Below are 115,343 nucleotides of genomic sequence, written 5' to 3' on the forward strand. Positions count from 1 at the left end.
AGGGCTGGAATGGACGTTTTCTGGGAACTGGTAACGGGGGGAGCGGGGGCAGGATCATTACAGATAAGTTAGCGTATGGTGTACAGCGGGGTTTTGCTACGGCCAATACAGACCTGGGTACCTCGAATGGCGTAGATGAGGCTATTCACCAGCCGGCGCGCTGGGCCGATTTTGGCTATCGCGCCACGCACCTGATGACGGAAATTGGTAAACAGATTGTAACGGCCTATTACAGAAGACCACCCCACCATGCCTATTTCTGGGGTTGTAGTACCGGTGGGCAACAGGCCCTGATGGAAGCCCAGCGCTACCCGTTAGATTACAACGGCATTATAGCAGGTGCACCGGCAAATAACAGAACGCATTTACACATGCAGTTGCTGTACAATTACCTGGTCACAAAAGGTTTATTTCCTGCTGCCGATTTCACGCATTTAAACACCTTACAGGAGGCCGCCTTACAAAAGGTTCACAAAGGTCCTGTGAATCCCCGTACAGGAGAACAGATCTATTGCGGTGTACCAGCAGGAACAGAAAAGTCGGATGGTGGCATCGGCGTATTGAGTAGCGAGGTATTCCTGTATCCTTTCCGCTGGGTATTTGGTGCGGACTACGACTACAGCCGTTTTGATTTCGATAAGGATGCAGCTGTAGTAGATTCGCTGCTGGCCCCGGTGCTGAATGCCACTACCCCGGATCTAACCCGGTTTAAAAACGCAGGCGGCAAACTGATCATGTATACAGGAAAAGATGACAGTTTAGTGCCTGCATGTGATGCCATGAAATATTATGAACAGGTAAAGGGAAGAGAAGAATTTTTTAAATATTTCCTGATCCCCGGTATGTGTCATTGCTCGTCAGGTATAGAAGTGGAGCGGATTGTGCAATGGGTCGAAGATGGTATTGTGCCCGATCGGATGTAACAGGAAGGGGTAATTGAAAGCATCGCCTTGCGACTGTGTGCATAATTGCATATTATTGCCTTTTATTCGGGTCTCAACTTTCTTAATATGCAATTAAGCCGGGCACGCCGTGCCACGCAATTAATATTTCTTGTCTGTGGATTAGGTATTGCCAGCTGGGCGCCCATGGTTCCTTATGCCAAAGACCGTCTTGGATTCCATGAAGGGCACTTAGGACTTTTGCTGTTATTTCTTGGTTTCGGGGGGCTGCTTATCATGCCGGTTACCGGTATCCTTATCAATAAGTTTGGCAGCCGGATTGTCATTACCATTTCCTCGCTTTTCATGGCGCTTTTTCTCCCACTTCTCCTTGTTGTACACGATGTATACCTGATGGCTGTATTACTCTTTTTATTCGGGGCTGCAGCAGGCTCTGTCGACGTTGCCATGAATGCGCAGGGGGTACAGGTCCAGCAACTTTATGGCAGAAAGATCATGTCGTCTCTCCACGGCTTATTCAGCGTTGGAGGGCTTGCCGGTTCACTGGGGCTGGGCTTCCTCGTAAAAGGCGGACTTGAGCCGCTACATGCTGCCATCTGTATTTCGATCTTATTAATCCTTATTTCACTTTTTCAACATCAATATCTTTTAGAAAAAGAAACACCTGTTTCAACGGGAAAGGTAGTTCAGGCAGACAGATACGCCTGGTTGCGTGGCAGTATCATCTTCCTGGGCATCATGTGTTTTTCAGCATTTCTCTCTGAGGGTGCGATGCTCGACTGGAGTGCTGTGTACCTCCGTGATCATAAGGGAATGCCTGCCGCATTCAGCGGTGCCGGTTATGCTGCCTTTTCTGTTGCCATGGCGGTAATGCGGCTTTTGGGAGACGGGCTCGTGGAGAAATTCAGCAGCCGGATCATTGTGGTGGGAGGGAGCGTAGTCGCAGCTGCCGGCTTATTATTAGCCATACTAAGTTCTACACTTTATCTTGTATTGCCGGGCTTCATATTATTGGGTATTGGCGCGGCCAATATCGTACCTGTTTTCTTTACTGATGGTGGTCACCTGCGGGAGGTACCGGCAACCGTGGCGATTCCGGCCATCAGTACAATAGGGTATGCCGGTCAACTGGCCGGTCCCGCCATCTTAGGGTTCATAGCACACCACGTATCACTGTCAGCAGCCTTTGGCTGTTGCGCATTGCTGTTTTTATTTATTTCCATCGCGTATGGTACGACGATGCACAAATTACATTAGAAAATGAAAAGATTTTTTTACCTGTCCCTATGCTTATTTGCTGCATGTAAAGGAACAGAGCCACTTAGAGAAGACTATACAAAATTCGTACATCCAAACATCGGCACTGCTCATAGCCGTTATTTTTTCTACACGCCAGCCGCAGTTCCTTTTGGTATGGCTAAACTGGCGCCTTCCACGAATGGTAGTTACGGAAACAAAGATGGGTGGGAAGCGGTTGGATATGATGAACGTCATACCTCCATAGAAGGCTTTCCTAACTTCCATGAGTTTCAGGTAGGTGGTGTTGTATTTGCACCCACCGTCGGTCAGCTGCAAACGACGCCGGGCAAAATGGAAGATCCGGAAAGCGGCTACCGTTCCCGCTTTGATCACAAGGACGAAACTGCTACTGCCGGTTATTACAGCGTGCTGCTAAAAGACTATCACATCAGGGCTGAGCTCACGGCTACTGCCAGGGTTGGTTTTCACAGGTACACTTTCCCGGCATCAGACTCCGCTCACATCATTTTTGATATCGGGCACCGCATGGGGGAAAGTGGTCCTGTAGTGGATGCTCAGGTAAAACTCGTAACGGGTAACCGCATTGAAGGGTACGTGATCACCAAACCGGAATATGTAAAGAAATACCAGGCATCCGCCACCGTACCCATGTATTTTTCTGCTGTACTGGATAAGGAGCCTGTTGCATATGGCACCTTTATCGACAGCATGGTTACCCCGGATAACAAAGAAGTGAAAGGTAAAGGTGCGGGCATGTACCTTACTTTTAAAACGACTGCCAATGAACAGGTAAATATAAAAGTCGGGTTATCTTATACCTCTGTTGAGAATGCGAGGTTGAACCTTCAGGCGGAAGCAAACGACCTCACCTTCGACCAGGCAAAAGCCAAAGCTCTCAACCAATGGAATGAAAAACTGGGTCGCATCGCAGTAGAAGGCGGGCAGGAAACCGACAAGGTGAAATTCTATACGGGGCTCTTCCACGCGTTATCAGGCAGGGGGTTGGCCAGTGATGTCAATGGCGCCTATCCCAAAAACGACGGTTCGATCGGCAGGGCAGATCATGCTTTTTATAATACAGATGCCATCTGGGGCGGTTACTGGAACCTGACACCAGTATGGGCTATTGCTTACCCGGAATATTATGCAGACTTCATCAAAGGTCAGTTACTTATCTACAAAGAAACCGGTTGGCTGGCGGATGGACTGGCTGCCGGTAAATATGTATCTGGTGTGGGTACCAACTTTACAGGCCTGGTAATCGCTGCTGCTTACAATATTGGTATCCGCGACTTTGATATCAACCTTGCGTATGAAGCTGCGCTGAAAAACGAGATCGGATATATGAACAGGGTGCCCGGCGCGGGTAAAATGGATGTAGGTGCTTTTGTGAAAAGAGGCTTCTGCCCTTATATCAACAGCGATGATCAGACTACCCGGGAACTGACCACTGAAGGTTCTATGTTCGGTACCTCCCATACACTGGAATATAGCTTCAGCAGTTATGCAGTTGCACAGTTTGCAAAAGCCCTGGGCAAAACACAGGACTACGAACAACTGATTAAACTTTCTGAAGGCTGGAAGCTCCTGTACGATTCTGCTACCAGGTTTATCCATCCCCGGGATATCAACGGTGAGTTTATCAAGAACTTTGATCCTGCTGCGCCATGGGTCGGTTTTCAGGAAGGGAATGCATGGCAGTATACTTTCTTTGTACCACATGCACCTGAGCAATTGGTAAGCCTGATCGGGAAAGACGTTTTTAACCGTCGTCTTGACAGCATCTTCACTATTTCCCAGGAGAATATTTTTGGCGGTGGTAAGGAGATCGATGCATTTGCGGGGCTGAAAGGATTATATAACCAGGGAAACCAACCTAACCTGCACATCTCCTGGTTGTTCAATTTTTCCGGCAGACCAGACCTGACACAGAAATGGGTACGCGCTATCTGCAATGAGTTTTACGGTACAGATGGTATTCATGGCTATGGTTATGGTCAGGACGAAGATCAGGGACAAATGGGTGCCTGGTATGTACTGGCAGGCATTGGCCTGTTCGATGTAAAGGGATTGACAGCACCAGGTGCGTCATTTCAGCTGGCAAGTCCTTTGTTTGACAAGATCACGATCAATGGTGAAAAAAAGCCTTTTGTAATTACTGTAGAAAATAACAGTAAGGACAATATCTACATACAGGAATCCAGCTTAAACAGTAAACCAGCGGATAGCATCCCTTATCAGGATGTGGTAAATGGTGGCACACTTCATCTGAAGATGGGTGCACAGCCACACTTGTAATTTCAAAGTACAAAAGAGGTTGTCAGGAAAGTAATCCGGATGTTGGAATAATTATTTATTTAAATTTTCGTTCCTTCCGGCACCCGGCTGCCATTTACTATTCAGACGACCTCTTTTTAAATTTTATTTCTGAAATAATCGTAGCGCCAAAAATCAATAATCCACCAATCAGCAACCGCATGGATAAGCTTTCATCCAGAATGAGGTAAGCAAAGAAGGCCGCAAACACCGGTTCAAACAGGTAGATAATAGCTACCTTTTCTGCACTGATATATCGCTGGGCCATATTAGATACGGAATACATAAATGCGGTGGAGAAGAAAGCACAATAAATAATTCCCAGCCAGAATACATTGCTTTCAGGTTGCCAGTTAGCCGAAGTATCCAATAATGAAATGATGAATGTAATAACCGTACAGGTTGCAAACATTGGTACGATTGTCGGCACAATATTCCTTCGCGCGGTATATCGCTCTACATTGATCAGATATACGGCAAACCCAAAGGATCCTGCTGTCGTGTACAGGTCGCCTATACTTACTTTAAAATCTCCTTTCAGGGAAATCACAGCTGTCCCTGCCAATGCCATCAATGCGGCTATCCAGATCTTCAAAGCGACCTTTTTTCTAAAGAAGGCCACTTTCATAACAGGTACAATTACTACACAGGTACTGGCTATCAGTGAGCATTGTGAGGCAGAAGAATACTTCAAACCCAGTGTTTGCAGGTGAATACCAACCAGCAAGGGAATGGCCAGTTTTATACCCATGAAGATGGTGACTTTGTCTGACTCCTTCATACTTTTTTGGAAGACAAAGCAAAGTACCACCGTTGCCAGCAGGAACCTGTAAAATAAAAAGGTGTTAGGGGAAAGATTGCCCACGGCGAGCTTCGTGACAGGGTAGGAGATACCCCAGAAGGAACAGCCTAAAATTAATAAGATAAGGAACAGACTTTTTTTCTCCATTATACTATTTCATATTTTCATCATGATATCGTCTGCCCATTTTAGCGGGTGCAAAGATATATTTTATCATTTTTACATTTACCATCCGGCAGTTGCTGACAGGAACGGGAGGACGATTATAATGTAAGTGTCATATCATGCCAGGTTTCTCCACCATGTACAGAAGCGGATATTCCCCGGTCCGTGAAACCGAATTTTGCATAATAAGGTACGAGGTGCTCCTTGCATGTCAGCGTGAGACCTGTTCTTTTATCTGTTCTCGCTTTTTCTACGAAGTGATCTATTAACCTTCCTGCATAGCCCTGTTTTCTGAATGCGGGCGCGACAGCCAGGCCGAATATGCTTTGCCATTTCCCATCATCATTATGCAGGTTCGCATGAGCGAACATCTCATCCCGGATGGTTTCATAGTTTGTCACCATACCATTGATGAAGCCGATCAGCTGTCCTTCTTTTTCCAGGATCCAGAAATGATCAGGGAAAGATTGAAGACGTTGGATGAAGGATTCGCGGGTAGCGGCTTCATTTGGCGGGAAACAGGTTTTCTCAAGGGCAGTAATAGCGTCAAGGTCCGTAAGCGTGGCGATTCTAAGTTTCATTGTTTACGATCAGGCATTTATGTAAATAAAGGTATCATATTTATTTGGTTTCGCATTTTGTTAATGCTCATTCCTGCGATTTCGACCAGTTCCCCCGATGAGATCAATGTTTCTTTGACCTTATAAATAGCAACTTTTGAAATTTAATCTGGTCACGTTTGCTAAGGCTTTGGAATAGGTTTGAAAAACAAGAAGGCTGCGTTTACTTTCCTGCTTAATTTTTACGACTATTTTTAGTTGTTCCAGGGCTATTTTAATAGTAAAGATACTATCAATTTTGTTATATCATTTACAATTAAAAGCAGGATTATTATGAAATCGCAAAATGAAAGTTCTACCAATCAACCTGACGGCCGTGTGGATTATTCAACTCAGAGATTGACCCAACGGTACCGTTTTGATGATCCGAATATGGACCTTTTTTTTCTGGGAGCGCTCAGCTGGGGTGCGGCAGGTGGTTTGTCGGTAGGTGAAGCTTTCTACGTGGCATCACAGATCGAAGATGGCAATCCTGATTCCTGGGCGGCTGCTTTTGAAAGACAAGCCGAAGTATTGATAGCGCAAAGTGAGATCTGGTTACAAAAGAAAAATGTCAGAGCTGCCGGTGAAATTCATTTAAGGGCTTTTGCTGCCTATCGCTCTGCATGGCAGTTTGTAGTTCCTGGTAAACGATTTGATCATCTATTTCGAAGCAGCCAGAAATATTTTGATTTAGCAATGAGAGAGCTTCAGCTGCCAGCTACCAAATTTTCTGTTTCTTATGGAGGTGGAGAATTGCCCGGACACTTTTATCAATCAGCAGATAGCAATGCCCCTACAATTTTAATCATTGGCGGGGCGGATACCTGTCATGAAGACCGTTTTTTATCTCAAGGTCGTTATTATCTGGATAGAGGCTACTCTTTAGCGCTGGCAGATTTGCCCGGACAGGGGCTGGTGCCTGGTCAGGGACTTTATTGGGAGCAACACACCGAAAATTCAATACGTGCGGTAGTGGATACCCTCATTGAAAAATTTAATGTAGACACAAAAAAGCTGGTGCTTTGGGGATGAGTTTGGGCGGCTATTTCGCTTGTCGCGCTGCAGCTTATGAACCCAGACTGGCCGCTGTGATTGCGACACCGGCTCTTTATAATCCCGGGGAATTGTTTGCAGGTGTACGTAGACAATTGGCTTCGGGAGTACCGGAGTCTGCTGCCGCTGCTAATAACTTCCGGGTACTTCTATGGAAAGCGGGTGTTAAAGACGTAACGGAACTGGTAGAAAAATGGGATAATAATGCGGTAGATCCAAAGCTGGTGAAAATACCATTTATGTCTGTACTGGGAATGCAGGAAGGTGCTGTATGGAAGAAACAAACTAAAGAATGGCACGATGCGATAGGAAATGATCAGAAAAAGCTCATTACGCTTGGTGCCGAAACAGGTGCCGATGCACATTGCCAGGGCAATAACGTTTTGAGATTGGTACAGGAAGTGGAAACCTGGCTGAAGGTCGTGTTGCCAGGGTAATTATCGTATAATGAGGTGCTCCTGATTATACCATAGCGTTAGAACCAATAGTACATTAAATGAGTACTAATACGTCACCATAAGTGCACTTCAATATCAATTCGATATTGAGGTGCACTTATGGTGCACTTATGATGCAGTTTTAATGTGCTGATGGATGTATAGAAAGGGCATTGCTTTATTCACTTTCTTTCGAGCAGATCTTCCAGGTTCTGAATCCGCCAGACATGTTCCATACCCTGCTGAACCCATTTTGTAACAGGATCCGTTGTGCTAAATACCCTCTTAGTCCTGCTTCGCAGTAAATGTAGAGGTCTTTGTCCCGCGGAATGGTGGATAGTTTGCCCCGTAGGTCATCCAGTGGAATATTTACCGCCCCTTTTACATGTTCCATTTCAAATTCATCCGGTGTACGTACATCAATCAGCGCATCTTCATAGAAATCCAGGTTTTCCAGGTCGTCCCAATAGACCACCTGCAGGCGTTTCAGCAGGATATTTTCTGCCACCATCCCAGCTATATTGATCGGATCTTTTGCAGAAGAATAAGGTGGCGCATAGGCCTGTTCAAATTCAATGAGGTCGTAAATAGTTTTACCTTGTTGAATGAGCGAGGAAAAGACATCCAGTCGTTTATCAACGCCGTCATAGCCCGCGATCTGGGCGCCGATTAACTGTCCGTTTGCTGGTTTGAAAGCGATCTGAATCGTCATTTGTCTGGAGCCGGGATAATACCCTGCATGTGACATGCCGTGTGTCGTGCTGACAAAATGCTCGATTTCTGCGGTCTTCAGGTGTTTGGACGCAATGCCGGTGGTACCCACCGTCATATCAAATACCTTCAGGATGGCTGTATTGATAGATCCGTTATACTTTTGTGTATTTCCATATACCAGGTTATTGGCCAGTATACGTCCCTGTTTATTTGCAGGACCGGCGAGTGTTGTTATGGTGGGGATTCCTGTTACCGGATTCCGAAATTCAATCACGTCGCCCACGGCGTATATATTCGGATCGGAGGTTTGCAGGTATTCGTTGACTATGATGCCCCTGCCGGTTTCCAAACCTGCTGCGGCAGCGAGTTGCAGGTCTGGTTTTACTCCGATATTGAGAATCACTATATCAGTGTTTATCACATCGCGGTTATTCAGCGTGACTTCATTTTTGCTGACTGAGGTCACGGCTGTATTGAGGTGGAGGGTAATGCCTTTTTTACGGATATGTTGCTGTATGATCGCTGCAATCGGGAAATCTACAGGTGCCAGTATCTGCGCTCCCATTTCCACGATCTCCACTTCGATGCCCAGGCCGTGTATATTTTCCGCCATCTCCAGGCCAATAAAGCCGGCACCTACGATGACTGCTTTTTTGATATTTGCCTGTGAGATGTGGTGTTTAATCTTATCTGTGTCTACGACATTCCTGAGGGTGAAAATACCTTCGCCATCGATACCGGGCAGGGGCGGGCGGATGGGTTCTGCGCCTACGGCGATCACCAGTTTGTCGTAAGATTCTTCGTAAGTTTCTCCCGATGGCTCGTGAAAGACTTCCACTGTTTGTGCCTCGGTATCAATATCTGTTACCCTGGAATTGACCCTTACATCGATATTAAAGCGTTTTGAAAAAGATGCGGCAGTTTGTACAAAAAGTTTGTTCCTGTCCCTGATCACATCGCCGATATAGTAGGGCAGACCGCAGTTCGCATAGGAGATATAAGCCCCTTTTTCAAAAATGATAATTTCAGCATGCTCATCTAATCTTCGCAACCGGGCTGCAGTTGATGCGCCTCCTGCCACTGCGCCAATAATCAGATACTTCATAATGTAAAATGGTGGTTATTAATAAAATAGTTTTCATCTGGCGACAAAACTATCATCCGGCGAAGATGCTGAAAGTAACTTTTGTTACACATAGTTATAATTCTGTACCCTGATGACTTTTATCATGTTGTGATATGGGAGAAGGCATGATATCAGGGTGAAGATAAGTTTGATGCAAAAAAGTATAGTGCATATGATGCCTTTGGGGGATTGCCAGGGGCTCCCTCCGGGGAAATGTTGCCGGCTGGTCCGCCATAGGCTTGAATACAACTGAAAGTAGTGCGAAAACAACCAGGAGTTGTGCTAAATTTACCGGCAGTTGTTTTTCGCCCACATACCTTAGCTGTATCAAAAAAAACTACATTATGATTGGAGACAAAATTGCGCAGGCCCGCAGGAAAATGAACATGACCCAGGCCCAGTTGGCAAAACAGTTATTTATTACTCCACAGGCGGTTGGAAAGTGGGAACGGGATGAATCTATTCCGGATATTTCGACCATGAACCGGTTGGCAGAGATATTAGATGTGGACCTGAATTATTTTTCAGAAAGTGAACCGGTGTTTGTGCCAAAGGAAAAAGAAAAAGCCAGGCCGACCTGGGATATGTCTCTTGGTGATTGGGTAGATGCGGATTTTTCAGGGATTAAGAACATACATGAAAAGTTCAGTACTTCCAATATGCTCAGGTCTAAGTTCATTTGTGCAGCGTTAACGGGTGTTCATCTGAAAGGAAATAGTATTGACCGCTGTGATTTGAGGGGGGCCACTTTTGATGATGGGGTGTGGGAGAAGTGTTATGTAATCAATGATGTTTTTAAGGATTGTGGCCTGCGGGGAACAGAATTGGTGGGTTGTTATATTAAAGACTGTGATTTTTCCGGTGCAGATTTTACAGGTACCGTGTTTACGTCGTGCTACTTACAAAAGATACCCCTGGCGGGCGCCGTGTTTAGTGGTACTACTTTTAAAGGAACGGACCTGAATGAGATGGTTTTTGAAGGCCTGGTAGAAGATTGTGTATTTGACAACTGCAATTTCTCCAGGGTGACCTTTCAACAAGTGACACTGGTGAATACATTTTTTAAGTCCCGGCGCTTAAATAAGATCAGATTTGTCGATTGTAAGGTCGATAGAATGACGTATGAATTTTTGAAGAACGGGCAGGTAGACCTGGCTGGCATCAATTTGCAGGAAACTATTTAAAATCCCTGGAGCCGGGAATGACGGTCATATTCCGGAGTAACTTCGAAAAGTTATAACACTTGCTGACAATCACATGTACCACCTGTCCCTCTCTTTGTAACATACCTTCTACCATCAATAATTTCGACTGTGTGATATCACTTTTAAACCGGGTGAAAATATGCTGGAAGACCACCAGGTTACAACACCCGGTTTCATCTTCTATCGTGATGAAACATACGCCGGAGGCCGTGCCGGGGCGTTGTCTTACGAGTACGAGTCCTGCTACTTTTACGGGTATACCATTGACGGCATTATTGACCTCCTGTGTGGTGAGAATGTGTAAGGCAGACAATTGTTCCCTGAGAAAGCTAACCGGGTGTGCTTTGAGAGATAGGGAGGTGGTGGCGTAATCCTGTACTACATGTTCCGGCATACTCATCAGCGGTAGTGTTATCTGTGCTTCATAGGCGGTTTCAGAAGGCTGGCCTGCGAACAATGCGATGGGATGGTCGTGTAGGGCGGATACTTCCCAGAGGGCTTTCCTCCTGTCTAAACCGATAGAACGGAAGGCATCCGCGTTGGCGAGTTTTTCCAGCGTAGAGAGCTGGAGGCCTGCATCGTATAGTTGATTGATGGAGGTATAGCCTGCTGCCCGGTGTTGAACGAGTAGGTTGATGTCATTTTCCCGCAAGCCGCTTACCTGCCGGAAGCCCAATCGCATGGCACAGTATAGGCCGGATTTTTCTTCCAGGGTATTATCCCAACTGGAGTGGTTGATATCTACTGGTCTTACTTCTACGCCATGGTTGCGGGCGTCTGATACGATTTGTGCGGGTTGATAAAATCCCATGGGCATGCTGTTCAGGATAGCGCTGGCAAATACATCCGGGTAGAAGCATTTTAACCAGGAAGAGACGTACACCAGCAGTGCGAAACTGGCAGCATGTGATTCGGGGAACCCGTATGCCCCAAAGCCTTCCAGCTGGCGGAATACGCGTTGTGCAAATGCTGGTTTGTAGCCATTTTTAACCATGCCGTCTATGAGTTTCTTTTCGAACTGGGTGACTTGTCCTTTAGCTTTAAAGGTGGCCATGCTACGCCTAAGCAGATCTGCCTCGGCAGGTGTGAATTCGGCAGCCACGATGGCAATCTTCATGGCTTGCTCCTGGAAAAGCGGCACACCGAGCGTTTTACCCAGTATCTCTTCCAGTTCTTTGGATGGGTACTCCACGGCTTCTTCCCCATTGCGTCTTCTTAAATAAGGGTGTACCATATCTCCCTGGATAGGTCCGGGACGTACGATGGCGACTTCGATCACCAGGTCGTAAAAAGTTTTAGGGCGTAAGCGTGGCAGCATGGATTGCTGTGCCCTGCTTTCGATCTGGAAGACACCAATCGTATCTGCATTGCTGATCATTTCATACACACGGGGATCATCCTGCGGGATGTTCGCGAGGGTGAGTTGTAATCCATAATGCTCCCTGGCAAGTACAAATGCTTTGCGGATACAGGTGAGCATACCGAGTGCGAGAATATCAATCTTTAGAAAACCTAACGCTTCGATATCGTCTTTATTCCATTCGATATTTGTCCGGTCTTCCATGCGTGCATTGAGAATAGGACAAAGGTCGGTAAGTTGGTCCTGGGTGATGATAAACCCGCCGGTATGTTGACCTAACTGACGGGGGAACCCGATCATCTGATTCGTGAGTGCCACGACTTTACGCAGGTTCGGGTCGTCCGGGTTCAGGCCCTGTTCTATCAGTAGTTGTTCATCGAAGGTATCGGTGTGCCTGTTAACCGCTTTGGAGAGTTGTTGTAGTGTATCTACGGAGAGGCCCATGGCTTTGCCTACATCGCGGAGTGCTCCTTTTAAATGCTGTTGAGTAACGGTGGCTACAATTGCGGCCCTGTTCCTGCCATATTTATTATAGATGTATTGGATCACTTCTTCGCGGCGTTCGTGTTCAAAATCGACATCGATATCAGGAGGTTCGTTGCGTGCAGAAGAAATGAAGCGTTCGAACAGGAGATCGAATTTGGTAGGATCGACGGCGGTGATGCCGAGGCAGTAGCAGATAGTAGAGTTAGCAGCAGAGCCTCTTCCCTGGCAAAGAATCCCCTGTGAGCGGGCGAATTTTACAATGTCGTACACTGTCAGGAAATAAGACGCATAGTTCATCTCTTCGATGAAGGTGAGTTCATGTTTGATAGCTTTCGAGATAGAATCGGGGATGGTATTTCCGAAGTGTTCGGTGGCACCCTGCCAGGCAAGGTCTGTTAGTTGCTGGAGGGGTGTTTTGTTTTTATCCAGGATCTCTTCGGGGTAAATGTATTCAAGGGTATCCAGTGAGAACTGGCAGGCGTTGGCAATTTCGATAGTTCTGTCGATGGCTTCGGGATATTGCCTGAAGAGGCGGATCATTTCTTCCGGTGCTTTCATGTATCTTTCTGCATTAGCGTGCAGTTTAAAGCCGGCCTGGGTGATGGTGCATTTTTCACGGGTGCAGGTGAGCACATCCTGTAGCTCACGACGGGATTGTTCATGATAGTGTACGTCATTGGTAGCGATCAGTGGGATGTTGTATTGTCTGGAGAGTTCATGTAGCCGGAAGAAGCGTTTCTGATCCAGGCCCTGGTAGGTACGTACGGCGGCGAGGGATAGTGAAGTTCCGAATGCTGCTTTGTATTCTTTGACGGCTTGTTTGAAATTATTGTCAAAATCAAATTTATCATTCAATTCGTGTGGTGGAACGATGATGAACTGGATACCTTCCTGGTAGGTATAGACATCATTTTTATAGAGTTCGCATTTACCTTTTTCTGTTCTGAGATTGCCGGTGGTCAGGAGCCTGGAGAGGCGGCCATAGGCTGCTTTATCCGTTGGCAGGGCGAGCAGGCTGGGGCCATCCTGCAATACCAGTGTGGCACCGGGTATAATGCGCATGCCTTTGGCTTTGGCGGCGACATGTGCCCGCACTACACCGGCGAGTGTATTATGATCTGTGATAGCGATAACGGGATAGCCATATAGTGCGGCCTGCTCCACGAGCTCTTCGGGATGAGAGGCGCCGCGGAGAAAACTGAAATTGCTGGTTATTTGTAATTCGATGTATTTCATTAAGCAAAAAATCCGTGAATAAACCATTGTGTCTGGCTGACAGCATAGTGTCCCAGGCGGAAGATCCAGTAGCGCCGGCCAGCGGCGTCTTCTACAATATAATAGTCCCTGTGCGCGCCATCCTCCAGCCACCATTCCCGCTCTATGCGTTCAGGACCATCTGCTTTTTTGATTTCGTGGAGCTGGCCCATGAAGCGGAAGAGCATAGGGGGATAATCGGGAATCGGCGCTGTGACTTCTATCGGAAGTGGTTGGGGAAGTAGTTTATCTGGTCTGGGTGCATTTACCTGTTGGTGATCATTGGGAGCGGTAAATGGCTGAATAGAGAGTTCAGGCCAGTAGTGTTCTGCGGGCTGGTAGCGTTGAATGCTGCCGGAGCCGATCTTGCTTTCGATGCGGTCGAGAAGTTTGGTAATATTGTTATCAGCAGAGCCGGTGGCAGACCAGATCTTTTCCTGTTCGGAGATGACATCTTCTACGAGCAAAGCCTGCAGGATAAAGAGGTCGATGCCTGGACCGGGTGCGAGCGATGGTATTTTAAGTTCGAATAATTTCAGTAAGTGCGTGGTATTATTAGAGGCGCCATTGGTGCCGATGGAAATCTGCACCACCTGGTCATCTATTCTATAGCAGGTGAGGGTGGCGGTGCGGATGCCTTTTCCTTCCTGTTGTAGCTTGAAACAAATGACGTCGAGGAGCCTGGTAATGGCGATGGTAATTGCTTTAGCCGTTTTGATCGGATCCAGGCTGGAGAGTCTTTCTTCGTACACCGAAGGGATGCCGAGGGGAAGGATGTCTTCCCGTTCGCCGCCCAGGGCTTGTTTAAGACGGAGGATGAAAGCCTGGCCGAACCGGCGTTTGAGTGCGTTGATGGGTAAATGGATGAAGTCTTCGATCTTGTGAAAACCGAGTTGCTGTAATTTAGTTAAAAGGGTATCATCCAATCTCAGGGCAGCTGGAGGAAGTGGGCGCAGAGCTTTCCGTTCGAGGCCGCCGGGTATTATCGTGGCATCGTTGCCATAGCGCGCTACGGCCCAGGCAGTACCGATGGTGTCGGCCATGGCAGCGCGTACGTCGTAGCCATAGGCGCTGAGTTTAAGGGTAATTTCTGCAAGGTAGTTGTGTTCGCCTCCCCAGAGGTGTGTGCAGCCGGAGGCGTCGATGAGGAGGCCGTCAGGGAGGTCGATGGAAACAACGGGGGAGTAGCGGATGCACCACTGGCCGAGGGCGGTCAGGAGATGGTGTTCCTGATCCGGGGGATAGGGAGTAATGACGAGGTGGGGGTAGATGGCTTTGGCATCAGCTACGGCCATGCCGCAGTAAATACCGGTATTTTCGGCTTTACGGGAGGTGGCATGGATGAGTTGCCTGCCGCGTTGCTGGGTGCTGAATACGAGGGGAGAATCGCCGGCATCGGGATGCTTGCGGATGTACCAGTCAGTGAGGAGGTGGCGGAACCATATGGAGATATAACGTTTGGTCATGATTAGCCAACTTGAGAGACCTTTTCAGATATTTCCTGAATGATTGAGCGTGGTTCGTGATTTACCCTGAATCCTTCTGGCATCCAGGCAACTTTCCAGCTGCCAGGTTTCCCGTTTCTCACTTTCAGTAATGCCACATTCCATTGCGGAAATCCCACTCCCGGAAACCCATCCGGATTCATACTCTGTACTGGTGTAATGTGCCATTTTGCAATACTTGCCAGCATATTCTGTGTTTTTACAGCACGTAGTAAAAAACCTGTCACTTTACTTTTTTCAACGGCCAGCTGCAGTCTCCTCGACTGAGAAAAGGATACTCTTGGTATTTCACCGATTACCACCGCAATACCATCACATTTCAATGCTTCTTCCATGACCCATAAGCTTTCTGCATCGGTCGTTGTCTCAACAAAGATGATCCGGGCTGGCGCGATATTGAATTTCTTTAATGCTGGCGGAAACAGGCTGCGGCTGGGGCAGATCCAGATACAGGGCCGGCTGTCCGTCATTAATTTAGATATAACAGCACTGACGAATCCAAAGGTAGCAGCCGTTTCTTCGCTACCCTGTGATACGAATTCATGAATCGCCCCGGTTGCAAAGATGCCATTAGGAAATGCCGCTTCTACGGGGCCTAAACCCAGGAGATTCTCTGCACTGTTTCTTGATTTAAATCCTTGCAGATGCAATATGTCCTGCTGCAGGCGTTTGATCACCTCGGCTTTGTTTGTTAGCATAGACATGGATTAAAAAGTTAATACTAAAAATATTAGCAATAGTACTATATTTTTTAGCTAAAACTATTTTTTTCTTTCAGGGGTATGTATTAAAAAAAGCTGACTTTTCGAGCCAGCTTTTTTCCTGAAAATGTTTTTTTATTCCTGTCAGTGAAATTATTGTTTTCGCAACTGCAGTAACTCTCCGTAGGCAACAGCTGCTTTATGTACCTGTACCAGCCAGTCTTCCGCTGCGTTATCATCTGCACCATCTGAGATGTATTTCAGACAGAGGAAAGGGATCTGTTCTTTCATGGCGATCAGCGCAATCGCGTACGCTTCCATATCGACTACATTATAGGCAGTCGCTGAATGGCCCATTTCGAAGTTGTCGCCCGTACCGCAGGTGGCTACATTTACGCCGTCCATGGTCAGGCCGTATTCGAGTAAAGGAGGTACTCCTGATAAGGGCGTTTCATATTGTGCATAGCCCAGCCCTCTTACATCCATATCACGTTGAATGAATCTGGTACAACATACTACTTCACCTTTCCTGAAAAAATTACTGCCTGCAGATCCCAGGTTTACAATCAATGCGGGTCTTTTTATTTGTATGGCCTTTGTCAGTTCATAGGCTGCATTTACTTTACCAATTCCGGTGATGAGGGTATGATGGCTTTCGAATACTTCTGCGGCTTCAGCCGGAAGTGCAAAAGAGAATAATACATTATCAAGAGAGAAGGCGTATTCCTGGTTAATTTTAATCATTCGATGATGCTGATTTTGGGCGCAAAGGTATTGTTTAATTTGTCAATTTGGCAAGGGGATTGGGGGGAGAGAGGGTGAATATAATAGCACTGTATAAACAGTGCACCAGCACATATAGCATCAGTGTACTAAATGCCATCAAAAGTATGGAGAAATGTTATAGTTTTATGCATATGAAGATTGAGCTCATACCTGTTCTTGACATCTGTTACACATATCAGGATGTAACCTGGCCTGCAGGGGGAGATGCAGCAGATAAGGATGCATACCAGGCAGCATGTTTGCGAAGAGCAGGGTTTACAGACCTTATGGAGCCTTATTTAAGTGGAACTACATTTTACCAGTTAGTGAATATTTCAGATGCAAATCTTACAAGGTGGTTATTGGACTATACCCGGGCATACCGGGAAGGTGAGTATGAAAGAGATAATGTCAGTCCTTTCTTTGGAGGTTATGTATTGAAAGTGGATGCAGAAGATAAGTATTTCCCACAATGTTGTAGCAACCTTGCTGATATCAGGTTTTGGAACGGACTGGCTGATTTGAAGATCTTGCCCGCTGAAGGCCATCCGTCTCCTGCTATTCATATTCAGGATGATAATATCGTTTTTGAATTTAAAGATGAGAATGAGCCTTTTTATCCTTTACCTCCTGACATAATTTTAACGGTTTCAAGAAATGAGTTGGAGGTCGCTTTAGCAAATCTGCAGGAAACACTACTGGTTTTTCAGGAACGTATTGAGCGGATTAACGTAGTTGAAAATTTACAACTTGAGAAAATTGATGAACTGTTAATATGGGGGAATAAGGTTCATGCTGATAAATAAAAGAGCATATAATATCTTCTCTGATACCTTTTGAAATAGGTAGTGTCTAACCGTATCAAGGGTAAGTGAATTTGTGCCGCTATTATAATCTTTACACAACAGGGACCGTTCATAAACGGTCCCTGTTGTTATTTTATCATCCGGATCAACCTTTTCATAGCACCCTTCTAACATGCAGCTTCCGGCCAAAATGCCCGGATACATGCAGCTGCTTTGCGCAAACCGCATATATCATTCAGCGATATAAATAATTACCGCTGTAAATATGTACCACCAAGGATCGCTCCGGGTGCAAATGTGGTATTGAGCGTCTGCATTTCATCATCTGTCAATACAATTTCCATCGCTTTGAGATTTTCAGGCAGGCGGGATCTTCTGCTCATACTAACCAGCGGCATGATATGCTCACCTTGCGCATTGACCCATGCAATAGCCAGTTGGGTAGGAGTAACTCCTTTTCCCTTCGCCATGTTCTTCAGTACTTCCACCTTCTCCAGGTTTTTAACCAGGTTTTCACCCTGGAAACGGGAGAAGTGGTTTTGATAACTATTTGCTGGCAATGGTGCCTTCATCTCTCCCGTCAGCAAACCTTCCGCCGTGTTTGCAAAAGCCACCACACTTATACCTAATTCCCTGGCAGTGGGCAGTAGTTCGCTTTCAATCTGGCGGTCCGCCAGGGAGTAACCTATTTCCAGTGCGGATATAGGATATACACTGTTAGCTTTGCGCAATTGTTCCGGCGTGATTTCAGAAACTCCTATATAACGTACTTTGCCCTCTTTGATCAGGTCGGAAATGGTACCGATCACATCTTCGATGGGCACACTATTGTCAAGTCTGCATGGCTGGTACAAATCAATCGTGTCGATACCCAGGCGCACCAGTGAATAGTTAATGAAGTTCCTGATCGCTATCGGGCGAAGATCTAAGCCCAGCATATGACCTTTGTCGAAGATAGCGCCAAATTTTACGCTGATAAAGGCATCGTCTCTTCTGCCTTTGATGGCTTTGCCTACCAGTAGTTCATTATGCCCTGCACCATAGAAATCACCGGTATTGAGAAAATTAATACCACTGTCCAATGCCTGCTGAATTGTAGCGATACTTTCAGTCTCGTCATTTGTGGGACTGCCCCAAACCGAGGACATGCGCATACAGCCTAACCCGATTTTCGAAACCATGGGACCGTTATTGCCTAATTGTATTGTTTTCATGTTACCTGTATTATTGATTAGTAAAACAAAGGTGAGTCATAATTTGTTATGGATCATTTCCTGCATAGCTCAATTTATTTTCCCATACGGCTCAGTGATGATAACAATCATGTATTTAGCAGGACTACTCCTTTCTTCTATCGATAATATTTAATAATTTCGCTGCAATTATTATTCAACCTTTGAGAAAGCTGGCGGTAATATTGAGTCCATTATTGTTTTTTATATTCCTGATGGGGAGTATGAAAACCTCAATATTATATGCTGTATACGAGTACGATACGCAGCTGTTTGTGACGGCTTTTTGTGAGAATAAGAACAAGCCGGAGTTGCATTGTAATGGTAAATGTCAGTTGGCAAAGATGCAGCAGGAACAAAAAGATAATAATACAGAGAAATTATTAAAAGAGCTGCAGTCAGAAGCATTGGCTTGTCCGGTTCCACCTTGTATCGGCTTTGCCAGAGAAGCATTTACAGAGTTGCCGGCGCAGATGTATCCGGTATTTACACACCCACAATATTCTTATCTGTTTACAGATCCACGTAAGAAACCCCCACAGGCATAGGTTAAGTTTCCCATGATGTAATTCATTTATTTTATTTTTTGAACGCTACATGCGTTCAGGATGAATGTGTCTGCTTTGCAAATAAAGCAGATACATAAGGGATATGTTATGCCTGTAAATTTTCAAAAGAAAACACCCATGAACTTACTTAAATCAGTTTTAATATTAATAACCTTTTCTGTATTTGTATCCTGTAGTAAAAAAGAAGATGTAGTAATACCGGACGACCTCGATGGATTGACATTGGTGACAACGCTGACAAATGATACGCACAAGGTGGCTCTATATACAACCAGTGGTAAATTCCAGACAGGGTATAATGAAGTGTACATACAGATTAAGAATACCCAGGGAATAGTGGAGCGCAATGTAAGTGTGACATGGTTACCATTAATGCATATGATGGGGATGGAACATTCCTGCCCGGCATCTGCTGTCGGGAATAAAACAAATGGTATCTACAAGGGGTACATTGTATTTCAGATGGCCGGCAGTGAAGAAGAGTACTGGGACCTGACAGTGAATTATACCATTGGTAATACGACTTATACAGTAACGGATAAGATAACGGTAGCAGAAGCTGCAAAGCGTGTGGTAGAAAGTTTTAAAGGTGCAGATAATAACAGGTATGTACTGGCGCTGGTACATCCGGCCAAACCTGCTGTTGCGGTAAATGATATTGCTGCGGTGCTGTATAAAATGGAGTCTATGACAAGTTTTGTAGCAGTAAAGAATTATACCATCAAAATAGATCCCCGGATGCCGGGCATGGGGAATCATACCTCTCCTAATAATGTCGATCTGACACAGGGTACAGATGGTATGTATTACGGTAAGCTCAGCCTTACCATGACGGGGTATTGGAAGATCAATCTGCAATTGCTGGATGCGACACAGACAAACTTAAAGGGCGAAGCAGTAACTGATACGAATGAAGGAAGCAGTATTTATTTTGAACTGGAATTCTAAACCTGTTTATATGCTTCGGTTGACAATTGCATTTTTGCTTTGCACACTTACAGTTTATTCGCAGGATACTATAAAGATGGATCTGTTGAAGGAAGTGGAGATCATTCATAAGCGTTCATTGTCTGATAAAACAGGCAAACCATTGTCTACGCTGGACAAATACCTGGAGAAATCAAATATGGTGAATATGATAAGGCGGGGAGCGTATGCGTGGGAGCCATACCTGAATGGGATGGCATCAGAACGTAGCGTGGTGACAATAGATGGGATGCGGATCTATGCCGCATGCACTGACAAGATGGATCCGGTCACATCTTATGTGGATATAACGAATCTGGCGAAGGTGAATGTGCATAGCGGGCAGTCTGCAGCTGGAGCTGCTATAGCAGGGAGTATCGACCTGGTAAGAAAGAAGGGCACATTTGGTGAGAAGAAATTGTCCGGCATGGCATTTACGGGGTTTGAAACAAATAGTGAACAGCAGGTGATTGGTGGCGCGTTGTCTGTTTCAACCCCGAAAATGTTTACCGATATTGACTTTACTTATCGGAATGCCGGGAATTATAAAGCAGGGGGTGGTGAGGAAGTATTGTATTCTCAGTATACCAAGTACAATACGAGTGCAAATGTGGGATATAGGGTAAATGAGCATTCGCAGGTAGTGGCATCTGTGATTTATGACCGTGCGGTGCATGTGGGATATCCGGCTTTGACAATGGATGTGGGACTGGCGAGGGGAGTGATTGCATCGTTGGCTTATATTCGCCATGGCTGGGAAACAAAGGTGTATTATAACACGATCAGGCATGTAATGGATGATAAGCAGCGGCCGGTAGTTCCTGTCAGGATGGATATGCCGGGGTGGAGTAAGACGGCGGGATTTTATTCTTCTTTGAAAGGGAGTGAAGGGAAGCATACGTGGAAAGGGAACTTGAGCGGACATTATAATAAATCCCTGGCAGAGATGACCATGTATTCAAATACAGCAGGTGAGAAGGATATGTTTATGCTGACCTGGCCGGGTGTGCTCACTTACTATGGAGATGTGTATGGAGAGGATAGTTATGCGATGAGTGAAAGGTGGCGTACAACGGTGAGCGCAGGAGTGGGCGTGCAGAACAATGTAGTAGATAATGTGCAGGGACTGGAAAGTTTACGGATCTTTTACCCGGGAATGGAACGGAACAAGGTAAGGGTGCTGAAGCGGTTGTCTGCGGCGGTTAATTATATGGCTGACAGCTGGCAGTATACACTAGGGGCAGGGTATGGTGAGCGCGCACCTGGAGTGTCTGAGGGCTATGGATATTATTTGTTTAATAGTTTTGACCGGTATGATTACATAGGAAATCCTGAGATGAAAAATGAGCGAACTGTGAGTTTGAATGGATCAGTGAGTGGTCGTACGGGAAAATTTTCAGGTAAGGTGAGCGGATCTTTTTTCCATTTGATGGATTATATCATTGGGCGGCCGCGGGCGGGTCTGAGTGTAATGACAATTGGTGCCGCGGGTGTGAAAGTGTATGAGCAACTGGCGTATGCGGATGTGTTGAATGCAGGTGTAGAAGGCGATTATCAGGTGGGACCGTATCTGACATGGACGAACAGGTTGAGCTACCGGTGGGGATCTGGTAAAGGGGTGAGGAATTTACCATTGATACAGCCCTTTACATATAGTTCAGGAATGGGCTTTTTGAGGAGGGCGTTTTCGGCGGATGTGGTGGTCAATGGCGCCCTGAAGCAGGCCAGGTATAATGAGGAGTTTGGAGAGCAGGCGACTGCGGGATATGCAGTATTGAATGTGTCAGGAGCGTATCAGTTCAGACTGTGGAGGAGTGGGCTGATGGTAAAGACCGGGGTGGAGAATGTGATGGATAGAAAGTACAGAACTTTTGCGGATTGGAATAGGGTGCCCCGGATGGGGAGGAATATATTTGTGAATCTAATATGGACCTATTAGAGGAACAGGAGACTGAATTTTGTAAGACGGTATCCCATAACTACATCCCAACGGATTGCTACAACGATATCTTTTCCCTTCATGTTTCCGCATAAAAAGGTTGTATCAAAAGTAATTTGAAGACATTGAGAATTCAATATCAAAATTCCTCTCCATCAGGTATCCGAATTAAAACCGGGAAATTTTACTTTTGATACAACCTTTTATGAGGTATATCACCTGTTTTAAGGAGAACGGACATGTAATATTAATGCTTAATTTTGTATCAAATTGACATCTATGCAGGATACCAAGGGTATGTTGGACAAGATCAGGCACCACGATAAATTGCTGCTTGCATTAAATCAGAACTGTGAGATTCCGCTGCCGGCTGATGTGTTGGAGATCCTGGCACAGCCGCACAGGCTGTCTTTTTATTACTTCCAGTTTATAGTGACGGGCGCAGCTACTTTTGTGACAGACCTGCATGAATTTAATATTGCAAATGGTGGACTGGCTTTTGGTTTACCCAACCAGGTGTTTACAAAATTGCCATATGATAAGAATAACATGCAGTATGCGTTGTCATTTGATGAGAGTACACTGATGTTGTTGCCGGGTAAATATCCATTTCTGGTGAATCCGTATAATGTAAATGCCATCTCATTTGACAAAGCCGCTCAGTTGCGGGTAAAGAATTTACTTTCAGGGTTATTTCAGCTGCTACATACACCAGGAAAGCAGAAAAAAGCGGAGGTGATACTGGCGCATCTGCATACGGTGCTGACGGAGTTTAATACCGCTTATTTTGAGCAGTATGGAGAGCAGGATGTACATACGGGGACGAAGTTATCGAAGTATATCGCATTTAAAATGGCGGTAGAAACGAATCTGAGTGAGCAGCATGATGTACAGGGTATAGCGGAGCAGCTGGCATTGACATCGGGTACGTTGTATGGGATTGTAAAGGAGTTTGCGGGCGTGTCGCCGAAGGAATGGATTACGAATCGCCTGATGCTGGAGGCACAGCGGAAGCTGCAGTACTCCAGGGTGTCTGTGAAGGAATTGGCGTATGAACTGGGATTTAGTGATCCCCGGTATTTTTCGAGGGTGTTTAAGAAAAGTACAGGCAAGAGTGTAAGTGCTTATTTGGCATCATTGCAGGAGTTAGGGCAGAATTAGCATACAGGATGCAGGTAAGTTGACCTGATTTCATGATTTGTCCCACAAGAAAAACGATTTGTCCCCATCGTGGGGTTCCCCGCTACCTACCTTTGTTTCATAAATCAATATTATGAAATCAGCATTAGTAACAGGTGCCAATAAAGGTATTGGCTTTGAGGTAGCAAAAATACTCGCACAACAAGGTTTCTTTGTTTATTTAGGAAGCCGTCAGCTTAAAAATGGTGAGGCTGCGGTAGAGCAACTCCGGGCGGAGGGGTTACAACATATTGCTGCTGTACAATTGGATGTGACCAGCCAGGCATCGGTGGATGCGGCAAGAAGCGCTATTACTGCACTGGATGTATTGGTGAATAATGCGGGCATTGCAGGTGGATTTGAGCAATCAGCGCTGGAAACGTCTGCAGATGATTTTCTGACTGTATATGATACAAATGTATTTGGCGTGATAAGGGTAACGCAGGCCTTTATAGATTTGCTAAGGCAGTCAGAGGCACCGAGAATTGTGAATGTGAGTACGGCAATGGCTTCTCTTTCATTGGCTGCAGATATAGAGAATGCTAATTATCCGAAGCGGTATGTTGCCTACCAGTCTTCGAAATCGGCATTGAATATGTATACGGTCAATCTGGCCTATGAGTTGAAGGAAACAGCATGCAAGGTAAATGCAGTATGTCCGGGATATACCAGGACGGATTTTACCGGGCATCAGGGCACGAGTACAGCAGCGGAAGCCGGGCAGCGGATTGCGAAATATGCGTTGATCGGTCCGGATGGGCCAACGGGTAAGTATTTCAGTGAGGAATATTATCCGGCGCCGGCAGTTTGCCCCTGGTGATCCGGGATGGCTATTTAAGATGTTACATTGCAGGTGTGCGTTGAGTAGCAGTACATGATCACTCAACGCGCACCTGCATCTGTGCTTTTAAGCACGTAACGAAGCTCGTTGCACCCTACTTGACATATCATATTTAATGTCATAACTTCGTAACGCAATGAGCGATATTATATTTCATAAAATCAGGCAGACACCACAGCATCTCCTTGTAATGCTGATCTTGTTATCATTCGTCCCTTTCAACAGTGCGACTTGTTTTGCCTTTGGTACATCAGTAGATAAATTTACACCGGTTATGCATCCGGATACTACGCTTAGGCCCAACTTCTCCCTGAAGGATGTAAATGGACAAACAATCACGATCAGTGCGCTCAAAGGGAAGGTTGTATTCATCAACTTCTGGGCCACCTGGTGCCAGCCCTGTGTGCAGGAAATGCCTTCCATTCATGCTTTAAAACAGTCATTCAATGGCAATGATTCCATCGTTTTTTTAACGATCGATGTGGATGCTGCGTTGCCAAAGTCTACTGCATATATGGATGATAAGGGCTTCCATCTACCAGTCTATGCAGCTACCAGTGCTGTGCCGATGGAGCTTTACTACCACTCTATTCCTACTTCGACTATTCTTGGGAAAGATGGCGCCATCGTCTGGCATTATGAGGGCGGGAAAGATTATACTTCTCCGGAGATCCGGAAGATATTAACTGATCTTCTTGCCGGGAAATGAGATGATGAAAAAGTTGCTGCAAAAAAATCTGCAAACGATTATATGGGGAATCCTGATTGTGGTATTACTTACCAATACGGGTGCAAAAGCATGGGTACTGAGTCGGTTAATGGATCTGGGGATATTTAATGCACACATACAGGATAAACCGGTAGGGGAGTTGACCGCATTTAATTACAGGGATGCCGGTACAGGAATGATTTTGAATACGTCTTCGCTGAAAGGAAAGGTCGTGTTCATTAATTTCTGGGCATCCTGGTGTCCGCCATGCCGTGCTGAATTTTCATCTGTGCTATCTTTGTACAACAGGTTTAAGAATAACCCGCATGTCGCATTCATCCTGATTAATGAGGATGATGACCTGGCAAAGGCAAATGCTTTTTTACAAAAAGAAGGGGTTGGCCTGCCTGTTTATAAGGCATTGGATATATTGCCTGCAGTGGTATATAATGGCACATTACCAACTACTGTCATCCTGGATAAGGATGGCCGCATCAGGTATCATCATGAAGGAATAGCGAATTATGCGAGAGAGGACTTCGCTGATCAGATGAATGAGATCATTCATCATTAGCAAAAATGAGCGGGCAGCAGTATTAGCAAATAGTCAACATGATCAGCGTTTCTCTTAACCTCTTCAGCGAAAATGGCTTTTCTATTACACCGTCCGCCCCTGCATCTCCCGCCAGCTTCACAATATCCGGATTTGCCGACAGCATGATCACCGGTACGTTTTTATATACTTCACATTGCTTAATGTACCTGCACACCTCCAGCCCATCTGTACCGGAAATATTCTTATCCAGTATAAACACATCCGGCGCTTCAATATCATTGTTCATGATTTTGTCTCCACTATCCAATAATATCAATTCATATTCACTGTTCCTGAACGCGACTTGAAAGGCTTCCCTGATCGGTTGATCGTCTTCCAGTAATAATATTCTTTTCATAACTCATCTTTTCGGATAGGTAACGTAAAAGAAAATGTGAAGCCGTGTCCGAACCTGCTCCGAGCCGAATTGGTCCTATTGCGCCGTCCAGTGATCCGTGCCGCCACATGTAGCCCAACACCTGTGCCAGGATAGAATGGCATCTTGTTGGTGATGACCCGGAAGAAATGGTCTGCAGTCTTTGCAAGGTCCTCTTTTTGTATACTATAATCGTGTTCTTTAATACCCGCCCTTTTACCGTCCATATACCATCTCTCCAAAGTAATGTGTTCGCCTGTTTGGACTACTGTGTCATATATCCTCTGCTGATAAGTATCTGTGCCTGGTGTCAGGTAAACAGCCAGCTTGCTGGTAAACTTGTTTAATCCGGATTGTTTTTCAAACGCGGGGTTCGCTTCCGTCAAGCGAAGATCAATTGTTTTTTTATTCTCATCAATTATTTTGTATACACAGAAACGCTTATCCATAACATGAAGGATGGAATGGTACCAATCCGTGGTTTGATGCATCAGCTTGTCTTTTATGGTTTGCCGTTAATTGTAGATGCGAGCCACCGAATGTTATAAGAAAAGCGGGATGTTACCGGGCGCTGCACTGCTCGCATGTATTGATTTCCGTCTGATTAGTCACTAAGGTAACATAAAGTCGGGGGAATTCCTTGTAAATGCAGTTTCTTAAAGAATGGAGTTGAAGTATCAATTAAATGATTCGCGGAAAGCGAGCGGAGACATGCCGGTTTTTGCTTTAAAGATCCTGCTGAAAGACTGTGGGTGTTCGAAGCCGAGTTCGTAGGCAATCTCGCTGACAGAAAGATTGGTAGTAGAGATCCGCTCTTTTGCGACCGCGATCAGCTTGTCCTGTATATGTTGTTGGGTATTGCGGCCTGTTGTGATGGTGAGAAGCGAGCTCAGATAATTTCTGGAAAGATGTAGTTTATCTGCGATCTGTTGTACAGTTGGCATACCTGAATGGATGAGGTGCTGGCTGGAAAAGGCTTCATTCAGCAGCGCATCCAGTCTGTCGAGTACCTGGTGATTCGCAATTTTACGCGTCAGGAATTGTCTGTGATAAAAGCGATCCGCATAGTTGAGGAGTGCTTCTATATGATTGATGATGATATGCTGGCTGAATTTATCCATGTTGCCCTGGTATTCCTGTTGGATGTTTTGCAGGATGCCGACGATGATAGTTTCTTCTTTGTCCGACAAAAAGAGGGCTTCGTTTACTGCATAGTCAAAATATGCGTATTTGCTGATTGCTTTTGCCAGAGGAGTATTCCAGAGAAAGTCAGGGTGAATGAGGAGCATCCAGCCTTTTACGTCATTGCCATCACCTGCCGCATCCTGTCCCATACCGAATACCTGTCCGGGAGACATGAAGTAGAGAACGCCCTGGTCGAAATCGTAGCGATGCTGCCCATATTTCAGGTGAAGGTTGAAATTCCGTTTGAGGGCGATGACGTAGAAGTCGAAGATCATGGATTGGGCGACTTCGAGAAATTCATCATTGACCGCTGTGAGTTCCAGTACACTGATCGACGGGTGCATGGGCGGTGGAAATTTCCTGAGCCGATGTAGTTCGCTGATGGAATGGATACGGAAAGGTGATGCGCTTTTCATACAATAAAGTTACAAGATTAATGGCCATTGAGTGTACCGAGCACAGTACCCATGTTACTTTGTACCCAGTGTTCCACATATTTGTCGTTTTCAAGACGGATAATTTCGATGGCTTCGAAGCTGATCTGGTTGTGGGTAGGAGGAACCCCGAAGAGGTTGCCGGTGTGGAGGCCGCTGAAGGATTTGTGAGTTACAACCAGGTCGTTTTCGGCAATCTGCCTTAGCACAGTTACTTTGATGTTGGAGAGACCGCCGTGGAGCGCTTTCAGGAAGTGATGAAAGCTGTCTTTGCCATTCGGTGCACCGGGTTTGGCCGCATGATTGATGACGTGGTCGGAGACGAAGGTGTCTACGGCGGAGGGGTTGTATTGTTCAATGGCGGATTTGTCAAACTCGTTGATGATGGATTTGTTTTTTGCTAAGCTCATGATGATTAATTTTTGTGAGACAAAGGTCGGGCGGAGGGCACAGTGGCGCGTAACCAGATGTAAGGAGTTTGTAACCGGATGTATGATCGTGGTATTTTTTTTATATCTTGAACTTTGTCAAAAGTTTATTTCATAGAGGCCCTTGCAATACAGGTGCTTTTGCAAAAGCAATTACCATGTCAGAACTGAGTTCTTTGTTTGTAAAACTCAAAATTAAGAAGGAAAACCTTGACCGTTTTTTTGCCGCACCCTTAACTACACCGGCGGTGGATAAAGACTGGACTTCCTGGTGGGATAGCCGGGAGATGTATTCGAAGGCCCCGTTAGAAAAGATTCCTACGGGATTTCAACCAACAAATGGTGCCGTGTTTCAGTCATTGCTGGATGATAAACAGACGATGAGTGAGGTGAAGCAGGAAGCAGGCATGTATTATTTTGTCAGTGTGTTTTTTAGCGAGAATTATTATGAAATTTTGCCTATGCTGGCGATATTGAAGAGTATTGCAGGGTATATGGAGGAGGGGGACGAAGGGGTGGCGTTTATTTATGATTTTTTCTGGGGTGGGCAAGGAGTGTTGGCGCACATGGAGATAACGGCGGGGAAGGCTGTGCTGAAGGAGACGAAGCATACGTCTGAGATTAATAAGGCGTTATTAACGGAAGCGAATGAAAGGATCCAGCATGTCTTAGATAATGTTCCAGAAGATTATAATGACTAGGAGAGTGAAGCATTGCTACCTGTTCGGTCTTGATGTGCAGGAAGGGACGGTAAAACGGAATGTGGATGCAATAACACCGGGGCTTCGGGCAGACTGGTGATAGGGAATGAGATGACAATCCCCTTCCGAAACGGAGCAGGCAACAGATAATGTTTGGAGAAGCGGTTGTAAATGCCGTGCGGGTAATACAGTTTTTGTCACTTTGATTACAATAGTATATTTTAGGAATTGAAATCAGTATACGGTTACATGAAGTCAATCTCCGAACTTGAAAATATGCTGGCAATGGAACTTTCTCCTTTTACAACAGGAGAGCGTTCTGTTGCCCAGCCATCAAAATATTATAATGAGCCATTGGGCGATATTTCCTTTATTTTAGGCGGCATCGTAAAGGCGCATTTAAAAGAAAAGCATGCGGAGTGGTTTGTAAATGGGAAATGGATCGATGATACTTTAATAGAGACATTTACATGTAATCAGCAGATTATAGAAATGTCCGGTGTCGTTATCTGGGGGCTAAGTGGGGATACGGAGCAGTGGACAGATCCTTTCAGGATTGTCATAGAATTTTCGGATGAGGAAATTGCTAAGTATACAATCTTGTTTGGGGATGTATTGAGGGCTTCTCTAAAGTTTACAGACTTTAAATATAACAGAGATTACTGGAAGGGAAGCGAGATGGATTGGGATTATATCATATTTAAGAAGGTCGGGTAATTTTGAACTATAAATCCGGATAGTAATGTATCGTGAATTAGCACCATCAGAAGAGTTGAAGCCGTTGATCAGGTGTTTTTGGATGACTTCCAATGAAACGGGTGCAGCCCTTCAATTTACTACCCTTCCGGATGGATGTTTGGAACTGGTGGTGTTTTTTGAGGATCGGGTGCTGAAAGACGTGTCGTTGTTTGGTATTCAATCTGCGCCTTATGATATAGTAATGCCGGCAGGTGAGTGGAAGATGGGAATACGTTTGACACCGTTGGGCAAAGAGTATTACCTGGATCAATGTGAAACGTTAGCGCGGTTTGGCGTGTTTGCGAATATACTTCATAGCGATTGCCTTCAGCATTTTGCGGCCCTGGTAAGTGCGGATATAAAAAACATGGTACAGGTGGAAATGATTGACAGGAGGAAATTGCTGTTATTCGAGCAATTGGAAAAGACGGCCGGGGATATTGATGTAGGCACGCTTTCCAGTCAGTCGTTCTGGAGTGCCAGGCAGATCAATCGTTATCTCAATAAGATATTAGGGATTCCATTAAAAAGCTATAGCAGTATTTTAAAGTGCTATGCTGCCTATCAGAAGATCAAAGCCGGAGATCTTAACCCGGATCTCGGGTTTTATGATCAGTCGCATTTTATCCGGGAGATCAGGAAGTATACCGGGACGACGCCGAAGGTGTTGCTGAAAAATGAAGCCCAGCGATACCTGCAGTTGAATGACCCAGGTTAATATTTTTATTTTGAAGGATAGCTGTTTATGGCTGGCACGAGAAATTTTAAACAGAACTGGCGCTACTAATTACCCTGCGTTTAAACCGAATCTGCAAGTAGAACGCTTTTAATTGCCCTGCGTTTAAACCGAATCTGCAAGTAGAACGCTTTTAATTGCCCTGCGTTTAAACCGAATCTGCAAGTAGAACGCTTTTAATTGCCCTGCGTTTAAACCGAATCTGCAAGTAAAATACTTTTAATTGCCCTGTGTTTAAAAGATATACCTACACTTACCTCACTACTCAGCAATTAAACGTCCGATTTTTCCTATTTCGCGGTTGGCAGGTAGGTTAATTTTGTGCCATCACTTAATTACAATTATAATTCAATGCGGTTAAATCATATCAATCTGGTAGTGACGGATGTCGCTAAGGCCGTTCGTTTGTTCGAACATCACCTGGGGTTTACCTGCCTGGAGAACAGGAAGGACGCGGTTGCAGTACTGACAAATGAAGACAATTTTGTGTTGATCTTTTGGGCCTCAAAATTGAATAAGACTGCAACGGTCAGTTATCCTGAAAACTTTCATATCGGTTTTTATCAGCAGGATAAGGACGCCGTGATGAAGATCTATGAGGGCCTTATCAACGAAGAGGTTACTTTCGAAAGCGAACCCCGGAAGCTGAGGGATACCTTCGGGTTTTATTTCCACTTTGATAAGATCATGATAGAGATCAGTGTATTGCCCGCTTAAGGCAGCGCCTGTATCCACAGAAAGATACAGGCGCTCTTCTTTTTGTACAGTACAGGCTGGATTACCATGGGATGTTTTTATTTTCCCAGCTGGTGTAGGTACCGCCCGGATCATCTGGTCCAAACAGTGCGACTCTCACGACCTCTCTTGATCCATCCTCCACCGATTCTGTTCCCGCGAAATTATTCAATGCTGTACTTGTAAAGCCAGGTGATACCAGGTTTACCTTAATACCGTCATTCTCATGTTCTATCATCATACAGAGGGCCATGATATTCATTGCACTCTTGGACCCGGCGTATGTCGGCGTAAACATTTTCCTGTAGGGAAAAGAAGGGTCTGCATTCAGCGCCATTGACCCTACGGAACTTGATACATTTACAATACGTGCATCAGCAGAGAGCCGCAGAAGTGGCAGCATGGCCTGGTACACGGCCAGTGGACCAAATACATTTGTTTCCCAGATAGTGCGTACTTCATCGAGTGCTACAGTACTGGTTCCATACAGGGTGGCATAGTTTTCCAGCGAGAACTCGTGTCGGCCTGAGTTTGAAATGGCGGCGTTGTTAACCAGCAGATCAAGCCGCCCGAATTCGGTACGAATACGTTCCGCGGCGGCGGCAACAGAGCTGGCATCAGTCACGTCCAGTTGTATCGGGATGGCACCTGCTCCAATCTCATTGTCAGCAATTACGCCTTTGTCAAAATTGCGGGCCCCCAACAGAACCGTGACACCATTGGCGACAAGTTCTTTTGCTACCTGTTTACCTACTCCCTGGTTTGCCCCGGTTACCAATGCTATCCTTTTGTGCGAAATAGTTTCCATTATTTACATGTTTTATGATAGCACAAAGTTGAGATACAACGCATTAATAACTGTAGGTGAAATGAGGCTTCTTGTAGTTGAAACGGGTTAATACCGGATCGTGCACACTACAGGGAAATGGTCAGACGGGAAACGCAGGTCTTTTGAATCTGTTAAGACGGCATAGTCGAGTACTTCTATACGATTATTTACAAATACAAAGTCGATTCTGCCTTCTGTAACTACCTGGGTCCAGTTATGGTATTTAAAATCCTGGAAGGTACTGTCCGGGCCGTAAGGGGGTGTTTTTGATACCAGTTTGGCGTCTCTGAGCTGTTTTACGATAGTGCCGTATGCGCTGGTCGCCGGATTGGAATTAAAATCACCGGTGACGATCACTGGTGTGCTGCTATCAGATAACTCATGCATTTTTTTTAAGATCATCCCTGCTGCATTTTCTCTGGCCTGTACACCTTCATTGTCGAAGTGTGTGTTGAAGAAATAAAACGTTTTCCCGGTTGCTTTTTCCGTGAGATGAGCCCAGGTACAGATACGGATATAGGCGGCATCCCAGCCTTTTGAAGGAACCTCAGGCGTGGGTGATAACCAGAAGTTGCCGGATTGCAGCAGTTCGTACTTATCTTTATTATAAAAGATGGCAGCAAATTCGCCTCCTTCTTTACCATCGTTCCTGCCCACACCTACGTGATGATAAGTGCCCATTGCATCCAGGTCCCGCATCTGATCGATCAGGGCTTCCTGCACACCAAACACATCGAATTTGTGATACCTGATCAGGTCGCGGACCATGTCTTTGCGATGGGGCCATGCATTGGCGCTGTCGTAGGCAATATTGAGGCGCAGGTTGAAGGTGGCTACCTTCATAGTGCTGATCTGCTGGTTGACCAGGTGAGGCGCAATTGCCTGTTGCCAGATACGGTAGCCTACAGGTTTCATGTGCAGCTGATCTTCTTTGAAGATATCCGGTTTGAGCGGCATCATTTTGCTATATACATCTACAAAGGAAGTATTGGGTTGTTTAGAAAGATATTGCTGAATAGCCTTGTTACTCTTCACCATTTCAGGCAATAGCCTGACCCTGCTGGGACTTGGTTTAATGGAAATGTAGGTGACAGGTACGTTCGGCATTTTAGCACGGATCATGGAAAATAGTGTCTGGAATCGTTTCAGTACCATTGGCGCCTTTACGGTATCGGAAGCGAGATCATTTTCTCCGCAATAAATAACGATCTGTTTTGGGTGATAGGCAAAAATGATATCATCAGCATAATGGATGACATCCATCAGGTTCGAGCCACCAAAACCGCGGTTGATGATCTTATGTCCCGGGAAGTAGTTATTGACATCCTGCCAGTAAGTAAAGGAAGAACTGCCAATGAAGAGTATTTCATTACCCATAGGAACGTCAATGGCGTCTTGTTGCTTAAATGCCTGGATGTCGTCGTAATAAGGATAATGCTGTTGGGCATAGCTATTGCCAAACGTGCAGATGCAAATAATTGCAGCCAGAAATTTTCTCATGGAATATACTTTAGTATATAGTGATAGAATACTATAAACTTACCCCATGAAAGTTGAAAAAAATCTATTTAGAACTACGTGAACGCATGATAATAGTCGTGCTATCTCTTTTTACCACTTCGGTGTTCAATACAGTAGAAAGTACGAAAAGTGCGTCATCCAGCGAAGAAATGAGGATCGGCCCGTTCACCGTTCTGTTACTGAGCGCAGGATCTTCCATAATTATTTTCTTACCGAAATTATCTTCGAGATATACAAGGATATCACTTACTGTAGGATCCTGCAGGATCAGGCGCTGGTTTTTCCATGCACTGAATTTCTCAGGGGAAGTGCTGGATGTCTTAGATCGCTTTTCCTGATCATTATACGAGACGATCTGGCCGGGTGTCATGATGATGTCCTGTTCTTTACCGCTGGCGAAGGAAAGTTTGATTTTCCCGCTTTGCAGAACGATTTCTGTTTTGCGGCGCCGCTGCCTGATATCGAAGATAGTACCCAGTACGGTAACCGTCAGGTCTTTTGTGTGTACGAGGAACTCTTTATTATTATGCGCTACATTAAAGAGGGCTTCCCCTTCCAGCCAGACTTCCCGTTTGCTGTAGGTGATCTTTGAGTTGGCATTCAGGTCTACTTTTGATCCATCCGGAAGCAGGACCTGTTTTATTTCTCCAAAGCCGGTGCTGGCTATGAATTGCTCGGCACCCTTTTGTTGCAGGAGGTACCAGCCTCCTGCAAGCAATAACGCACCTGCTACTACGGCTGCTGCCCTGAGCAACAGGCGGCGTACGCCGGACCGGCGTTCTGGTATTGCCTGTATGAGTTGTAATTGTTTCTCCCAGGAGTTGGCGATTGCTTCGTCTGATGGTGTATGGGTCACAAACGAAATGTTTTGCAGGTATAAGCGGGCGTTCTCTATGGTTTCCTTTTGTTGGGGAAGCGCAGCGATCACCTGTTGCCAGAACGCATCCAGATCTGCTGACGGCTGGTATACCCATTCCTGGAAATATGCATCCGAAAGAAAATCGCTTTCCTTATAATCAACATATTTATATGTTATAGATTTTTTATTCATTCTATTATATATAGTATCAGGTATCGCCGATTTTACCCCAAAGGAATCAGAATATTTTTACCAAAAGTAAATATTCAAATAATAATAATAAGATTGTAAACTTTTCTTTCAGGGCTGAAAGGCTTCTAGCCATGATCTTATAGGTGGCTTTGACAGAGATATTGAGGATGGCGGCTACTTCCTTGTACGAAAGCCCTTCGTAATACATGAGGAAGATAGCTTCCAGCTGTCGGCCCGTTAGTGTTTTAATGGCCTTCTGCAATTTATTTTGCAGCTCCTCATTCAGCTCATTGCTGACGATCACGTGCTCGCTGGAAAATTCGTATGCTTCTTCGGCTGACTGGTTAAACACTATTTTATCATGCTGCCTGATCTTTTTGATAAGAACGTACCTAAAGGATGAATAGAGATAATAATTGGGCGCGTCTACATGTGATAATTTATCCCGTCTCTTCCACAGATCAAGAAATACCTCCTGTATACTGTCTTCTATAAGATGAATGTTGGTCGTAAACTTCCTGCCGTAATTATAAAATCGTTTGTAATATTCTTTATACAGTCCGGAGTAGGCGTCGATATCGCCATTCATTAGCTGTTTGAAATCCGGATTGTCCATTTTTGTAGTAGTCGTTGGTGGAATAAGGATGCAAAATTATAAAAAATTGCATACCACCCATTTTAAAGATGGTTTGTTATGTTAAGTAATTGTTATCGACATCTGCTTCTGAAAAAGAAGAGGGCTAAATAAATGGCTGATTGTCATTATCTTGCGGAGCTTATTTTGAAAGGGTAAAACAATACGTGTATTTTGTACGCTCATTATAGTAGCGAAAAAGTTTTCAGATGGTGGGGTAATTTTTTCGGTATCCAACACTTCTCTGCAGATGGAGCAAATTCCACTTTACCTAAATGAAAAAAAATCCAACTATGACGCTGCGCTATTTTAAGCGGTTGCTTGTGTTACTGTTACTGACTGTCGGGAGTCAGGCGTATGCACAAAAAGCTGTCCCTGTAATTGACGCCTTGAAAGCTATCACCCGCGAGTACAAAACAGATTTTGTCTACGATCCGCAGGTAGTAAAGAAAAAAACAACCACCTACAACATCAGCAACTTCGGGGGAAAGAAGCTGGAAGACGTATTAAAAGGAGTATTGTATCCTAATGATCTTGTATTTCTGTATGTAAAACCTAATTACTACACTATTGTAGAAAAAGATAGGGTAGGCGAATACCAGGCTCCTGTAAAGAAAGCGGGCGAAGAAGAAAATCATGCCGCACCGGTTGCGCAGAAGATCAGGGTAGGCGGTATCATAACAGATGGTACACAGCCTATTCCTAATGCGACTGTTTTAGAGAAAGGCACTGGTAACGGGGTGATGGCGAATCCTGATGGTACTTATGCGATCACCGTGGCGGGGCCGGGCGCGACATTGGTATTCTCACTGGTAGGTTTCATGACGCATGAGGAGGTTGTAGGCGACCGTACCAGTATTGACGTAAAACTGGATGCTGCCACCAAGCAACTGGGTGAAGTTGTGGTAACGGCGCTCGGAGTAAAGCGGGATGAAAAGGCACTGGGTTACGCGGTGCAATCTGTAAAAGGGAACACACTGCAAACTGTAAAGGGTGTGGATATAGGTACTTCACTGACGGGTCATGTTTCCGGTCTGAATGTAAAGAACTCAACAGAGTTCAATGGCACGCCCACGCTGGAGATGCGTGGGGAGACACCCCTGCTCGTTATCGATGGAGTACCCTACGGAAATATGACCATGCGTGATATTCCTACCGATGATATCGAGAGCATTAACATGCTGAAAGGCCCTACTGCTGCTGCATTATACGGCTCCCGTGGTGCCGCGGGTGCAGTCATGATCACCACGAAACGCAGTAAGGAAGACCGGCTCACGGTAGATGTAAACAGCAACACCATGGCTAACATGGGATATCTTGCTATACCTAAGGTACAGACTGCTTATGGGCATGGTCTGGATGGTAAGATCGCTACAGACTATGTGTGGGGGCCTAAACTCGATATAGGGCAGACGGCTACGCAGTGGAACCCGGTGACCAAACAAAATGAAACCTTGCCCCTAGTATCAAGCGGTAAAAACAACCTGAAAAACTTTATGCAGAATGGGCTGATCACCAACAACAGCATCAGTGTGACAAAAGGTGGTCAATATGGTTTTTTCAGAGCCGGGTTGAACCATATTTATAATAAAGGTCAGTTCCCTAACCAGAAGCTCAACATCATCAACTATACCATGAGCGGCGAAATGAAAGTAGGTGAGAAATTCACCCTTGAAAGCCACATGGGATACACCCGTACCACTGCCCCTCAACTGTGGGGTAGCGCCTATAATCAGCAGGGATATATTTACCAGATCTTAATGTGGACAGGGCCGGACTATGACATCCGTCAATATAAAGATTATTGGGTAACCCCTGATCAAAAGCAGAACTGGTTGTATACTTCCTGGTATGATAATCCCTACCTGATTGCTTACGAAAAACTAAGAAGCACTGAGCAGAATAAGATGAATGCAAGTTTGTCCATGACGTACAACTTTACAAAAGATCTGAAGCTCATGTTCAGAAACGGATATGATTATTACAAGAATGAAGATATTGTCCGTAATCCTGCAGGTATCAACTCTACCAGGGGGATCACTATCGGCAATACTTTCGGATTTGACTGGAGTGGTAAAGGTTTATATGGTCAGAATCAAAGCTGGGGAAACAGTATCAACAGTGACCTGTTGCTGACTTACAACAAGCAGGTGAAGAAATGGAATTTTGATGCATTGGGCGGAGCCAGTATTTTCTATTATAAACAAAGAGAACAGGGTGCCAGGACAAGAAACGGGTTGGCAGTTCCGGGCTGGTATTCGCTGGCGAATGCAGTACCATCTACTACTGCTGGTGTGGATGGTATTATTAATAATTACGGTACCTGGGCAAAGCAGACGAACTCACTGTATGCAAAGGCAACGCTTTCCTGGAACAGCGCAGTTTTCCTGGATATCACAGGAAGAAACGACTGGAGTTCTACACAGGCAACCAACAATCGTTCCTACTTCTATCCATCTGTAGCAACGAGTGTGCTGATGTCTGAATTTATTAAGTTGCCTGCCTTCATTGATCTGTGGAAAGTAAGAGGTTCCTGGACGATGACTAAGACACCGCTGGATGTATATGCCAACAACCTGGCTTATACTATTAATAACAGCTGGGGTACATTGAGTGCTACCACACCCGATAACCTGTCAGGCAGTAACCTCCTGCCTACGACTACGAGAACATGGGAGTTCGGTACTGCGGCTTATTTGTTTAACAAGCGCGTGCATGTAGATATCGCTTACTTTACCAAGTTGTACTACAACAACCAAATCTCTCAGACACTGGCCCCTTCATCAGGCTATGCCACTACACTGATCAATACTGCTGAAACCTATGCACGCCGCGGTGTGGAGATCACGGTAGATGGTACGGTGATGAAGAAGGGGAAATTTATGTGGAATACTATGGTGAACTTCTCTACGCAGAACAGGTATTTCGTAGATATTGACCCTGTATACTCCGCGAAAAACCTGTGGACGAAAAAAGGAGGACGTAAGGATGTATTAGCTTATACAGAAAAGGCACTCAGAGATCCTCAGGGAAATGTGATTCACCAGGCAGGGCTGCCTATGCTGAGCAGTTATACGCAGCAATATGGTTATACTGATCCAAATTTTGTATTCGGTTTCATTAACAACTTTACTTATGGTAACTGGAACCTGGGCATCAATATCGATGGCCGTATTGGTGGTAAGATGTATGATTACATCTACGCCAAGATGTTTGATACAGGATCCAACCCAGAAACAGATAACAGCCATCGGTATGATGAAGTGGTAAATGGGTTAAAGAATTACGTGGGGAATGGTGTGAAGGTAACAAGCGGCCAGGCCACGTACGACAACTACGGCAGGATCACCAGCGATACGCGTCAGTATGCGCCGAATGATGTGGCGGTGAGTTACCAGGCTTATGCACGTAAATGGGGTAACTCTTACGAGAATGGTGTGATGAGTAAAACGTTTGTGAAGGTGCGTGAAATCTCTCTGGCCTATGTGGTACCACAGCGCTGGTTTGGTAAGTCAGGCATTAAGAATGCGTCGTTGGCGCTGACTGGCCAGAACCTTTTCCTGTTCACCAATTTCAAATTCTCAGACCCGGATGTTGACACCGAAAATATGAATGCGCCTGCGCAACGTATGGTGGGTATGAATATCAAGGTTGGCTTCTAAAACTATACTATCATGACTAAGCATACATCTAAAATAGCTGTAATGGCACTGGCGGCTGGCATTGGTTTCAGCAGCTGTACAAAAAAATTCGACGATATTAATACGAACCCTGATAAGGCGACTTCCGCTTCGTCAGAGTGGCTGGCTACGAATATTCTTACCTCCGTGACGTCCGGTGATATTTCGTTTAATAACAACTTCCGCCAACCATACACTTTGGGCAAATACATTGGTTGGACCGAGAAGGTGAGTGATTACCAGTATAATAAAATGGTGAGGGTCGATTTCGGCCGGTTGCTGGTGTTAAGAGATGTAGCGCCGATGATAAAAAATGCAGCTACTGCCGAATTGAAAAATACGTTTGATGGTTTTGGGCATTTTATTCGTGCGTGGCAGTTTTTTCAGACGACGATGCAGGTAGGGGATATTCCTTATTCAGCAGCCATACAGGGTTCTACAGGAGTGATACAGGCAAAGTATGATACCCAGAAAGAAGTGTTCAAGGGTATATTACGGGAGTTGGACCAGGCAGATTCCCTGTTGACCAATGCAGCCAATTTTTCCGGTGATTTTATTTATGGTGGTAAAGCCGATAAATGGAGAAGGCTGGCAAATAGTTTCCAGTTGTATGTTTTAATCAATCTGTCAAAGAAGACCAGCGATGCGGAACTGGATGTGATCAATAAGTTTAAGACTGTGGCAGCAAGGCCTTTGATGAGAGATTATAATGACAATTTTGCGGTTACTTATACCGCGTCTGCCGGGTATGCTTATCCCTGGAGTAATACGGCGGCACAGCTGAATTCCTTCCTGGATTATCCGGTGTTGTCTGGTTATTTATTGGATCCGATGAAGGCATCAGCTGATAAACGTTTGTTTTATATGGCAGAGCCTTCCCCGGCACAACTATCAGCAGGAATGTCAGCGTCAGATTATAATGCATATCTGGGAATTGATCCGGCAGATGAATTGGGTGCAATTGTGACTAGTAAAACGAATGGAAAGACCTGTGCGGTGAATAAGCGGTATGAGGCGTTGTATAATGCGGAGCCGGTGGGATTGCTGAATTATTGGGATATACAGTTTATACTGGCAGAAGCGACCGTGCGGGGATGGATTTCTGGGACTGATGCGCAAACTTATTATGCGAATGGCATAAAGAGTCACATGAATTTTTTAGTAGCACATACACCCGATTCTTACGCGCATGGTATGGTGATGGATGATGCATATATCAATGCATTCCCTGCTTCAGTCGCGTTGAGTGGAACGGTGGATAACCAGATCAAACAGATTATTACGCAGAAGTACATAGCAGGGTTTTTCCAGAACTCAGATTTTAATGCATGGTATGAGAACAGGCGTACAGGATACCCGATATTTACGTTGAATGCAAATACGAACCTGAATACACCGGCGTCTGCATTCCCCTTGAGGTGGATGTATCCGCAGAAGGAGTTGGATTATAACGCAAAGAATGTGACGAAGGCCCTGGCAGATCAGTATAACGGGAATGATGACCCTGGTAGTGCAATGTGGTTATTGAAGTAAGCAATAAATGAAAAGCGCCTGTATCGTTCTTTGGATACAGGCGCCTGACATCTTATTCATTGGATTTGCGGATTATTCTATACAGGATCATTTATCTGAACTTTATCTCAAATAAATAAGGCCATTGTTTGCCGGTTACAAGGAAGCTTGCCCTGGCGCTATCATACGCGATACCATTCAGTACATCTTCGTTGGGATCTGGTAACAGCGTAGGATTGAATACTTTGCCACCCTGAGCGAAAATATCTGTCAGGTCTGCCTTTGCCACTACACGGCCGGTTTTTGCATCTATTTTCAGAATGTTATTTGTCATGAACTGGTTAGCGTAAATAAACCCGTCCACATATTCCAGCTCATTGATGTTATCTGCCGGGCCATTCTGATCAGTTACACCCAGGGTCTTTTTTACCTGAAGGGTGTTCGGATCCAGGAATTGCAGGTTGGAAGAACCGGTGCTGGCAATGAGGTTTTCACCGTCGTGTGTCAGCGCCCAGCCTTCCCCGGGCCATGGGTATTCGGCAATTTTCTTAAAGGTATTGAAGTCGTATACAAATACCTTATTGCTACGGTAGGTAAGTTGGTATATTTTGTTGTCAAAGATCGCGATCCCTTCCCCAAAGACAGTTTTGTCGATATAATGTTCCCTGACAGGTTTGCCGGTGGTCAGGTCGATTTCGGCAAACTTGCTGAACCCCACGCGACCTGTGCTTTCAAAGAGTTTGTTGTCGTGCACTAACAGTCCTTCAGTATAGGAGGACGTGTCGTGTGGAAATACGTTGACAACTGTATAATCCATGAAGGCGGGGCCCACTTCGGCAAAGGTCGTGGTAGCGGTAGTCGCCGGCGTTCTGGAGCGGTTGTCACACGCGGTGAAAATGGCCGTAATGGATACAATTACACCTAATACGAATCGACTATTCATGATCATAAATCCTAAACTTTAATTTGTCCCGGAAGTGTAAGATAGTATAATTAACAGCACTCAACACATGGAACCTGGGAGAAAAAGGAAGGGACTATACAGGTTGTAAAAAGATAATGAGCGCCGATTGCTTGTACGGGCCGGTTTGTGAAGGGAATGTTGGTGGTTGCTGCCGGACGGGAGGCTGGTATAGGTAGATGTGCGGGCGCTTGATGGGTATATAAGGCTTCGGGGAAATCGTTATTGCAGAAAAAAAGGGGGATTTAACGTCCCCCATTTATCATTTATGATATTTTGTATTTCGCGCATCGTGGATCACTCCTTTCCAATCCAGTCCATATCCGAAATCGTACTGATGGCCATCCGCATCTTCATAACACGCCATATCATACGGTACATCTTCATTTTGTTGCTCCACTGTTGCCATATCCTTTGGCATCTGTAAGGGTAATAATCCTGATGGCGCCGTCTTACCTGAAATGATCTCCATCAATGCACTGGTAGATACACCAAAATGTACCAGCAAGCCATCTACCTTCTTTTCAAATTCTCCAAAGACCATTGGTTTGCCCACATTTACCACTACGATCACCGGTTTTCCATTCATTACCGACCTGGTATCCAGGATCGCCTGTAAGTCCATAAAGTTACCTGCAGTTACCACCTTGTCCCTGTACGACCTGTTTTTGACCGCCGGTGCTACTACAGGATCGCCTGCTGCAATACTTTGTGCTCTTGCATCTGTCGCCTTGTACAGCCCATATTGCAGGGTGATAGGCACATATCCGTTGCCGCCGGCTTTCCTGTCATCTGCACTATAACCATTGTCGCTACTCTGTGGGCTTGATACAAACACGATGGCAAAATCGGCTTTATCAGGGGAGTCCGTGATATTGTAGTATTTCTTAATGGTATTCGTATCTACGGGATAATCAAAATGAGGTAAGGTGGCGATTCCCCACCAGTTCTTTACCATCGGGTAATAGATCTTTGGAATATAAACCGTTTTCCGGCCATTTACAGGCAGTACATTGGCATGATTCTTCAACATGACCACAGACTTCAGCTGTGCATCAAAACCGGCTTTCATATAGTCAGGATTGCCAACAATTGCCTTACTCCTTTCAGGGTCCAGGTATGGGTTCTCAAATAGCCCTACCCTAAAGATATTTTTCAGCAAACGAATCGCTGACTGGCGGAACCTGTCTTTCATAAATGCTTCGCCGTACTCCTTTACACCCATTTGGTAGGCTGCCAGTACGGGTTTTATATCATTATTCCCGCCAAATTGGTCAATACCCGCCATTATTGCCTGGTAGTGCCTTTCGTCCACTGTTTTTGTTTCCATACCCCATGGTTTCCCTTCAAATACATCCGGGGCGGCACCCTCATTTGCCGTGATGAGCCAGTCAGTGCAGATCACGCCATCGAAGTGATATTGTTTTCTAAGCAGATCAGTGAGCAGGTACCGGCTATATCCATTGCCTACATTATTCCCCGCCGGGTCAATGCCATAGGAGATTGTGTAATAAGGCATCACTGCGGCCACTTCTTTGGTTTTGCCGTTTAACTGCAAAGCGCCTTTTACAAAAGGATCCGTGTGTGCGGAAAAGTTCTTGCCGGGATATACTGCAAATTTGCCATAAGCGAAGTGGGCATCCCTGCCGCCTTCTTCGGGGCCTCCGCCGGGCCAGTGTTTTACCATGGCATTGACACTCGTCCAACCCCAGCCGTCTTTGATCTCGTCGGTGCCGGTAGCCGTCTGAAAGCCATCGATATAAGCCCGGGCCATATCAGTAGCTAAAGCGGGACTTTCTCCAAAGGTGGAAATTAACCGGTACCACCGGGGTTCTGTCGCCAGGTCGACTTGTGGTGACAAGGCAGTGGTGATACCTAAAGCCCTGTATTCTCTGGCGGCGATGCTACCGAATTGCTGTACGATACCGGGATCAAAGGTGGCTGCCAGTCCGAGGCCATCCGGCCATTGGGAGATGGCGCCGCCGGCACCTGCATTAAATTCTGCATTGGGCTGTGCGACGTGCCGGGGATCGGAGCTATTGTTGGCCGGAATACCTAATGGTAATCCTTCGGCATACGCCTGTACATTGTTGTTCCATGCAGCTGCTACTGCGGGATTCTCTACTGTCGTAATGAGGATGTGCCGCAGGTGATCATTTTTCAGGAACTGTTTCTGCTGGTCGCTGATAGCCGAAGGAGCGGCTCCACTCTTACTGAACGGCTGACCATTATAGGTACCGCTCGCGAAGCCCGATTCATGAGCGGGGATGGACTGGTGAAGACTGTACAACATGAGTCCTGCCATCTGGTCGATTGTCATTTGTGCAACGAGATCTTTGGCCCGCACGTCTACCGGCAGGCGCCAGTCCTCGTATTTATCCAGTTTGCCGTTTTTATTCAGGTCTTTAAAGTGCAGTTTCCCCACGGTGAGGATCTTTACTCCGGAACTACTGCTGTAACCCAGTTCAGGGCCTTTAGGATTGCCAACCGTCAGATGGTCCTGGCCCTGTACAGGCATCACTCCCAGTAAAAGTGATAATGTGAAGATTCCCTTTATCATTGAGTAGGATTTTTTTCATGTAAACGTAGAACCAGCGGGCATCGGGTGTTAATGCCTCATGCTGAAGCAATGATAAAGATATTTTCTGAATTTTCAAGGGAAATGTGTCAGGAACCGTTTTTTAAAGAGCATCAGATTGACCCGGAAGAAGTCGTAACACATAGCGATCACCAGTATACCTCCGGCGATATAGAAGCAATGATAACGGAGTTTTATGAATGCAAAGCCACCTATGATGCCGCCGAGGAGGAAGAACAGGATGATGGTGACCCTGAGGACGATCTTTTTTTGCACCCGGGGTGCTTTCATGTAGGCTGCGGCGAGGTCAATGCCCAGGTCTGTAAACATGCCGGTAAGGTGAGTCGTTCTCACTACAGAACCCGAGATGACAGATACTAAAGCGTTTTGCATACCCATCGCAAAAAGCAGGCTACCGGCAAAGTATTCTGTCTTAACGACACTTTTATCGAAGGTGTGGCCAAAATATCCGACGGCGCAGAGGATTATGATCTCTATCATAATAGGAACGGTATATGCACCTGTCTTGGCCAGGTAAAGGCTGGAACAGAATGCACCAGACAGGAAGAGTACCAGCCATAGGGCCACCATTCTTACAGCCCGAAGATCTCCTTCAGTAAGTTTTACTGCCAGTAAGGCGGCATGCCCGGTAATATTGGTGGTCAGCACGAAGAAGCCGAGGAAGCCGGATGCATTGACAAATCCGGCGGTTAAACAGAGTAGTACTGCTAATCGGATATTTTGTTGAAAGCTTCTTTTTGGTCCCCGGTGTCTGAACATCTTATTCTATTTTGATCCAGCAACTAAACAATGTGTCTACATCACACTTCACCATTTGATAAGAGGCCGGAATTCTTGTATGCGAACTCTGATAGGTAGCGATGCGTGTACCTGCAGGCCTTGTATCCAGTAGGTTGTAGAGGTATCCTGCGTAATATTCGTATAAACTTTCAGAATGGGCGATGGTGTCGTCTATATGCAAACTTTCGTCTACAAGGTTTTCATAGAAGGGGTTGTAGAAATAGAAATGGTCGAAGGCAGAGAAATCGAGTTGGGTAAAGTCGCCATGTATGAAAGAAGCATTGGTGATACCGAGTTCCTGTTGCACCTGGGTTGCGATAGCGACCAGCCTGCTTCTTTGTTCTATACCATAGAAATGACAATCGGGTACATAATAGCCAGCGTTCAGGCAGAATTTACCTACCCCGGCGCCGATATCGAGAATACTCGCTCCGGGTGTGGCACCCAAAAAAGCAGCAGCCTGTCGGGCAATCTCTATAGGCGTCCAGTGCAGGTAGGATATGCGTCGGATTTGAAGGGGATATAGTTGATCGAATTGTTTATCTGTAGAAAAGATCTCTTCCTTAGTTGTATTGATTATCATGCGCTGTCCTATAATAAATTGTACCTTTACTTAGCTTGCAAAGGTACCAACTTTGCAGGGCTGTAACTATGCAAGTTGTCAATTTGAAAGTTGATAAAAATTAACTTTTATGAGTTTAAAGGGGATATTTCCGATAGATAAGTGGATTTTTCGCTCCAGGTCAATAATGGAGAGTTTATCTGCCGAAGAGATGGACAGGCTGTTATCGGATATGGTAGAGCAGGTATATAAAAAGGGGCAGATCATTTTCAGGGAGAATAACCCGGCGTTTGGTATTTATTACATCAAGCAGGGGAAAGTAAAAAAATACAAGCAGGATAGAAACGGGAATGAGCATATTATTTATGTAGCCAATGAAGGAGAATTGATTGGGTACCATCCCGTGCTGGCCGGGGATACGTATCCTGACTCTGCTGCTGCGCTGGAGGACAGCAGGATTGCATTTATACCCAGAGAGGTGTTCCTGTCGGCGATGGAGTGGGCACCCAATTTGTCAAAACATTTATTGAGCGCGCTCAGCTATGAATATAGCGTGCTGGCAAACAGTCTGTCGATTGTGGCAAAGCATTCGGTGAGAGAGCGGTTGGCGATATCTTTGATCGTATTGAGAGAAAAATATAAAGTGTCGGAGCAGGATACGAATGATGTGTCTATTAATATTTCCCGGAAGGACCTGGCAAGTATGACAGCGACAACGGAGGAAAATGTGGTAAGGATACTGAAAGAGCTGAAGGATGAGGGGATTGTAGGCACGCAGGGGAGAAAGATTATTATCCATGATGTGAAGGCGTTGGTGCAGATGGCGAATTATCAGTGACGAACTGGCTGCATATTCGGTCATCAGTTTGAGATCATTGAGAATATGGCATGCGGATGTCTCGTTGAATAGTCATTTCCTGAGTAATATACATATTGTTAGCCCGGTTCAAAAAAGTGAAGTGTTTTTATTTCCCCCGGGGTAGGGGTACTGGTTGCTTTCGGTACTTTATTATGAAATCAAAAACCAACCAGTATGTCATGCTACCAACTCATCCTTTTACTCCTTGTTCCAACCTATGCCGGTCTACGCTTTGTATTAGAGAAAGACCTCCATCCATTCAATACGCAATATGACAGAACGGTACGTCTTTAAGCGACTATAGCTCCGGGCATCTGTAGTGTCTGACTGCAGGGGCCCCTGGGATGGTTCCTGCAAAGAGACGATAGGCGTCTTCAGCAAGGGCAAATGGGGCCACGTGCAATCATGAATGATACGATCACTGCGTATGAAGCTGCATTAAATAAATATGGAAAGAAAATGAACTGATCAGACACACGGATTCTCTATAAAAAGAAATAAAAGTATTGTATATTTCGAATCATATAATGGCCGCCAACTTTATATTTCTTGTTCACGAGATAAATCTGATTGGGTCCTATGTCTGATTACAAGCTATATGGTGACAGTGAGCTGGTGCTGTTATTAAGGCAGGACGATCCGAATGCCTTTACCGAAATCTATTCCCGCTACTGGAAGCGGTTGTTTACGCTGGCTCTCCACCGGCTTCGCTTCCGCGAAATGGCGGAAGATGTAGTGCAGGATGTCTTTTCCGGACTCTGGCAGCGTCGTGCCAATACTATTATCGATGCACTGGAACCGTACCTCACGGTTGCTACCCGTTATGCCGCTTTCCGACAATTGTCAAAAAGCAAATTGACAGTGGAGGCGGATAGCCTTCTGGAGAGCATGCTATCCGATACAGATGATACTACAGCTGTAAGGTTCCTGCAACAATCTATGCAGGAAGAGCTAAAGGCATTACCCGAAAAATGCCGGCTGGTATTTGACTACAGCAGGAACAAAGGCCTGTCCAATAAAGAAATCGCTCACCAGTTACATATCTCCGAGAAGGCTGTGGAAAAACATATTACCAAAGCATTACAGCGGCTGCGTGTGCAGCTGAGACACTATCTCCACCTGTTCTCGATACTACCCTGAATTTTTTTTTAGTGCAGGTAGGGTTGGAATATTATCCACGTACTTATAATATATACCTGTAAACGTAATCCGCAAGCATGGAAATGAATCAACTAGTTGTCCTGTCCCGAAAGTATTTGTCCGGAACGGCGAGTGAAGCTGAAAAGGCAGCGCTATTGCAGTGGTACAATACATATAACGAGGAGGAACTGACTGCTTATCTGCTGGCAGAACAGGACGAAACAGAAGAGGCATTGGAAGCACGTATGCTTCGGCGGTTAACGGCAACCAATCGGATTGGGGCCACCCGTAGCATCCATTTCCTGCGTAGAAGGAGTGTGCAGGTGGCAGCCAGTTTGATATTGGTGTGCACGATAGGTGGAGGGTGGTTGTATACAAAAACAAAGAGCTCTTCTGAAAAGCAGGTGATTGCGCAGGTTAAGGTGCCTACACTCATTCTCGATGACGGCCAGGCGCTCCCGCTGGATACTTCCAATACGGGAATCTTGTCGCAGCAGGGTAATACCCAGGTCATGCAATCACTTGCTATGTTGTCTTACCAGCAGCAAGGTAGTGATGCGCCAGGTATCATACATTATAATACACTGAGAACACCCAGAGGGGGACAGTTCAAACTTGTATTGCCTGATGGTACAATCGTATGGTTAAATGCGGCCTCTTCTATCCGCTTCCCTACAGCATTCAGTGGTAAGGAGCGGAACGTGAGTGTCACGGGAGAAGCCTACTTTGAAGTGGCTGCGGTGGCAGACCGACCGTTTACCGTGAAGGCAGGAAATACGGACATTCGTGTGTTAGGCACGCGTTTTAATGTGAATGCCTATGAGGATGAAAACAAGGCAACCACTACCTTGATACAGGGGGCAGTGCTGGTGAATGGACAACAGCTATCACCTGGTGAACAGGCGATCGTAACAGCCAATACAACGGATATAAAGCAGCATGCAGATGTAGCTGCTGCTATTGCCTGGAAGAATGGGCTTTTCTCATTCAAAGACGCAGACATAGCTATGGTAATGCGTGAACTGGTCAGGTGGTATGATGTTGAAATAGTTTATCCGGATGGGATACCGGAAGGTACATTTACAGGTGATTTGTCGAGAGCACTCACCATTGACCAACTGGCCACACTCATGGAAACAACCAGAATACATATGAATTTCAAAAAAGAGGGCAGGAATTTAGTTGTAACGTCACGATAACATACCTACCACCAACGTAACATAATTATTATCTATTGATGTCATTGACTGATAAAATTATCAGGCGGGACAACCATGTTAATCCCTAATTAATCAGTATTCTCAACCAAATCAATCAGATGTATGCAATTCATGCCACATTGCATGGAATCGTCGTGTGCCGTAAAGCCGGCAACCTTGAAGCGGGTCCCTGCACAACCAACCAAAATCAGGCATATTATGAAACTTACAGTTGTTTTGCTTACCGTTTTTGTCTTTCAGATCAGTGCCAAAGCATTGTCACAACAAGTGACGCTTTCCTGCAAAGACATGCCGCTGCCAAAGGTGTTAGGCATTATTAAAGAACAAACAGGCTATGTGTTTTTTTACAGGTCCAAAGAGCTTTCGGGTATTGCTCCCGTATCTGTTCAATTCAACAATATGCCCATCAATGATGCGTTGAAGCAGTTGCTCCGGAAGCCATTGGTATATGCTATACAGGGCAATACTGTTGTTATTTCTGTAGAGAACACTAAAAATAACACAGTGGTTGAAACTCCCTTGTCAGACGTTTCAGGAACAGTGACGGATGAAAAAGGGACGCCATTACCGGGAATTTCTGTGCGTATAAGAGGTAGTAAGAACGGAACGGTTACGAACCAGAGCGGGTATTTTATGTTGCGTGATACGATGGATAAAAGTGTACTCATCATCAGTGGCGTAGGTTTTGAAACCCAGACTTTCGTGGTGAATGGGAGTGGCCCGGTAAAAGTGACCTTGAAAGTGAAAGCAGGGGAACTGGAACAATATGTAGTGGTGGGGTATGGCAGTGTGAAGAGAAAAGACCTGACAGGATCAGTGGCTTCGGTAGATGTGAAAGAAATTGAGAACGTTCCTTTTGCAAGCGTAGACCAGGCATTGAGCGGCAAAGCAGCAGGTGTGCAGGTTACACAGGCGGATGGTTCGCCGGGTGGGGTAGCGAAGATCAGGATCCGTGGTGGAACTTCTCTGATTGGAGGGAATGATCCGCTGTATATCATCGATGGTGTGCAGGTTACCATTCAGAACCGGTACATTCAGAATCAGGCAGAGGTGGTGAATCCTGTAGAACGATTTGGGAGTGATGATCCTAATTCATCGGTTGGCGGCTCTTTTGCCCGTGGATTGAACAGCCTGGCGGGGTTAAATATCAATGATATTGAATCGATAGATATTCTAAAAGATGCTTCTGCTACAGCGATCTATGGTTCGAAGGCAGCGAATGGTGTGGTGATTATCACTACCAAGAAAGGAAAGCTGAACCAGAAGCCTGTACTTGAAGCGAACTATTACATGGGAGCCAGCCATCCCATCAGGGAGAAACTGCTGAATGCAGATCAGTACCGTATGATTATGAAGGAAGCAGCAAAGAACCTGAATGATGCCCGGGCGCTGCAGGGACTGGCGGGAAATGCCACGGCGAACAGTATTTTGAATAATCCTGATTTTCTGGGTACGGCTAATACCGATTGGTTAAGTAAAGTATTAAGGACCGGCGTCCTGCAAAATGCAGATATTGCGGTAAGAGGTGGCGGTAGTGGCTCCCGGTATTATACTTCCCTTGCTTATCTTAAACAGGGAGGAACTATCAGGGGGACTGATTTCTCCCGTATTTCAGGGAAAATAAGCCTGGACAATGAGATAACCAGTAAATTCCGGGTGCTCACCAATCTGGATTACGGATTTACAAAGAACAATATTACCAATGGGATGTATGCCCAGGCCTTATATGCGCCGCCGACTTTACCTGCGTATAATACAGATGGTACTGTTCACCAGTTTTTAGCCTCAGATATCGGGGGTGCTGACTATGAGGGATATCAGAACCCATTGGTACTGCTGGATGGGAAAAATGAGGCTAAAACAGCCTCTTTATTAGGATCGCTTTCCGGGGAATATTATATCCTGCCTTCCCTTAAATTCAGGAGCATTGTATCTGTCAATTATAACAATTATCATCAGCTTAACTATGTACCCAGTACAGCAGTGATAGCGTCTCCCAATGGTGTAGGTACTTCTAATGGAGGGACTGCGTCGCAGAGTCAGACAGAGGATGTGAATGCATTTTATGAGAACACCCTGACATGGGATAAGCAATTTAATGCATATCACCGCATTAATATGCTGGCGGGTACCTCCTGGCAGCGGTATCGCTACAATTCATTTTCTGCCAGCGGACAAGGTTTTCCGGATGATAAGTACCTGAATAACCTGTCTTCGGCTGCGGTAACATTGCCTTCTACTGGTGTGTCAGGGCAAAATAGTCTTCTGAGTTTTTATCTCAGGGCCAACTACGCCATCAAAGAAAAATACCTTTTTACATTCACCGGCCGTTCTGATGCATCTTCCAAATTTCCTTCCCATAACCGGGTCGGGTATTTCCCATCCGGGGGTATTGCCTGGCGTATGTCAGAGGAGAAATTTATGAAAGGTATCAGCTGGTTAAGCGAATTGAAACTGAGAGCAAGTGCAGGGACTACAGGTACACAGAACTTCGGTGATTATATGTATTATACGCTGTATACTCCAGCTTCTTACGCAGGGACTAATGCCCTGGTACCGACGCAACTGGGAAATGATAAGATACGCTGGGAATCTACATTGCAGAAAGACCTGGGAATTGATTTTGCATTGTTTAATTCACGTTTACGAGGTGTACTGGGTTATTATGAAAAACTCACGACCGGTTTACTACTCACCACCAGCCTGCCACCCAGTGCCGGTTACGGCAGTGTGATCACCAACCTGGCTACGATCCGTAACCGTGGCCTGGAGTTCGATCTTCGCGCCGATATCGTTCGTAGTAAGAACTTTCAGTGGACGAGTGCGATCAATATTTCCGCGAACCGCTCATTGGTGAAAGATATTGCTACCGATTTTACAAATCCCAATGACAACCCACAGGATGCCCAGTATAACCTGGGTAATGGCATTGTTCGCAAAAACCAGCCACTGGGTCTGATCTATGGTAAACAATTTGCCGGCATTATCCGTACGCAGAAGGAGCTGGATGATTACAAACGTGATTTTGTATATGCACAATACTTTGCGCGCTATTTAGGTATTGGGGACCCTATGTATAAGCTGGGTGCAGATGGTTATTTTGCACAGGATGTAATCGGGCATGCGCAGCCTAAGTTCTACGGCGGTTTCACGAACACATTCAACTATAAGAATTTCAGTCTGATCACCCTCCTCACGTTCTCTTATGGCGGCGATATGCTTTATCTGGCCGATATTCAAAACGAATATGTCAGCGGGCGTACGAATAAAGGAGTGCGGATCCTGGACCGATGGACGCCGGAGAATCCTAACAGCAACAGGCCCCGACTCCTGCTGGGGCAAAATAACATCGCTTATACGGCCAGTAATAATGTGTATGATGCCTCCTATCTCAAACTTAAGTCTGTGACACTGAGTTACAATTTGCCTGTGGCTATTGCAAAATCGCTTCACCTTACCACCGCCTCTGCTTATATATCAGGCAGCAATTTGTTTACTATCACGAAGTATCCAGGACCCGATCCGGAGGTGAGTAATAATCCCTATAGCCTTATAAATAGTAGCAGTGATGTAGCTACTTATCCTACAGTGAAACAATATAATGCAGGACTTAGAGTTGGCTTTTAATTAAATACTTTTATTATGAAGAAGATCGTCTTACTATTTATACTTTTCCTCACCGTTACCAGTTGTAATAAAGAGTTAGGCAAACTGCCGGATAATGCGAAGGTGGAAGGAAATACTATTCTTGATCAGCATACTTCAGAAATTGCACTCAATGGCGTGTACTATCGTTTCGCAAATGTGGATGCCGGTTCCAATACGACGACCTGGCGTGATCATGAAGTACTGCCGGGCATGTGTGCAGGATTTCTTGGTTACGGTTATGGTGCAGATGGGGCAGAAGAAAATGACAATGCCGGTTCGGGTTATACCTCGTTGCCATGGACGCAGTTGTACAACCTGATCAATGCTGCAAATGGAGTGATTAAGGGGGTGGGGGCATTGTCGGATAACGCTTTTACAAATAACCGTAAACAGGAAATCCTGGCCGAAGCACGCTTTATGCGCGCATATGGACATTTTAAGTTGTTAAGTCTGTATGGAGAATGGTACGATAAAAGTAGTGCTTATGGAGCATTGCTGCGAACTGATTTTGTAACCACCAGTAATGTCCTGAAGGCGCGTAGTACCGTGCAGGAAAGTTATGACCTGATAATGGAAGATATCAATTATGCTGAGGCGAATGCGGCTGCTGAAATGGCGAATTATTACGTGAGTAAGTGGGCAGCGAAAGCATTAAAACTGCGGATACTGATGAGTTACGGAGATTATGCCGATGCAGCAACGTTGGCAAATGAGATTATTACAGGAAGTCCTTACCAGCTGGAAGCAAATGTAAAGGATCTTTTTTATTCAAAAGGTCTGGCCAGTAAGGAGGTGATCTTAGGTATCCAGCCACAGCAGAACCAGTCATCGTATTATTACAATTTGAGTTCACAATATTATCCTGGTGCATCTGCATTATTTGTGGCAAAGCAGGCTCTGAAGGATCTGCTGGCAGGTGATCCGCGACAGGGATGGCTGATAGGCAGTGAAAATGCGTATTTACCGGGGACCTATTATTTCCTGAAATACATCGCAGAAGGAACAAAGGCAACGACCATTTCTGAAACAGCATATGCATTCCGGCTCACAGAAGTTTACCTGCTTGGCGCAGAAGCGATATTGCGCGCAGGCGGCGACAGACAGGCTGCTGTAACATTATTGAAGACGGTGATGCAACATGCTGGGATCACAGATTATACGGCAGTAGACAACGCAGTGACCACAGATGACCTGTTATTGCAGGTTTATTATGAAACAGCAAAGAGTCTGACAGGGGAAGATGGGCAGGAGTGGATGGCTTTATTGCGTTTGCCATTTGCAACTGTACAACAATTAAGGCCACTTATCAAAGATAAATTACAGTATATCTTTCCAGTGCCCCACAATGAATTCCTGCAAAATCCTTTGTTTGGCGAACAGAATAAAGGCTATCAGAAATAATCACAACAAAATATCAGTACATGAAAAGAATCTATGCGCTGACACCTGCGCTTTTATTGGTTACCACCCTCATGGCTCAAAAGCCATATACCTTGCAGGGCAAGATCAGCGGCTTAACTGACCGGTTTGTATATATGAGTTATTCCAGGGGCAGCAGTTATCGTACAGATAGTACCCGTTCACATAATGGTAGTTTTACTTTTAAGGGTACGATAAAAGAACCTGTGAAGGCGATGCTGTATGTAGATAAAAATAAGGTGATGAGTAATATGAGTGAGCGGGCATCAATTTACATAGAACCCGGAGTAATGAAACTGACGGGTAATATAGCACATCTGGATGAAGCGAAATTAACCGGCTCTGCAACTCAGCTTGACCAGGATACGCTGAATGCAGCCTATCGCCCTATCCTTGAGAAATTAAAACCTATCTCGGCTGAATATGAGAAGATGAATAATAGATATATCGCCTTGCGTCGTGCAAAGAAAACAGAGGAAGAACTGGCCCCTCTCAGTGATAGTCTGAATGCTTTAAAAGATAAAATGGAACCTTATTATGAGGAGCTGGAGAAGATCGACTTTCAGTTTGCCGATAAACATCCGGCTTCCTATGTTACAGCTGAGATATTACGTTATAGAATTGCTGGTATCCCACTAGCGGAGGGAGAGAAATATTATGCAAAAATGCCGCCCGCACTGCAGCAAAGTGAAAATGGAAAAGAGATAAAAAATGATCTGGACCAACTGAAGATGGGCTCTCCGGGAAGTAAGGCACATGAGTTTACAAAAACTGATATCAATAACCATACGTTGAGTTTATCTGATTTTAAAGGGAAGTATGTGCTGCTCGATTTCTGGGCCAGCTGGTGTGGCCCCTGCAGAAAGGGTAATCCTCATTTAAAATCATTGTATGCATTGTACAAGGATAAAGGACTGGAGATTATTGGTGTATCTGATGATGACAGGAGTCCGGATGCCTGGAAGAAAGCGGTAGATAAGGATGGTATTGGTATCTGGAAACATGTATTACGCGGGCTTGATATGGACAAGCGTATGGCAAATAAGCCCAATCCGGATGATCTCAGCGACTATTATGGTATTCATACATTGCCTACCAAGATATTAATTGACCCGAACGGTGTAATAGTGGGCCGCTATGGCGGTGGCGGTGAGAACGATGAAGCAATGGATAAAGAACTGGCTAAAATATTTAACTGATTATAACCAGGGCCTTTGGTATCGCTAGCACCGGTTTTTGCCGGCGATATATCGGGGACATGGTTACTTATCAGGAGAAATGGATGGATTTTCCGCAGCCGCTACGAATAGGGAAACAGCTGTAAACGCACGCGACGTTATATTAAAGAAGCTGTAATGAAGAGGAGAGGACGTCTCAAGTTATGAATGAGATGTCCTCCCCGACTTCTAATTTCCATTTCCATTGAGCCGTTTTAGTAGCGTCTCCAGTGCATGCTCCCCGTACATTACTTCATTGTCCTCCAGCGCCTCCTGTGTCAGGCGCCTGCTTCTTGCACGCATATGCTGTTCAAAAGCCGCAATGGCGCTTTGTATATGGCTGTATTCTTTGTTAGCCAGGTACTCACTTAAATCCATTGCATCCAGCATGGCTGTATTAACCCCTTCGCCCGATGGTGGCATTAAATGGGCAGCATCACCGATAATAGTAATATTCGAACGTGCTTTCCAATCCTGATCTAAAGGAAAATAGTTCAGGGGGCGGATCACGAGTTGATCTGTGGCTTTAAAGAACTTTAGGAATTGCTCATTCCAACCGCTATAATATGTATGCAGGAAGTTATATATTGCTTCATTGCCTGTAAAATGCTTACCCCAGTTTTCAGGGTACCTGCCACCTGCATAAAAGGTAAGTCCGCCGTCTCCACGTGGTTGTGCGATAATACTTTTCCCATCACTTAACACAATCAGGTTGCCATTGGCCACCAGTTTAAAAATCTCCGGACAAGCTGTGGCCGGGTGGTCAATCTCTCCTTGTATAATAGTAAAACCAGCATACAACGGCTGAATATCTGTAACATAAGCCCGGACTTTTGAACGCGCGCCATCACACCCTACGACAAGATCAGCGTTAGCGCTTGTACCATTTTTAAAATGTATTAACCAACCATCGCCGTCTGGAACCATGGATACAAAATGCCTGTCCCATACTACAGTGTCCGGGTGAAGTGCGTCCAGCAATATATTCCTTAAAGAGCCTCTATTTATTTCAGGTCTGAAACGTTCATCGCCGAAGTGTTCATTGTTCTCCCTGTCATGTTCGTCCAGGTGCATATTCCCATCTTTGTCAAATACGCGATATTTATCGGCCCCCTGAAGATAGTTTACCTTGAATGCTTCCATGAGTCCCGCTTTTTCTATCACTTTCAGCCCGGATTCGAAATGAAGATCCACGATTGCGCCCTGCACACGTGAAGCTTTGCTGGCGTCTCTTTCATATACTTTTACATCGGCTCCTTCCATTTGCAGGAATCTGGCAAGTGTTAATCCTCCCGGTCCACCGCCTATAATTGCAATCTTTTTATTTTCTAATAAGTGCTTCATTTGCCTGTATTAATTTCAGGCAAAGTAATGACGAATAGCAAGTTCTAAAAAGGCCTATGCGAAGTAGGTATAGGACGATTCGTGGTTTTTATTGCGAAATACGAGCGGTGTCATGCCTGTTACCTTCGAAAAGAGGCGGATGAAATAGGAGTGATCCTCATAACCCAGTTCATGGGCGATTTCCTTTACTGACATGTTCGAATGATAAAGCAGACGTGCCGCTTCCAAAATAATGCGTTGTTGAATCTGGTACGATACGGAGTGCCCTGTTGCCTGCCTGACACATTCGTTTAGATAGGGTGTTGATATATTTAGCCGCTGCGCATACTCCCTGGGACTTTTAATATTTATGAAGTTTTCTTCCAGGGCTGCCTTGAAAGACTTTGCAATAATGTGAAAGCGGGACGGGATGTCTGCGGAATTTGCATGTGCGAGATATTGGGAAAGGAATGCGGCTACAAATGTATGGCAACTATCTTTTAATAAAGCGGTATAAAGTTTAGCTTTCTTCATTTCGAAGGCCTTTTGACAAACATTCACGATGTCAGTCAGCATGCCCGATGCTTTCCTGCTAAGGCGCAGTGGTTGAGCAGGGGAGATGTCGTCAAGTATTTGCAGGTATTCGGGCCTTAAGGTTCTATTATGGATAATCAGGCTATAGAAGACTGCGTCTTTGAACGAGACAACGCGATGCACCTGATTGGGATGGATATAATAAATGGAGGAAGGCTTTATGACGTATTGTTGGAAGTCAACCTCCATGATAGTGCTACCCCCTACCTGAAGAATGAATAGATGCCAGTCATCCCGGTGAGGTTGCTGTACTTCTTTCACGACTCCTTTCCGGGATTTAATAGCTGTTTTTATGATGAGGATACCTGTCTCTATATCAGGAGGTAAGGTAATTAAAGGAATGGGCTTATTGTGCTTCGGCATGCGTGAAAGGTACGCAAATTTAGCCGTGACTGAGATATAGTACTCACTATTAGCTGCTTCGCTATAAAAATCTCCCGGATGTTTTATTTTGATTTAATTTACAAATTAAAATATCAAATAATGCTGAGAAAGGTTAGTACCGTATTGTCATTGTTAATTTTCATCAGTGTTGCGGTCCATGCGCAACAGTATAGTGGAAAGCTGAAGATTGAAAAATTGGTGGATACCACTGTCAACTCTATCGGGCAGAAGATTGCCTATCCTCAGTTTAAGGACCCGAAGGTCACCATGTGCAAGATTACTTTTCCTCCGGGGGAAACAACCGGATGGCATAAGCATTTAATACCAGTGTTTTCATATGTGTTGCAGGGAACATTGACTGTAGATATAGAAGGGAAGGGGAGTGCAGAGTATAAAGAAGGAAGTAGTTTTGTGGAGTCTTATGACACATATCATCGCGGAACGAATAAGGGGAATACAGATGTTGTATTGTTCGTAGTGTATTTGGGCGGCGATGGCCAGCCACTGGCTATTAAGAAATAATTGTAGAGAGGCATCACAGATTGAATGCCTCTCTAAATTCCAACGGCGATAAATTCGTCTTTTTCCTGAATAACTTATTAAATGATTGCGGATATCCAAATCCCAACTGATAGGGAATTTCCGCTACCGATAGATTCGTCAGCGTGAGTAGTTCTTTGGCCTTCTCCAGTATCCGATCCTGTATATGTTGCTGTGCGCTTTGCCCGGTCAGTGATCGTAACATGTCACTGAGGTAATGTGGGGTTAAGTTCAACCGTGCCGCCAGTATCTCGACAGTAGGCAGACCACTTTGCAGCGCTTTACCATCATTAAAATACTCATCCAGGATCTGCTCCATCATTGCCAGCAAATCATGATTGACGGCTCTTCTTGTGATAAACTGCCGCTCGTAAAATCGTTTACTGTAGTTAAGTAACAATTCTATCTGTGATAGTATAATCTCCTGGGTATGCCTGTCAATATGCTGATATTCCTCTTCGATCTTTTGAAAGATCCCGGTAATATTCTGTTCCTCTTTTTCTGAGAGTTGTAATGCTTCATTTACCGCGTAGGAAAAGAACCCGTAATTTTTAATCGTCTGCGCCAGTGGGTGCTTGTATAAAAAATCAGGATGGATCAGGAGTGCGTGTCCACCACTATACGTCCTGTCCAGCACATCTCCATCCGATAAATCCAGGGACTGCACCTGTTTGGGGGCAACAAATGTCATTGTACCCTTGTCAAAATCATAATACTGCTGCCCATACTTAATTTTACCCTGCACCCCTTTTTTGAGGGAGATAGAATAAAAGTTGACAGCATATTGTTTCCAGATGGCTGCATCTTCCAGCCGTATATCCGTCACGCGAAATACGCTTACCAGCGGATGTAACGGAGCTGGAAGATGTGCCAGACTGTGAAAAGCTGATATGGATTCGATGAATGTCATGACTGTAGTAAAAATTGCTTTTTCAGCTCCTGGCGGAACGCTTCCCGTCCTAATTGCTCATGTGCTGCTGCCATCTCCTTCGCGTCTTCTCCCGCAATATACCGAATCTGATCCTTACCGTCTGTTGCGGCTTCGTACACTACCTCCGCGATCAGCTCTGCCGGAGATGCAACGTCCATCATTGTATCAATTTTGCTAAACATTTCGTCTTCCAGCGCCTTATACGCCGACAGGGAATTCCTTTCCAGCGACCTTCCCAGAAACTCTGTCCTGATTGCACCAGGTGCGACTGTTTTAATGGCAATGTTAAAGAGGCTCAGTTCATAAGACATTCCTTCTGACCAACCCTCAAGTGCAAATTTTGCAGCGTGGTATAGTGAATGTAATGGAAAGCCCCAGATACCTCCAATAGAAGTAGTACTGATAAATACACCACTGTTTCGTTCCCTGAAATGTGGGATGAAGGCTTTCGTCACATAGATCACGCCTAAAAGATTCGTATTCAGCTGCCTGCTTATCTGCTCATCACTCGTTGCTTCGAGCGGGGCCATCAGCCCGTAACCGGCATTATTAAATACGACGTCTACGCCTCCCAGGTCAATCGCCTGTGCCACTGCGGCTGCAATCTGGTCTTTGTCAGTGACGTCCAGTGGCAGGAGCCATACGTTGTCTAACAGGCTAAGTTCGGTTTCCTTTTCCGGTTGCCGCATGGTAGCGATCACTTTCCAGCCCCTGGCATGAAATAGTTTGGCTGTCGCCTTTCCCAGACCGGTAGAAGCACCGGTAATAAATATTGTCTTTTGCATAATGAGACAAAATTGAGAAGTATTTGGGCGCCAGATGTTTCCAGATTGAAGGTTTATGTGTCCGGATTTACCCTTCCACATGGCATAAAACCCCCTTATATCACTTTTCCGTAAGATATTGCATGCAGATTTCTTGTAACTTGCCCGCGAAGAGGCTAAATTTGTACCGGAATTGAACAAGATATATCTAATACTGATATCAAATTATGATCATAGAACCTAAAATGCGTGGCTTTATTTGCCTGACAGCTCATCCGGCCGGTTGCGCTGAGAACGTAAGAAGACAAATAAACTATGTCGAGTCACAAAAACTATCAAACGGACCCAAAAAGGTACTGGTAATTGGCGCTTCCACTGGTTTCGGCCTTTCCTCCAGAATCACGGCTGCCTTTGGTGGTGGCGCAGCCACCATCGGGGTATTCTTTGAAAAAGAACCCCAGGAAGGGAAAACCGCTTCTGCTGGTTATTATAATACTGTCGCTTTCCACGAGGAAGCGAACCGCGCAGGTTTATATGCTAAAAGTATCAATGGCGATGCTTTCTCAAAGGAAGTGAAGCAGGAGACCATTGACCTGATCCGGCAGGACCTCGGCACTGTAGACCTGATTATTTACAGCCTGGCATCCCCGGTTCGTAAACATCCGGAAACAGGCGTTTTACATCGTTCCGTATTAAAACCTATTGATCAGAGTTATCAGAACAAAACAGTTGATTTTCACACCGGTGTCGTTACAAACGTATCCATCGAACCAGCAGCAGGCGATGATATTGCCAATACCATTGCTGTAATGGGCGGAGAAGACTGGCAGCTGTGGCTGGAAGCGTTGCAGGGTGCGGGCGTACTGGCTCCAAACGTGTTAACGGTTGCCTATTCCTATATCGGTCCTGAACTGACCAATCCGGTGTATCGTCATGGTACCATTGGCCGGGCAAAGGATCACCTGGAAAGTACGGCTGCAAAGATCACAGCGCAACTGAAAGATCTGAATGGCAGCGCTTTCGTTTCCGTAAACAAAGCACTCGTCACCCAGTCCAGTTCAGCTATTCCGGTAGTACCACTGTATATCTCTCTCCTCTATAAGGTCATGAAAGAGAAGAATATCCATGAGGGCACTATCGAACAAATGTCCCGCCTGTTCCACGATCACCTGTATGCCGCACAACCGGCAGCTAAGGACGAACAGGGGCGTATCCGTATCGATGACTGGGAACTGCGTCCTGATGTACAGCAGGAAGTGGCCGAACTGTGGAAAGGTGTTAACACCGAAACCATCGCACAGATTGGTGACCTGAAAGGGTATAAGGAAGATTTCCTGAACCTGTTTGGCTTCAGTGTACCAGGTGTAGATTACACCGCTGAAGTAAGCGAGATGGCATTTATTAAGTAAGATCGTAATAAAAAGAGAAAGGGCTTGATAATCATCGATTGTCAAGCCTTTTTTGTATACATCAGCATTATAAACCGGGCCGGGTCTTTCAATATGCCCCTTTGTAATTTATCCCATTATAAATACTGCCTTGCCTACAATTCCTCCCTTCCTTACCTCGTCATACCCGTTCTTGAAATCCTCAAACCTATATCGCTTTCCAATCGCCACCTTCAGGCCACTTTTCGCTAAAACCTCCAATTCCTTCGCTGTCGACTTTAAAAATAACAGCTGGTACTTTTTCCCTGCGAACAATTTTCCAATCATCTCTTTGATCCCTGGTGAGGTATTCACGTACACCCCTGCAGGGCTCAATACACGCTTCGCTGTTTTATAATCCATTTTCCCGGCCAGGTCCACCACTACATCATACTGCTCTCCTCCGGTCAATACATTTTTCTCTTTATAATTCACTACCACGTCGCTCCCTGATTCACGCGCCAGATTTACGCCAGACGGTCCTACTACCGCCGTTACTGTACCACCCGCCTGCTTTGCTAACTGGATCGCAAAAGGCCCTATCCCTCCGGCAGCACCATTGATCAATACCTTCATCCCGGGTTTTACCAGTACCAGTTGCCCGAAGATCTGCGTCGCTGCGCCGCCGGCAACAGGCAAGGCCGCTGCCTCCTCAAAGGATATTCCTGCTGGTTTATGCGTAATATTACCGGCCTTCACCGCCACATATTCAGCCATCGCGCCACCTTTAAAGATGGAGGTGATTCCCAATACCTCGTCTCCATCCTTGTACTGCCCGTTCCCTTTTACCACCACACCTGAAAAATCAATGCCTGCTTCCTTCGGGAACTTCCTTCCACCCATCATCTTCATCTCTCCCTGCCACAATTTCCAGTCCAGGGGATTTACTGATACCGCCTTCACCTTCACCACTATTTCACCCGCAGGCATAGGGGCTTCTACCATTTCCAATACTTCTGTGCCGCCAAAACGGCTATAACTTAACTTTCTCATAAAACTGCGTAATCCGTGTAACCCACCGGACCAGGTGTATAAAGTGTGTTGTAATCAGGTTCATTCAATGGTGCCCCGGCTTCAATTCTCTTATCGAGATCCGGGTTTGCCAAAAAAGCCCTTCCAAAGGCTACTAAATCCGCGAAACCGGCGTGCAATGCGGCTTCTGCTGTCTCTGGTGTCAGCCCGTTACAGAGAATGATCGTGCCCTTAAATCCGGCGCGAATCGCCTGGAATGTCGCTTCCGGAATACTTGCGGACATGCCGATATGTACATAAGCGATAGCTAGCTGATTCATTTCCTTCGCTAAGAATGCATACGTTTCATGTGCATCATAAGGCGCCAGATCTCCCAGTGTTGAATACGGAGAAAACCTGATACCTACCTTGTCTGCTCCAATGGCAGCAGCTATTTCCTTCACGACGCTGATTGCAAACCTGGCCCGGTTGGCCACATTGCCGCCCCATTCATCCGTACGATCATTGACAACAGGATGCAGGAACTGTTCTACCAGATATCCATTTGCGCCATGAACTTCTACACCATCAAATCCTGCTTCTATTGCATTGCGCGCTGCATTTACAAATTCCGCAATCACACCTTTAATCTCCGCTGCTGTCAGCATTTCCGGAACAGGATAAGGTTGTTGACCTAAACTATCCGTCCATATCTCACCTTCCGCTTTCTTCGTGGATGGTCCTACCAAACGAGCGCCCACAGGCAGGTTTGCAGGATGGCCGATACGCCCGGTATGCATTAGTTGCAAAAACATCTTACTCCCCGCAGCATGTGCGGCAGCAGTAACCGGTTTCCACGCAATTGTCTGTTCTTTGGAAAAGATTCCCGGAATCCGGGAATACCCCAGGGCATCGGGTGATGGAGCAGTACCTTCTGTAATGATTAAACCAGCCCCGGTTCTCTGTGCATAATACGCCGCCATTAATTCATTAGGCAGGTTATTAATGGCCCGGCTGCGCGTCATGGGCGCCATTACCAGGTGATTTTTTAGTTGTAATCCGCCTTTATCATAAGGCATCAGCAATTTGTTCATATTGTTGTCGTTTTGATGACAATACAAAGTTGCCTCATTGCTGAAGGCTAAAATAGCCGCTTGTGTCAAAAAAATAGTCCTATCCGGCGGTCGCGTATTTTTTGGGTTTCATGCCGTGGTACTTTTCGAAGAGCCGCCCGAAGTGGCTCAAATTAGCAAACCCCAGGTGGTAGCCTGTCTCCGATACAGATAGCCCACCGTGTTTTAAGAGAAATGCGGCCTCTTCCATCCTTGCCTGCTGGTAATAATTATAAATCGTATCCCCAAATACCTGTTTAAACAGGTCCTTCATCTTGGTCTCTCCCAAACCGGCCATCTTCGCCAGCTCCGGTAAACTTGGCGGTACTGCCAGATCTGCAAGTATTGCTGTCCTGATCAAAGACAGCTTTTCTGCGTCATCTTTATATACTACGTTCTGATGTACGGCCTCCCGTTTTTGCAGCTTCTCAAATACCAGGTATAACAACTCCTGTACTTTTACCCGGTGATAAAAATTGCCCAAATCATTGTCCTCCCGCGCATCCGTTACCTGTTTTACCAGTTTATGGATATCCACGGTCATACTTTCATAAAACAGGAATCCCGGTGCTGCATTTAATATGGTTTGTACAACGCTGTTGGGGTTATTGATTCCCAGCAGCTCCTTCAGCGCGTCTTTCCTGATACCTACCACCATAAAATATATCTCCGTATTGGCGGGAAAGCGAATCTGTGAATGCAGGTCTGTCGATGCGATCTGTATGGCAAATGCAGAGGTCCGGGAAAGCGGGTCTGGGGTACCGCCTGTATTCACACTCCCCGGCGCTTCATTACTATGGAAAATAATACTCACCAGGTCGTTGGGGCCATCGTTGCCGACCCTGTTGATGATAAAATCCTGGTGAAGCTGATAACGGTGCACAATCAATTTCATACCCGCAGATAGCGTGACTCTCCTGATACTGCCCGTACCCAGTGTGGCAGGAAGGACCAGCCGGTCACCCTTCAGCGGGAGGTTAAATTTATTAGCAAAACTTGAAAGAAAATCAAACTGAGCGTCAGGGATAAATTCAAAAAACATAAGCGCCTGTTAAATTACTTTTCTCTTTAACTCAAACCAATTTGTCAAACTCCCCTTATCTTCAAACTGCTTTACCAGCACAAATCCCAGTTTCAGCAAGACATTTCTAGAACCTTTATTTTCGGGATGTGTGATCGCATAAATGGCGGGTATATTGTATATATGGGAAAATCATATCGGGCCCTGCAAAGCCAGGTAAGGTCGTTGACCGGAGAAAAGCAGCGCTGGAAATTTCAAATGAGTGCCGCAAACGAATCCGGAATTTTTGGAGGATCGTATGATAGGGCCGTCTCTGAAAACGGGCCTGTGAGGCACTCATTTGTTATTTGCCATTGGTCCTGAACAGGAAATATTGTTGAGAACTAAAAATTCAGAATGATTACAGAGTTGTTAATCATCTTTGCAGCTTAGTTCACATATAGGTTATAATTTTTATCGCCACCAGATCTTTATCTGGTGGTTTTTTATTAAAAACCACCGAAACTTAGACCTACGGAATAAGCCTTCAGGGAATAAGTGCTGTTAGATTTAAAGACTGGTGTGATACCATAACTACCATATACTGCAAAGTTGCCCCAGCCAATTCTTGCTGTTGGTACGAAGCGGATGGTATTAAACCAATATTTGCTGCTTTCAGTTTCTGTTACATTACGACCGGTTACATTGGTAACCACCCGTGTATGTGCATTGAGCAGGTATCCCGTTTTGATGCCTATGCCCACTTTGAAGCCCCTGTTCAGGTCGTGCTGGAACTGGTGAAAGCGAAGTTCCAATGGGATCTCCAGGTAAGTTGTAGATAATTTGGACTTCTGATAGTTATCTGATGCCACCCTGTTAGGTGAGGTGGTACTTGTAATATCGATCTTTTCTTTTTTAAAGTAGAAGTTATCAGCACCAACACCAAGACCAGCACCCAGGCTAAATTTGCTCTCATTTAGAGGAATATCGTACACCAGTGCGATATTAAGCGTCCTGTTAAATCCCATATGAAGGGTATTGGCTCCTGTACCAGTCAGACCTGCATAACCTGCCTGGATGACGATATAATCTTTACCTTTATTGACAGCGTTCTTAAGATTGCTTTGCGCAAATGTGTAGTGGGAAAAAATCAGTAACCCAAATGCAAGAATGGTTTTCTTCATGTGTATTTGTTAGTCAATTGAATATTTTTCAATGAGGTGATTGTGGTGGTCGTTGCAGACTTCAGACAATACCATCGTCGAAAATCCAGATTTTCAGAACCAACCGCCACTTCATCTCGACGGAACGGACTTTGATAACTATGTAAGCACAAAAGCCGCCGACGCAATTACTCATCTGACGGCCGTCTGTTTCCGGGTTAATTTTTTCATTTTCTTCCGGTGTAGCCGTGATGCTTTTTCGCAAATCGGTGACGAAGATAGAATTTATTGAAGAGAAGACCAACAGCTCCCATAATGCTGGTTGGCATGAACCGCGGCTGGCTGTTTTCGTCGCGGAGTGAATATATCTATTTAATTATCAATGTTTAGTGTCTGTTTGGTATGTCTGTTATCTTGACCAGGGCATCTATATTCCGGCGTTTTCCCGCCGATAACTGTTGTTTACAGTAAGTGGTATAAAAGCTATGTTGTTGCATAAACTTCAGGCTAAGCGCGGCCTTGTTTTCAAATGTTCTCCCTTTCCTGGCCTCCAGCTCCTGCCACACCTTTGCATCCTTCATCATAAAGTCCGCTGTTCCCAAATGCCAGGTATCAGCGTCACAAATGATCTTCTCCATTATATTCGCCGGATGTACGGGCATCCGGGTGGCCATGATATATTGATGTATGGCACTTAAGTACAGCGTAGGAACGGAACCTTCCAGGAACTGTCGCATCAGCGCAGCACCCCTTTCTTCATGGCCTTCCAGGTCGCCAAAAAGGTGCCCCGTATCATGGAACCATGCCGCTGTTATAATTATAAAACTATTATGGGCTGCCAGGTTATACCAGCTACACAATGCTGTAGTGTGTTCTACCACCTCTTCAGTATGGGCAAGGTTATGATAATATAGGTAAGGTTGCATGTGAAGCGCGAACAAATGCCGTACATGTGCCTCGATCTTCGCCAGCAATAATGCTTCCGACATTCTTATGGATTTTCAGGTTGTGTAGTATGGGTATGTCTGCCCCATTTGTACTGATGGGTCCAGTAAGCAACCTTCATTGAGAGAATCCCAATACCTGCCCCCACCAATACATCTGAGATATAATGGCGGTTATTGGCCATTCTCAGTGCACCAACACCACTGGCTAGTCCATAAGCAGCATATGGCATCCAGTGAAACCGGTCCTTGTATTCCTCGCTCAGCAGGGTAGCGGCGGCAAATGCCTGCGCAGTATGACCGGAAGGGAACGAATTATAGGTAGACCCATCCGGCCGAAGTTGATGGGTATACTTTTTTAATACGTACACACTGCCCATCATGAGCAACTCGCCTTTTACCATGATAGCCGATCGGTTCAGGATGTCCGTTTTCGATCTTACCCCTGCGGCATCCAGGCCATAGGCGATTGCCAGGGGGGCAAACTGGAGGTAATTATCAATATGGGTATGGAATTTAGGCATCATCTCATTCCTTTCTTCTACCACTTCGTTTTTGAGTGATTCTTTGCCGTTGCCATTAGCGGCAATGCCTAAAACTGCCAGGGTGAGCGGGAGGCTGAGTTGCCGTACGGTAAAGGAAGGTAAAGGCCGAACGATGATGCTGTCCCGGGTCTGAGCATGCCCTAGTGAGATAAAGAAGGTATAAAAATAAAACAGGAACCACTTTTTCATATGCTATGCTACGTAGTTAGAATACAATATTGAGCTTCAATTCGGTAGAAATTCTGAATTACAAATTTCGCATTTCTGCAAACTGCCCGGTCGCCTGCGGGTATGAAACAGCTATATACCTTTATGGTGGCCCTTTTCATGCTAAGTTTGCCGCCATTCGTACCAGGGCATGCCTGCCAGCAGATTGATATAGAAATGTTAAAATTGTCAACCTGCATGAATTCAGTGGCTGGACCCTCTCTTTACAGAGGGGGCCGATAGCGTGATTCCTGTCGTCTTACATCGAAGGCGGATTATTCTGATAATCTTCCTCCTGCCCCTTCTCCTTCTTAAACTGCAACTTCCCGAATTTATAGCTCATACTTATCCCAAAAGACCGGTAAGGCACCATTCGCAGGTACCATCCTGAATAATTGGCGGTTTGTACGGTTGTCACCTGTCGGATATATTGATTGAAAGGATTGGTAGCTGTCAGCCCAATACTAGCATTCTTATGCCAGAACAATTTCCTGCATGCGAGTGTATAATTGATCACCTGCGGCACCCGGCCCTGAATACTATTCCAGGCAGATCGGTATTCACCAAATGCCTCCGCCACAAAATCTGAAGGGAAGTTATAAGCAGCATTGATATTCAGTCTCCAGCTCAAACCATTCGTTTTGTTGCCATTGTCCAGGTAGTTTACCACATGTTTATTATACACCATCAGGTTTTCCCGTACATTTAATCGCTTTGTCAATGGGAGAGCACCCGTTACGATTAAGCCCGTGTTATATTCTTCACCGATGTTCATACGGCTGGTCACGGTGACGTCCTTATACAGGGAGTCGCCAACAGGATAAGTGGCGTAATAGGCGGTATAGGTTTTCAGATCATTCGTGTTGATCCTCTCCATCAGCGCTGCATATATATTTCCGCCCTTTTTGAACGTCCGGCTGTAACCCAGTTCGAGATTGTTCCCGATTTCGGGCTTCAGGTAAGGATTACCCATGGTGATATTGTAAGGATCACTAAGATTTACAAAAGGATTCAGCTCTTTGTCAGGACGTTCTATACGGCGTGTAAAGGCAAGTTTCACGGATTGCCATTCCCCCAATTTGCGGGAGATATTTAACGCCGGCAAAAACTCGCCGTAGGAAGGAATCTTCCCCATCGCTATCGTTGTATATTCGTATCTGCCACCTGCTACTACATCAAATTTATTAAACAATGCAAACTTCGCAGAAAGATACGCTGCGTAGATATTCATGCGGTAATCAAAAACATAGGATTGTGTGGAGTCAGGTATAGATGTAGCCGTATTGTTAAAATGATGAAGGATCACTTTGGCACCACTTTCGAAAGATAAATGCTCATTGACCGTGTGTGTGTAGTCCGCAGAAAAGTTATGTTGCAGATCAATGCCTGGTGTCCAGCTCCGGGTAACACCCTGTATAAAGCTGGTGTACGGGCTACCGTCACTGCCACTGTACAGGAGGTACAATTCCCTGCCTTCTTTTTTGAAGTGCTGGCGGTATCCCAGGTTCCAGTCTACAGTGCCCGTATGGTTACGGGTGTCGGAAGTAAAATAAATATCTCCCGGTTGCTGCCAGGTACTGGCAACAGACCTGTTCCCAAAATAACTATAAGATATGCCACCGGTCAGATTCCCATACTCAAACCCCAGGCCCGACTGATATGCTTTTCTGCTGAAATCGGTAGTTGTTGACTGTGTCATTTTGGTCTCCGTATCGAAGCTATAACGGGTGCGGGACGAAGGTGTATGCGAAGTAAGCTGCTCATTGCCATTGAAAAATACATTCATACCGAATTTGTTCTTCCTGAAATTCAGGTTTACAGAGCCGTTTTCCAAACGGGTGCCTGCACTCAGGGAAACTGTTCCGTTCATACCCTGGGCAGGATTGTCTTTCAGCAGGATATTGATGATCCCGCCGGTGCCCTGTGCATCATACTTCGCACCGGGACTGGTAATTGCCTCTATACGCATAATCTGGCTGGCGGGGATAGCAGCCAATGCATCGGCCAGACTGTTGCCAAACATAGAAGAAGGTTTCCCGTTGATGAGGAAACGGATATTGGAATTGCCTTGTAGTTCTACATTCCCATCTATATCTACTGTCACTTGTGGTACCTTTCTTAAAATATCCGTTGCCACCCCACCCTGGGAAGTGATATCAGCAGCTACGTTATATATTACCCGGTCCGTTTTGTTTTCAATAGCCGGCGTATGGGAAGTAACGACGACTTCATTGAGTGACTTACCAGCAGCGGTCATATAGATAGTACCAAGATCCTGGGAGGCGTTAATGTTTTTCAATTCCTGACGGGTATATCCGATGAAGTCAATAATGATATTATAACTCCCCTTTTTTAGCCCGTTGATGGAAAAAACACCATTTTCTCCCGCTACTGCACCATTCACAGTTTTGCCGGTAACAGGGTCGTTTACAATGACCGTCGCATAGGCCACGGGCTGGTGACTGTCTTTATTCAGAACAATACCTTTTATTTTGTTCTGACCAATTGAATACGTCCATCCCAGTAATAAGAATGCTAAAGTCGTCAATACCTTCATATGCCATTTTGATTTGCTGGTGCAAACCTATAAGGCTATTCTGTAGACATACTGTAGAATCTGATAAAAATATATGTGTCTAAAAAGGGAAATTTATCCTGGCGCCTGCCATTACAATTGATTTTGAAGTTTCTTCCCGGAAAACGTCACATGCATCATGGCTGCGGACTATACAACCCCAACGTCAGCAGCTCTTCAATCCCCTTCATCTTCAAGTCCCTTCCAATAAATACGATCCTGCTCCTCTTTATTTCACCTTCTCCCCACTGATTGCCCGGTGATATCGCCAGGTACTCAGCCACTGACTGCACCACAAGTTTCTGTTGCTCACCAAATCCGTACACAATTCCCTTCACTCGGTAAATATCCTGCGACTGCACCGCCATAAACACCATCAGGTGATGCTTTAGTTTGCCGGCATCAAACGGCTGGTCAAAGGTAAATGTCAATGACGTCAAACTATGATGACGCTTTTCTTTCTTAACATCTTCTCCTGTATAATGATCCGCATTCGTACGCACAAATTCCATGATCTCCCGGTGAGGAAAATGCTCCTTCGTGCCAGATAAGATCAATGCAAATGGATTGATCTCCTTCAGTAGCGCATGTATGTTCACCAGCTCTTCATCTGAAACAAGGTCCGTTTTCGAAATCAATAGTACATCGCTAAAGCTGATCTGCTTCCGCGCTTCCTCGGTTGTCTCCAGTTCGTACGCTATGTTTCGCGCATCTACCAGGCAGATCACCCGGTCCAATCTATAATAACGACTCACCAGCGGGTCTATCAAAAATGGCAATGCCACGGCAGAAGGATCGGCAATCCCGGTTGTCTCAATGATCAATTCCCTGAAGTCGCCCGATTTTTTAGACAACTCGACCAACAGGTCCACCAGGTCTTCGTTCAGGTTACAGCATAAGCACCCGCTACTCATCTCAAAAATATTATCTGAGATCTCCATCACCAACTCACCATCTATCGATTCTTTTCCAAACTCGTTCTCAATGATGGCGTATTTTCCTTTCTCTCCCGCCATCAGCAATTCATTCAAAAAAGTAGTCTTTCCAGCGCCTAAGAAACCAGTAATAATGGTTACCGGCTTGGGTTGTATTTTTTCCATATTTTATTTTACCTCCTCTGATAATTCCAGAACGTAATAAAATTCATTGATGTCAGTGGCATTTAATCTCAACTTACCCCTGAACTTTTTGAAATCGTCGATATCATACCCTGTATTTTTTTTCTTCAGCTTCACTGTAATAATAGACGCCGGGCTCCCGCCACCACAAAAGTAACAACTGGCATAAGGATTGGCTGATAATGCCAGCGATGCTCCAGTTTTATCTACCGGAATGACAAAGCCTTTGATCTCTACTATCTTCCCATCCAGGTTTTTTACATTTTGTGTGAATTTAGGAAAAAGCATATATCCTTTAATGTCATTCAGGTATTTCTCTTCATATTTTATGTTCAGCAGTATGTTCCAGCTTGCCTTCAATGGTTGCTCCTGCTGTGCCGTCGTGCTGAAAGCAAATAGTAAAGTAAACAACAATTTATTCATGAGCCAGGGTTTTAGAAATGTTCAGCCGAAACGCTTTGATAGCAGGTAATGCTGCAGCCAGCAGCCCTAGCATCAGTGTCGCTGACAACAGGTACCATTCTTCCGGCAACAGTGAATTTTTGAATACGCTGATATGATACCTTGATCCGGCATACTTGCTGAGCAGATATAATCCCAACCGGCTTAACAGCATGCCGGCCATAAACCCTGTAATAACCATGATCAGCCCTTCGCATACCAGGAACCAACTGATCAGCAGACGGCTACTACCCATGGCTCTTGCCAGGGCCAGTTCGTATTTTCGTTCTTTCAACCTTGCATAAAGGGCAATGAAAATACTCATCCCGGATAGTAATACGATTGCAAAGGCAATAGCCTGCAATGTCTGAATACCAACACCCATCAGACTAAACAGGCGTTTTAGTTCAAGTTGTGGAATGGCTGCCTGCATGGGAGTCGTCTCATTGATCATGCGGGGAAGAGAGATCATTGCGACCGGACTTCTGTATTTGATCAGTAAAGCGGTAATTTGTTTGTCATGCTCAGCATGATCATGCTCCATTTCGTGGCGGCTGACAGGATAAGCTGGATACCCCTGATCATCATGGTGTTCATGGATCTTCCAGACGGAAGCCACATTCGTCAGGATCAGCTGATCTGCCACCGTATTATTCTGCTCCAGGATACCCGTTACCCTGTATTTAAATTCAGCATGTACGTGCCCGCTACTCCCCAGACCGTGCATCCCTACAAATGTATCTCCCACTTTTAACCCGGTAAGTGCCGCTGCCTGACTACCGATCACTGCCTCCAGCGGCCTGTTGAAAATATGGCCTTCCCTGAACCGGCAACCATATTTACGCAGGTAATTACTATCTGTACCTACAATCCTGCAAGCCTGGTATGAATCTCCAAATGCCAGTGGAATTGCCTGCTTCACCAATGGAAGTGCCGCAATCTTATCCGCTTCATTCAGTGATATATTGCCTACAGGAGCATCTATCTGGTAAACCGAAGATAGTACCAGTTGCAGCGGACTTCCTTTTGCACCTACCACCATATCTATGTCCTGCAGGTCATTATCCAGTTTTGTTGCTAACTGATGCTGCGTAACCAGCAGCATGGATATAATGCCTGTGCCACAGGTAAGCAATAATAAACTAAGCAGGGTAGATAGCGGATGTTGGATTAAGTTCTTTAATATGATCTTTGCAGTCATCCTTCCAGAAATACGCTGTTTGAGAAATGTTGTTTCAACCTGGCATCATGCGAAACGACAATCAGCATCGCACGACTGAGTGCTGCCTGTTCCTGTAATAATTGAATCACCCTGTCTGTATTATCATCATCCAGACTACTGGTGGGCTCGTCTGCCAGTAACAGTTGAGGATTGTTAATGAGTGCCCTCGCGATAGACACCCGCTGTTGCTCTCCCTTACTCAGTTGCGCCGGGAGTTTATGCAGGAGGTGGTCAATCTGTAAGCGCGCGGCAAGCTGTTTTGCCTTATCTGTATCAGGAGTAGCGCGGGTAAAGAACCTCGGCAGCAACACATTATCCAGCACACTGAGCGCACTCATAAAATGGGCAGATTGATAGATGATGCCTATGTGTTTTCCACGAAACCGGTCAAGTTTGCCGGAAGGTAACAGGCCTGTATCTGTTCCATCTATGATTAACCGCCCGCCGGAGGGGCGTAGTAAACAACCCAGTAAATGCAGCAACGTTGTTTTGCCGGTACCTGATTTTCCCGTAATCAGCAGCGGTGTTTCCTGCGAACAGTGAATATCAGGATAACTGAATGTCGCCTGCGGATTGTATGCAAATTGTAGTTGAATGGCCTGGAGCATTTTTATAAATAATTTTAAACTTCACGGATCCCGGAGTAAATAACATTTTTCGCAGATCTGCCGGTGGTTTACAACCACAGGCCGTACGCAATGATAAAATGGTATATAATGCCATGACGGCCAGCAGCCACTTTTTTACCTGTGTTTGCAATGTTTCACGTTCTTCAGGTGAGCAATGATGATGAGTATACTGCCTGTCAGCTTACAAACTATTTCAGCATAATCATTTGCGAGTAAATTGCCTGTAACCATGCATGTAAGCCCGGCCACAAAAAACAAAAGGAGCGTCCTGTTATGGTGCTTTCTGCAACCCTTGATCAGGGCCCACGACCCGGCACACATAGAAATCAGGATCGTTACAATTTCGAGGTATACATTTTCCAGCAACTCAATGCCGCACAGCGTAAGCGTGGTAAACAGGATGGGCAGTAACACACAATGTACGGCACAGGCAATAGAAGCTACTATGCCGATGGCATCCCATCTGCTCCGGTAATCAGTATTCATAAGCATTTCAGTTTTTTAAGCGTGTAGCACGCCGGTGGCCTGCAACATCAGGTTGTGCAGGTCCGTATTTTTAATAAAAGGTCTGAGTAATTCCCTGCCGGGACCGTAAATGGCCAGTTCAACATAATCAGCAGAATGATCCATGGCCCCCCATCCCACAGATGTATAACCAGATTGTATAGCGGCCAGTTGCCTGTAGGGTAATTTACGTGGATTGTACAATCCTGTTTCATCCAATTGATCATAATGACCAAGAATAGAAAGGGCTTCTTCCCTGGTAATGACAATCCCCTGTGCGGCTTCTACCCGTTCGATCAGCTGAGCTGGTGTAAATGATTTATTTACCCCATTCAGGATCCATTCGTTGGTATACTTATAGTGCTGTATCAGGTCAAACTGCTGATTAGCTTTGTCACCGTAAAAGAGCCCGGGATTAGCGTTGCCGTGATCAGTAGTAATGATCACCATTGTATCTCCATCTTTCGCTGCAAAATCAATTGCTACTTTTATGGCATTATCAAATGCGATCTGGTCATAAATAAGTGCGCCCGCATCGTTTGCGTGTGCTGCCCAGTCTACTTTCCCTCCTTCTATCTGCAACACAAAACCTTTCTTGTTTTTGTTAAGCAATTGCAGGGCAGTAGTTGCCATCTCTGCCAGCGTGGGAATCTTCTCCTGCAGAGTGGCGTCCTGCGCGTGATCCAGGGCATAGGGGAGGCCATTGTCATTGAATATGCCTAGTGCAGGCGTGGTATCCAGTTGCAACATTTGCTGGCGGTTTTGCACGACCGCATAACCGCTGGCTGAATACTGTGTCAACAATGCTGCCGGAAAATATTCACGTCCGCCCCCCATCATCACATCAAATTTCAATGGCAGGTATTGCGTTGCTATTTCATGCATGTCGCCCCTGCTGGCATTTGTAATACTAAAACCAGCCGGCGTGGCATGGGTAATGGGAACTGTCGTTACGCAGCCCACAGATTTACCTGCTGTCTTGAACTTTTGTAAAATAGGCGTATGGTGTGTACCGTCTTCACTTACGTTCAGTTTGCCATTGTTTACCCGCACGCCACCTCCCCAGGCAGAACTCGCAGCCGCAGAATCAGTGATCAGTGAGCTGGCAGATGCTGTGTCCATCAATGCCCGGGTTACGGTGGCCTGTTCATATAAACTCAGCCATTGGCTTTGCCGGCCCTCTTTACGCTGTAGTAACAAGCTGGCCATATTAAGGGTGCCTGTGCTCATGCCATCACTGACCATAAAGATGATGTTCCTGGCCGTTTTGCGCTGGCCGGTTTCGGCAAATGCCTTGCTGGTAGAGAAAAACGTGCTGCCAAGCAGCGCGAGAGAGGAATTCCTGAAAAATTCTCTTCTTATCATGATGGTATATGATGTGTGCAACAATGTTGCAAAAGTAAGGATTAGTTTCAGATATTTGAAGCAGTGATGCAATTAATTAATATGGGATCCCTCTTTTGATAATGAATGAGTGGGACTATTTAATAATGGACGGTAAACGGCATTATTAGGAAGCGCACGATGGTTGACAGGCTTGCTGGCGAGATATTGATCTTTAAGTGGGAGATAAGATAAGGGAGCTAACAGGTTTTCAGGAAATAAAAAAGACGCCTGTCGCTTTCTTTGATACAGGCGTCTTTTATTCAGGTAAAAAGATTGTTTCGTAAAGTTCTTCGAACGTAGTTGTACTTGTAATACAACTACCTTTCCTAGAACTTAATATTCAGTTTTTTAGAAACCAGTTTTTCATCCTGGTAATATTCAAAATACCATTCTCCGCCTTTCTTAAACACTATTCCCCTGGCTACACCATCATCGGCGATAAAACTATCCACCTGCGATGTTTTCAGCAATGACATCACTTTCCTGGGTGAGGTATCTATGAGCTGATAGCCATTTGCGTTAGCCTGTGCGTACAGCACATCTTTACTATCAGTAACGGTGGCGGGGGTAGCCGCCGTCATCACCACGGCTGGCGTATTGGTAGTGGTGGCCGTAGCTGCAGCAGGCGCCGAACCGTCATATTTATACTGTGCTTTGCTCAGGAAACCTACGGCATTTCTCAATGCTTCATTATATGCCAGTTGCCACTCTTTCTCCCGGCTTTTTCCTTCCTCACTCTGGTATACGACATTCCCCTGGCAATCTTTTAAAACGAGGATTAAACCGGTAGATAAAAACTTCTTCTTTTCTACAAGCTCCGCTTTCAGTGCATTACATTTGTTACTGGCAAGATCAGCAGGTAACTGTTCATCTGCCATATAAGCCTTAAACCCGACACCTTCCAGCAGCGATTTTGCCAACGTGTTCATGCCATACTGGTTCTCCTGTTTGAACATCTCGAACCGCTCAGGTACTAATACATACTGGTAGTTGTTGATGGTGTTTTGTGAACGGGCTATAACGGAAAAAGCCATTGCCAGCAATAAGGTAAATACTTTCATATAGTTGATTATTACGTTCTTGTAACGAAGATAGCAGAAAATATTTCTTAATGGATATATTCCTTCTTTATTCCCAGTTTTTTCATTTTTGATTTCAATGTAGAGGGATTCAGGTTCAGTATTTCAGCTGCTGCACCAGGCCCCCATATTCTGCCATTACATTTTTTAAGTACCGCAATAATATAATCCCGTTCGTTTTCAGCGATTGTTTTCATGGTCATATCTTCTACTTCCGGTGGTTTTTCTCTCTTGTTGAATGCGGGCAGCAGGATCTCTTCTATTACGGCTCCTTTTGCCAGCAATACACTTCTTTCTATCATGTGTTCCAATTCACGGATATTTCCCGGCCAGTCATATGTCATCATCTTCTTAAGCACGCCATCCGAAATTCCGCTCAGTTTCCTGCCAGCCTTATCTGCAAAGTGACGCATAAAATGATAAGCCAGGGCCGGAATATCTTCCTTCCGCTCACGTAATGCCGGCAGCGTGATGGGGAATACATTCAATCTATAATACAGGTCAAGCCGGAATCGGCCATCCGCTACTTCTTTCTCCAGATTCTTATTGGTGGCCGCAATAATGCGTACGTCCACTTTTATGGTATCACGTCCGCCCACTCTTTCTATTTCCTTCTCCTGTAGTACCCTCAGCAGCTTTACCTGCAACTCAATTGGCATATCACCCACCTCGTCCAGGAATAAAGTCCCCTTGTTCGCTCTTTCAAAAATGCCCATCCTTTTATCCAGCGCACCGGTAAATGCACCTTTCTCATGACCAAATAGTTCTGACTCAATCAAACCTGGCGACAAAGCAGCACAGTTTAATTTAATATATGGTTTCCCGCTACGTGTTGAAAATTGATGGATACTACTTGCTATTTTCTCTTTGCCCGTCCCGCTCTCACCTAGTATCAGTACCGAGGTGTCTGAAGGAGCTACCTGTGCTACGTGGTCAAAAACGTTCAATAAAAGATGGCTTTTTCCAATGATTTCGTCCGGTATTTGTCTGGATTTTTTTGAAGCAGGTGTAACCATGTCAGGTGCCTTATCCTGCAACAAGGTATCAATGGACTGGATGAGCAAGGGCACTATACGTTCAAAAATTTCGACCTGGTCAGCTGTATAAGCTGTTGATCTCCTGCTGTACAAACATATACTTAGATCTTTTTCCAGATCAGATCTTAACTGGAAGTTTTCAGCAAACAGCTTTTTAAAAAAAGTTAGATTACAATTGTATGTCAGCGCAGAAAGCGCTTCCATTGATTGGCCGGTTACGGTTGCCAGTTCCGGGATTCCCATTATCTGGTACTCATCAAAGCCTATTCTTAAAAAGCAAAATCCCCTGCCAAATCCGCCGACAAGAAAATCAAATGGAATGATCCGCTGTAATGCAGCTATTATTTGTAATGACTTTTGTTCCCACGTACCGGTTTCAACCCGGATTGCTTCCAGCGTTTTCCGAAATGCTATTTCTTTTTGATATTTTGTGTCCACGCTATGTGCATGGCGATACCGGGCAATTTCCAGTGCAACCAGCAGGTCCTTCTCTCTGAATGGTTTTACAAGGAAGCCGTAGGGCTGCGTTTGCTTGGCCTCATTCAGCACATCTTCGTTTGAATTGGCAGACAGGTATACAAAAGGGATATTGTCAACAGCCAGTATCCTGGCAAGGTCAATTCCAGTCTCTTCTCCTTTTAGAAAGATATCCAGCAGCACAAAGTCGGGCTTTTTCGTCCTGATCATTTCCTGCGCCTGGGCAACCGATCTGGCGATGCCTGTAATACCATATCCCGCCTGCTCTAACAACAGCCGTAAATAATCTGCTTCTACAAACTGGTCTTCTACTATGAGAATTTGTTCTTTCATATTCAGGTGTTTGATGCTGGTTCACAAATAAAGTCAAGCCGTATTTCAGTACCTGCTTCATTGATTATTTTTAGTGTTGCATCAAGGTCATCTCCTAAACCACGTATCAGTTTCATGCCCATGGAAACCTGGCTACCCGGATCAAAACCAACTGGCAGCCCAATTCCATTGTCCTTAATGGAAAGCAGGTAATGGTTCGGTGACAGACACTTAAATGCTACAGAAATGATACAATTGTCTTTACCCGGAAAGGCATGTCGGATCGCATTCGTAATTGCTTCATTCACGATTAGTCCGAGCGGTACACAATGCGATACATCCATTTGTATGGGCTCAATACCGACCCTGAACTGTATCGTTTGACTGGTATGAAAACTATCTTTCAGGTGATCTATCAGTTCATGAATATAGTCAGACATATTGATGGCTGATAAATTGTCTGATTGATATAGTTTCTGGTGCACCAGCGACATGGCCTGTATTCGCTGCCTGCTCTCAGTGATTGCCTGTATGGCCTCTTCTCCCTGAAGATAGGCGGCCTGTGTGCGCAACAAGCCCATTACGATATGAAAATTGTTTTTCACACGATGGTGGATTTCCCTTACCAGCCATTCCTTTTCTTTTAACAGGTTTTGTAATGAATTGTTTTTCTTTTCAATCTGCCTTTGTTGCAGCTTTAGCGTACTGTTGGTGCGTTGTTTCAAACGGGAGTTATTTATCAGCAAACCAATAATCACAATTAACAACAAGGTCACGCCAATAATCCAGCGTTTGGTATTCAGCTCTTTGGTCAGCTCACTTTGTTGGATTCGCTTTTCTTTTTCCAGCAACCGGATGCTCTGTTCTTTTTTATCCGTTTCATATTGAATAGTGAGTTCCTCAATCTGTCGGCTTTTCCTTTCGTTGTAAATTGAGTCTTTGAGGAACTCAAAATGCTGCAGGTCCCTTACAGCTGTCGCATAATTCCCCAGCGCAGAGTCAGCCACAAAGAGCAAATGGAACAGCTCCATCTGATCCACCAGGCGGTCAGAAAACCGATGAACCAAAGCTGTGTCCAGGTACTTATGCGCTTTGGCAAATTGCTCCATTCTCAGATAAAACCTGCTCGCATCCATATTTGCCAGGGATATCAATTCTGACCCGGTATCGACACCTTTAAAATAAGCAATGGCGGACAATAGATATTTTTCCGTCTCCGCATTCTTTTGAAGCGCTTCAAAACAATAAGCATAATTCTGCGCTGCAATGCCCTTCTCATACGCTGTTCGCGGTGGTTTTCGCATTGCCAGGCTATCCATCAGGGCTAACGCATTTTTACCCATATTCAATTTCGCCAGTTGTCGGATTAGCAACCCCGCGGTCCTGAATATCATTACCGGGTCTCCTTTTTTACTGATCCTTTTCTCCAGGCATTTGCGGTACCACTGACTACTTTCGTACGCACGCCCCATCTCATCATTCACCAGGGCGACTTCCCCATAATATGACTCGATATGCAAGGTGTCGTTATAGCGCACAGCATTTTCCACGCATGTCGAAGCATAGGAGAGTGCTTTCTCATAATTCCCAAGGTATCGGTTAATCGATGAAAGCAGGTAATAGATATTGGCCACTTCCTGAATACCATCGGCATGTAGCAAATCCAATGCCTGTAATAGCGTTGTTTCAGCCAGCTTAAATCTGCTCGTCTGAAATTGGTAGTCTGCCATGCGGATCCGGGCCCTGCCTTCCTGTTCCTTATTGTGTGCCAGTTGATACAAGCTGACTGCCTTTTCAAAATACCTGTCATTGTTTGGACTGTTCACGTTTCTCGCTATCATTAGCCAGGTGTTAGCCTCTCTGTTCAGGTCCCGTTTCTTATGGTAATGATCCACTACTTCCATCATTATTTTTTCTCCGGCTGCTGAATGGTCTTTTGCACACAGGGCCATTCCTTCCAGGATCATGCTTTCATACCGGAGATTTTCCAACCCGAGACTGTCACTTAATCTTATAGCATGTTGAAAGATGTCAATCGCAGTATCCATCAGCTGCTTTCTGGCCGGACTGAAATTCTTTAGCAGATAGCTTTTACCCAGTTGATGTAATTGTAAAACCTGACTGCTATCCTGCCCGTGGATAGGTACCCTCATGGTCAACAGTAGAAAGGAAGCTATAATAAACGTGCGCATTATAGGTAGTTAAGAAAAACGACCGCGATATTTCACGGTCTGCCCGGCATAAACCATGAAATATCACCAGTTAAGATAGGTTATGTCATTCAGCCACAGCTACTTATGGATAAGGCACTCAAATTGGCATACAGTTGCCACAATCTTTATTTATGGAAAAAAGTGGTTCAAAAACAGTTGTGTTTATTACGGGCGCATTTGTACATCATAGTTGCTGGGATGAATGGCAAAACTTGTTTAAAAGTAAGGGTTACCAGACCATTGCACCTCCCTGGCCTCATAAAAATGCGTCTGCCGAAACATTGCGCAATAGTCATCCTAACAAAGATATTGCATCTAACCGGCTTTCCGTACTAATTGATCATTATGATCAGATAGTACGGGCTCAGGTAGAGAAGCCGATCCTGATCGGGCATTCCATCGGTGGATTGATCGTGCAGTTACTCTTACAACGGGGACTGGGCATAGCTGGGGTAGCTATACACCCGGTGCCACCAAAAGGAGTCATGACGTTCAGGCTTTCTTTTTTTAAAGCCGGTTGGGGACCATTGGGGTTCTTTACCAATACCCGCCGATCCTTCCTGATGTCTTTTGATCAGTGGAAGTATGCTTTTACCAATGGCATGGACTACGAGGCCCAGAAAGAAGGCTATTATAAATATGCCATTCCGGAATCGAAACTGATCGTGCGGGATACTATCACCGCTGTTGCGAAGGTTGCATTTGAAAATCCACATGCTCCACTCCTGATTACTTCCGGTAGCGAGGACAATACTATACCAGCATCACTGAATGAGGCAAACTATAAAAGATACAGAAATAGCAATTCTGTTACGGACTACAAAGCGTTCAAAGACAGGAACCACTTTGTTTTAGGGCAGTCTACCTGGAAGGAAGATGCAGCATATATTCTGAACTGGATTAATCAACTACCATGAAAAATATGAGAACACTAATTATTGCAATCGGATTATTATTAGCAGGAATCAGCGCTGGTGCCACTGCTACACCCCCCGCAGCCCCTCCGGCTAATTTCAGGCATGCTTATGCAAAAATAAATGGTATTAATGTGCACTTTGTAATAGGTGGCACCGGAGAGCCATTAGTATTGCTGCATGGATTCGGTCAAAACTGGTACATGTGGAACCGGTTGCTGCCCGAACTGTCCAGACATTTTACGGTGATCGCCCCGGATCTTCCCGGGGTAGGGGAATCAGGAAAGCCGGCTACAGGTTATGATAAGAAAACAATGGCAGCTTATATACATGGCGTAGTGAAGAAACTGGGTTATAACCAGATCAATCTGGCAGGGCATGATATTGGTTTGATGGTGGCCTATGCTTATGCAGTACAGTACGCAGGTGAAGTAAAGAAACTGGCATTAATGGATGCATTGCTACCCGGAGTAGAACCGGTATGGAGCCAGGTAAAAGGAGCTGCATGGTGGTTTGGTTTCTTCTCTTTCCCTGCCTCGGGACAGTTGGTAGCGGGAAAAGAACGGCTGTTCCTGACCAATTTTTGGCCTGTGGTAGGTCATGTGAAGGATCCGTTTACGCCCGAAGAGGTAAACGAGTTTGTAAGGGCATATGCAGTAAAGGGAGCTACTACAGGGGCCTTTCATTGGTTCGGGGCTTTTGAGCAGGACGCAATGGATAACAAAGAATTCATGAAAACGAAACTGGAAATGCCATTGCTGGCAATGGGAGGGGAGTATTTTGGAGCGGGTTTCCTGGAGGCGCATTGCAAGTTGGTGGCAGCGCATGTAACAGCATCGAACATCAAAGGAGCCGGCCATTGGGTTGTTCAGGAAAATACACCGCAGGTACAAAAAGACCTGTTGGATTTCTTCCTTTCAAAATAAAAGAAGTGAGGTTGTCTTAAAGTAATTCTTACTTTCAGGACAACCTCACTTTGCTTACTTGAACTTCAGATTCAGTGAAATGATATTTGCATGCAGGCCATTGCTCTGTGTATAATGCCCTGCCCTTAATTCCATCATATTTAAATGCTGCCAGCCGAATACACCATGTGGCGGCATCATACGGATCCCGGCGCCGAAAAAGTGACTATCAAAAGAAGATAAGTCGTAATTACTGGTATAGTATTCATCTGCAGATGTATGTGCCTGGTATCCTGCAAAGTATTTTGTACCCTGCTGGTGGTTGTACCTGTAAAACGGCGTAAGAGAATAGAATGGAGACAACTTAACGGATGTCTCCAGACTTGCCGTATGTGCACTTATCTGCCAGTTGTCATGATAATAACGGTAATAGCCTCTCAGTACAACCCGGTCTCCCACAAAGTAATTCGCGCGGATACCCAGTGGAATTTTCAACCTGCTATCAGGTAATTTCTCCACATGTACGCTATTATCATTGAAATATACCCTATGAAAAGGTAATCCCAGGTAACCCGACTGATATATAACATCCATCAGGAACATGAGCTGGAATCTGGAATTAACGATCTGTGACCAGGAGATGGATCCACTGTACGTTTTCCTGCCGGCAGTAGCGTAGTCTTCATGTTCGCCGTATCCGCCGGATCCTCCGTTTGTTCTCAGTTCTATGGGATATATTAATTTTAAGTTGTCCTGGTAAGTTTGCAGCTTCAGTGAGAATTCTCCCATTTTATTATGGGTCTTTTGTGCAAACAACAGGTTCGCGCCGATAGACTGATAATCGAATTCGTGTGAAAATGATACACCTGCCCCATAGGTTCGCCCGTTCTTGTTTTCCATCTCCCACGATACGGAAGGATAGAAGCGGGTATCAGCTGCAGAAGCAGAAGAGATCGTCTTTGGATCTATGTTATCAGATGATGCTGAGGTATAATGATCTATGCCCAGTTCTACATTCCAGGTATGCTTGCGGTCATGTGTATCATACTTCGAAAGCGTCACCTGGATGGAATTGGACAGGTCCGTCAGTTTTTGGGTGCCAATGCCGCCAGTTACAGCTGCACGGTCTCCATCCTGATGGTAATAGCTGGATACGATGTTGACTTCTTCCAGTTGTAAAGTCCGGTTTTTATATGTTCCGGTATCAGCAGGTGACTGTGCATTTGCATACAGTATACCTGCGAACATTGCCAGTATAGCGAGATTCAGTTTTTTCATACATGCTGTTTAGTTACAACCACATCCACCGCCGCTTTTAGCACCATTGGCTCCGGAAGCGCCTTCCCGGTAAGATTCGAAACTCAGTTCCGTTTTTTCTACTTTGCGGTTGCCTAGCGTCATCTCGCCATCATTCAGGCGGTTCTTCTGGTATTCTTTTACCGTAGTACAGGCGGTAGACAGCATGGCCGTAGCGGCTGCCAGCAGTACTAGCCTACAGGTTGTTTTCGTCATTTTAGCTGGATATTATCGGAAGTGAATAATCTATTCTGGTCGTCGACGATGATACAGGCAATCTGCCTGATCTGGTTGATCATATTCAGCCCGGCCCTGATGCCCATGATCATGACGGGCGTAGCCATCGCATCGGCTATTTCTGCGTTGGTACTGATAATAGAAACACTCTTGATACCAGTTACAGGAAGTCCCGTTTTAGGATCAATTGTATGGGAATACTTTTTACCGGCTATCATCACATACTTTTCATAATTGCCAGAGGTAGCGATAGCCTGGTCAGAGATATTGAGATAGGAAAACGGATGGTGCCTGCTGTCAGGATCTGCAATACCTACTGTCCATGGCTGACCATTGGGTTGTACACCCCAGGCAGTAAGATCGCCGGCAGCATTGACAATGCCACTGCTTACTCCCCGCCCGAGCAGGAGCATTTTAGCTCTTTCTGCTGCGTATCCTTTCCCTATGCCGCCAAAGCCTATGCGCATGCCTTCGATCATCAGCATCACCTCGTTGGTGGTAAGATCTACTTTTATATTCCGGTAGTCGATCAGCCTGACCATAGCACGGGCTGTAGCAGCATCAGGCAGGGACGTCATGTGCTGGTCAAAATTCCACAGACTTTTATCTACCGATCCGTAACTCAGGTCAAATGCACCCTGTGTGATGCGGGATATTTTTTCTGCACGAAGTATCAGTTCACATACTTCCCGGTCTACCTGTACCGGCTGTATACCCGCATACCTGTTGATCAGGGCAGTCTGGCTATCTTCATTAAAGGTGGTGAGCAGGCGTTCTATACGGCGTATTTCATTAATGGCAGCCTGGATATGCTCGTTTGCTTCTTCCTCATTTCCGCATACTACGGTGAGTTCAAAACGGTTACCCATGAGTTTCAACACCTTCCGGTATACCTGTGCGGACAAGCATACGATGTCACTTGCCGGCTGCATGCGCGCTGTTTTTAACCTGGTCTATAAAACCATCGGGTGTGGTGTTAGGAAACCCTTCCCAGGTCTTTAAAACCTTTCCGTTTTCATCAAGTAAAAGCGTGTATGGAAAATGTCCTTCAGGATTATATTTATCCGCAAGGGCGTCATTCCGTTTTTGTTGTTCTTTGCTTAGTTGGTTCTTCCTGGAACGGGGAAAGTCTGCATTCAGCAGTATAAGTTCCTGGTCGGCGAAAGTGAGAAAGGCTTTGTCGTCGAAGATTTCTGTTTTGAGCCGGATGCAGGGCCCACACCAGTCAGAACCGGAAAAGTTCAGTAAGATCAGGTGATGCTTATCGGCCGCCAGCTTTCTGGCTTTGTCAAAATCGGTTTCCCATGCCGGGGACGCAAATGCCCATAGGCATGACAATGCAAGTAGCAGTACTTTCATATAATTGGTGCCATAGAGCTTCCTTAACAGATGGCACTACGAAGTAAATGGAAAGGATGTAAAAAGGGTGTTAAAGCGTTGATTTTAAGGTTATTTTAAGAAAAAAAATCATATGAGACATGCGGGTTGGTCTTGTTAGCATCTGATAGCTCACAATCAGGAAGGGGCAGGCAAATGTATCCCTGGATTCTGTAGAGATTCTGAAGCTAAATATGCCAGCCGATTTTTACCGATACTTCCGGGGTTATTACCGGCGGGTTAAATGTTTTGTCATCTACCCGTACACTACTTTCGCCTCCCGCTCTTACATGGATACCACCCCATGGATTCAGGTAAAAGTGATGATAAAATTTCCAGACATAACCACCGCCGGCAGTAACAATCACATTGTCATATTTTGAGGTGGATTGCCGGGCCTCGGTTTGAATCTGGCCTTTCCAGTATTCCAGTCCGGCACCGATCCACCATTTTTCGAATCCGGGTTTGAAAAAGTAATCAGTGATCAGTGTATAGGCATTGATCTTATTTTCTGTGAAGCCATCTTTGACCATAAATGAGGGGGTGGTCACAGCAGTAATAATGGCTCTGTAACGCATATGTTGATGGCCGTACCAGATGGAACCATAATACCCGCCGGTGAGGTAAGGTAGTGCGTCTATTTCAATGCCCGCGGTAGAGGTTTTCGTTTGTGATATGCCTGGCAGGTAGAAGAGTGAGAGCAGGAAAATGGTGAATATCTTTTTCATAATTGGCTAAGGTACTGCGAATGGGGTGCCTGGATATTGATCACGGTCATGGTGGAGGAGGATAATCAACATCGCTACCTTTGTTCAGGGGCACTTTACCAACAAGGGTACCTGTCACAAGTAAAATAATGTCCTTCTATTGCCCATTGCAGACCAATTGCTATCATGAAAAAAAAATGTATAAGACGCTAGCTGATAGAAAGAGACCTGTATCAATTGAAATATCCCCTAAAAATGTCTACCATTTTAGGGTCACTTCAAATTTTGATACAGGCCTTTTTAACAGATCTGCTACTCGTATTTGAATGCGGCTTTCAGTCCGCCTACAGAAACAGAGAAATCACCGGGTTCTGTCACTCGTTGCAGTTGCGCATTAATAAAAGAGAGTTTCTCTTTATCGATAGTGAAAGAAACGGTTTTGGTCTGGCCCGGTTGTAACTCAATCTTTTCAAATGCCCGTAAGCGTTTTACTTCGGGAGTAATAGAGGCGACTTCATCACTAACATAGAGTAAAACCGTTTCTTTGCCTGTTACTTTGCCTGTATTGGAGACATCGACACTAACGTTGATAGCTTTCGAATTCGTCAGCGTAGTATTGCTCAGTTTCAGGTTGCTGTAAGTGAATTGCGTATAACTTAACCCATAGCCGAACTCCCACTGGGGATTATATCCGGCTGTCTCGTCGAACTGCAGTGTCTCGGTATATTTATGATAATAGTTTACAAGACTATTAGTCGTGCGTGGATAGGTATAAGGCAGTTTGCCGGAAGGATTGATCTTTCCTGCCAGTACATCAGCTATCACGTTGCCGCCCTCGTTTCCTGAGAGGTAGGTGTGTAGTACGGCAGCGCTGAGTGGTTCAATTGCAGAGATAATGCGTGGACGGCCTTCGGTCAGTACGAACACAATAGGTTTTCCGGTGGCAGCCAGGGCACGGGTAAGCGCTATTTGTGCATCGGAAATGCGCAGGTCTCCGATGTTGCCGGGTGTTTCAGTATAGCTGGTCTCGCCGATGCAGAGAACAATTACGTCTGCCTGCGCAGCTTTTTCAACTGCATCCTTCAGATCCAGTGTTTTGTCGAAATCTGTACCTGCACTATACTGTACATTGGCAGCACCGAATACATTCCGGATGGCTTCCAGAATAGTATTTTTATCTTTCTCGGTTTCGTCACTGGTCGTACCCTGCCACACGCGTGCCCAGCCGCCATTGAGTGCGCGCATGCTATTGGCAGAAGGACCTGTTACGAGGATCTTTTTGCCGGGAGATAATGGCAGGATATTATCTGTGTTTTTCAATAAGGTGATACATTCTGCTGTAAGGTCGTAATTAAGTTGATTATGAGCTGCACTGTTAAAAAGCGGATAGTCTTTCGCATTTCCGGTTGGATTGTCAAAAAGCCCCGTTTCATATTTCACTTTCAGAATTCTCTTTACTGCATCATCAATACGTGACATGGGGATCTTGCCTTCTTTGACCAGTTCGATCAGGTCTACTGTAAAGATAAAGTCAGTGGGCACCATGCTCATATCGATTCCTGCATTGATTGCAATGGTGATCGCTTCTTTGTTGTCTTTTGCTACCCTATGGCGTTGGTACAGGTACTGAATATCCTGCCAGTCGCTGACTACAAGGCCTTTGAATCCCAGTTCACCTTTTAGTATATCTGTGAGGATGTGTTTATTGGCATGAACAGGTATACCGTTTATTTCTGCACTGTTGACCATCACACTTTTTGCACCTGCTTTCACTGCTGCGGCAAACTGTGGCAGAAAGTATTCCCGCATTTCTCTCTCCGGTATCCAGGCCGGGGTACGATCATGACCGCTTAACGGGTTGCTGTAGCCCATGTAGTGCTTGAGGCAGGCCGAAACGTGGTATTTGTCTGTCACAATACCATCACCCTGGTATCCCTGTACCACGGCCTTACCCATTTCGCTGACGAGATAAGGGTCTTCACCGTAGGTTTCCCAGATACGTGGCCACACCGGCTGGCGGCCCAGGTCCAGCACGGGACTAAAATTCCAGGGAATAAATGAAGCCCGGGTTTCATAAGCAGCGACTGCAGCAGCCTTCTTTGCCATGGCAGGATTGAAGGAGGCCGCCTGGGCGATCTGCTGGGGAAACATGACAGCATTCAACGTGTAATTGTTCCCCCTGATGGCATCAATACCATAGAGCACAGGTATTTTCAGCCGTTCCTGCAGCGCGAGTTTTTGAATTGTTTCAATCCTGTTTCTCCAGACGTCCACTGTCTGCGCGTTGCCGCCTACGTTCAGGATAGAACCTACCTTGTACTTTTTGATCGCTTCCTCCAGTTTGGCCATGTCAAATTCATGGGGTTCGTTCAGGGCTCCATTAGTCGATTTGAGAAAGGCTTCGACACTGATCTGGGTCATTTGTCCGGCTTTTTCTTCAAGTGTCATTTTCGATACGAGGGACTCCACTTTCTGATCAATGGATTGAGTATAACCAAGAAAAGACGTCGCAGTGAATGCGCCGAGGAGGAGTAATTTTTTCATAAGTGTGTTAATTTAATGTATGGGTACGTTGAGTTAGCGGTGTGTCTTTTTGAATGATTTTCCGGCTCAAATGTAGGTTAACTTATGGTACGCCCATAGTACTTTTTTTATCTATTTTATATCAGTTATAAAGCTGACGATAAACAGCGGCACGAAGTATTTGTCAGCATGGTGTGTTATGATGATTTGTTTTTGTAACTTGTTGATTAACAGTTTAAATTTTGCCTGCTTGCTATTCATTACATTTTTTACAAATCGCTGTCATTCTATATATTACTTTCGTTCCATCAATTAATTAAATCAGTATTATGAGCAGTGTAGACAAAATATCTCACAACGTATATTTCGATGGAAAAGTACAAAGCCTGGGAGTGCAGGTCCCTAAAGGGAAAGCGACTGTGGGGGTTATGAAACAGGGAACTTATTCCTTCAATACCGGCAGCCCTGAGATCATGGAAGTGATCATAGGTGAAATGAGCGCAAAGCTGCCAGGTGGAGAACTAATCAGGTACAGAAAGGGCGAATCTTTTGAAGTACCCGGCAACTCGTCATTTGAAGTAGTATGTGAGGCCGATGTAGCTTATATTTGTTACTACGAATAAAATACATGATCATCTGTATAACACAACAGGGAATCAATCCCCTGTTGTGTTATACAGATGGTACTTCCTCCAGGCTATAATATACTTTCAATCCCATTTCCTGCGCCTTCTTCACGTCTGCATCCGCCCCTTTGGACGCACCTGCTATCCGTAACACGGCATCGCACTTCTCCAGCATCCTATGCGCCACCGGATATTGGATCTCCTCCCATGCTGCATCACCAGGCTGTTTTGAACCCGCTAATTTAATCAATGGCAATGCCATCCATTCTCCTATAAATGGTATATGCCCCTTTCTAAATAATGGCAGGGCAACTGCCTCCAGCTTATCCAGGTTTTCTTTCATCAATTGGGGATCATCATTCGTCCCACTGCGGTACGGACCGGCAATTAAAATTAACATACGTCTTTTTTTTACAAAAGAAATAAGAATCCCGCACACCAAACTTAAGGTACCTTAAGTTATTTGTTCCTTGCGTGTTTTTTACGGATATAGCTCAAAAACTCAGGCGTAATGCCCAGGTAAGAGGCAATCTGCTTCTGTGTCACATTGCTGGCAATGTGGGGGTATTTATTGATAAACCGGGTGTATCGCTCTTCTGCGTTCAACGTCAGGTTCTCTATGCTTCGCAGTTGTTCCCGTGTGTAGGCATTCTGCATCAGGATGCGGAAAAAACGTTCGAATTTAGGAATAGCGGTAAGCAAATGGTCAAAATTGAATTTGCTCAGGTTAAAGACCTGGCTGTCTTCGATTGTTTCGATATAGGTCATGCTGGGCTTTTCGTTCAGAAAACAATACATGTCTGTCAGCCACCAGTCACCCATGGCAAACATAATGGTCGATTCTTTCCCTTTTTCATCCAGGCAGTAAGAGCGTAAAGCCCCGGAACGAATATAACTGAGCTGCGTGCAGGGATGGCCTTCGGCCAGGATCGTTGTTTTTTTAGGAATCTCTTTATACACCAGCAGACTGGTGAAAAAATTTTCTTCTTCTTTTGTAAGCGTAATATGCTTTGCAATCGTTTTTAAAATCGCGTGATGTATTTCCATGAAGCAGACACTGTGCACGAAAGGTAGTCATTTCTCAATAAAAATGATAAGACTTCAGGGTACCATCGCAGATGTCTGCTCTGAGATTTTGCATAAAAGATAAGCCGTACCTTGGCAAAATGCCTTTGTCATCTATGAAGATCTTTTTATCTGCATAGGTTCTGTCGATGAAAGCACTAACTGAATCATCCGGCGCCGAAAGGATAAATACCGTTTTGTTCAGTGGTACGTCGGCAGCAATTTTTTGCAGGTTTTCAGCATTACACACATTACATTTGTTAGCTTCCAGCAGGAAGACACTGGTGCAATCATCAATTGAGAAGTGATGTTCTTTATTTAGGTATTTCACCACACCTTGTACTCTTTCCTGGTATTCATCTTTGGGCTTACATGCGTGCATGCCCAATGTCAAAAGTAATAATATCGAAAATAAGATCCTTTCCATTTATCGTAGCTTGTTTGATATGTGTATTGTCGGATATCCTTAGAATGTACAGCCCTTTAGGTGTAGCAAAGGAATAGTCCCACAAGTGGTTACTACCTGCGTTGACATCCGTCAGCAGCCGGAAATTTTTGTCGAATACAGAAATAATCAGGTCCTTGTCAGAAAAGGTATTATAACTACCATCTTCGTTTTTAATTTCTTTCGCATTCAGAAGTATCCTGTAATAGCAGGACCTGTATTTGTCATAAATGATCTTCATGTACAGCGGGTTCTCGACCAGGTGATCCATTTTCCGGTTCATTTCTTTGCTGTAATGTAAGCTCAATGGAGTAAAGTCTTTGTGTTGTAACCGGCTTTTTGCTGTCAGGCGTTTGATGTCACCATTGTAGCGGTTATAGATCACGATATCAGGGGATGCCATAAAAGAATAAATATTCGTGCTATCAGCTACTTCACGGAACACCAGATTGGCTTCGCCACAGTAATTCTTATTGTATAGCACGGGATATCCAACGGGGAGCTCTTTCATAATACTATCCCGTAAATCCATCTGTGCCTCTACTTTTACAGCATAAAATTCCCGCTCACTCATCATTTTCTCACCACTATATTGCCTTGTAAATAATTTATTCAATACTGTATCATAGTATATCGGGAATACCCCGCTGATATTGTTATACAGGATTGCAGGCCAGTGATTCGATCCTGGTGAGTTAATGATTTTATTGTATTTTCTTTTACCTGATGTATCTATAATAGAGAAGCTATAAAGGTCCTGTAAGAATATCGAGTCGTTATTATGGACGTAAAAGCTATGTATCCCACCAAATTCTATGTTGTTATAGGGAGATGCAGGTATCTGTACCCTGCCAACCATCCTGTTTTGATCAAGGTTGAATACAAAGAGCTGGTTAGAGTCGCCATTAAGGAAATAAATAAGCGGATGTTTGTATTGAAACAAGCTGAATGACAACGGAGCCGGAATCGTAATTGTATCCTGGTATTTTGTGTAAGATACCTCGTTCTCTTTCGCGTTAAAGCAGCCAGTAAGCAATAGCAATAGGAAGGCAAAGGTTGCAATTCTCATGGTAATAGATTGTTGCCATCACATACGTGATGGCAACCTTTTAATTATTTTTTTCTTGCCATAATAAGTGCCTGCCTGGCTATGGTCTTTACTCTCTGAACGCCTTTTTCGTCAATAATACCAGCTTTTAACAATTCAGTGGCATGATTGGTGGCTAGTATTTCTATCTCGGCATTGATAGTATCCGGATCAGGGGTAAAGATGATTGTGTCCGGGTTGAAGATGAGCGAATCGTGTGGGAAGGTCGGTGGGAACGTAGGAATGTCAATACCACCGCCACCACCGCCTTTACAACCACCTGCTATAGCTATACAGTCTGCCTCCTTTTTACAGCTATTTCCCTTCGTTGCTTCACATTTGGTTCCAATACAGTTACCGATCGTACAGGATATTGCGTTGTACTGTTTGCCGAAATCAAGATCGGCCAACTGATTAGCTGGTTTCAGCTTTCCCGCATCCGGGTACTCGCTGCTATCTCTGGTACAAAAGGAGAAAAACAGGCAAATGAAGGCCAGCACGGCCAGGGTTAAGTTGCTGCGCATTGTCAGAATTCGGGTTTAATTGTAATTGAATTGAATAATCGTTGGTTGATGTAAATAGGTTATAAGGTCAATGTATAGGTCTTGTGTCCGCCCACAATATTCAAGCAGGTTGAAGTTATTAAACCGCTTTTTAATTTTCATCTACAAATATGAATATTGAGTAATAATACTCTATTATATGCAATGGCAGTGATCTCAGACGTACATTAGCAGATCAATCCGATACCCAACGGGGCAGTTTCGGGATCAATTATTGCCACTTACTTCTGAGACCACCACTATTTATATTTATAAAGATTACTGTTTGATATAACCCATGATACCTTCGTAAACAAAATAGGCACGAATGAAAGCACCATAGGTTTTGTATCCACCAGCACCTAGTTCGTTATAATTAGTCGTATACCAATGTTTCCCATTACTGTTATAACGATAAATAGGGATAGCACCCGCTGTAGGTTGTGCATAGATATAGCCGATGATATAATCCAGGTGCCCCAGATCTCCACCATTGCCTATTTCATTGTAGTTGGTGTTGAAGAAGAAGGTGCCATTGTTCAGATAATATCGGTATACAGGAACTGTACCTTGCATTCCGTTATCAGTAAAGATCTGCCCGATCGTTCCTCGCTGTACCCAACCATTCAAACCTGCTGTTTCAGGTGCGGTAGACAGCATGTTACTGAAGCTGACGGCGTGGTAGGAGCTAATCAGCGGCGTCGTATTGTAGCTGACGTTAACAGTTTTGTTTGCAATATACTCGTGTATGTTTTTCTTCATGATTTATTTTAATGGATAATTATTTTACATCCCTTATTATCTTTAGCAGATATGGTTACTCAGCAATATTTATTCACGTTATTATGTGCCGCCTTTATTTCCACGAAATGCCTGGCACAACAGCCTTCCATTTTCCTGGCAGATCCAACGATACTTGCAGACAAGGGAAAGTATTATTTATATGGTACCGGCAGCCCCGACGGATTTCCCTTTTATGAATCTGTCGATCTTAAACGCTGGAAAGCTGCAACTCACCTCGCGTTCAATCGTGGAGACGGTTATGGTACGCAGGGGTTCTGGGCGCCACAGGTTTTTTGGTATAAGGGTACCTATTACATGGCTTATACCGCTAATGAACAACTGGCAATAGCAAAGTCGGATAGTCCTGCCGGCCCGTTCAAACAGGATAGTGTGTATACACTTAGCGGCACAGGTAAACAGATTGATCCTTTTATTTTCTTTGATGACGATGGAAAGATATATCTCTATCACGTGAAGTTACAGCACGGCAACAGGATATTTGTCGCTGAAATGAAACCAGATCTGTCAGATGTTATACCGGGTACCGAAAAGGAATGTATATCGGGAACCGAACCATGGGAAAATACTGCGAAGACGGACTGGCCCGTTACGGAAGGCCCGACAGTTTTCAAGCGGAAGGGCATTTACTACCTGGTTTACGCTGCCAACGATTTCAGGAATAAAGATTATGCAGTCGGGTATGCCACCGCCACCTCGCCCCGGGGACCCTGGAAAAAGTATGCGCAAAGTCCGATCATCAGCAGGCGTAATATCCGGCAGAATGGAACCGGCCACGGGGATATCCTCCTGGATAACAGTGGAAATCTGTACTATGTATTGCATACCCACCATTCGGCCGATAAGGTGGCTCCTCGTGCTACAGGCATCATCAAATTGAAGTTCAGGGATGTGAATGGCGGACCGGCAGTGCTGGTGGTAGATACCGCTTCCTTTCAATGGTTGAAAGCTGAGTAAGATAGTTTCCGCTAATAAAAGATCATTTATCCAGTATAAAACGTGTGCTTTAATTTGTTGACTATCAGTTGTTAATTGGACTGTTGTCTGGTAATTCAAAATTTATTTCCCATATGCTGTAAGTTTTTACCCCCTTGGTATACTAATGAATAAACATTCAAAATGAAACAACCTATGTATATCAATACTATTGTAATCTGTATTGTGCTGTTCGTATCAGTATGTAAAGTAACTACTGCACAGCAGAAAAAAGGACTCTTATGGGAAATCACCGGTAAAGACATGAAAGAACCCGCTTATTTGTTCGGTACTGTGCACCTTTATGATACTACATTATATGGATTACCACAGCTACCAGCAGGATTGTTAAACAAAGTAAGCAAGGTCTATTTTGAAATGGATTTTGCCAATGTCGATCAGGCGGAACTGATGGCGGGAGTGATTATTAAAGACACCACCCAGTACCTCGATAAGATATTAGACAGCACTTCCCTACGCAGCCTTCACAAACTGGCCGCGGCGTCCCCTATGTTAAAAGGTATGGGAAACAAGATCTATAAGATCAAACCGTTAATCCTCATGTCCTGGGTTGCTGCCGGCTACACCAATGCCACCACGGTAGACTTTGAACTCTATAGAAATGCACTGGCCCAAAAGAAGCCCATTGGCGGCCTGGAAACAACCAAAGAACAAATGGCCGCAATTAATGCCGTACCTATCGTTAAACAGGCCGATATGCTGAAGAAATCACTTGATGAAAGCTGCTCGCTGGAACAGCAGGTAAAGAAGCTGACGGAAGTGTATACCAAACAGGAATTAGATAACCTCATGACCGTACTGAATGATAATATGCCGGTAGACCCCAGCTTTGACGATGCCATTCGTGCAAACCGTAACGTGACCATGACCAATAAAATCGATTCTATTCTTCGCACAGAGCATCCGTTAGTGGTAGTAGGTGCCGGACATTTTGGCAATCACACCGGACTGATTGCTTTATTACAGCAAAAAGGATATACGCTGAAAAATGTCCCTGTTATCATCAAAAAGGCACATGAGTAATGGGCAAAGCCGAATTTCTACAACTTACAATGCCTCACCAGGGAATCATCTATAAGGTAGTGAATATCTATGCAGATAATAAAGAGGATAAAGATGATCTGTTGCAGGAAATCTGGTTACAGTTATGGTTATCTTATCCCCGGTTTAAGGCGGCAAGCAGGATCTCGACATGGATGTACCAGGTAGCTTTAAATACTGCCCTTACTTATACACGGAAATCCGCCACCCGGAACAGGCACCTGCGCACGATAGCAGCGGAACCTGTGATTGAAGAAGATAAACAGGTAAGGCATGAACAGGAACGGATATTATGGGAAATGATCCGCTCACTTCCGAAGGCAGAAAAGGCGCTCATCCTTTTATACATTGAAGGGATCAGTTACCGGGAAATAGCCGAGATCACCGGTGAGTCCGAGAGTAATGTCGGGGTGAAGCTCAACCGGATCAAACAGAAAATGAAGCATAATTTGAATACAACAACTAAAACACCTCAGTGATGAACATGCATGATGACTTCGAATCTCTGTTAAAAGGTGCTGTCACACATGGTAGCGAGGAAGCTCTTTCTGAGCAGGCCGTCAGCACGATCATAGATGAGCGGCTGATAAAGAGCCGGAATCGGTTAAGGACAGCGTTCAGGAACGAAATAGTGATTATTGCGGCGACTTTACTTGCCATTATTTACCTGGTGATCAGAACGTCACGATATGGGCATTTAATCAACAATGCTTTGAGGATGGCTTTGATAGGAGGAATTGTATATCTGGCCGGAAGTATTGTGTTATTCTTCCGGTTGCTGCGGATTTCACGGTTGCAGAAGGATGTGGGTGTGAAAGGATATTTAAAGGAGATGTATACAAGAACAGAAAAAGCTTTGCTCCTCTACCTGTGGATTTCTACGATTGCTGCTACAGGTGCATTGTCGACGTTATTCACTGATTCACCCGGTACTGGCTGGTACATGATGGCGCTGTATACTTTACTGATGGGAGTGGGGATGTATTATATAAACAGGTGGTATACAAACAAACGATTCGGGAGAAAAATGAAAGACCTGAAGATGTTACTGGCAGAATTTGACTAGCCACTTTATAAGGCCGCCTTTCATTTTGAAGGCGGCCTTATAATTTCAATAAGCCTTAATATCTAATCCATTTTGCCCTTGAACATGTCGTTCACTAAAATTGTAAAAGGTTAGAAATAAATCCCTATCTTACATGAATAACCCATATCAACCTTACAATCATGAATTCCCGTCGTATTTTTCTGCAAAACATTGCCATGGCTTCTTTGGCGGTTCCATTTACCAATTTCAAACTTTATGAAGAGAAAACCCTTCGGGTCGCTATTTGTGGCCTTGGCAGCTATGGTACCCGCGTGGCCGAGGCCATACAGTCCTGTTCGCGTGTGAAGTTGACCGGCGTTATCAGCGGTACGCCCGCCAAGATTAAGCAGTGGCAGTCCAAATATAACATACCTGACAAAAACTGTTATAACTACGAGAATTTCGATAATATAAAAGACAACCCGGATATAGATGCTGTCTATGTGATTACACCGAATGCCCTGCATCATGACCAGGTGATCCGTGTAGCGAAAGCAGGGAAGCATGCTATCTGTGAAAAACCGATGGCTGTCAATGCAAAGGAAGGGCAGGAGATGATAGATGCCTGTAAGAAGGCGGGTGTGAAGTTGTTGGTCGGCTATCGTATGCATTTTGAACCCAATACCCTCGAGGTCATCCGTATGCGGAATAATGGTGAGTTCGGAAAAGTACTGTTCTTTCAGGGGCTGTGTGGCTTTAAGATAGGGGACCCGTCTCAATGGCGGTTGAATAAGCAGTTAGCAGGTGGAGGATCATTAATGGATATTGGCATTTATGCGATCAACGGCGCCAGGTATATGACTGGTGAGGATCCTATATGGGTGACTGCACAGGAAACAAAAACCGATCATAACAAATTTAAGGAAGGTGTCGATGAGACCATTCAATTCCAGTTTGGTTTTCCCAGTGGTGCAACGGCCTCCTGTTTGTCAACCTATGCTATGAATAATTTGGATCGGTTCTTTTTGAACGGCGAGAAAGGTTTTGTAGAAATGCAGCCTTCAACTAATTATGGACCCATAAAAGGAAGGACAAATAAAGGAGAATTAGATAAGCCGCATACAATACATCAGGCCGTGCAGATGGATGAAATGGCGGCGATAATATTTGATAATAAGCGACCAATAGTACCGGTGGATGGGCAGGAAGCTGTGAAAGACCTGAAGGTGATCGATGGCATTTATGAGGCAGTAAGAACGGGCAAAAAAGTGGCGTTGCAGCTATAATGGGGAACGGGAAATCTCTCTTCATACCAGCGTGGGAGAAATTTATTAAGCGGCTGCAGGAGTGAATTGGATGTGATGGAAAGATAACTTCCACCGGTTCCGCAGTCATGTGGAATCAATCTTCATAAGCTGTATTTATCAGTAATCAATGATGCGTCTGTGGATGCAGGATCTTGAAAAGCGCCTGTTTCAGATCATCATCTTTAAGTTTATTCAGCTGTTCGGTCGCAATCTCGTACCAGCCTTTTTTGTGGCCAAGGGTGCCGATTACAAAGGTATGACCGGCCTGAGCGGGTTCACCTGATTCCGGGTGCTTCTTAGATAGCACTACTACTACATCTTTATATTTTGACATATTGTGAATTTAACTTAAAATCACCAGATATAGCTGATGATGTCCATCATGTTATAAACTGATTTCTTCCATATAAGGATTGAGTACCCTGTATATGCCATCCGGCTGCAGCCCGGATATGAATTGCCTCATCTTATCCAGGTCGTCAAACTCCTCATACGCATGGTAATCATCGTTCGAGAATACTGAATATTCTACTGTGTAAATACCTTTTTCTATACGCGCTGCAGCTGCTTTATTTTCTCTTTCCCGGAGGCGCAGTGCCTCATTCTTTATCATACTGTCAAGCTCGCCTTTCAATACAGCAGGATGGCGCTGTAATATGGCACTTACTTCCTGCAGGTAGTCAGCAATAATAATCGGGTTGCGGTGCAATACCTCGTTATCAGGTTCCAGGTCTTCTATAAAGTATCCATTGATACTAACCCAGACAGGGGTAGTCGAAATAAGCTCTATATAAATATCGATACACACATCCACATTCCGGGTGAGGAAATGATATTCATAGGCCCGCTGCTCTTCTTCAAAGCCCGGAAATCCAGCGGCTTCGAGGAACCTGAAGTATTGACCAAGGGCCTGTTTTGTGGCTGTGTAGGGGTTTTTCATGTATACAAACTTAACTCTTTACACTTATTCCCACAATACATACGTAGCTATGAAATAACCAGCGGGGCAGTAAGCGATCATCATCTTAATTCAATAAAAAATAGTTGGAGTTTTGAAGAGTCTGGCCGATAGCAGCGCAACACCTGCATCGGTTTATGATCCGGTTCCTGCTTTAATTTGCTTCAGGTATTTTTTATTATTCGATTTAGTAAACGTAATCTCCCGGCATCCGTTGAATTTTACAAATGCCTGCAGCGATGCAACCAGTTTCGCAATTGTTTGTTCATCCAGGTCAACATCTTCGAAATGGATATTGTGAACGATCAGGACTTTCTGTTTACGATCTGCTTTGGCATCCATTCTTGCGATGAATGTATCACCTGCCAGGATAGGCAAAGAGAAGTAGCCATATTTGCGTTTGGGAGCAGGTACGAAGCACTCTACCTGGTAATCAAAGTCAAAAAAGTCTTTCAGCCGGTGACGGAACACGTTGAGAATATCAAAGGGCGAGAGGATAAAAACCTCGTTCGATAATTTGATATTCTTTTTTTGCGTTGGGAGCATGTAATAAGGGCCTTTAAGCCCTTCGACGGTAACAGGTGTCACCTCTCCTGATTGAGCCATTTTCTGGAGCTCTTTTTTAACCAGGTTGCCTTTTACACGACGTGCTCTCCATGCCATTTCTTTGGGCGACGCAATACCCAGGGCACCGAGGGTACGTTTTATTACAAAACGCGCATATTCTTCGTCTGTCGGCAAGGTAAGGTCTGTATCCTGCGGCACCAGGTTAATAGGCAGATCATATACTTTCTGGAAAGTTTTGGTGCGGCTGATCATAAGGTAGCCCCTGAAGTAGAGCCTTTCCAGGGCAACTTTTGACGGGCGCCAGTCCCACCACCCTGTACTGGCTTCCTGCCGGTCATTTTCAAAATCCCCGACCATCACAGGGCCATCCCGTTCTACCTGGTCAAGTATTTGTCTCATTAACTGGTTCTCTGCCGGTGTAGAAGGGTTGCTTTGGTTTTTAAAGGCTTCTTTTACAGGCAGGGAAAAACGATAGTCAGTCATTGGCTGGTAACCGGCATCTGATGTGAAGTACTCAAAGACGCGGCCTTCTTCGCACAGATCTGTGAGCCATTCGTTTTTATAGTCAGGAATCCGCGCTGCCATGACGTGGTGATGCGCACGCTCTACGACATAGTTGGTGTCGAGCTGTACGAAACCTAGATGATCAATGAGCTTGTAAACAGCTTCAATACCTTTGCCGAATTGGGCCTTGCGGGCCAGACCGGCAGCTTCAAGGATAATTTTTCTGGCTTGTGGTTTTGTGAGAACGGTTGCTTCCATTGGATAGGTTGTTGCTGCTGACTATGCTATTTTACAATTTATTGAATCTTTTCTTAACGAATGGCGCGAATGCCCAACTATTCTTTGGCTATTCGCTATCGAAGCCACCTGTCCATCTGGTGATCTTCGCCTGATTTACTGGCCATACCAACACTCCGTAGCATAAGCGTACCCATGTATTCATTCCGGCTGCAGCTCTCCATAATATCATTGCTGCCACCCCGGTAGCCATTTTCATGGAACACATAGGATGGGTCTATATCGAGATGCATACAGGCAGCATAAGACCAGGCAATAGCCATAATCTCTTCTGCTTCTCTGTTGTTTCTTTTGATGAGTGCGGCAGCAGTAAGCGCTTTGCGGTCTTTGGATGATACCACCGCGATATGCCCTGCTTCGTGTAGCAGATCTCCCGGGTATTCGAGAAGGTTTGTGTCGATCACAATGTTACCATTTTCAATCTGGAGGCCGGGCAGGAAGCTGGAATCATCCAGGGTTCTGAAAGATGTCTTAATACCGATGTCGTTGAGGAACGCAATACATTTTTCGAAGTTGTCTGGTGTGTTTTTTCTCATATCTCAACTAAGATACGAATACGGGGGAAGAATAGGTCATTTAATTCTGAACGCACACCAACAATACAAACCGGTTTAAAGGAGAACCCGCAAGCCGAAATAAAAAAAGAGTCTGTATCAAAAGTGAAAATACAGACTCTTTTATCGGGTACCTGATAGCAACAGGCATTGATGTATAACTTTTCAGGACGTCAGGTAATTACAGCGATACATCCTCATTGTTTACCCTACCATACATAGGATAACACGTAATCATTATCCGTCTTTGCGGCAGCGATAAATGCTTTCAGGTCTGCAAATTCACGTGCCAGGTGCTTCCTGGTGAATGCTCTGTCAGGAGCGCCATCCTCTATCCACACATTTTGCGGATAGACCCCGTTTTCATTTAATTCTTTCGCATCGTAGAGGTCATGAAACTGCTCTACAGAAATATTGCTTAGAAAGGCATGCATATTCGCTACTCCTGCTATATCATTGTAATAGATGGCAGTACTTTCAAGGTCCAGGTCATCGGACAGCGTTTCCATGGTGTCCAGCTCAATCTCTTTGCTGATAAAGGTTTCAGGATAGAAGATCTGTTCCAGCAGCGAGATGGTCTCCTCATCCTGTTCCTTGGATAAAATGAATTTCAGTCCTTCGAATGTTTGCGGAAAGACCAGGTTGTCTTTGGAAATGTTCAGGATCACAGTTCCTCCCGGATTAGCCTTCATCACTTCAAAATTCTCCTGAGAAACACGGTATAATGTTATGCTCTGACTCATTCTACAAAATTTGGGTAGCAAAACTACGTAAAATAATATCGATACATTATACATTACGTAATAACTGCTGCGCTGGTTTTATCTTTTTCTGCCCCGGTTAGCAGATGGCTTGTTGCCACGGGAAGGAGCAGCCTTGGCACCACCATGCGTCTTTTTGCTTTCTCCGGATTTACCGCTTCCACCGCCAGGTCTTCCGGATCCGCTGCCTGGCGTAGGTTTATCCTTACTCCTGGATCTGTCAGTAGTAGGATGGGGCTTGCCCGTTTTTTCGGACGATTTATCCTTACTTCTGGATCTGTCAGTAATAGCGCCATTTTTTTCGGCCCTTTCTGCCGGCTTATCTTTCTGTCTTGACCTATCCCCGTTATTTTTCGATTTCGCGCCCGCTTTGCCGGGTTTATCGGCTTTTTTATCCCCTTTCTTATCACTCCACCATGCATTGCCGGCCGGTTTCTTCTTTTCCCAGAATCTCTCCGTCGGCTTATCTTCTTTTTCCTTTGCTTTTCCGGCTGTTTTGTCAGCCTCCGCTTCCGGCGAAATATCTACTGCTTTCTTACGTTTGGCTGCCTTTCCTTCATTACTCACCTTGCTGGAGTCTGCAATGGTTTCCTTCAGATTGGCCAGTTCTGTCTCCGTTAAATGACGCCATTTGCCCAACGCCAGCTTGTCCAGCTTTACATTCATGATACGCACACGTTGCAGGCCGGTTACATTGTATCCCAGGTATTCACACATCCGCCTGATCTGCCTGTTAAGGCCCTGTGTCAGGGTAATACGGAAAGACTGGCGACCTAACATTTGTACTTTACAGGGTAATGTAACTGTATCAAGAATGGGTACGCCCTGCGACATCTTTTGTAAGAAGGCGGTGTCAATAGCCTTGTCCACTCTTACCACGTATTCTTTTTCATGGTTGTTATCCGCCCGCAGGATCTTATTGATGATGTCGCCATCATTGGTCAGGAAAATCAGGCCTTCGGAATCTTTGTCAAGGCGGCCGATAGGAAAGATCCTTTTAGGGTAGTTGACAAAGCTGATAATATTATCCTTTACATGTAATTCGGTGGTAGTGGTGATGCCCGGCGGCTTATTCAGGGCCAGGTACACACATTTATCTTTTTTTGCAGCTGTAATAAGGCTGCCGTCCACTTCAACAGTGTCCCCGGGCTTGTAACGGTTCCCCAATGCCGCCGGCTTGTCGTTCAACAATACACGGCCCTGGGTGATGAGTTGGTCTGCTTCCCGACGGGAACAATACCCCGTATCACTGATAAATTTGTTTAAACTGATTGATTGGTCCAATGTTGTAATTTGCTTTTTTAGTGGATACCGAATGCAAAAGTCGGAAATTGAGAGGAAAAAATGCACGCTTACAGTAACTTCTCCAGCGGGAACACTTCGATAATGATATAGTCAACCTGTTATCAATGGTTGGTGCAAAGGGAGATCCCCGGAATGAATAATGCTATGTGAAACTGTTTACCAGCATCGCTCTGCAACTTAATCGGGCATGCCTACCTGAAGAAGAGGATGATGGGAATGAGGCGATTGTAATATATAGGATATATTGGGTTTAATTTACATTTATCTATATGGGAATAAATTAGTTAATTTTATCCAAAATAAAACCCAGTGACAGTAAACCCACTCCCTATCAGATTTTTAATAGTGGATGATGATGAAGATGACCAGGAGATCTTATCTACTGCCATTTCGAGAAGCATAGTTGTAAATAATACCTTTTCATTTGCTGCCGACGGTGAAGAAGCCCTGACAATGTTGAATATGGATCCTCTTCCGGATTATATTTTCCTTGACCTGAACATGCCCCGCATGAATGGTATGCAATGCCTTACCGAGATTAAAAGCGTAGCAGCACTGCAGCATATACCTGTAGTAATTTATACGACTTCCTCAGACGAATCAGCTAAAACCATCGCTATCCGTCTTGGCGCTACAGCATTCATTTCCAAACCCACCCGCATGAGTGACCTGGTGAGTCACTTAAACAATTTCTTTGCGGCGCAAACGCCTATCCAAGCAGTTTAACATGGTTGATCACAGAGTTCAGTTCCTCTCCGGTGGCGGAGAAATGGGTGCCCTTATCCGGTCGATGGACTGGTCGGAAACCGCACTGGGACCTATTGAAACATGGCCCCAAAGTTTGCTGACCACCGTCAGCTTATGTCTTTCTTCTACCTTTCCGATCCTCATTGCCTGGGGACCTGAAACTATTCAGATCTACAATGATAGCTACCGCCCTATTTGTGGTGCCAAGCACCCTGCCTCTATGGGCCAGAACTTCCGCATTTGCTGGGAGACAGCATTACCCGTAGTGGGAGACGCTTTCACAAGGGGACAGGAAGGTGAAGGGACTTATATCAAAGACCAACGAATGTTCCTGGATAGATATGGATACCTGGAAGAATCTTTTATGACTTTCTCCTTTGCTCCGATCAGGGATGAATCAGGGAATGTAGGCGGCATTTTTCACCCGATTACAGAAACGACTGATAAGATGCTAAGTGCGCGTCGTACGCAGGTATTACGCGACCTGGCTGCCCAGATCAGTAAGGCGCAAAGTGTGGAAGAGATCTGCAGCATGTCTGTGACGAATTTCCCGGACTATATTACAGACTTACCTTTCCTGTTATTATACCAACTGGATCATACAAAAAAAGAAGCGACTTTGTTGAAAGCCGCAGGGGTAGAGAATGCGCCTTTGCTGGCCCCAGCTACAATCAGTGATGTACCGGAAAGCTGGCCACTTGGCGAAGTATTGGAGGGAAGGCTCCGGCAGGTAGATGAACTGGTGACCCGCTTTGGCGATTTTACCTGTGCCCCTTATCCACAGGTGCCACAGTCGGCGATATTGTTACCTATCCAGTTATCCGGACAGGATACACCGTTTGGATTTATTGTGGCAGGGGTGAGTGCCTGCAGAGCCATGGACCCTGCTTACCTGAACTTCTACGAGTTATTGAATAATACTTTTAATACGGCCTTCTCTAACGTCTATGCCTATGAACAGGAACAGAAACGTGCTGCCGCCCTGGCTGAAATAGACCGGTCAAAGACGGCTTTCTTCAGTAATGTCAGCCATGAGTTCAGAACCCCGCTGACATTGATGTTAGGCCCCCTCGATGAAATTCTTCAACATCCTGCTGTGCAGAACGAACCAGCACTCAGAGACAATTTCTCCTCTACACATCGCAATGCCCAACGTTTGCTGAAGCTCGTAAATAACCTGCTCGACTTTAGCCGCGTGGAAGCAGGACGTGTGCAGGCCCTCTATCAACCCGTTAATTTATCGCAGCTGACCAGTGACCTTTCCAGCAGTTTCCGTTCTATCATCGAAAGGGCGGGTATGCAACTGAATGTGCAGTGCGGGGACCTGGCACAGGTGTATGTGGACAGGGAAATGTGGGAGAAGATTGTATTGAATCTGCTTTCAAATGCATTTAAATACACCCTGCAAGGTGCAATTACGGTGCGATTGTCAAGAGAAGGAGAACATGCCGTGCTACAGGTGGAGGATACGGGAACCGGTATCCCTGCCAGGGAACTACCACATATGTTCGAACGTTTTCACCGGGTAGAACAGGCCGTCGGACGCACGCATGAAGGGTCCGGTATCGGACTTTCACTGGTGCATGAACTTGTGCAGTTACACGGAGGACAGATCTCTGTGGAGAGTGAACTGGGTAAAGGCAGCGTTTTTACGATCCGGATACCTTTCGGTAAAATGCACCTGCCGCCTGAATTGGTGTCGACCACTGAAAAACACATTGACACCACCTTCCTGAAAGGCGCTTTTTTGAGAGAAGCAGAGGGCCTGCTAGATAATGAAGCAATTGCGATCGATCAGGTAGAAGAGATCCCTGAAAACAAACATACCGTACTCGTTGTAGACGACAACAGCGATATGCGGCAATATTTAGTCCGTCTGCTGGAAGGAAAATATATCGTGAAGACGGCGGTAAACGGGCAGGATGCGCTGGAAAAGATCGAACAGCAAAAGCCGGATCTGGTTGTAAGCGATATTATGATGCCTGTGATGGATGGGAAAGGATTGCTGCACCACCTGAAGTCTAACCCGGCTACTTTTTATATCCCACTGATATTTCTTTCTGCCAGAGCGGGTGATGAAGCTCGTGTGGATGGCCTGGAAGACGGCGCAGACGATTACCTTGTAAAACCTTTCTCAACAAAGGAATTGCTGGCGAAGATCAAAGCACAGATCAGTGTGTCCAGAACATTATTACAACGTACTGCAGACCTGAAAAGTGCCAATGAAGAACTGGTACGTATCAATAAAGAATTGATGGATTTTGCGTTTATTGCCAGTCATGACTTGCAGGAGCCATTGCGTAAGATCCAGACCTTTGCGCATATGCTGCTTGACCAGCAAAAAGACGGGTATGTGGATGCAGATATATACCTGCATAAGGTCATTACATCTGCTCACCGTATGTCACAGCTTATTGCTGATCTGCTGGCATACTCAAAACTGAATCGTCAGAGCTACAGCCTGGAACCGGTAGACCTGGAAGAAGTAGTCGCCCATGTCATTGATGATTTTGAATTGTTGATTCAACAACGTCGGGCAACTATACAAGTAACCGGATTGCCTGTCATCAAGGCGGTGCCGGTGCAAATGAACCAGTTGTTTTATAACCTGCTGGGAAATTCATTGAAGTTTTCAAAAAAGGATCCGGTGATCCATATTTCTGCAGGCCTGGTGCCTGTGCAGGAGCAGGAAAGCATCAGCGGATTGCATAGTCACCTGAAATATTATGAAATAAAGATAAAGGACAACGGGATCGGATTTGATCAGAAGTATGCTGAAAAAGTCTTTACTATTTTCCAGCGACTGGTAAAAGGGAGTGAATACGAAGGAACGGGTATTGGGTTGACCATTTGCCGCAGGATAGTGGAGAATCATGAAGGATTGATCCGTGTACTTGCTGAACCAGATAATGGGAGTACGTTTACGGTATATTTGCCTGTACGATCATGAAAGAAGCCTGTATCATTTTTTGATACAGGCTTCTTTCATGATGTTGAAAATAGTTTTATGTCCGTTGGCATCCTTGGGTTTTACCCGGTTACCTGATGAGAACCGACTCATTCCACTCCTTGTACATTCATACGCAATGTATACACAGACTCAGAAGCAGTAATAAGCAGTGTCTTCCTGTCTTTGCCGCCAAAGCAAACATTCCCGGTCCAGTGGGGGGATACATAAATGTTCCCTATTTTCTTACCCGTCTTATCAAACACAGTTACGCCGTTGCCTGTAATGTACAGGTTGCCTTCGCTGTCCAGTGTCATGCCGTCAGAGCCCATTGGTGCAAATTCCTGCCTGTTTTGGAGGGTACCATCCGGACTGATAGAATAGCGATACGTTTTACCGGCTTCAATGTCGGCCACATAAAGATATTTACCATCTGGTGTACCGACAATTCCATTAGGTTTTACAATTTTATCATCTACGATGATTGGTTTATTTTCCCCTTTGGCTAAGTAGTATACCTTCTGACCTGCGATGTCAGGTTGCTTGCGATCCCAGTACTCGCGCTGGTAATAAGGATCGGTGAAGTAAATACCACCTTTCGGATCAATCCATAGATCGTTGGGCCCGTTCAGTCGTTTACCTTCATAGTCGCTGAGCAGTACAGTTACTTTCTTATTTGGAGCGATCGACCACAGTTCATCTTTTTCATCGGCACAGGCAATGAGGTTGCCTTGTTTATCGAAGTAGAGCCCGTTTGCACGACCGGTCTTGTCCATGTATAAAGTGAGTTTACCTTTGGTATCGTAGCGCCAGATTTTATCATTAGGCTGATCTGTGAAGAAGATGTCTCCCTTTTTATTGACCGCAGGGCCTTCGGAAAAAGCGAATTTTGCCGGCAGTTGAATGAGTTGAGCACCAGGTGCGACTACGGGAAGGGTAGGAGGTTGTTGGCCTGACAGATGGGTAGTGGCATGCATGAAAACAATGAGGGTAAAAGCGTGGATCTTGTTCATCTTTTGATATTTGAGCCGTAAATGTCGAACTTTTCTTTTAGATATTACAGGGGAGTATGTTGGTGGTATAATAAGCAGGTACCTTGAAAAAGATGTACCTTGGGCGATATGTTTACGTACAGAAACCTTATGCGATTCGTTGCTGCTCCTGTGTGGCGGATCATTGAAGAGGAGTTTTATCCCAATACCCTGGAAGAACAGGGAGAAATATTACATTGGACTGATCGGGAAAGAAGATCCTTACCTGCTTTTTTTAATCACCCATTTCCCATTGTCAATACAGAAATGTTGCAGTTTCTGTTAGAGCATGTTGGTGAACAGTTTGAATATCGGTCAATTCAGATAGCGGGCCTGCCAGCAGATCAATATTACCGGCTTCATTTTAATGACTTGGGTAATCAAGACGAAATGATCACTGAAATTCAGGGTAAAAAAGTGTGGATCGATAAAGGTAACGGGCGGTTTCTTATTTCATCAGCATTAAAGAAATCCTTTGAGGAAACGGATCTTAAAGGGGTGAGTTGGGAGCCCACTATGGCGTATAAAAAAGAACAGAGTTATTATGACTATCTTTTTCAACAGCTTAAAGAGGCGCATGGAAATAATGATCTTGAGGCACTGAATGCGATTGTGGAATGTGCCCGTGCAAATGGTTTTTTCCTTTTCTATAATGATTTCGATGAGCGCCTTACGGTATTTTTCAACCTGTTATTACAGGTCTCAATTGATTTGTTAGATACGCCTCCTGCGTTTGTATCAGATCAGCTTTGGTTTTTTATAACTGAGGTGTACGATATTAAGTTTCATCAAATCCAACTGGGTGAATATCCTGCAGAGACAAGCCGGTTATATTTTGAATTAACCCAAAAGGTGCTACAACCTTCATTTCATCCACTGGAGCTAGATGAGGATAAAAAACTCCACTGGTACGGCAGGGCTCTCTATTTCATTAAGATGGCGAGCCACTGGTTCGCGGGTAGACCGGATGAATTTTTCTCCCTTTATCCCCTCATCCTTCCTTTGTGCTATGATCCCGCATACCATCTGGACGCATACTGGTTGGAAGAATACAAGGACCTGACTGACCTGACTGAGTCATAACAAAGTGACGAAATATGCCGGATGAGTGTCTTTTCAGGGTATGTCCCCGGTTTGGAAATAGCTATGGAGGCAATATCTTACAGGCGAGGAGCCTCAGGCAATCGTAACAAAAGGGGCCTCCAACATCCAGTTGAAAGCCCCTTTTAGTATCTTTAGTACATGGATACCACACAAGCACACAATGAAAAAATTGCAAAGCTCACATTTGCCTCCGTCTATCCTGCTTACCTCGCTAAAGTAGAAAAGAAAGGACGCACCAAAGAAGAACTGGATCAGGTGATCACCTGGCTAACCGGCTATAGCACAGCCGAACAACAGGCACTCATCGAAGAAAAAGCCACCTTCGCCACTTTCTTCCAGCGAGCCAGGCTCAACCCCAATGCAAGCCTCATTACCGGTGTAATCTGTGGCTACCGGGTGGAAGAAATCACTCACCCGCTCACGCAACAGGTACGTTATTTAGATAAACTGGTAGACGAACTCGCCAAAGGCAAAACAATGGAAAAGATCTTACGTACTACTTAAACCGTGCGTTGATCCATTTGCTAATATCCTCCAGCACCACGGGAGAAAATGTCTGCGAAATCCCTGCATATTCTGATGGCGCACCTGTGTTGCATTCCTGGAACAGGTGATTAAGTCCCGGGTATTCTTTAATGGTTACATCTTTATTACCTTTCAAAGCCGCTGCTATCGGGCCCAGATTCGCTTTGGGCGGTACCTGCAGGTCCTTTGCCCCATTTACAGCCAACACCGGGCACTTCACTTGTTTGAGCGAAGTCACAGGATCATATTTCATAAAAAACTTCATCCATGGCCATATTTTCATTATGTCCGCTGTCTGTGACGCAGCGAATTTTTCTGCTGTCGTACCTCCAGGTACATCTGCCGGGTATGCTGCTGCATATTTCATAAAACGCTCATTCAGTTCCTTTTTGATGATGGAATCATCCTCATTGCGAACGATGACGTCAAAGATACCCTGGTTGATTGCACTTGTTTTGGCAATCGTACTATCAGGCTCACCTTCTGCCCGTGATATCAATTCCGTTTGTAAGAGCAGCAATTTATCGCCCCGGATACCGGTGCCTGCCAGCATTACAATAAATGCGACATCTTTGTTCTTCGCAGCCACCATTGGTGCGATGACACCTCCTTCACTATGACCGATCAACCCGATTTGCTTCATATCTTTCCGCCCTTTCAGATATGCAACTGCACTTTCTACATCACTGGCAAAATCCTGTGAAGTAGCAGTTCTGAAGTTGCCAGTTGATTTTGCTGTACCCCGGTCATCGTATCTCAGTACGGCTATACCTTTGCGGGTCAGATAATCCGAAATAACGAGAAAAGGTTTATGCCCCAGCAGTTCTTCATCCCGGTTCTGAGCGCCACTACCTGTGATGAGGATCACAACCGGGTAAGCGCCATCCTTTTGTGGCTTGGTGAGTGTACCTGCAAGTGTTACGTTGGCCGCTGTATTATCAAACGTTACTTCTTCTGAGTAGTAGGGCAGTGGCAATGTGGGTTCCTGCGGACGCTTGGGTTTTTCTGTTTCACCCCTGTAAAACGTTAACGGAAATGACTGACCTCCCTGGTTAAAATTGCCGGTGATACTGTCGTTTTTAAATTCGCCCGTATATGATGCTTTGATAAGATCACTTTTAAAAGTAACAGCCGTTTCGTGGAGTGTAAATTCATTGACTGGTATATGAGCAGCACCCTGATCAGGACTCGACAGGTTCACTTTGTACCCGCTGTCTGATTTCGCGATTTGCAGGCCCAGGTGTAACCTGGCCTGGCTGCTGATCTTTAGTAATCCGTTCCACTCCCCGGTTATCTGCTGGGCTATTCCGGTTGCAGACAACAGCAGGATTAGAAAAGAGGTGATAGTTGCTTTTTTCATGGTTTTTTCTTTCTTATTGCTTTAAGAATATAGATGATAAGGAAGTATAAAAGAACACCTAAGGTGATGACAACAGGAATAAAGAAATCTCCTGATATTTCACGCAGACTTTTGGGGTTGTCGGTGATGCCGAAGAAGAATACGCCGGGGCCTACCCAGATCCCGGTTTGGGCAGGATTCACCAGTTTCAGCACGATCAGTACCGGGAAGGTGAGGAGCATCACTGTCATCAAGGCAAGCAGTATGTATGCCACGCCATTTCTTAAATTGAGGAACAGTGCCTGCAGCAGGTGCTTGATATTAAATGTCTTGATGGCCTGGTCAATTTTCTTACCGGCCACTACCTCCCTGAGGGTTATTTCCGGATCACCGATCCTGTCAAGGATATTTAACAGCGCCGTCATTTCATCGTCGCTATGGTCATTTATATACTCGTAAATGTAGCTGTTTATCTCCAACAGGCATTCTTCCTGGTCTTGCCGGGAAAGAGGCTTTACGACCCTCTTACAACGCTCTATATAGCTGTTGTATACTCTTTGGCTGGCAGGTTGTTTAAATTCGATCGCTTTCATGCGCATTTATTTAGTCAGGTTTTCATCTATTGATTTCTTCATCGCCGCGAGATTGATCCGGCCATTTTCCGAGATGTAGTAGTACTTCCGGGGAATGCCCGTTGGTTGTTCTATCCACTTGGATATCAGCAACTCTTCCTTCTGCAATCGGGTTAGCAGTGGGTACATGGTACTTTCAGTAACCTCGGTGTTAAAGTCATCTTTTAGATGCTGAATGAGTTCATAGCCATACCGTTCCTGTGCCTCCAGGGCTTTGAGAACGAAGTAGGGTAGTAGTCCTTTCTTTAATTGGGTCTCCCAATTTTTGATGAATTCGTTTTTCACAGGAGCAAATATATAGCATTGGGATGTACTATGCAATACGATGTATTATTAAATATTGCAAAAGACTGATAATCAATAAAATATTTTTTTTACATTGTTGCCACTTACCCCGATTTGTCAGCTTTTATTACGTACATCCAGCCGTTTTGGGAAGTAAATATTCCGCATTAGGTGCACATACGATACCTGTTTCATTACTATAATGACATGGGAGGAGATGGAGTAAATCCGGACCTCAGCAAGTAGCGGTCAATTAATGAGTGCTTTGCTAATTCCGCATAAAAGAGTTATCAGCAATACCGTGACTTGCTGATAGCTGTATAGAGTGAATGAAGTAACAGGAGTAGGTGGAAAGCTGTAAAGTGGTATTATAGAGGAGCTATCAGCACTAACGTGACTTGCTGATAGCTGTATAGAGCGAATCAGGTAACAGGAGTAAGTGGAGAGTCGTAAAGTAGTATTATAGAGGATCCATCAGCAACAACGTGATGTGCTGAGAGCTGTCTAGCGCGAATCAGGTAGCAGGAGTAAGTGTAAAGCTGTAAGGTGGTATTATAGAGGAGTTATCAGCAACAACGTGGCTTGCTGAAAGCTATATAGAGCGAATCAGGTAACGGAGTAAGTGGAGAGCCGTAAAGTAGTATTATAGAGGAGCCATCAGCAACAACGTGATGTGCTGAGAGCTGTCTAGCGCGAATCAGGTAGCAGGAGTAAGTGGAAAGCCGTAAAGTAGTATTATAGAGAATCCATCAGCACTAACGTGGCTTGCTGATAGCTATAACGAATCAGGTAACAGGAGTAAAAGGCTGCAAAGTGATGTTATAAAGGATCCATCAGCAACAACGTGGCGTGCTGAAAGCTATATAGAACGAATCAGGTAACAGGAGTAAGTGGAGAGCCGTGCCGTTGTATTTAAACAATAACTATGCAATACAATATGAATACAATGGCCCGGATACAAAAGAGGCCTGCATCCAAAGAAAGATACAGGCCCCCGTGTAGTTGTATTATTATTTGCTCGCTGTCGTATTACAAGTCGCGTTGTATGCCGTAAAGATCTGCGTACCCATATCCAGGAGTTTGCTACCTCCTCTGTCTAGTTCACCCTTGATCAGCTTACCCATAGCACTCTTCTTCTTTTCTTCTTTTGCAGGATCATATGTACTAAACCCGCTCGCTGCCAGCTTTTCAGCTACAGTAGGACAGTCGCTCACCAGTTTTTTGATATCAGCCGCAGCCAGTTCTTTTGGCTTGTCATCCCCTTTCTGCACCAGGATATCCGGGTTGTCGATGAGGTTTTGATTAGCGGCTTCCATTTCTGCCACATCACTGTTACCTACAGCTACCGGAGCAGGATAGCCATACAGCCGGTACATGGTAATAGGACCGTCTACAATTACTTCGGCCATGTGTGTTGTGTGAGACAGGTTCTTGATGGTTTTAATCTGCGCCCCTAAGCCGCCACCGCTGGTTAAAGCTTCCCGTTTGTTGGTAAATTTGATCAGGCGGAAATGTCTTTCTACGCTATCTTCAATAGCAACATATTCCTTCATGTCATCAACATCCATTTTACTAAATTTCTGTTTTTTCCTGGTCGGGTCAATGTTCTCTTTAGCAATGAATTTTACTTTTTTCTGGTTCTTCCACGGTGCGGAAGCCCCACCTACAAGTTTTACAATACCTTCGATCTTCTTGTCGTCTTTGGTAATAATGTAACCTTGTTTTTCTGTCCCTTTGAGTTCGTACTCTTCGTTGTCATTGTCTACATCCTGGGCAAAAGTAGCAATGGAGAGGATTAACAGTCCTACAGTCAAAATTGATTTTTTCATAGATATATTTGGAGATTATAAAAACAAAGTGGGTCTTATATGAATGGTATTAAAAGTGAAAAAATGTGATTTGTCCCTTAGTTTTGAAAATTAAAATGTCCCTGCGCCTTTCAGCACATTATTTTATTGTACAACCTTTCCTTTGGAAATGTTTGGGATTCAGGTGTATTGGTACTTAAACATAGGTAGTCCCGGAACCTCCCCCGGACACTGGGTTTTTATTACATGGCAAATATATGATATATTATTTTATTGTACAAATACATTTGAAGGACCGTATAATGGGGAGTAACCGTAATAGTTACTTCTGCTAACGCTCACACTACCGGAAATAGAGAAAGTTTTATCGTTATTCATGTACATCAAACCAATTTGCGCAGCGGGGTAGATGCCGAAATTGGTATTATTGGCGCGCACCGGCCCATAGCTTTTGCCTGCCATAGCCGGTTGGGAAAAGAAAATGCTGTTGGAATGAAAAAGGGTAGGGGTCGCAGAAATATTTCCAAAAGCAAACAGGTTATTAGTCAGCTGGCGGTTCAGCTGTAATGCCATCGGCGCAGATAAATAACTGCCACCACCGCCTTTGAATGCCACGAAACCGGTAGACACACCTGTATACCTGGTGACAAACCATTTGCTATGATGGTTGCTGGTATCGGCCGCCCGACTGGGTGTACTGAAAAGCGAAGGCCCTGATTGAGCCCTGGTCATACATGCCGACATTACAATCGCGATGAAAAGGATGGCGCGTTTCATACCATGAAGGTAACTATCCTTTTGGTTAAAAATGCTAATAAAATCATAATATTCTTTCCTGACCGTTACCTGCAGACCTGTTGCTACAAGTGAGCTACTTTCCCATGGGTCGAGTATGCGCAATACCTGCAGTGATTATGCCGCTGGCTTAACGGGTACGGGCTGTGTTTTAACTATATTCGAAAGGGCGATCAGGCCTGCACTCGTCATAATAGCACCGCTTAAAAACGGAAAACCTGCACCTGTCAGGTCTGGAATGCCTGATGAGAATAAAAAGGGCAGGCAATATAACATTCCTGCTATCCTGCTATTATTGCTGCGTATGCGCCGATTCTTTATCTTTAACCACAGCTATGGACAAATTAAGACAGCATATCGAACAGATCACTCCCCTGACAGATGAAGAATTTGAGCATGTCAACACATTCTTCACCCTGAAAAAGGTAAGGAAGAACCAATACCTGGTCCATGAAGGAGACGAAACAAAATATGAATACCTGGTGCTGTCAGGAATTTATAAAGTATTCTTTGTAGACAATGCAGGCCGGGAATACATTGTACAGTTTGCACAGCAAAACTGGTGGATGTCTGACTACGAAGCCTTTTTCAAAGAAAAGAATGCAACCATGTTCATTGAATGCATAGAAGCAGGTGAAGTATTGTATTCCACCCTTGCCGCCAGGGAAAAGCTATCTGCCGATCTGCATAAAATGGAACACTTTTTCAGGGTAAAGCTCACAAATGGTTATGTCGCACTACAGCAGCGCATCCGGTTATTACTTTCCAGTACGCCACAGCAGCGTTATGAGGAATTTTCTAAGTTATATCCTGAACTAATAGAACAGATACCTAAAAAACTGATAGCAGAATACCTGGGCGTAAGCCGGGAAACATTAAGCCGGTTATATTCACGCGACAAGTAACGGTGTGATCCGGATCACACTTTTTTAGTGATCTTACTCCTTCCCGGGGGGCATGTCATCGATGTAATTTTGAGTCATCAAACCACTTAAAAATTACATTATGAAAATCTTGATCATCGTTTCCAATGCCAATGCAATTGGCCCCCGCAACAGAAGAACAGGTACCTTTCTGCCAGAAGTCGCGCATCCTTATGCAGCATTCGATAAAGCAGGTTACCAGGTGGACTTTGCCAGCCTAACCGGCGATACCCCCTATTTAGATGCCCTGCATGAAGCAGCAGATCCGGATAACCTGAAATTTCTAACAGGAAAAGGATGGGCCGATATGCAGCATGCAAAGCTACTCTCTACAGTAGATGTAACCGGATATGATGCTGTATTTGTACCCGGTGGACTGGCTCCCATGGTAGATATGCCGGAAGCCCCCCTGTTGAAGAAAGTAATTGCTGAAACATACGAGCGCGGAGCAGTGGTAGGCGCTGTATGTCATGGCCCCGTATCGTTGCTGAATGTGAAACTGAGCGATGGCTCCTACCTCGTGAATGGCAGGCAGATCACGTCTTTCACGACTGAAGAAGAAGATAATTATGCAAGGGCAGATGTGCCTTTTGATCTGCAGTCTGCCCTGACCAGCCAGGGAGCCATATTTCATGCCGCTGCGCCCTGGTCTGCAAATAGTATTGCAGATGGCAGACTGGTTACCGGTCAGAATCCTGCTTCTGCAAAAGGAGTAGGCGAAAAAATAGTAGCTATCTTAGGAAAATAAAAAGGTATAAAATGAATATCTATGTGTTTGCCAAATGGCAGGTAAAAGAAGGTCAATTGAATACAGTGCTGGAATTATTGAAAGTGGCGGCAGCGAAGAGCCGGGAAGAAGAAGGAAATTTATTCTATGATATCCACCAGAGTCAGCAGGATGTAAATACACTGTTGTTATACGAAGGGTATACAAGTGAGGCGGCCGTGGCCGAACATCGTAATTCCGCATATTTTCAGGAGCTGGTCGTAGGGCAGATCGTACCTTTGCTGGAGAACAGGGAAGTGACCGTAGCTTCGAAACTGGATACCATCTAAGTAACGGGATTGTCTCAGGCAATTATATACCTTTGCACGATGGAAGATTTTATCATCATCGTCAATCGTATTGAAGACCTGCAATTAACACAGGACAGATCTGAGCTGGAACTCATTTTCGACAGGGCAAAACGCACCATTGTAGGTGGTCAGGACGTCCACCTGGTAAGACAAAGCCGGAACGGGCAGCAGGAAAAGTTCCAGACCATTTCCAATGAACAGGATTTTGAGGAATACAGAAAGCAGGTGTTCAGATTTCTCTGATCAGCTGCTTTCCAGTCCGCAGTATACATTTGAAAAGTCTTTTTTCGCCAGGTCGCTTTTGTGAATGACAAAATAGATTTCTCCCGCATCCCAGAAACAAAATCCCGGGCGCTGATCTGAGCTGACCCGTAACAGGACCATCCAGTCTTCCGGTTTGCCCCGCTTCGCATTTACAGCCTCTATTTCCGGCGTATCATGTTGTTTGAATACATAGGAGTTGATACTATGCTTCGGCCTGCCATCTGCGCCGTAAAGGCCCGTTTCTAACTGCTCCATTTCATCCCACATTTCTGACAGCTCTGCCAGTTCAGGATACAGGCTTTGTGCATTGTACATATTTGGAATGCCTGCATACTGGCGGGCAACTGCCTTAAACGGCGGATACGGTGCTTCGGCATCCAGTTCCCTGGCTGATACCAGTTCACTTAAGTCGCCATCAAAATATACCACCTTCGGATCCAGTTCCTCCTGGTCTTTGATAAAGAAATAAAGCACGCCGGTCCTGGGTAGGTAATCCTGCAAAGCGGCGATATCTGCACAATTGATCTGGGCGATAAACTCCATCCCTTCTTCATGCAGTTTCACTTCCCGGGGCAGATCCGGCAATCCGCCAAAACGATGATTCCCCTTTTCATGATAGGCATCTTCTTCTGTGGTGTCCAGACCGACTGCCTTGCGGCTGCGATGGATCAATCCTTCTTTATAATCATCCA

The 115,343-nt window shown here is 45.1% G+C and carries 109 protein-coding genes (2 of these 109 cut by a window edge); 44 read left to right on the forward strand and 65 right to left on the reverse strand.

Going from position 1 to position 115,343, the window contains the following annotated elements:
* The 3 genes from ABDW33_RS14950 to ABDW33_RS14960 form a co-directional block, all read left to right on the forward strand.
* Positions 1-923, forward strand: the 3' portion of a protein-coding gene (locus ABDW33_RS14950) for a tannase/feruloyl esterase family alpha/beta hydrolase (RefSeq protein WP_343690875.1). The gene continues 190 nt to the left of window position 1, outside the view; the window shows 923 of its 1,113 coding nt (coding positions 191-1,113); its start codon lies beyond the left edge, outside the window; the stop codon is at positions 921-923.
* An 87-nt stretch (positions 924-1,010) separates the two neighbouring features.
* Complete coding sequence (locus ABDW33_RS14955; RefSeq protein WP_343690876.1) at positions 1,011-2,159, forward strand: MFS transporter; 1,149 nt, start codon at positions 1,011-1,013, stop codon at positions 2,157-2,159.
* Between the two features lie 3 nt (positions 2,160-2,162).
* A complete protein-coding gene (locus tag ABDW33_RS14960) occupies positions 2,163-4,460 on the forward strand; it encodes a GH92 family glycosyl hydrolase (RefSeq protein WP_343690877.1) in 2,298 nt (765 codons plus the stop codon).
* 97 nt (positions 4,461-4,557) lie between these two features.
* On the opposite strand, the gene ABDW33_RS14965 is transcribed toward ABDW33_RS14960, so the two are convergent.
* Entirely contained in the window at positions 4,558-5,427 is an 870-nt protein-coding gene (locus ABDW33_RS14965) for a DMT family transporter (protein ID WP_343690878.1), read from the reverse strand.
* A gap of 116 nt (positions 5,428-5,543) precedes the next feature.
* Positions 5,544-6,026 (reverse strand): GNAT family N-acetyltransferase, encoded by a 483-nt coding sequence (locus ABDW33_RS14970; protein ID WP_343690879.1) that lies wholly within the window; start codon positions 6,024-6,026, stop codon positions 5,544-5,546.
* A 312-nt stretch (positions 6,027-6,338) separates the two neighbouring features.
* Between ABDW33_RS14970 and ABDW33_RS14975 the strand changes: the two genes are divergently transcribed.
* A complete protein-coding gene (locus ABDW33_RS14975; RefSeq protein WP_343690880.1) occupies positions 6,339-7,079 on the forward strand; it encodes a hypothetical protein in 741 nt (246 codons plus the stop codon).
* On the forward strand, positions 7,070-7,537 hold the full coding sequence (locus ABDW33_RS14980; protein WP_343690881.1) for a hypothetical protein: 468 nt from the start codon (positions 7,070-7,072) through the stop codon (positions 7,535-7,537). The genes ABDW33_RS14975 and ABDW33_RS14980 overlap by 10 nt, the downstream gene beginning before the upstream one ends.
* A 178-nt stretch (positions 7,538-7,715) precedes the next feature.
* Here ABDW33_RS14980 and ABDW33_RS14985 read toward each other — a convergent pair whose 3' ends face one another.
* Entirely contained in the window at positions 7,716-9,356 is a 1,641-nt protein-coding gene (locus ABDW33_RS14985) for an FAD-dependent oxidoreductase (protein WP_343690882.1), read from the reverse strand.
* Between the two features lie 365 nt (positions 9,357-9,721).
* Between ABDW33_RS14985 and ABDW33_RS14990 the strand changes: the two genes are divergently transcribed.
* On the forward strand, positions 9,722-10,561 hold the full coding sequence (locus ABDW33_RS14990) for a pentapeptide repeat-containing protein (protein WP_343690883.1): 840 nt from the start codon (positions 9,722-9,724) through the stop codon (positions 10,559-10,561).
* Here the strand turns inward: ABDW33_RS14990 and ABDW33_RS14995 are convergent.
* From ABDW33_RS14995 to ABDW33_RS15010, 4 genes are all read right to left on the reverse strand, one after another.
* Positions 10,554-13,664 (reverse strand): error-prone DNA polymerase, encoded by a 3,111-nt coding sequence (locus tag ABDW33_RS14995; protein ID WP_343690884.1) that lies wholly within the window; start codon positions 13,662-13,664, stop codon positions 10,554-10,556. The genes ABDW33_RS14990 and ABDW33_RS14995 overlap by 8 nt on opposite strands.
* A complete protein-coding gene (locus tag ABDW33_RS15000; protein ID WP_343690885.1) occupies positions 13,664-15,148 on the reverse strand; it encodes a DNA polymerase Y family protein in 1,485 nt (494 codons plus the stop codon). Before ABDW33_RS15000 ends, ABDW33_RS14995 begins: the two co-directional genes overlap by 1 nt.
* Positions 15,149-15,150: 2 nt before the next feature.
* Entirely contained in the window at positions 15,151-15,891 is a 741-nt protein-coding gene (locus ABDW33_RS15005; RefSeq protein ID WP_343690886.1) for an Error-prone repair protein ImuA, read from the reverse strand.
* Between the two features lie 150 nt (positions 15,892-16,041).
* Positions 16,042-16,632: a hypothetical protein gene (locus ABDW33_RS15010; RefSeq protein WP_343690887.1), complete on the reverse strand. Its 591-nt coding sequence runs from the start codon at positions 16,630-16,632 to the stop codon at positions 16,042-16,044.
* A gap of 173 nt (positions 16,633-16,805) precedes the next feature.
* Here ABDW33_RS15010 and ABDW33_RS15015 point away from each other — a divergent pair, with 173 nt between their 5' ends.
* Positions 16,806-17,459 carry a hypothetical protein gene (locus ABDW33_RS15015; protein ID WP_343690888.1) on the forward strand — a complete coding sequence of 218 codons (654 nt, stop codon included), beginning with the start codon at positions 16,806-16,808 and terminating at the stop codon, positions 17,457-17,459.
* A gap of 251 nt (positions 17,460-17,710) precedes the next feature.
* Here ABDW33_RS15015 and ABDW33_RS15020 read toward each other — a convergent pair whose 3' ends face one another.
* A complete protein-coding gene (locus ABDW33_RS15020) occupies positions 17,711-18,673 on the reverse strand; it encodes an aldo/keto reductase (protein WP_343690889.1) in 963 nt (320 codons plus the stop codon).
* Between the two features lie 242 nt (positions 18,674-18,915).
* Between ABDW33_RS15020 and ABDW33_RS15025 the strand changes: the two genes are divergently transcribed.
* The 7 genes from ABDW33_RS15025 (at position 18,916) to ABDW33_RS15055 (ending at position 25,468) form a co-directional block, all read left to right on the forward strand.
* Entirely contained in the window at positions 18,916-19,239 is a 324-nt protein-coding gene (locus tag ABDW33_RS15025; protein WP_343690890.1) for a hypothetical protein, read from the forward strand.
* 138 nt (positions 19,240-19,377) lie between these two features.
* On the forward strand, positions 19,378-20,208 hold the full coding sequence (locus tag ABDW33_RS15030; RefSeq protein ID WP_343690891.1) for a FixH family protein: 831 nt from the start codon (positions 19,378-19,380) through the stop codon (positions 20,206-20,208).
* Between the two features lie 10 nt (positions 20,209-20,218).
* Positions 20,219-22,165, forward strand: coding sequence for a TonB-dependent receptor (locus tag ABDW33_RS15035; RefSeq protein ID WP_343690892.1), 1,947 nt, complete (start codon positions 20,219-20,221; stop codon positions 22,163-22,165).
* Between the two features lie 279 nt (positions 22,166-22,444).
* A complete protein-coding gene (locus ABDW33_RS15040; protein WP_343690893.1) occupies positions 22,445-23,326 on the forward strand; it encodes an AraC family transcriptional regulator in 882 nt (293 codons plus the stop codon).
* A 112-nt stretch (positions 23,327-23,438) separates the two neighbouring features.
* Positions 23,439-24,164, forward strand: coding sequence for an SDR family oxidoreductase (locus ABDW33_RS15045; protein ID WP_343690894.1), 726 nt, complete (start codon positions 23,439-23,441; stop codon positions 24,162-24,164).
* Between the two features lie 157 nt (positions 24,165-24,321).
* The gene (locus ABDW33_RS15050; RefSeq protein WP_343690895.1) at positions 24,322-24,894 is read left to right on the forward strand and encodes a TlpA disulfide reductase family protein; all 573 of its coding nucleotides are present in this window, start codon (positions 24,322-24,324) and stop codon (positions 24,892-24,894) included.
* Between the two features lies 1 nt (position 24,895).
* Positions 24,896-25,468 carry a TlpA disulfide reductase family protein gene (locus ABDW33_RS15055; RefSeq protein WP_343690896.1) on the forward strand — a complete coding sequence of 191 codons (573 nt, stop codon included), beginning with the start codon at positions 24,896-24,898 and terminating at the stop codon, positions 25,466-25,468.
* Between the two features lie 22 nt (positions 25,469-25,490).
* Here ABDW33_RS15055 and ABDW33_RS15060 read toward each other — a convergent pair whose 3' ends face one another.
* The 4 genes from ABDW33_RS15060 to ABDW33_RS15075 form a co-directional block, all read right to left on the reverse strand.
* Positions 25,491-25,847, reverse strand: a complete 357-nt coding sequence (locus ABDW33_RS15060; RefSeq protein ID WP_343690897.1) for a response regulator — start codon at positions 25,845-25,847, stop codon at positions 25,491-25,493.
* A complete protein-coding gene (locus ABDW33_RS15065) occupies positions 25,844-26,314 on the reverse strand; it encodes a hypothetical protein (protein ID WP_343690898.1) in 471 nt (156 codons plus the stop codon). The genes ABDW33_RS15060 and ABDW33_RS15065 overlap by 4 nt, the downstream gene beginning before the upstream one ends.
* Before the next feature lie 228 nt (positions 26,315-26,542).
* Complete coding sequence (locus tag ABDW33_RS15070; protein ID WP_343690899.1) at positions 26,543-27,466, reverse strand: helix-turn-helix transcriptional regulator; 924 nt, start codon at positions 27,464-27,466, stop codon at positions 26,543-26,545.
* 17 nt (positions 27,467-27,483) lie between these two features.
* Complete coding sequence (locus ABDW33_RS15075; RefSeq protein ID WP_343690900.1) at positions 27,484-27,894, reverse strand: ester cyclase; 411 nt, start codon at positions 27,892-27,894, stop codon at positions 27,484-27,486.
* A gap of 176 nt (positions 27,895-28,070) precedes the next feature.
* Between ABDW33_RS15075 and ABDW33_RS15080 the strand changes: the two genes are divergently transcribed.
* From ABDW33_RS15080 to ABDW33_RS15095, 4 genes are all read left to right on the forward strand, one after another.
* Complete coding sequence (locus tag ABDW33_RS15080) at positions 28,071-28,613, forward strand: hypothetical protein (protein WP_343690901.1); 543 nt, start codon at positions 28,071-28,073, stop codon at positions 28,611-28,613.
* Between the two features lie 249 nt (positions 28,614-28,862).
* Entirely contained in the window at positions 28,863-29,330 is a 468-nt protein-coding gene (locus tag ABDW33_RS15085; protein WP_343690902.1) for a hypothetical protein, read from the forward strand.
* 25 nt (positions 29,331-29,355) lie between these two features.
* Entirely contained in the window at positions 29,356-30,069 is a 714-nt protein-coding gene (locus ABDW33_RS15090) for an AraC family transcriptional regulator (protein ID WP_343690903.1), read from the forward strand.
* 369 nt (positions 30,070-30,438) lie between these two features.
* Positions 30,439-30,804, forward strand: a complete 366-nt coding sequence (locus tag ABDW33_RS15095; protein ID WP_343690904.1) for a VOC family protein — start codon at positions 30,439-30,441, stop codon at positions 30,802-30,804.
* 61 nt (positions 30,805-30,865) lie between these two features.
* On the opposite strand, the gene ABDW33_RS15100 is transcribed toward ABDW33_RS15095, so the two are convergent.
* The 4 genes from ABDW33_RS15100 to ABDW33_RS15115 all read right to left on the reverse strand — a co-directional run bounded on the left by ABDW33_RS15100 (position 30,866) and on the right by ABDW33_RS15115 (position 34,839).
* Positions 30,866-31,630: an SDR family NAD(P)-dependent oxidoreductase gene (locus ABDW33_RS15100; RefSeq protein ID WP_343690905.1), complete on the reverse strand. Its 765-nt coding sequence runs from the start codon at positions 31,628-31,630 to the stop codon at positions 30,866-30,868.
* Positions 31,631-31,717: 87 nt separating this feature from the next.
* Positions 31,718-33,151 (reverse strand): endonuclease/exonuclease/phosphatase family protein, encoded by a 1,434-nt coding sequence (locus ABDW33_RS15105; RefSeq protein WP_343690906.1) that lies wholly within the window; start codon positions 33,149-33,151, stop codon positions 31,718-31,720.
* A gap of 64 nt (positions 33,152-33,215) precedes the next feature.
* Complete coding sequence (locus ABDW33_RS15110) at positions 33,216-34,223, reverse strand: FecR domain-containing protein (RefSeq protein ID WP_343690907.1); 1,008 nt, start codon at positions 34,221-34,223, stop codon at positions 33,216-33,218.
* Positions 34,224-34,269: 46 nt separating this feature from the next.
* Entirely contained in the window at positions 34,270-34,839 is a 570-nt protein-coding gene (locus tag ABDW33_RS15115; RefSeq protein WP_343690908.1) for a sigma-70 family RNA polymerase sigma factor, read from the reverse strand.
* Between the two features lie 293 nt (positions 34,840-35,132).
* Here ABDW33_RS15115 and ABDW33_RS15120 point away from each other — a divergent pair, with 293 nt between their 5' ends.
* Positions 35,133-38,519 carry a SusC/RagA family TonB-linked outer membrane protein gene (locus ABDW33_RS15120; RefSeq protein WP_343690909.1) on the forward strand — a complete coding sequence of 1,129 codons (3,387 nt, stop codon included), beginning with the start codon at positions 35,133-35,135 and terminating at the stop codon, positions 38,517-38,519.
* A gap of 12 nt (positions 38,520-38,531) precedes the next feature.
* The gene (locus tag ABDW33_RS15125) at positions 38,532-40,070 is read left to right on the forward strand and encodes a SusD/RagB family nutrient-binding outer membrane lipoprotein (RefSeq protein WP_343690910.1); all 1,539 of its coding nucleotides are present in this window, start codon (positions 38,532-38,534) and stop codon (positions 40,068-40,070) included.
* Positions 40,071-40,161: 91 nt separating this feature from the next.
* Here ABDW33_RS15125 and ABDW33_RS15130 read toward each other — a convergent pair whose 3' ends face one another.
* The 4 genes from ABDW33_RS15130 to ABDW33_RS15145 all read right to left on the reverse strand — a co-directional run bounded on the left by ABDW33_RS15130 (position 40,162) and on the right by ABDW33_RS15145 (position 44,972).
* The gene (locus ABDW33_RS15130; RefSeq protein WP_343690911.1) at positions 40,162-40,998 is read right to left on the reverse strand and encodes a glutaminyl-peptide cyclotransferase; all 837 of its coding nucleotides are present in this window, start codon (positions 40,996-40,998) and stop codon (positions 40,162-40,164) included.
* A 274-nt stretch (positions 40,999-41,272) separates the two neighbouring features.
* Positions 41,273-43,570 carry a glycoside hydrolase family 3 N-terminal domain-containing protein gene (locus ABDW33_RS15135; RefSeq protein ID WP_343690912.1) on the reverse strand — a complete coding sequence of 766 codons (2,298 nt, stop codon included), beginning with the start codon at positions 43,568-43,570 and terminating at the stop codon, positions 41,273-41,275.
* Positions 43,571-43,663: 93 nt separating this feature from the next.
* Positions 43,664-44,368, reverse strand: a complete 705-nt coding sequence (locus ABDW33_RS15140) for a YoaK family protein (protein ID WP_343690913.1) — start codon at positions 44,366-44,368, stop codon at positions 43,664-43,666.
* A 1-nt stretch (position 44,369) separates the two neighbouring features.
* The gene (locus ABDW33_RS15145) at positions 44,370-44,972 is read right to left on the reverse strand and encodes a methyltransferase domain-containing protein (RefSeq protein WP_343690914.1); all 603 of its coding nucleotides are present in this window, start codon (positions 44,970-44,972) and stop codon (positions 44,370-44,372) included.
* Positions 44,973-45,081: 109 nt separating this feature from the next.
* On the opposite strand from ABDW33_RS15145, the gene ABDW33_RS15150 reads away from it, so the two are divergent.
* The 6 genes from ABDW33_RS15150 (at position 45,082) to ABDW33_RS15175 (ending at position 54,436) form a co-directional block, all read left to right on the forward strand.
* Positions 45,082-45,789: a Crp/Fnr family transcriptional regulator gene (locus tag ABDW33_RS15150; RefSeq protein WP_343690915.1), complete on the forward strand. Its 708-nt coding sequence runs from the start codon at positions 45,082-45,084 to the stop codon at positions 45,787-45,789.
* 600 nt (positions 45,790-46,389) lie between these two features.
* Entirely contained in the window at positions 46,390-46,950 is a 561-nt protein-coding gene (locus tag ABDW33_RS15155; protein ID WP_343690916.1) for a sigma-70 family RNA polymerase sigma factor, read from the forward strand.
* Positions 46,951-47,033: 83 nt separating this feature from the next.
* Positions 47,034-48,149 carry a FecR domain-containing protein gene (locus ABDW33_RS15160; RefSeq protein WP_343690917.1) on the forward strand — a complete coding sequence of 372 codons (1,116 nt, stop codon included), beginning with the start codon at positions 47,034-47,036 and terminating at the stop codon, positions 48,147-48,149.
* Positions 48,150-48,368: 219 nt separating this feature from the next.
* Positions 48,369-51,797, forward strand: coding sequence for a TonB-dependent receptor (locus ABDW33_RS15165; protein ID WP_343690918.1), 3,429 nt, complete (start codon positions 48,369-48,371; stop codon positions 51,795-51,797).
* Positions 51,798-51,812: 15 nt separating this feature from the next.
* Entirely contained in the window at positions 51,813-53,219 is a 1,407-nt protein-coding gene (locus ABDW33_RS15170) for a RagB/SusD family nutrient uptake outer membrane protein (protein WP_343690919.1), read from the forward strand.
* A 20-nt stretch (positions 53,220-53,239) separates the two neighbouring features.
* Positions 53,240-54,436 carry a TlpA disulfide reductase family protein gene (locus ABDW33_RS15175; protein WP_343690920.1) on the forward strand — a complete coding sequence of 399 codons (1,197 nt, stop codon included), beginning with the start codon at positions 53,240-53,242 and terminating at the stop codon, positions 54,434-54,436.
* A 207-nt stretch (positions 54,437-54,643) separates the two neighbouring features.
* Here ABDW33_RS15175 and ABDW33_RS15180 read toward each other — a convergent pair whose 3' ends face one another.
* The gene (locus tag ABDW33_RS15180; RefSeq protein ID WP_343690921.1) at positions 54,644-55,798 is read right to left on the reverse strand and encodes an NAD(P)/FAD-dependent oxidoreductase; all 1,155 of its coding nucleotides are present in this window, start codon (positions 55,796-55,798) and stop codon (positions 54,644-54,646) included.
* A 54-nt stretch (positions 55,799-55,852) separates the two neighbouring features.
* Complete coding sequence (locus tag ABDW33_RS15185) at positions 55,853-56,734, reverse strand: helix-turn-helix transcriptional regulator (protein ID WP_343690922.1); 882 nt, start codon at positions 56,732-56,734, stop codon at positions 55,853-55,855.
* Positions 56,735-56,854: 120 nt separating this feature from the next.
* Between ABDW33_RS15185 and ABDW33_RS15190 the strand changes: the two genes are divergently transcribed.
* Positions 56,855-57,277: a cupin domain-containing protein gene (locus ABDW33_RS15190; RefSeq protein ID WP_343690923.1), complete on the forward strand. Its 423-nt coding sequence runs from the start codon at positions 56,855-56,857 to the stop codon at positions 57,275-57,277.
* Positions 57,278-57,290: 13 nt separating this feature from the next.
* Here the strand turns inward: ABDW33_RS15190 and ABDW33_RS15195 are convergent, their stop codons facing one another.
* A complete protein-coding gene (locus ABDW33_RS15195; RefSeq protein ID WP_343690924.1) occupies positions 57,291-58,205 on the reverse strand; it encodes a helix-turn-helix transcriptional regulator in 915 nt (304 codons plus the stop codon).
* Complete coding sequence (locus ABDW33_RS15200) at positions 58,202-59,011, reverse strand: SDR family oxidoreductase (protein WP_343690925.1); 810 nt, start codon at positions 59,009-59,011, stop codon at positions 58,202-58,204. The genes ABDW33_RS15195 and ABDW33_RS15200 overlap by 4 nt, the downstream gene beginning before the upstream one ends.
* Positions 59,012-59,217: 206 nt before the next feature.
* Between ABDW33_RS15200 and fabV the strand changes: the two genes are divergently transcribed.
* Entirely contained in the window at positions 59,218-60,399 is a 1,182-nt protein-coding gene (gene fabV, locus ABDW33_RS15205; protein ID WP_343690926.1) for an enoyl-ACP reductase FabV, read from the forward strand.
* 108 nt (positions 60,400-60,507) lie between these two features.
* Here fabV and ABDW33_RS15210 read toward each other — a convergent pair whose 3' ends face one another.
* From ABDW33_RS15210 to ABDW33_RS15285, 16 genes are all read right to left on the reverse strand, one after another.
* Positions 60,508-61,410 carry an NAD(P)-dependent alcohol dehydrogenase gene (locus ABDW33_RS15210; protein ID WP_343690927.1) on the reverse strand — a complete coding sequence of 301 codons (903 nt, stop codon included), beginning with the start codon at positions 61,408-61,410 and terminating at the stop codon, positions 60,508-60,510.
* On the reverse strand, positions 61,407-62,462 hold the full coding sequence (locus tag ABDW33_RS15215) for an alkene reductase (RefSeq protein ID WP_343690928.1): 1,056 nt from the start codon (positions 62,460-62,462) through the stop codon (positions 61,407-61,409). The genes ABDW33_RS15210 and ABDW33_RS15215 overlap by 4 nt, the downstream gene beginning before the upstream one ends.
* A gap of 79 nt (positions 62,463-62,541) precedes the next feature.
* Positions 62,542-63,522, reverse strand: a complete 981-nt coding sequence (locus ABDW33_RS15220; RefSeq protein ID WP_343690929.1) for an AraC family transcriptional regulator — start codon at positions 63,520-63,522, stop codon at positions 62,542-62,544.
* Between the two features lie 467 nt (positions 63,523-63,989).
* The gene (locus ABDW33_RS15225) at positions 63,990-64,664 is read right to left on the reverse strand and encodes an outer membrane beta-barrel protein (protein ID WP_343690930.1); all 675 of its coding nucleotides are present in this window, start codon (positions 64,662-64,664) and stop codon (positions 63,990-63,992) included.
* Positions 64,665-65,029: 365 nt separating this feature from the next.
* Positions 65,030-65,632, reverse strand: coding sequence for a metal-dependent phosphohydrolase (locus ABDW33_RS15230; RefSeq protein ID WP_343690931.1), 603 nt, complete (start codon positions 65,630-65,632; stop codon positions 65,030-65,032).
* Positions 65,633-65,634: 2 nt separating this feature from the next.
* Positions 65,635-66,321, reverse strand: coding sequence for a phosphatase PAP2 family protein (locus tag ABDW33_RS15235; RefSeq protein ID WP_343690932.1), 687 nt, complete (start codon positions 66,319-66,321; stop codon positions 65,635-65,637).
* 277 nt (positions 66,322-66,598) lie between these two features.
* Positions 66,599-68,896 (reverse strand): TonB-dependent receptor, encoded by a 2,298-nt coding sequence (locus ABDW33_RS15240; protein WP_343690933.1) that lies wholly within the window; start codon positions 68,894-68,896, stop codon positions 66,599-66,601.
* Positions 68,897-69,051: 155 nt separating this feature from the next.
* Entirely contained in the window at positions 69,052-70,014 is a 963-nt protein-coding gene (locus ABDW33_RS15245; RefSeq protein WP_343690934.1) for a GTP-binding protein, read from the reverse strand.
* Positions 70,015-70,017: 3 nt separating this feature from the next.
* Positions 70,018-70,455, reverse strand: a complete 438-nt coding sequence (locus ABDW33_RS15250; RefSeq protein ID WP_343690935.1) for a hypothetical protein — start codon at positions 70,453-70,455, stop codon at positions 70,018-70,020.
* The gene (locus tag ABDW33_RS15255; protein WP_343690936.1) at positions 70,448-71,674 is read right to left on the reverse strand and encodes an ABC transporter permease; all 1,227 of its coding nucleotides are present in this window, start codon (positions 71,672-71,674) and stop codon (positions 70,448-70,450) included. The genes ABDW33_RS15250 and ABDW33_RS15255 overlap by 8 nt, the downstream gene beginning before the upstream one ends.
* On the reverse strand, positions 71,671-72,303 hold the full coding sequence (locus ABDW33_RS15260) for an ATP-binding cassette domain-containing protein (protein ID WP_343690937.1): 633 nt from the start codon (positions 72,301-72,303) through the stop codon (positions 71,671-71,673). Before ABDW33_RS15260 ends, ABDW33_RS15255 begins: the two co-directional genes overlap by 4 nt.
* Positions 72,304-72,438: 135 nt before the next feature.
* Positions 72,439-72,810 carry a MerC domain-containing protein gene (locus ABDW33_RS15265; protein ID WP_343690938.1) on the reverse strand — a complete coding sequence of 124 codons (372 nt, stop codon included), beginning with the start codon at positions 72,808-72,810 and terminating at the stop codon, positions 72,439-72,441.
* 15 nt (positions 72,811-72,825) lie between these two features.
* Positions 72,826-74,193 carry an alkaline phosphatase gene (locus ABDW33_RS15270; protein ID WP_343690939.1) on the reverse strand — a complete coding sequence of 456 codons (1,368 nt, stop codon included), beginning with the start codon at positions 74,191-74,193 and terminating at the stop codon, positions 72,826-72,828.
* A 347-nt stretch (positions 74,194-74,540) separates the two neighbouring features.
* Entirely contained in the window at positions 74,541-75,275 is a 735-nt protein-coding gene (locus ABDW33_RS15275; RefSeq protein ID WP_343690940.1) for a hypothetical protein, read from the reverse strand.
* A gap of 47 nt (positions 75,276-75,322) precedes the next feature.
* Positions 75,323-77,140, reverse strand: coding sequence for a sigma 54-interacting response regulator (locus ABDW33_RS15280; protein WP_343690941.1), 1,818 nt, complete (start codon positions 77,138-77,140; stop codon positions 75,323-75,325).
* A 2-nt stretch (positions 77,141-77,142) separates the two neighbouring features.
* A complete protein-coding gene (locus ABDW33_RS15285) occupies positions 77,143-79,311 on the reverse strand; it encodes a histidine kinase dimerization/phosphoacceptor domain -containing protein (protein WP_343690942.1) in 2,169 nt (722 codons plus the stop codon).
* A gap of 152 nt (positions 79,312-79,463) precedes the next feature.
* Between ABDW33_RS15285 and ABDW33_RS15290 the strand changes: the two genes are divergently transcribed.
* Both ABDW33_RS15290 and ABDW33_RS15295 read left to right on the forward strand, forming a co-directional pair.
* A complete protein-coding gene (locus tag ABDW33_RS15290; protein WP_343690943.1) occupies positions 79,464-80,249 on the forward strand; it encodes an alpha/beta hydrolase in 786 nt (261 codons plus the stop codon).
* Positions 80,250-80,254: 5 nt separating this feature from the next.
* On the forward strand, positions 80,255-81,172 hold the full coding sequence (locus ABDW33_RS15295) for an alpha/beta hydrolase (RefSeq protein ID WP_343690944.1): 918 nt from the start codon (positions 80,255-80,257) through the stop codon (positions 81,170-81,172).
* A 54-nt stretch (positions 81,173-81,226) separates the two neighbouring features.
* On the opposite strand, the gene ABDW33_RS15300 is transcribed toward ABDW33_RS15295, so the two are convergent.
* The 6 genes from ABDW33_RS15300 to ABDW33_RS15325 all read right to left on the reverse strand — a co-directional run bounded on the left by ABDW33_RS15300 (position 81,227) and on the right by ABDW33_RS15325 (position 87,312).
* Positions 81,227-82,429, reverse strand: coding sequence for a DUF3570 domain-containing protein (locus tag ABDW33_RS15300; protein ID WP_343690945.1), 1,203 nt, complete (start codon positions 82,427-82,429; stop codon positions 81,227-81,229).
* A 9-nt stretch (positions 82,430-82,438) separates the two neighbouring features.
* Positions 82,439-82,663: a DUF4266 domain-containing protein gene (locus ABDW33_RS15305; RefSeq protein WP_343690946.1), complete on the reverse strand. Its 225-nt coding sequence runs from the start codon at positions 82,661-82,663 to the stop codon at positions 82,439-82,441.
* Positions 82,660-83,616, reverse strand: coding sequence for an FAD:protein FMN transferase (locus tag ABDW33_RS15310; RefSeq protein WP_343690947.1), 957 nt, complete (start codon positions 83,614-83,616; stop codon positions 82,660-82,662). The genes ABDW33_RS15305 and ABDW33_RS15310 overlap by 4 nt, the downstream gene beginning before the upstream one ends.
* Positions 83,600-84,043, reverse strand: coding sequence for a thioredoxin family protein (locus tag ABDW33_RS15315; RefSeq protein ID WP_343690948.1), 444 nt, complete (start codon positions 84,041-84,043; stop codon positions 83,600-83,602). The genes ABDW33_RS15310 and ABDW33_RS15315 overlap by 17 nt, the downstream gene beginning before the upstream one ends.
* Before the next feature lie 206 nt (positions 84,044-84,249).
* Positions 84,250-84,789, reverse strand: a complete 540-nt coding sequence (locus tag ABDW33_RS15320; protein WP_343690949.1) for a hypothetical protein — start codon at positions 84,787-84,789, stop codon at positions 84,250-84,252.
* 291 nt (positions 84,790-85,080) lie between these two features.
* Complete coding sequence (locus tag ABDW33_RS15325) at positions 85,081-87,312, reverse strand: glycoside hydrolase family 3 N-terminal domain-containing protein (RefSeq protein WP_343690950.1); 2,232 nt, start codon at positions 87,310-87,312, stop codon at positions 85,081-85,083.
* A 308-nt stretch (positions 87,313-87,620) separates the two neighbouring features.
* Here ABDW33_RS15325 and ABDW33_RS15330 point away from each other — a divergent pair, with 308 nt between their 5' ends.
* On the forward strand, positions 87,621-87,914 hold the full coding sequence (locus ABDW33_RS15330) for a pyrimidine/purine nucleoside phosphorylase (RefSeq protein ID WP_343690951.1): 294 nt from the start codon (positions 87,621-87,623) through the stop codon (positions 87,912-87,914).
* A gap of 49 nt (positions 87,915-87,963) precedes the next feature.
* Here ABDW33_RS15330 and ABDW33_RS15335 read toward each other — a convergent pair whose 3' ends face one another.
* The 6 genes from ABDW33_RS15335 to ABDW33_RS15360 all read right to left on the reverse strand — a co-directional run bounded on the left by ABDW33_RS15335 (position 87,964) and on the right by ABDW33_RS15360 (position 91,818).
* The gene (locus ABDW33_RS15335) at positions 87,964-88,317 is read right to left on the reverse strand and encodes a hypothetical protein (RefSeq protein WP_343690952.1); all 354 of its coding nucleotides are present in this window, start codon (positions 88,315-88,317) and stop codon (positions 87,964-87,966) included.
* A gap of 59 nt (positions 88,318-88,376) precedes the next feature.
* The gene (locus ABDW33_RS15340; protein WP_343690953.1) at positions 88,377-88,964 is read right to left on the reverse strand and encodes a Crp/Fnr family transcriptional regulator; all 588 of its coding nucleotides are present in this window, start codon (positions 88,962-88,964) and stop codon (positions 88,377-88,379) included.
* Between the two features lie 34 nt (positions 88,965-88,998).
* Complete coding sequence (locus ABDW33_RS15345) at positions 88,999-89,364, reverse strand: hypothetical protein (protein ID WP_343690954.1); 366 nt, start codon at positions 89,362-89,364, stop codon at positions 88,999-89,001.
* Positions 89,351-90,496, reverse strand: coding sequence for a DUF4221 family protein (locus tag ABDW33_RS15350; RefSeq protein WP_343690955.1), 1,146 nt, complete (start codon positions 90,494-90,496; stop codon positions 89,351-89,353). Before ABDW33_RS15350 ends, ABDW33_RS15345 begins: the two co-directional genes overlap by 14 nt.
* 44 nt (positions 90,497-90,540) lie before the next feature.
* Positions 90,541-91,038 carry a hypothetical protein gene (locus tag ABDW33_RS15355; protein WP_343690956.1) on the reverse strand — a complete coding sequence of 166 codons (498 nt, stop codon included), beginning with the start codon at positions 91,036-91,038 and terminating at the stop codon, positions 90,541-90,543.
* Positions 91,039-91,335: 297 nt separating this feature from the next.
* Positions 91,336-91,818: a hypothetical protein gene (locus ABDW33_RS15360; protein ID WP_343690957.1), complete on the reverse strand. Its 483-nt coding sequence runs from the start codon at positions 91,816-91,818 to the stop codon at positions 91,336-91,338.
* A 51-nt stretch (positions 91,819-91,869) separates the two neighbouring features.
* On the opposite strand from ABDW33_RS15360, the gene ABDW33_RS15365 reads away from it, so the two are divergent.
* From ABDW33_RS15365 to ABDW33_RS15385, 5 genes are all read left to right on the forward strand, one after another.
* The gene (locus ABDW33_RS15365) at positions 91,870-92,814 is read left to right on the forward strand and encodes a glycoside hydrolase family 43 protein (RefSeq protein WP_343690958.1); all 945 of its coding nucleotides are present in this window, start codon (positions 91,870-91,872) and stop codon (positions 92,812-92,814) included.
* 162 nt (positions 92,815-92,976) lie between these two features.
* Positions 92,977-93,876, forward strand: coding sequence for a TraB/GumN family protein (locus ABDW33_RS15370; RefSeq protein ID WP_343690959.1), 900 nt, complete (start codon positions 92,977-92,979; stop codon positions 93,874-93,876).
* The gene (locus tag ABDW33_RS15375; protein WP_343690960.1) at positions 93,876-94,373 is read left to right on the forward strand and encodes a sigma-70 family RNA polymerase sigma factor; all 498 of its coding nucleotides are present in this window, start codon (positions 93,876-93,878) and stop codon (positions 94,371-94,373) included. The genes ABDW33_RS15370 and ABDW33_RS15375 overlap by 1 nt, the downstream gene beginning before the upstream one ends.
* Positions 94,373-94,960, forward strand: a complete 588-nt coding sequence (locus tag ABDW33_RS15380) for a hypothetical protein (protein ID WP_343690961.1) — start codon at positions 94,373-94,375, stop codon at positions 94,958-94,960. The genes ABDW33_RS15375 and ABDW33_RS15380 overlap by 1 nt, the downstream gene beginning before the upstream one ends.
* Before the next feature lie 161 nt (positions 94,961-95,121).
* Positions 95,122-96,207, forward strand: coding sequence for a Gfo/Idh/MocA family oxidoreductase (locus ABDW33_RS15385; protein ID WP_343690962.1), 1,086 nt, complete (start codon positions 95,122-95,124; stop codon positions 96,205-96,207).
* A 145-nt stretch (positions 96,208-96,352) separates the two neighbouring features.
* Here ABDW33_RS15385 and ABDW33_RS15390 read toward each other — a convergent pair whose 3' ends face one another.
* The 6 genes from ABDW33_RS15390 to rluF form a co-directional block, all read right to left on the reverse strand.
* On the reverse strand, positions 96,353-96,562 hold the full coding sequence (locus ABDW33_RS15390) for a hypothetical protein (protein WP_343690963.1): 210 nt from the start codon (positions 96,560-96,562) through the stop codon (positions 96,353-96,355).
* Positions 96,563-96,613: 51 nt separating this feature from the next.
* Positions 96,614-97,168 carry a hypothetical protein gene (locus ABDW33_RS15395; protein ID WP_343690964.1) on the reverse strand — a complete coding sequence of 185 codons (555 nt, stop codon included), beginning with the start codon at positions 97,166-97,168 and terminating at the stop codon, positions 96,614-96,616.
* Positions 97,169-97,321: 153 nt separating this feature from the next.
* Positions 97,322-98,515, reverse strand: coding sequence for a crosslink repair DNA glycosylase YcaQ family protein (locus ABDW33_RS15400; protein WP_343690965.1), 1,194 nt, complete (start codon positions 98,513-98,515; stop codon positions 97,322-97,324).
* Positions 98,516-98,610: 95 nt separating this feature from the next.
* A complete protein-coding gene (locus ABDW33_RS15405; protein ID WP_343690966.1) occupies positions 98,611-99,090 on the reverse strand; it encodes a hypothetical protein in 480 nt (159 codons plus the stop codon).
* A gap of 227 nt (positions 99,091-99,317) precedes the next feature.
* On the reverse strand, positions 99,318-99,851 hold the full coding sequence (locus ABDW33_RS15410) for a DUF1877 family protein (RefSeq protein WP_343690967.1): 534 nt from the start codon (positions 99,849-99,851) through the stop codon (positions 99,318-99,320).
* 78 nt (positions 99,852-99,929) lie between these two features.
* Entirely contained in the window at positions 99,930-101,153 is a 1,224-nt protein-coding gene (gene rluF, locus ABDW33_RS15415) for a 23S rRNA pseudouridine(2604) synthase RluF (protein ID WP_343690968.1), read from the reverse strand.
* A gap of 330 nt (positions 101,154-101,483) precedes the next feature.
* Between rluF and ABDW33_RS15420 the strand changes: the two genes are divergently transcribed.
* The gene (locus ABDW33_RS15420) at positions 101,484-101,900 is read left to right on the forward strand and encodes a response regulator (protein WP_343690969.1); all 417 of its coding nucleotides are present in this window, start codon (positions 101,484-101,486) and stop codon (positions 101,898-101,900) included.
* Position 101,901: 1 nt separating this feature from the next.
* Positions 101,902-104,871, forward strand: a complete 2,970-nt coding sequence (locus ABDW33_RS15425; RefSeq protein ID WP_343690970.1) for an ATP-binding protein — start codon at positions 101,902-101,904, stop codon at positions 104,869-104,871.
* A gap of 107 nt (positions 104,872-104,978) precedes the next feature.
* On the opposite strand, the gene ABDW33_RS15430 is transcribed toward ABDW33_RS15425, so the two are convergent.
* Positions 104,979-105,881 carry an SMP-30/gluconolactonase/LRE family protein gene (locus ABDW33_RS15430; protein WP_343690971.1) on the reverse strand — a complete coding sequence of 301 codons (903 nt, stop codon included), beginning with the start codon at positions 105,879-105,881 and terminating at the stop codon, positions 104,979-104,981.
* A gap of 99 nt (positions 105,882-105,980) precedes the next feature.
* Here ABDW33_RS15430 and ABDW33_RS15435 point away from each other — a divergent pair, with 99 nt between their 5' ends.
* A complete protein-coding gene (locus tag ABDW33_RS15435) occupies positions 105,981-106,982 on the forward strand; it encodes a hypothetical protein (protein ID WP_343690972.1) in 1,002 nt (333 codons plus the stop codon).
* A gap of 159 nt (positions 106,983-107,141) precedes the next feature.
* Positions 107,142-107,507, forward strand: a complete 366-nt coding sequence (locus ABDW33_RS15440) for a DUF2200 domain-containing protein (protein WP_343690973.1) — start codon at positions 107,142-107,144, stop codon at positions 107,505-107,507.
* Here ABDW33_RS15440 and ABDW33_RS15445 read toward each other — a convergent pair.
* The 5 genes from ABDW33_RS15445 to ABDW33_RS15465 all read right to left on the reverse strand — a co-directional run bounded on the left by ABDW33_RS15445 (position 107,500) and on the right by ABDW33_RS15465 (position 112,492).
* The gene (locus ABDW33_RS15445; RefSeq protein WP_343690974.1) at positions 107,500-108,888 is read right to left on the reverse strand and encodes an alpha/beta fold hydrolase; all 1,389 of its coding nucleotides are present in this window, start codon (positions 108,886-108,888) and stop codon (positions 107,500-107,502) included. The genes ABDW33_RS15440 and ABDW33_RS15445 overlap by 8 nt on opposite strands.
* Positions 108,885-109,460, reverse strand: a complete 576-nt coding sequence (locus ABDW33_RS15450; protein WP_343690975.1) for a hypothetical protein — start codon at positions 109,458-109,460, stop codon at positions 108,885-108,887. Before ABDW33_RS15450 ends, ABDW33_RS15445 begins: the two co-directional genes overlap by 4 nt.
* Positions 109,461-109,466: 6 nt before the next feature.
* Positions 109,467-109,784 (reverse strand): PadR family transcriptional regulator, encoded by a 318-nt coding sequence (locus tag ABDW33_RS15455; protein WP_343690976.1) that lies wholly within the window; start codon positions 109,782-109,784, stop codon positions 109,467-109,469.
* Between the two features lie 1,010 nt (positions 109,785-110,794).
* Complete coding sequence (locus tag ABDW33_RS15460) at positions 110,795-111,613, reverse strand: hypothetical protein (protein ID WP_343690977.1); 819 nt, start codon at positions 111,611-111,613, stop codon at positions 110,795-110,797.
* Positions 111,614-111,862: 249 nt separating this feature from the next.
* Positions 111,863-112,492 (reverse strand): hypothetical protein, encoded by a 630-nt coding sequence (locus ABDW33_RS15465; RefSeq protein WP_343690978.1) that lies wholly within the window; start codon positions 112,490-112,492, stop codon positions 111,863-111,865.
* A gap of 230 nt (positions 112,493-112,722) precedes the next feature.
* On the opposite strand from ABDW33_RS15465, the gene ABDW33_RS15470 reads away from it, so the two are divergent.
* From ABDW33_RS15470 to ABDW33_RS15485, 4 genes are all read left to right on the forward strand, one after another.
* Positions 112,723-113,292, forward strand: coding sequence for a Crp/Fnr family transcriptional regulator (locus tag ABDW33_RS15470; protein WP_343690979.1), 570 nt, complete (start codon positions 112,723-112,725; stop codon positions 113,290-113,292).
* Positions 113,293-113,392: 100 nt separating this feature from the next.
* Entirely contained in the window at positions 113,393-114,058 is a 666-nt protein-coding gene (locus tag ABDW33_RS15475) for a type 1 glutamine amidotransferase domain-containing protein (RefSeq protein WP_343690980.1), read from the forward strand.
* Between the two features lie 11 nt (positions 114,059-114,069).
* Positions 114,070-114,366: a putative quinol monooxygenase gene (locus ABDW33_RS15480; protein ID WP_343690981.1), complete on the forward strand. Its 297-nt coding sequence runs from the start codon at positions 114,070-114,072 to the stop codon at positions 114,364-114,366.
* Between the two features lie 39 nt (positions 114,367-114,405).
* Positions 114,406-114,630: a hypothetical protein gene (locus tag ABDW33_RS15485; RefSeq protein ID WP_343690982.1), complete on the forward strand. Its 225-nt coding sequence runs from the start codon at positions 114,406-114,408 to the stop codon at positions 114,628-114,630.
* Here the strand turns inward: ABDW33_RS15485 and ABDW33_RS15490 are convergent, their stop codons facing one another.
* Positions 114,631-115,343: the 3' portion of a DUF1963 domain-containing protein gene (locus ABDW33_RS15490; RefSeq protein WP_343690983.1), read on the reverse strand. It continues 1,627 nt past the right edge of the window; only the last 713 of its 2,340 coding nucleotides appear in the window; the start codon falls outside the window, past its right edge; its stop codon occupies positions 114,631-114,633. It abuts the gene before it with no gap.

The sequence above is a fragment of the Chitinophaga sp. genome, from assembly GCF_039596155.1.
Lineage (GTDB): Bacteria > Bacteroidota > Bacteroidia > Chitinophagales > Chitinophagaceae > Chitinophaga.

Coding starts and splice junctions, on each gene's coding strand:
- ABDW33_RS14955 (WP_343690876.1), top strand. CDS start 1,011: ATGCAATTAAGCCGGGCACGCCGTGCCACGCAATTAATATTTCTTGTC.
- ABDW33_RS14960 (WP_343690877.1), top strand. CDS start 2,163: ATGAAAAGATTTTTTTACCTGTCCCTATGCTTATTTGCTGCATGTAAA.
- ABDW33_RS14965 (WP_343690878.1), bottom strand. CDS start 5,427: ATGGAGAAAAAAAGTCTGTTCCTTATCTTATTAATTTTAGGCTGTTCC.
- ABDW33_RS14970 (WP_343690879.1), bottom strand. CDS start 6,026: ATGAAACTTAGAATCGCCACGCTTACGGACCTTGACGCTATTACTGCC.
- ABDW33_RS14975 (WP_343690880.1), top strand. CDS start 6,339: ATGAAATCGCAAAATGAAAGTTCTACCAATCAACCTGACGGCCGTGTG.
- ABDW33_RS14985 (WP_343690882.1), bottom strand. CDS start 9,356: ATGAAGTATCTGATTATTGGCGCAGTGGCAGGAGGCGCATCAACTGCA.
- ABDW33_RS14990 (WP_343690883.1), top strand. CDS start 9,722: ATGATTGGAGACAAAATTGCGCAGGCCCGCAGGAAAATGAACATGACC.
- ABDW33_RS14995 (WP_343690884.1), bottom strand. CDS start 13,664: ATGAAATACATCGAATTACAAATAACCAGCAATTTCAGTTTTCTCCGC.
- ABDW33_RS15000 (WP_343690885.1), bottom strand. CDS start 15,148: ATGACCAAACGTTATATCTCCATATGGTTCCGCCACCTCCTCACTGAC.
- ABDW33_RS15005 (WP_343690886.1), bottom strand. CDS start 15,891: ATGTCTATGCTAACAAACAAAGCCGAGGTGATCAAACGCCTGCAGCAG.
- ABDW33_RS15010 (WP_343690887.1), bottom strand. CDS start 16,632: ATGATTAAAATTAACCAGGAATACGCCTTCTCTCTTGATAATGTATTA.
- ABDW33_RS15015 (WP_343690888.1), top strand. CDS start 16,806: ATGAAGATTGAGCTCATACCTGTTCTTGACATCTGTTACACATATCAG.
- ABDW33_RS15020 (WP_343690889.1), bottom strand. CDS start 18,673: ATGAAAACAATACAATTAGGCAATAACGGTCCCATGGTTTCGAAAATC.
- ABDW33_RS15025 (WP_343690890.1), top strand. CDS start 18,916: ATGAAAACCTCAATATTATATGCTGTATACGAGTACGATACGCAGCTG.
- ABDW33_RS15030 (WP_343690891.1), top strand. CDS start 19,378: ATGAACTTACTTAAATCAGTTTTAATATTAATAACCTTTTCTGTATTT.
- ABDW33_RS15035 (WP_343690892.1), top strand. CDS start 20,219: ATGCTTCGGTTGACAATTGCATTTTTGCTTTGCACACTTACAGTTTAT.
- ABDW33_RS15040 (WP_343690893.1), top strand. CDS start 22,445: ATGCAGGATACCAAGGGTATGTTGGACAAGATCAGGCACCACGATAAA.
- ABDW33_RS15045 (WP_343690894.1), top strand. CDS start 23,439: ATGAAATCAGCATTAGTAACAGGTGCCAATAAAGGTATTGGCTTTGAG.
- ABDW33_RS15050 (WP_343690895.1), top strand. CDS start 24,322: ATGAGCGATATTATATTTCATAAAATCAGGCAGACACCACAGCATCTC.
- ABDW33_RS15055 (WP_343690896.1), top strand. CDS start 24,896: ATGATGAAAAAGTTGCTGCAAAAAAATCTGCAAACGATTATATGGGGA.
- ABDW33_RS15060 (WP_343690897.1), bottom strand. CDS start 25,847: ATGAAAAGAATATTATTACTGGAAGACGATCAACCGATCAGGGAAGCC.
- ABDW33_RS15065 (WP_343690898.1), bottom strand. CDS start 26,314: ATGGATAAGCGTTTCTGTGTATACAAAATAATTGATGAGAATAAAAAA.
- ABDW33_RS15070 (WP_343690899.1), bottom strand. CDS start 27,466: ATGAAAAGCGCATCACCTTTCCGTATCCATTCCATCAGCGAACTACAT.
- ABDW33_RS15075 (WP_343690900.1), bottom strand. CDS start 27,894: ATGAGCTTAGCAAAAAACAAATCCATCATCAACGAGTTTGACAAATCC.
- ABDW33_RS15080 (WP_343690901.1), top strand. CDS start 28,071: ATGTCAGAACTGAGTTCTTTGTTTGTAAAACTCAAAATTAAGAAGGAA.
- ABDW33_RS15085 (WP_343690902.1), top strand. CDS start 28,863: ATGAAGTCAATCTCCGAACTTGAAAATATGCTGGCAATGGAACTTTCT.
- ABDW33_RS15090 (WP_343690903.1), top strand. CDS start 29,356: ATGTATCGTGAATTAGCACCATCAGAAGAGTTGAAGCCGTTGATCAGG.
- ABDW33_RS15095 (WP_343690904.1), top strand. CDS start 30,439: ATGCGGTTAAATCATATCAATCTGGTAGTGACGGATGTCGCTAAGGCC.
- ABDW33_RS15100 (WP_343690905.1), bottom strand. CDS start 31,630: ATGGAAACTATTTCGCACAAAAGGATAGCATTGGTAACCGGGGCAAAC.
- ABDW33_RS15105 (WP_343690906.1), bottom strand. CDS start 33,151: ATGAGAAAATTTCTGGCTGCAATTATTTGCATCTGCACGTTTGGCAAT.
- ABDW33_RS15110 (WP_343690907.1), bottom strand. CDS start 34,223: ATGAATAAAAAATCTATAACATATAAATATGTTGATTATAAGGAAAGC.
- ABDW33_RS15115 (WP_343690908.1), bottom strand. CDS start 34,839: ATGGACAATCCGGATTTCAAACAGCTAATGAATGGCGATATCGACGCC.
- ABDW33_RS15120 (WP_343690909.1), top strand. CDS start 35,133: ATGAAAAAAAATCCAACTATGACGCTGCGCTATTTTAAGCGGTTGCTT.
- ABDW33_RS15125 (WP_343690910.1), top strand. CDS start 38,532: ATGACTAAGCATACATCTAAAATAGCTGTAATGGCACTGGCGGCTGGC.
- ABDW33_RS15130 (WP_343690911.1), bottom strand. CDS start 40,998: ATGATCATGAATAGTCGATTCGTATTAGGTGTAATTGTATCCATTACG.
- ABDW33_RS15135 (WP_343690912.1), bottom strand. CDS start 43,570: ATGATAAAGGGAATCTTCACATTATCACTTTTACTGGGAGTGATGCCT.
- ABDW33_RS15140 (WP_343690913.1), bottom strand. CDS start 44,368: ATGTTCAGACACCGGGGACCAAAAAGAAGCTTTCAACAAAATATCCGA.
- ABDW33_RS15145 (WP_343690914.1), bottom strand. CDS start 44,972: ATGATAATCAATACAACTAAGGAAGAGATCTTTTCTACAGATAAACAA.
- ABDW33_RS15150 (WP_343690915.1), top strand. CDS start 45,082: ATGAGTTTAAAGGGGATATTTCCGATAGATAAGTGGATTTTTCGCTCC.
- ABDW33_RS15155 (WP_343690916.1), top strand. CDS start 46,390: ATGTCTGATTACAAGCTATATGGTGACAGTGAGCTGGTGCTGTTATTA.
- ABDW33_RS15160 (WP_343690917.1), top strand. CDS start 47,034: ATGAATCAACTAGTTGTCCTGTCCCGAAAGTATTTGTCCGGAACGGCG.
- ABDW33_RS15165 (WP_343690918.1), top strand. CDS start 48,369: ATGAAACTTACAGTTGTTTTGCTTACCGTTTTTGTCTTTCAGATCAGT.
- ABDW33_RS15170 (WP_343690919.1), top strand. CDS start 51,813: ATGAAGAAGATCGTCTTACTATTTATACTTTTCCTCACCGTTACCAGT.
- ABDW33_RS15175 (WP_343690920.1), top strand. CDS start 53,240: ATGAAAAGAATCTATGCGCTGACACCTGCGCTTTTATTGGTTACCACC.
- ABDW33_RS15180 (WP_343690921.1), bottom strand. CDS start 55,798: ATGAAGCACTTATTAGAAAATAAAAAGATTGCAATTATAGGCGGTGGA.
- ABDW33_RS15185 (WP_343690922.1), bottom strand. CDS start 56,734: ATGCCGAAGCACAATAAGCCCATTCCTTTAATTACCTTACCTCCTGAT.
- ABDW33_RS15190 (WP_343690923.1), top strand. CDS start 56,855: ATGCTGAGAAAGGTTAGTACCGTATTGTCATTGTTAATTTTCATCAGT.
- ABDW33_RS15195 (WP_343690924.1), bottom strand. CDS start 58,205: ATGACATTCATCGAATCCATATCAGCTTTTCACAGTCTGGCACATCTT.
- ABDW33_RS15200 (WP_343690925.1), bottom strand. CDS start 59,011: ATGCAAAAGACAATATTTATTACCGGTGCTTCTACCGGTCTGGGAAAG.
- fabV (WP_343690926.1), top strand. CDS start 59,218: ATGATCATAGAACCTAAAATGCGTGGCTTTATTTGCCTGACAGCTCAT.
- ABDW33_RS15210 (WP_343690927.1), bottom strand. CDS start 61,410: ATGAGAAAGTTAAGTTATAGCCGTTTTGGCGGCACAGAAGTATTGGAA.
- ABDW33_RS15215 (WP_343690928.1), bottom strand. CDS start 62,462: ATGAACAAATTGCTGATGCCTTATGATAAAGGCGGATTACAACTAAAA.
- ABDW33_RS15220 (WP_343690929.1), bottom strand. CDS start 63,522: ATGTTTTTTGAATTTATCCCTGACGCTCAGTTTGATTTTCTTTCAAGT.
- ABDW33_RS15225 (WP_343690930.1), bottom strand. CDS start 64,664: ATGAAGAAAACCATTCTTGCATTTGGGTTACTGATTTTTTCCCACTAC.
- ABDW33_RS15230 (WP_343690931.1), bottom strand. CDS start 65,632: ATGTCGGAAGCATTATTGCTGGCGAAGATCGAGGCACATGTACGGCAT.
- ABDW33_RS15235 (WP_343690932.1), bottom strand. CDS start 66,321: ATGAAAAAGTGGTTCCTGTTTTATTTTTATACCTTCTTTATCTCACTA.
- ABDW33_RS15240 (WP_343690933.1), bottom strand. CDS start 68,896: ATGAAGGTATTGACGACTTTAGCATTCTTATTACTGGGATGGACGTAT.
- ABDW33_RS15245 (WP_343690934.1), bottom strand. CDS start 70,014: ATGGAAAAAATACAACCCAAGCCGGTAACCATTATTACTGGTTTCTTA.
- ABDW33_RS15250 (WP_343690935.1), bottom strand. CDS start 70,455: ATGAATAAATTGTTGTTTACTTTACTATTTGCTTTCAGCACGACGGCA.
- ABDW33_RS15255 (WP_343690936.1), bottom strand. CDS start 71,674: ATGACTGCAAAGATCATATTAAAGAACTTAATCCAACATCCGCTATCT.
- ABDW33_RS15260 (WP_343690937.1), bottom strand. CDS start 72,303: ATGCTCCAGGCCATTCAACTACAATTTGCATACAATCCGCAGGCGACA.
- ABDW33_RS15265 (WP_343690938.1), bottom strand. CDS start 72,810: ATGAATACTGATTACCGGAGCAGATGGGATGCCATCGGCATAGTAGCT.
- ABDW33_RS15270 (WP_343690939.1), bottom strand. CDS start 74,193: ATGATAAGAAGAGAATTTTTCAGGAATTCCTCTCTCGCGCTGCTTGGC.
- ABDW33_RS15275 (WP_343690940.1), bottom strand. CDS start 75,275: ATGAAAGTATTTACCTTATTGCTGGCAATGGCTTTTTCCGTTATAGCC.
- ABDW33_RS15280 (WP_343690941.1), bottom strand. CDS start 77,140: ATGAAAGAACAAATTCTCATAGTAGAAGACCAGTTTGTAGAAGCAGAT.
- ABDW33_RS15285 (WP_343690942.1), bottom strand. CDS start 79,311: ATGCGCACGTTTATTATAGCTTCCTTTCTACTGTTGACCATGAGGGTA.
- ABDW33_RS15290 (WP_343690943.1), top strand. CDS start 79,464: ATGGAAAAAAGTGGTTCAAAAACAGTTGTGTTTATTACGGGCGCATTT.
- ABDW33_RS15295 (WP_343690944.1), top strand. CDS start 80,255: ATGAGAACACTAATTATTGCAATCGGATTATTATTAGCAGGAATCAGC.
- ABDW33_RS15300 (WP_343690945.1), bottom strand. CDS start 82,429: ATGAAAAAACTGAATCTCGCTATACTGGCAATGTTCGCAGGTATACTG.
- ABDW33_RS15305 (WP_343690946.1), bottom strand. CDS start 82,663: ATGACGAAAACAACCTGTAGGCTAGTACTGCTGGCAGCCGCTACGGCC.
- ABDW33_RS15310 (WP_343690947.1), bottom strand. CDS start 83,616: ATGCAGCCGGCAAGTGACATCGTATGCTTGTCCGCACAGGTATACCGG.
- ABDW33_RS15315 (WP_343690948.1), bottom strand. CDS start 84,043: ATGAAAGTACTGCTACTTGCATTGTCATGCCTATGGGCATTTGCGTCC.
- ABDW33_RS15320 (WP_343690949.1), bottom strand. CDS start 84,789: ATGAAAAAGATATTCACCATTTTCCTGCTCTCACTCTTCTACCTGCCA.
- ABDW33_RS15325 (WP_343690950.1), bottom strand. CDS start 87,312: ATGAAAAAATTACTCCTCCTCGGCGCATTCACTGCGACGTCTTTTCTT.
- ABDW33_RS15330 (WP_343690951.1), top strand. CDS start 87,621: ATGAGCAGTGTAGACAAAATATCTCACAACGTATATTTCGATGGAAAA.
- ABDW33_RS15335 (WP_343690952.1), bottom strand. CDS start 88,317: ATGTTAATTTTAATTGCCGGTCCGTACCGCAGTGGGACGAATGATGAT.
- ABDW33_RS15340 (WP_343690953.1), bottom strand. CDS start 88,964: ATGGAAATACATCACGCGATTTTAAAAACGATTGCAAAGCATATTACG.
- ABDW33_RS15345 (WP_343690954.1), bottom strand. CDS start 89,364: ATGCACGCATGTAAGCCCAAAGATGAATACCAGGAAAGAGTACAAGGT.
- ABDW33_RS15350 (WP_343690955.1), bottom strand. CDS start 90,496: ATGAGAATTGCAACCTTTGCCTTCCTATTGCTATTGCTTACTGGCTGC.
- ABDW33_RS15355 (WP_343690956.1), bottom strand. CDS start 91,038: ATGCGCAGCAACTTAACCCTGGCCGTGCTGGCCTTCATTTGCCTGTTT.
- ABDW33_RS15360 (WP_343690957.1), bottom strand. CDS start 91,818: ATGAAGAAAAACATACACGAGTATATTGCAAACAAAACTGTTAACGTC.
- ABDW33_RS15365 (WP_343690958.1), top strand. CDS start 91,870: ATGGTTACTCAGCAATATTTATTCACGTTATTATGTGCCGCCTTTATT.
- ABDW33_RS15370 (WP_343690959.1), top strand. CDS start 92,977: ATGAAACAACCTATGTATATCAATACTATTGTAATCTGTATTGTGCTG.
- ABDW33_RS15375 (WP_343690960.1), top strand. CDS start 93,876: ATGGGCAAAGCCGAATTTCTACAACTTACAATGCCTCACCAGGGAATC.
- ABDW33_RS15380 (WP_343690961.1), top strand. CDS start 94,373: ATGAACATGCATGATGACTTCGAATCTCTGTTAAAAGGTGCTGTCACA.
- ABDW33_RS15385 (WP_343690962.1), top strand. CDS start 95,122: ATGAATTCCCGTCGTATTTTTCTGCAAAACATTGCCATGGCTTCTTTG.
- ABDW33_RS15390 (WP_343690963.1), bottom strand. CDS start 96,562: ATGTCAAAATATAAAGATGTAGTAGTAGTGCTATCTAAGAAGCACCCG.
- ABDW33_RS15395 (WP_343690964.1), bottom strand. CDS start 97,168: ATGAAAAACCCCTACACAGCCACAAAACAGGCCCTTGGTCAATACTTC.
- ABDW33_RS15400 (WP_343690965.1), bottom strand. CDS start 98,515: ATGGAAGCAACCGTTCTCACAAAACCACAAGCCAGAAAAATTATCCTT.
- ABDW33_RS15405 (WP_343690966.1), bottom strand. CDS start 99,090: ATGAGAAAAAACACACCAGACAACTTCGAAAAATGTATTGCGTTCCTC.
- ABDW33_RS15410 (WP_343690967.1), bottom strand. CDS start 99,851: ATGAGTCAGAGCATAACATTATACCGTGTTTCTCAGGAGAATTTTGAA.
- ABDW33_RS15425 (WP_343690970.1), top strand. CDS start 101,902: ATGGTTGATCACAGAGTTCAGTTCCTCTCCGGTGGCGGAGAAATGGGT.
- ABDW33_RS15430 (WP_343690971.1), bottom strand. CDS start 105,881: ATGAACAAGATCCACGCTTTTACCCTCATTGTTTTCATGCATGCCACT.
- ABDW33_RS15440 (WP_343690973.1), top strand. CDS start 107,142: ATGGATACCACACAAGCACACAATGAAAAAATTGCAAAGCTCACATTT.
- ABDW33_RS15445 (WP_343690974.1), bottom strand. CDS start 108,888: ATGAAAAAAGCAACTATCACCTCTTTTCTAATCCTGCTGTTGTCTGCA.
- ABDW33_RS15450 (WP_343690975.1), bottom strand. CDS start 109,460: ATGAAAGCGATCGAATTTAAACAACCTGCCAGCCAAAGAGTATACAAC.
- ABDW33_RS15460 (WP_343690977.1), bottom strand. CDS start 111,613: ATGAAAAAATCAATTTTGACTGTAGGACTGTTAATCCTCTCCATTGCT.
- ABDW33_RS15470 (WP_343690979.1), top strand. CDS start 112,723: ATGGACAAATTAAGACAGCATATCGAACAGATCACTCCCCTGACAGAT.
- ABDW33_RS15475 (WP_343690980.1), top strand. CDS start 113,393: ATGAAAATCTTGATCATCGTTTCCAATGCCAATGCAATTGGCCCCCGC.
- ABDW33_RS15480 (WP_343690981.1), top strand. CDS start 114,070: ATGAATATCTATGTGTTTGCCAAATGGCAGGTAAAAGAAGGTCAATTG.
- ABDW33_RS15485 (WP_343690982.1), top strand. CDS start 114,406: ATGGAAGATTTTATCATCATCGTCAATCGTATTGAAGACCTGCAATTA.